The 82,612-nt window shown below is 72.5% G+C and carries 71 protein-coding genes, 1 tRNA gene and 2 pseudogenes; 33 read left to right on the forward strand and 41 right to left on the reverse strand.

The features are described 5' to 3' along the window. From ABEB00_RS32570 to mhpA, 3 genes are all read left to right on the forward strand, one after another. On the forward strand, positions 1-1,040 hold a 1,040-nt coding region (locus ABEB00_RS32570; protein WP_345624298.1), incomplete at its 5' end, for an acyltransferase domain-containing protein. A gap of 5 nt (positions 1,041-1,045) precedes the next feature. Further along, on the forward strand, positions 1,046-1,831 hold the full coding sequence (locus ABEB00_RS32575; RefSeq protein WP_345624366.1) for an arylamine N-acetyltransferase family protein: 786 nt from the start codon (positions 1,046-1,048) through the stop codon (positions 1,829-1,831). Beyond that, a complete protein-coding gene (gene mhpA, locus ABEB00_RS32580) occupies positions 1,828-3,510 on the forward strand; it encodes a bifunctional 3-(3-hydroxy-phenyl)propionate/3-hydroxycinnamic acid hydroxylase MhpA (RefSeq protein ID WP_345624299.1) in 1,683 nt (560 codons plus the stop codon). The genes ABEB00_RS32575 and mhpA overlap by 4 nt, the downstream gene beginning before the upstream one ends. 115 nt (positions 3,511-3,625) lie before the next feature. Here the strand turns inward: mhpA and ABEB00_RS32585 are convergent, their stop codons facing one another. Then, complete coding sequence (locus ABEB00_RS32585) at positions 3,626-4,852, reverse strand: 3-deoxy-7-phosphoheptulonate synthase (RefSeq protein WP_345624300.1); 1,227 nt, start codon at positions 4,850-4,852, stop codon at positions 3,626-3,628. After that, positions 4,849-7,617 carry an AAA family ATPase gene (locus tag ABEB00_RS32590; RefSeq protein WP_345624301.1) on the reverse strand — a complete coding sequence of 923 codons (2,769 nt, stop codon included), beginning with the start codon at positions 7,615-7,617 and terminating at the stop codon, positions 4,849-4,851. The genes ABEB00_RS32585 and ABEB00_RS32590 overlap by 4 nt, the downstream gene beginning before the upstream one ends. A gap of 536 nt (positions 7,618-8,153) precedes the next feature. On the opposite strand from ABEB00_RS32590, the gene ABEB00_RS32595 reads away from it, so the two are divergent. Continuing rightward, positions 8,154-10,967, forward strand: a complete 2,814-nt coding sequence (locus ABEB00_RS32595; protein WP_345624302.1) for a BTAD domain-containing putative transcriptional regulator — start codon at positions 8,154-8,156, stop codon at positions 10,965-10,967. 27 nt (positions 10,968-10,994) lie between these two features. Here ABEB00_RS32595 and ABEB00_RS32600 read toward each other — a convergent pair whose 3' ends face one another. The 7 genes from ABEB00_RS32600 to ABEB00_RS32630 form a co-directional block, all read right to left on the reverse strand. After that, entirely contained in the window at positions 10,995-12,029 is a 1,035-nt protein-coding gene (locus tag ABEB00_RS32600) for an LLM class flavin-dependent oxidoreductase (RefSeq protein WP_345624303.1), read from the reverse strand. Positions 12,030-12,060: 31 nt separating this feature from the next. After that, complete coding sequence (locus ABEB00_RS32605; protein WP_345624304.1) at positions 12,061-13,299, reverse strand: acyl-CoA dehydrogenase family protein; 1,239 nt, start codon at positions 13,297-13,299, stop codon at positions 12,061-12,063. A gap of 8 nt (positions 13,300-13,307) precedes the next feature. Beyond that, complete coding sequence (locus tag ABEB00_RS32610) at positions 13,308-15,041, reverse strand: dipeptide ABC transporter ATP-binding protein (protein ID WP_345624305.1); 1,734 nt, start codon at positions 15,039-15,041, stop codon at positions 13,308-13,310. After that, positions 15,038-15,898 carry an ABC transporter permease gene (locus tag ABEB00_RS32615; protein WP_345624306.1) on the reverse strand — a complete coding sequence of 287 codons (861 nt, stop codon included), beginning with the start codon at positions 15,896-15,898 and terminating at the stop codon, positions 15,038-15,040. Before ABEB00_RS32615 ends, ABEB00_RS32610 begins: the two co-directional genes overlap by 4 nt. Continuing rightward, positions 15,895-16,863 (reverse strand): ABC transporter permease, encoded by a 969-nt coding sequence (locus ABEB00_RS32620; protein WP_345624307.1) that lies wholly within the window; start codon positions 16,861-16,863, stop codon positions 15,895-15,897. The genes ABEB00_RS32615 and ABEB00_RS32620 overlap by 4 nt, the downstream gene beginning before the upstream one ends. Next, positions 16,860-18,470, reverse strand: coding sequence for an ABC transporter substrate-binding protein (locus ABEB00_RS32625; protein WP_345624308.1), 1,611 nt, complete (start codon positions 18,468-18,470; stop codon positions 16,860-16,862). Before ABEB00_RS32625 ends, ABEB00_RS32620 begins: the two co-directional genes overlap by 4 nt. Before the next feature lie 270 nt (positions 18,471-18,740). Then, positions 18,741-20,216 carry an MFS transporter gene (locus ABEB00_RS32630; RefSeq protein ID WP_345624309.1) on the reverse strand — a complete coding sequence of 492 codons (1,476 nt, stop codon included), beginning with the start codon at positions 20,214-20,216 and terminating at the stop codon, positions 18,741-18,743. A gap of 143 nt (positions 20,217-20,359) precedes the next feature. Between ABEB00_RS32630 and ABEB00_RS32635 the strand changes: the two genes are divergently transcribed. Then, positions 20,360-20,773: a winged helix-turn-helix transcriptional regulator gene (locus tag ABEB00_RS32635; protein ID WP_345624310.1), complete on the forward strand. Its 414-nt coding sequence runs from the start codon at positions 20,360-20,362 to the stop codon at positions 20,771-20,773. Positions 20,774-20,812: 39 nt separating this feature from the next. Here ABEB00_RS32635 and ABEB00_RS32640 read toward each other — a convergent pair whose 3' ends face one another. The 4 genes from ABEB00_RS32640 to ABEB00_RS32655 form a co-directional block, all read right to left on the reverse strand. Beyond that, a complete protein-coding gene (locus tag ABEB00_RS32640) occupies positions 20,813-21,181 on the reverse strand; it encodes a low affinity iron permease family protein (RefSeq protein WP_345624311.1) in 369 nt (122 codons plus the stop codon). A 113-nt stretch (positions 21,182-21,294) separates the two neighbouring features. Next, positions 21,295-23,166 (reverse strand): 3D-(3,5/4)-trihydroxycyclohexane-1,2-dione acylhydrolase (decyclizing), encoded by a 1,872-nt coding sequence (iolD, locus tag ABEB00_RS32645; protein ID WP_345624312.1) that lies wholly within the window; start codon positions 23,164-23,166, stop codon positions 21,295-21,297. Beyond that, positions 23,163-24,074, reverse strand: a complete 912-nt coding sequence (iolB, locus tag ABEB00_RS32650; RefSeq protein ID WP_345624313.1) for a 5-deoxy-glucuronate isomerase — start codon at positions 24,072-24,074, stop codon at positions 23,163-23,165. The genes iolD and iolB overlap by 4 nt, the downstream gene beginning before the upstream one ends. Before the next feature lie 93 nt (positions 24,075-24,167). Then, entirely contained in the window at positions 24,168-25,049 is an 882-nt protein-coding gene (locus tag ABEB00_RS32655; RefSeq protein WP_345624314.1) for a Cgl0159 family (beta/alpha)8-fold protein, read from the reverse strand. Positions 25,050-25,316: 267 nt separating this feature from the next. Here ABEB00_RS32655 and ABEB00_RS32660 point away from each other — a divergent pair, with 267 nt between their 5' ends. Beyond that, positions 25,317-26,249, forward strand: a complete 933-nt coding sequence (locus ABEB00_RS32660) for a sugar phosphate isomerase/epimerase family protein (protein ID WP_345624315.1) — start codon at positions 25,317-25,319, stop codon at positions 26,247-26,249. Positions 26,250-26,283: 34 nt separating this feature from the next. On the opposite strand, the gene ABEB00_RS32665 is transcribed toward ABEB00_RS32660, so the two are convergent. Next, positions 26,284-27,438: a Gfo/Idh/MocA family protein gene (locus tag ABEB00_RS32665; protein ID WP_345624316.1), complete on the reverse strand. Its 1,155-nt coding sequence runs from the start codon at positions 27,436-27,438 to the stop codon at positions 26,284-26,286. Between the two features lie 164 nt (positions 27,439-27,602). Here ABEB00_RS32665 and ABEB00_RS32670 point away from each other — a divergent pair, with 164 nt between their 5' ends. The 5 genes from ABEB00_RS32670 (at position 27,603) to ABEB00_RS32690 (ending at position 32,701) form a co-directional block, all read left to right on the forward strand. Continuing rightward, on the forward strand, positions 27,603-28,253 hold the full coding sequence (locus ABEB00_RS32670) for a GntR family transcriptional regulator (protein ID WP_345624317.1): 651 nt from the start codon (positions 27,603-27,605) through the stop codon (positions 28,251-28,253). Between the two features lie 172 nt (positions 28,254-28,425). Then, positions 28,426-29,136, forward strand: a complete 711-nt coding sequence (locus ABEB00_RS32675; protein ID WP_345624318.1) for a 4-carboxy-4-hydroxy-2-oxoadipate aldolase/oxaloacetate decarboxylase — start codon at positions 28,426-28,428, stop codon at positions 29,134-29,136. Positions 29,137-29,159: 23 nt separating this feature from the next. Then, the gene (locus ABEB00_RS32680) at positions 29,160-30,260 is read left to right on the forward strand and encodes a 4-oxalomesaconate tautomerase (RefSeq protein WP_425586615.1); all 1,101 of its coding nucleotides are present in this window, start codon (positions 29,160-29,162) and stop codon (positions 30,258-30,260) included. Next, positions 30,241-31,191 carry a VOC family protein gene (locus ABEB00_RS32685; RefSeq protein WP_345624320.1) on the forward strand — a complete coding sequence of 317 codons (951 nt, stop codon included), beginning with the start codon at positions 30,241-30,243 and terminating at the stop codon, positions 31,189-31,191. The genes ABEB00_RS32680 and ABEB00_RS32685 overlap by 20 nt, the downstream gene beginning before the upstream one ends. A 184-nt stretch (positions 31,192-31,375) precedes the next feature. Beyond that, positions 31,376-32,701, forward strand: a complete 1,326-nt coding sequence (locus ABEB00_RS32690) for an MFS transporter (protein ID WP_345624321.1) — start codon at positions 31,376-31,378, stop codon at positions 32,699-32,701. Positions 32,702-32,804: 103 nt separating this feature from the next. Here the strand turns inward: ABEB00_RS32690 and ABEB00_RS32695 are convergent, their stop codons facing one another. The 3 genes from ABEB00_RS32695 to ABEB00_RS32705 all read right to left on the reverse strand — a co-directional run bounded on the left by ABEB00_RS32695 (position 32,805) and on the right by ABEB00_RS32705 (position 34,742). Next, positions 32,805-33,173 carry a hypothetical protein gene (locus ABEB00_RS32695; protein WP_345624322.1) on the reverse strand — a complete coding sequence of 123 codons (369 nt, stop codon included), beginning with the start codon at positions 33,171-33,173 and terminating at the stop codon, positions 32,805-32,807. 67 nt (positions 33,174-33,240) lie between these two features. Beyond that, positions 33,241-34,251, reverse strand: coding sequence for a bile acid:sodium symporter family protein (locus ABEB00_RS32700; protein WP_345624323.1), 1,011 nt, complete (start codon positions 34,249-34,251; stop codon positions 33,241-33,243). Positions 34,252-34,331: 80 nt separating this feature from the next. Next, positions 34,332-34,742 (reverse strand): cupin domain-containing protein, encoded by a 411-nt coding sequence (locus tag ABEB00_RS32705; protein ID WP_345624324.1) that lies wholly within the window; start codon positions 34,740-34,742, stop codon positions 34,332-34,334. Between the two features lie 233 nt (positions 34,743-34,975). Here ABEB00_RS32705 and ABEB00_RS32710 point away from each other — a divergent pair, with 233 nt between their 5' ends. The 12 genes from ABEB00_RS32710 to ABEB00_RS32765 all read left to right on the forward strand — a co-directional run bounded on the left by ABEB00_RS32710 (position 34,976) and on the right by ABEB00_RS32765 (position 46,126). Then, entirely contained in the window at positions 34,976-35,539 is a 564-nt protein-coding gene (locus ABEB00_RS32710) for a carboxymuconolactone decarboxylase family protein (protein WP_345624367.1), read from the forward strand. Beyond that, positions 35,536-37,047, forward strand: a complete 1,512-nt coding sequence (locus ABEB00_RS32715; protein ID WP_345624325.1) for a sugar ABC transporter ATP-binding protein — start codon at positions 35,536-35,538, stop codon at positions 37,045-37,047. The genes ABEB00_RS32710 and ABEB00_RS32715 overlap by 4 nt, the downstream gene beginning before the upstream one ends. Continuing rightward, positions 37,044-38,066 (forward strand): ABC transporter permease, encoded by a 1,023-nt coding sequence (locus ABEB00_RS32720; protein WP_345624326.1) that lies wholly within the window; start codon positions 37,044-37,046, stop codon positions 38,064-38,066. The genes ABEB00_RS32715 and ABEB00_RS32720 overlap by 4 nt, the downstream gene beginning before the upstream one ends. 73 nt (positions 38,067-38,139) lie before the next feature. After that, the gene (locus ABEB00_RS32725) at positions 38,140-39,102 is read left to right on the forward strand and encodes a sugar ABC transporter substrate-binding protein (RefSeq protein ID WP_345624327.1); all 963 of its coding nucleotides are present in this window, start codon (positions 38,140-38,142) and stop codon (positions 39,100-39,102) included. A gap of 167 nt (positions 39,103-39,269) precedes the next feature. Beyond that, entirely contained in the window at positions 39,270-40,181 is a 912-nt protein-coding gene (locus ABEB00_RS32730) for a LysR family transcriptional regulator (RefSeq protein WP_345624328.1), read from the forward strand. Between the two features lie 122 nt (positions 40,182-40,303). Further along, positions 40,304-41,224, forward strand: coding sequence for a VOC family protein (locus tag ABEB00_RS32735; protein WP_345624329.1), 921 nt, complete (start codon positions 40,304-40,306; stop codon positions 41,222-41,224). A gap of 21 nt (positions 41,225-41,245) precedes the next feature. Further along, on the forward strand, positions 41,246-42,694 hold the full coding sequence (locus ABEB00_RS32740) for an NAD-dependent succinate-semialdehyde dehydrogenase (RefSeq protein ID WP_345624330.1): 1,449 nt from the start codon (positions 41,246-41,248) through the stop codon (positions 42,692-42,694). Continuing rightward, complete coding sequence (locus ABEB00_RS32745; RefSeq protein WP_345624331.1) at positions 42,691-43,464, forward strand: fumarylacetoacetate hydrolase family protein; 774 nt, start codon at positions 42,691-42,693, stop codon at positions 43,462-43,464. Before ABEB00_RS32740 ends, ABEB00_RS32745 begins: the two co-directional genes overlap by 4 nt. After that, complete coding sequence (locus ABEB00_RS32750) at positions 43,461-43,832, forward strand: VOC family protein (RefSeq protein WP_345624332.1); 372 nt, start codon at positions 43,461-43,463, stop codon at positions 43,830-43,832. The genes ABEB00_RS32745 and ABEB00_RS32750 overlap by 4 nt, the downstream gene beginning before the upstream one ends. 34 nt (positions 43,833-43,866) lie before the next feature. Beyond that, a complete protein-coding gene (locus ABEB00_RS32755; RefSeq protein ID WP_345624333.1) occupies positions 43,867-44,652 on the forward strand; it encodes an alpha/beta fold hydrolase in 786 nt (261 codons plus the stop codon). Next, positions 44,649-45,119 (forward strand): GlcG/HbpS family heme-binding protein, encoded by a 471-nt coding sequence (locus tag ABEB00_RS32760; RefSeq protein ID WP_345624334.1) that lies wholly within the window; start codon positions 44,649-44,651, stop codon positions 45,117-45,119. Before ABEB00_RS32755 ends, ABEB00_RS32760 begins: the two co-directional genes overlap by 4 nt. A gap of 2 nt (positions 45,120-45,121) precedes the next feature. After that, positions 45,122-46,126 (forward strand): methionine synthase II (cobalamin-independent)-like protein, encoded by a 1,005-nt coding sequence (locus ABEB00_RS32765; RefSeq protein ID WP_345624335.1) that lies wholly within the window; start codon positions 45,122-45,124, stop codon positions 46,124-46,126. Between the two features lie 74 nt (positions 46,127-46,200). On the opposite strand, the gene ABEB00_RS32770 is transcribed toward ABEB00_RS32765, so the two are convergent. Next, entirely contained in the window at positions 46,201-46,488 is a 288-nt protein-coding gene (locus tag ABEB00_RS32770) for a putative quinol monooxygenase (RefSeq protein WP_345624336.1), read from the reverse strand. A gap of 281 nt (positions 46,489-46,769) precedes the next feature. On the opposite strand from ABEB00_RS32770, the gene ABEB00_RS32775 reads away from it, so the two are divergent. The 6 genes from ABEB00_RS32775 to ABEB00_RS32800 all read left to right on the forward strand — a co-directional run bounded on the left by ABEB00_RS32775 (position 46,770) and on the right by ABEB00_RS32800 (position 53,566). Next, positions 46,770-48,218 carry an aldehyde dehydrogenase family protein gene (locus ABEB00_RS32775; protein ID WP_345624337.1) on the forward strand — a complete coding sequence of 483 codons (1,449 nt, stop codon included), beginning with the start codon at positions 46,770-46,772 and terminating at the stop codon, positions 48,216-48,218. A 40-nt stretch (positions 48,219-48,258) separates the two neighbouring features. Continuing rightward, complete coding sequence (gene lhgO / locus ABEB00_RS32780; RefSeq protein WP_345624338.1) at positions 48,259-49,458, forward strand: L-2-hydroxyglutarate oxidase; 1,200 nt, start codon at positions 48,259-48,261, stop codon at positions 49,456-49,458. Positions 49,459-49,631: 173 nt separating this feature from the next. After that, on the forward strand, positions 49,632-50,492 hold the full coding sequence (locus ABEB00_RS32785) for an amidohydrolase family protein (RefSeq protein WP_345624339.1): 861 nt from the start codon (positions 49,632-49,634) through the stop codon (positions 50,490-50,492). A 13-nt stretch (positions 50,493-50,505) separates the two neighbouring features. Continuing rightward, on the forward strand, positions 50,506-52,281 hold the full coding sequence (locus ABEB00_RS32790; RefSeq protein WP_345624340.1) for a thiamine pyrophosphate-dependent enzyme: 1,776 nt from the start codon (positions 50,506-50,508) through the stop codon (positions 52,279-52,281). 19 nt (positions 52,282-52,300) lie between these two features. Beyond that, positions 52,301-53,380 (forward strand): Ldh family oxidoreductase, encoded by a 1,080-nt coding sequence (locus tag ABEB00_RS32795; protein ID WP_345624341.1) that lies wholly within the window; start codon positions 52,301-52,303, stop codon positions 53,378-53,380. 112 nt (positions 53,381-53,492) lie between these two features. Beyond that, positions 53,493-53,566, forward strand: a tRNA-Pro gene (locus ABEB00_RS32800). Positions 53,567-54,061: 495 nt separating this feature from the next. Here ABEB00_RS32800 and ABEB00_RS32805 read toward each other — a convergent pair. From ABEB00_RS32805 to ABEB00_RS32910, 23 genes and pseudogenes are all read right to left on the reverse strand, one after another. Continuing rightward, positions 54,062-55,543 carry an alpha/beta hydrolase gene (locus tag ABEB00_RS32805; RefSeq protein ID WP_345624342.1) on the reverse strand — a complete coding sequence of 494 codons (1,482 nt, stop codon included), beginning with the start codon at positions 55,541-55,543 and terminating at the stop codon, positions 54,062-54,064. A gap of 56 nt (positions 55,544-55,599) precedes the next feature. Beyond that, entirely contained in the window at positions 55,600-55,965 is a 366-nt protein-coding gene (locus ABEB00_RS32810; RefSeq protein WP_425586616.1) for an SDR family NAD(P)-dependent oxidoreductase, read from the reverse strand. A 17-nt stretch (positions 55,966-55,982) separates the two neighbouring features. Continuing rightward, positions 55,983-56,231: pseudogene (locus ABEB00_RS36160) on the reverse strand (SDR family NAD(P)-dependent oxidoreductase); the annotation flags it as partial. Positions 56,232-56,252: 21 nt separating this feature from the next. After that, a complete protein-coding gene (locus ABEB00_RS32815) occupies positions 56,253-57,512 on the reverse strand; it encodes a peptide synthetase (protein ID WP_345624344.1) in 1,260 nt (419 codons plus the stop codon). Positions 57,513-57,751: 239 nt separating this feature from the next. Continuing rightward, positions 57,752-57,955, reverse strand: a pseudogene (locus ABEB00_RS32820) (SigE family RNA polymerase sigma factor); the annotation flags it as partial. A gap of 297 nt (positions 57,956-58,252) precedes the next feature. After that, positions 58,253-59,002 (reverse strand): AfsR/SARP family transcriptional regulator, encoded by a 750-nt coding sequence (locus tag ABEB00_RS32825; RefSeq protein ID WP_345624345.1) that lies wholly within the window; start codon positions 59,000-59,002, stop codon positions 58,253-58,255. A 903-nt stretch (positions 59,003-59,905) separates the two neighbouring features. Further along, a complete protein-coding gene (locus ABEB00_RS32830) occupies positions 59,906-60,589 on the reverse strand; it encodes an ArsR/SmtB family transcription factor (RefSeq protein ID WP_345624346.1) in 684 nt (227 codons plus the stop codon). Positions 60,590-60,622: 33 nt separating this feature from the next. Continuing rightward, entirely contained in the window at positions 60,623-61,921 is a 1,299-nt protein-coding gene (locus ABEB00_RS32835; RefSeq protein WP_345624347.1) for an MFS transporter, read from the reverse strand. Further along, a complete protein-coding gene (locus ABEB00_RS32840; protein ID WP_345624348.1) occupies positions 61,918-63,189 on the reverse strand; it encodes an ATP-grasp domain-containing protein in 1,272 nt (423 codons plus the stop codon). The genes ABEB00_RS32835 and ABEB00_RS32840 overlap by 4 nt, the downstream gene beginning before the upstream one ends. Beyond that, positions 63,186-64,499 carry an ATP-grasp domain-containing protein gene (locus tag ABEB00_RS32845; RefSeq protein ID WP_345624349.1) on the reverse strand — a complete coding sequence of 438 codons (1,314 nt, stop codon included), beginning with the start codon at positions 64,497-64,499 and terminating at the stop codon, positions 63,186-63,188. The genes ABEB00_RS32840 and ABEB00_RS32845 overlap by 4 nt, the downstream gene beginning before the upstream one ends. A 55-nt stretch (positions 64,500-64,554) precedes the next feature. Continuing rightward, positions 64,555-65,535: a cysteine synthase A gene (cysK, locus tag ABEB00_RS32850; protein ID WP_345624350.1), complete on the reverse strand. Its 981-nt coding sequence runs from the start codon at positions 65,533-65,535 to the stop codon at positions 64,555-64,557. A 50-nt stretch (positions 65,536-65,585) separates the two neighbouring features. Next, positions 65,586-66,179 carry a serine O-acetyltransferase EpsC gene (epsC, locus tag ABEB00_RS32855; RefSeq protein WP_345624368.1) on the reverse strand — a complete coding sequence of 198 codons (594 nt, stop codon included), beginning with the start codon at positions 66,177-66,179 and terminating at the stop codon, positions 65,586-65,588. A 100-nt stretch (positions 66,180-66,279) separates the two neighbouring features. After that, positions 66,280-66,570, reverse strand: coding sequence for a hypothetical protein (locus ABEB00_RS32860; protein ID WP_345624351.1), 291 nt, complete (start codon positions 66,568-66,570; stop codon positions 66,280-66,282). Positions 66,571-66,638: 68 nt separating this feature from the next. Continuing rightward, positions 66,639-67,271, reverse strand: coding sequence for an NADPH-dependent FMN reductase (locus ABEB00_RS32865; RefSeq protein ID WP_345624352.1), 633 nt, complete (start codon positions 67,269-67,271; stop codon positions 66,639-66,641). Further along, on the reverse strand, positions 67,268-68,458 hold the full coding sequence (locus ABEB00_RS32870; RefSeq protein WP_345624353.1) for an FAD-dependent monooxygenase: 1,191 nt from the start codon (positions 68,456-68,458) through the stop codon (positions 67,268-67,270). Before ABEB00_RS32870 ends, ABEB00_RS32865 begins: the two co-directional genes overlap by 4 nt. Further along, positions 68,455-69,834, reverse strand: coding sequence for a dihydroorotase (locus ABEB00_RS32875; RefSeq protein WP_345624354.1), 1,380 nt, complete (start codon positions 69,832-69,834; stop codon positions 68,455-68,457). Before ABEB00_RS32875 ends, ABEB00_RS32870 begins: the two co-directional genes overlap by 4 nt. Beyond that, a complete protein-coding gene (locus ABEB00_RS32880; RefSeq protein WP_345624355.1) occupies positions 69,822-70,961 on the reverse strand; it encodes an acyl-CoA dehydrogenase family protein in 1,140 nt (379 codons plus the stop codon). Before ABEB00_RS32880 ends, ABEB00_RS32875 begins: the two co-directional genes overlap by 13 nt. Positions 70,962-70,974: 13 nt before the next feature. After that, a complete protein-coding gene (locus tag ABEB00_RS32885) occupies positions 70,975-71,985 on the reverse strand; it encodes a PrpF domain-containing protein (protein WP_345624356.1) in 1,011 nt (336 codons plus the stop codon). After that, positions 71,982-73,784 (reverse strand): asparagine synthase (glutamine-hydrolyzing), encoded by a 1,803-nt coding sequence (asnB, locus tag ABEB00_RS32890; protein WP_345624357.1) that lies wholly within the window; start codon positions 73,782-73,784, stop codon positions 71,982-71,984. Before asnB ends, ABEB00_RS32885 begins: the two co-directional genes overlap by 4 nt. Positions 73,785-73,832: 48 nt before the next feature. Then, on the reverse strand, positions 73,833-74,765 hold the full coding sequence (locus ABEB00_RS32895; protein WP_345624358.1) for a PLP-dependent cysteine synthase family protein: 933 nt from the start codon (positions 74,763-74,765) through the stop codon (positions 73,833-73,835). Further along, a complete protein-coding gene (locus ABEB00_RS32900) occupies positions 74,762-75,583 on the reverse strand; it encodes an HpcH/HpaI aldolase family protein (protein ID WP_345624359.1) in 822 nt (273 codons plus the stop codon). Before ABEB00_RS32900 ends, ABEB00_RS32895 begins: the two co-directional genes overlap by 4 nt. Next, on the reverse strand, positions 75,580-76,437 hold the full coding sequence (locus ABEB00_RS32905; protein ID WP_345624360.1) for a TauD/TfdA dioxygenase family protein: 858 nt from the start codon (positions 76,435-76,437) through the stop codon (positions 75,580-75,582). Before ABEB00_RS32905 ends, ABEB00_RS32900 begins: the two co-directional genes overlap by 4 nt. Positions 76,438-76,972: 535 nt before the next feature. Continuing rightward, positions 76,973-77,317: a hypothetical protein gene (locus tag ABEB00_RS32910; RefSeq protein WP_345624361.1), complete on the reverse strand. Its 345-nt coding sequence runs from the start codon at positions 77,315-77,317 to the stop codon at positions 76,973-76,975. Positions 77,318-78,175: 858 nt separating this feature from the next. On the opposite strand from ABEB00_RS32910, the gene ABEB00_RS32915 reads away from it, so the two are divergent. From ABEB00_RS32915 to ABEB00_RS32930, 4 genes are all read left to right on the forward strand, one after another. Further along, positions 78,176-79,066, forward strand: coding sequence for a hypothetical protein (locus ABEB00_RS32915; protein WP_345624362.1), 891 nt, complete (start codon positions 78,176-78,178; stop codon positions 79,064-79,066). A gap of 459 nt (positions 79,067-79,525) precedes the next feature. After that, positions 79,526-81,628, forward strand: a complete 2,103-nt coding sequence (locus tag ABEB00_RS32920; protein WP_345624363.1) for an ABC transporter ATP-binding protein — start codon at positions 79,526-79,528, stop codon at positions 81,626-81,628. 46 nt (positions 81,629-81,674) lie between these two features. Then, complete coding sequence (locus ABEB00_RS32925) at positions 81,675-81,887, forward strand: AMP-binding protein (RefSeq protein WP_345624364.1); 213 nt, start codon at positions 81,675-81,677, stop codon at positions 81,885-81,887. Beyond that, on the forward strand, positions 81,881-82,612 hold a 732-nt coding region (locus tag ABEB00_RS32930; RefSeq protein WP_345624365.1), incomplete at its 3' end, for an AMP-binding protein. The genes ABEB00_RS32925 and ABEB00_RS32930, both read left to right, overlap by 7 nt.

Consider the following 82,612-nt stretch of genomic DNA (forward strand, 5'->3'; position numbering starts at 1 on the left):
TGGCCGGTGATCCGGCGGGGCTGGACGCGCTGGTGGCGGAGCTGGAGGAGGAGGGGGTGCGGGTTCGCCGTATCCCGGTGGACTACGCCTCCCACACCTCCCACGTCGAGCTGATCGAGGACGAGCTGACCCGCCTGCTCGCCGGGGTGGAGCCGCGGGAGGCGGTGGTGCCGTTCTACTCCACGGTGGAGGGACGCTGGCTGGAGGGTCCGGAGCTGGACGCCGGGTACTGGTACCGGAACCTGCGGCAGCCGGTGCGGTTCGCCGACGCCGTCCGGTCCCTGGCCGAGCAGGACACCCCGGTCTGGGTCGAGATCAGCGCCCACCCCGTGCTCGCGCACGGCGTCGTCGAGACGCTGGAGAGCGTCGGCGTGCGCGCACACGCGGTCACCGGCACCCTGCGCCGCGACGACGGCGGCCTCGACCGGTTCCTGTACGCCGCGGCGGAACTGCACGTCCGGGGGACCGCCGTCCACTGGACACCGTTCCTGGAGAACGCCCCCCGGCTGCACCCCGGGGAACTGCCCACCTATCCGTTCCAGCACCGGCACTACTGGCTCGCGTCCGCGCCCGCCACCCTCTCGACAGGACCCGCCATGGACATCGACACCAGCACCACCCCCGCGACGACACCGGACACCGGGGACACCGGGGACAGCGACACAGCGGCCGCGTTCGCCCGCCGGCTGCGGGACAGCGCCCCGGAGGAACGCGAAGCGCTGCTGCTCGACTTCGTCCGCGCCGAGGCCGCCGCCGTGCTCGGCCACGAGTCGTCCGACCAGGTCGCCCCGGACGGGGTCTTCTTCGACATCGGGTTCGTGTCACTGACCGCCGTCGCGCTGCGCAACCAACTGCAGACCGGCACCGGGCTCGAACTGCCCGCCCTGCTGATCTTCGACGAACCGACCCCCGCCCTGCTCGCCCACCACCTGGCCGAACTCCTGGCCCAGCCGCAGAACGCCCAGCCGCAGAACGCCCAGGAGCAGCACACCGACGACGAGCCGTCCGCCGTCAGCGGCCGGCCCACGGAAGGGCAGTGAGCGGCATGTTCGACATCGACGTCTACCTCAAGACCCTGGCGTACGAAGGGCCGCGCACCCCCACCGTCGACACCCTGCGCGAACTCCACAAGCGGCACCTCATGACCATCCCCTACGACTCCTCCCTCAACTCCGGCCGCGGCACCTCGCTCTGGGCCGGCGTCGACATCGACCAGGACACCACGTTCGACGCGGTCGTCGCCGGCGGCCGGGGCGGCGTCTGCTACGAACTGAACGGCCTCTTCAGCGCCCTGCTGCGCGGCCTCGGCCACCAGACCGGGGTCTTCGCCGCCGGAATCCGCCAGGCCGACGGCACCTTCGGCCCCGACCTGGAGCACGTCTTCGGCTTCGCCCGCGTCGAGGGCGACATCTGGCTGACGGACGTCGGCTTCGTCGGCCCGTCCTACCTCGAACCGCTGCGCCTGGCCGTCGGCGAGGTGACCACGCAGTCCGGCACCGACTTCCGTATCGTCCTGGCCGACGGCTACCACGTCGTACAGCGCAAGGGACGGACCGGCGACTGGCAGGCCGTCTACCGCTTCCGGCCCGAGCCGCGGTCCTACGCCGAATGGGGCGTCCCGTCGTCCGAACTGGACCGCTTCGCCCGCCAGTTGTCCGGCGCCGGGACCGTGGTGCGCGGCCGGGCCTTCGACCGCGGCCAGCGCATCCTGATCGGGAAACGGCTGGTCACCGTGGACGACGGCCACGAAAGCATGCGCGGCGTCGTGGACCCCGACGACTACGCCCAGGTGCTCGCCGACATCCTGGGCCGCCCCGCGGGGGCGTCATGACCGACGACGCGGCCACCGACACCGACGTCGCGATCGTCGGATACGGCCCCGTGGGCCAGGTCACCGCACTGCTGCTGGCCGCCCGCGGCCACCGGGTCACCGTGCTGGAACGGTTCCCGCGGCCGTACCCCATGCCCCGCGCCGTCTCCTACGACGGCGAGTCCGCGAGAATCCTCGCCGCCACCGGCGCGGACGCGGACATCGCCCCGCACGCCGAGTCCTCCCGCGACTACGTGTGGCACACCGCCGGGGGCGAGACCCTCTTCCGGGTGGACGTCGACGAGCGGGGGCGCTCCGGCTGGCCCGACTCGACCTCGATGTACCAGCCCGGACTGGAGGCCGCGCTGGCGGCCCGAGGCGAGGAATTCCCCGGCCTCCGGGTACTGCGCGGCCGTACCGTGACCGCCCTCGCCGACCAGGGCGACCGGGTCGTGCTCACCGTGACGGGCGCGGCGAGCGCGGCGAGCGCGCCGGGCGCGCCGGGCGCGCCGGGCGCGCCGGGCGAAGAGGGTGAAGAGGGCCAGAAGGCTGTGGAGCGCGAAGCGGGCGCGGGAAGCGGGCACGGCGGCACCCTCACCGCCCGCTGGGTCATCGGCTGCGACGGCGCCAACAGCCTGGTCCGCGCGGCCATCGGCGGCACCGTCACCGACTTCGCCTTCTTCAACGACTGGCTGACCTGCGACGTCGTACCGCACGACGGGCGCGCGTTCGTCCCGAACAACCTTCAGGTCTGCGACCCGGCCCGGCCGCGGACCGCGGTCTCGGCCGGGCCGGGGCACCGCCGCTGGGAGTTCATGCGGCTCGACCACGAGCCCGCCGAGGAGTTCGGCAGCGAGGAGAACGTCTGGAAGCTGCTGTCCCTGTTCGACATCGGCCCCGGCAACGCCACTCTGCTGCGGCACGCCGTCTACACCTTCCAGGCCCGCTACGCGGACCGGTGGCGGCACGACCGGATGCTGATCGCCGGGGACGCCGCCCACCTGATGCCACCCTTCGCCGGCCAGGGCATGTGCTCGGGGTTCCGGGACGCCGCCAACCTCGCGTGGAAACTCGACCTGGTGCTCTCCGGGCGGGCCGGCGACGCCCTGCTGGACACCTACCAGGCCGAGCGGCGCACCCATGTCCGGCACGCGCTGACCATGTCGATGGAGCTGGGCCGGGTCATCTGCCAGACCGACCCGGCCGCCGCCCGGGACCGGGACGCCGCCATGCTGGCCGCCCAGGAACGGGCCCGGCGCGCCACCGTCGGCGCCGCCCGCCCGCGCACCCCCGTGCAGCCGCTCACCACCGGGCTGCGGCACGGCTCCGCCCCGGCGGGCGAACTGGTGCCGCAGGGCCGGGTGCGGGCCGCCGCGGGGGCCGCGGGCCGTTTCGACGACGTCGTCGGCCGCGGCTTCGTGCTGCTCACCACCGAGCCGCCGAGGACGCTGCTGAGCGAGGCGGACCGGGCCTGGCTGGACGGACTGGGCGCCCGGGTCGTCCGGGTGGTGGCCGACGACGGGAGCGAACCCGAGCCGGACAGCGTCGCCGACACCGACGGCGTCTACCTGCCCCGGTTCGCCGCCGCCCGCGCGGTCGCCCTGCTGGTCCGACCGGACTTCTACGTCTACGGGGCCGCCGCCGACCGGGCCGGCCTGGCCGGGGTCGTCACCGCGCTGCGCACCGCGCTCAGCCCCTGACGCGGGACGAACCCCCGCGACACGCGCGGGGGACGGACCCGTCACCGACCCGTCGACACGCGCGGAGGACGGACCCGTCACCGACCCGTCCCCCGCGCCCCGCGTGCCCGGCACCTCAGACCCGGACCGCGTCCCCCCGGACCGGCCGGCGCAGCAGGATCTCCGCGACCAGGCGGGTGAGGTCGAGGGACTGGCGGCCGTTCAGCCGCGGGTCGCACGCGGTCAGATAGCGCTCGGGCAACTGGTCCTCCCGCAGGTCCTCCCGGCCGCCCAGGCACTCGGTGACGTCGTCGCCGGTGAACTCCAGGTGCAGGCCGCCCGGATGGCTGCCGAGCGCCCGGTGCACCGCGAAGTACCCCTCCACCTCGGCGACGATGCGGTCGAAGTGCCGGGTCTTCAGCCCCGACTCCGCGACCTGCGTGTTGCCGTGCATCGGGTCGCACAGCCACACCACCGGGTGCCCGGCCGCCGCCACCGCCTCCACCAGCGGGGGCAGCACCCCGGTCACCCGGTCCGCGCCCATGCGGCTGATCAGGGTGAGCCGGCCCGGCGTGCGGTCCGGGTCGAGCGCCGCCGCCAGGGCGAGGACCTGCGCGGGAGTGGTGCCGGGCCCGACCTTCACCCCGACCGGATTGGCGAGGTGGCGGGCGAGCGTCACATGCGCCCCGTCGAGGTCGCGGGTCCGCTCGCCGATCCACAGGAAGTGCCCCGACAGCCCGTACCCGGCGCGCACCAGCGGAAGTTCGTAGTCGAGGAGCAGCGCCTCGTGGCCGGTGAACAGTTCCGTGCGGGACTCGGCGGCCGTCGCGCGGACCACGGTCAGCGCGGCCTGCGCGCCGGCGTACGCGGTGAGCATCCGCCGCGGGTCGGGGCGGCGGGCCGCGGCGTCCGCCGCGGCGCCGTGCACGATGTCGCCGCGGTAGGCGGGCAGCCCGTCCGGTCCCAGCGCCCGCGAGCGCGGCTTGGCGTACTGCCCGGCGATCCGGCCGACGTGCACCACGGGCAGCGCCGACGCCACCTCCAGCAGCGTCGCGCAGTGCAACAGGACGCGCAGGTTGGCGCGCAGGTGCTCGGGCGTGTTGCCGGCGAAGGTCTCGGCGCAGTCCCCGCCCTGGAGGAGCAGCGCACGGCCGGCCGCGACCTCGGCGAGCCGCGCGGTGAGCTGATCGACCTCGGCGGGCGCGACCAGCGGCGCCCGCCCGCCGAGCGCCTCCCGGACCTCCCGCACCTCCTGTTCGTCCGGCCACCGGGGCTGCTGCTGGGCGGTGCGGCCGGCGAGTGACCGGGCGAGGCCGGGGTCGACACCGCCGTACGGCGAGGACGTCATGGTCATCTTGGTCATCCCGTCTTCCTGAGATTGGCCCACAGATCGGCCGGCAGGTCCTTGCGGCGGCGCACGCCGAGCTTGCGGTAGACGCGCGTGAGGTGCTGTTCGACGGTGCTGGCCGTGACGTAGAGGCGTACCGCGATCTCGCGGTTGGTGTAACCGAGCACGGCCAGCGACGCGACCCGGCGTTCGGAAGGGGACAGCGAACCGATGCCGCTGTCGTACCCGGTGTCCTCGTCGGCGGGCACGGTGCCGTCGAGGTCGCCGGAGACCGACAGCAGCTCCTGGGTGAGCGGCCGCATCCCGCACATGTTCGCCACGTGCAGGGCCTGGCGCAGCAGCACCCGCGCCCGGCGCTTGTTGCCGGCCGCCTGGTAGGCGCGGCTGAGGTCGGTGAGCACCCGTACCTGCTCGTAGCGGTCGCCGGAGGACTCGGTGAGTTCGATGGCCTCGGTCAGCAGCGGTATCCGGCGGCCCGCGGGCGCCGCCGCGGCCAGCAGCCGCAGCGCCGGGCCGCGGACCGAGGGCCGGTCGGCGTCCGAGCGGCTGAGCTGCTCGTGGACCAGTCGCCACGCCTGGTCCCGGTTGTCGAGGTGCAGCCACGCCTCGGCGGCGTAGGTGCGCCACGGCACCGTGCCCGCGGTGTCCAGCCCCCAGCTCCGCACCAGCTCGCCGCAGGAGAGGAAGTCGGCGAGCGCCGCGTGGCTGTGCCCGGCCGCCAGGTGGTGGCGGCCCCGCGCGAACAAGTACCGCAGCCCGTACAGGCTCTGGAACATCGCCTCGCCCACCGCGTGCGTCAGGTGCTTGGCGGCCGCCTGGTGCTCGCCGCGGTGCGTCGCCGCCAGCACCAGCGTGCTCAGCGGCAGTCCGACGGCGATGCCCCAGGCGGCGGGCGGCAGCCGGGTCAGGGCGAGCCGGCAGTTCTCCTCCGCGACGAGCAGCTCGCCGCGGAGCAGGGCGGTCTCCCCGCGCGCGGCGGCGTACCGGGCGGCGGCCGTGGGCAGATCGCGCCGTTCCGCCGTGGTGAGCAGCCGCTCGCTCCACTGCGCCGCCTCGTCGGTGCGCCCCGCGTGGATCAGCACCCGCACGGCCAGCAGCGCGGCCTCCTCGGTCCACAGCGTGCCGGAGCGCAACTGCGCCTCGCGCAGCAGCCGCAGGGCGGGACCGACGACGCTCGCCGTCCGCCCGCCGGTCAGCGCGCCCGCCAGCGCCGCGGCGGTCCCCAGATGCGGGTCGATCCCGGGGACCACCGCGTGCCGCAGTTCGGCGGGCACGCTCGGCGGCCGGCGGCCCTTGGCCAGGGCCGGGTGGGTGTACGCCAGCCAGATCTCGATGTCCCGCAGCGCACCGACCTCGGCCGGTACCCGGCCCCCGGACCGCGCCCGCAGCAGGTCCAGCACCCCCACCGCCTCCTCCCCGCGCCCCAGCCACAGCAACTGCTGTACGACGGCGAGGGCTTCGTCCGTGCCGAGGTGGCCGGCCCGGACGGCGGCGGTCAGCGCCCCCAGATGGCGGGCGGTCGCCGCCGGGTTCAGCTCCCGTTCCGCCTGGACCAGGCGGTGCCGGATCACGGCCCGGGCCTGCTCGCCGGAGGTCGCCCGGTGCGCCAGCCGCAGGCAGGCCACCGCGGCGCGGAGCCGGTGGTCCAGCAGGGCGTGCTCCGCCGCCTCGGTGAGGACGGGCACCGCCCAGGACGGCTGGGTGCTGTCGGCGGCCACCAGGTGCTCCGCCACCGCCTCGGCGCCCGCCCCGGCCTCGTGACGCAGCTTCGCGGCCCGCAGCCGCAGCTCCGCGTGCTCGTACGCGGGCATGTCCTCCAGTACGGCGCCGCGCGCGTCGTCGCCGCGCAGCCTGCCGGAGTCGTCCAGCAGGCCGGCCGCGGTCAGCGACGCCAGGACGTCCCCGACCGTCTCCGCACCGTCGTCGTCCGTGAGCCGGACGAGATCCGCCTCCTGCGCGTCGTCCCCGAGCACCGCCAGCGCCCGTACGATCCGCAGCACGCCCGGGTCCACCCGGTGCAGGCAGCTCAGCAGGGCGGCGCCGTAGCGCGGCGCGGAGCCGGCCCGGCCCTGCTCGGCGAGGGCGCGCAGCAGCAGCGCGTTGCCCCCGGCCGCGTCGGCCAGCTCCGCGCCGGCCCGGCGCACCACGTCCTCGCCGAGTTCCTCGGTGAGCAGGCGCAGCGCGGCCGGGCGGGACAGCGGGGCCAGGTGCAGCCGGTCGACGTGCGGGTGGCGGAGCAGCTCGGCGTACAGCCGCCGCTGTTCCGGCGACGAGGTGGTGCCGTCGGCGAGGATCAGCAGCAGCCGGCTCTGCGGCAGGTGGCGCACCAGGTGCCGCAGGAAGTGCAGGGACTCCTCGTCCGCGTCGCTGATGTCGTCCACGGTGATCAGCAGCGGGGTCTCGGCGGCCGCCGCGAACACCGACCGGGCCAGTTCCCGGCAGGCGTGCAGCAGGGCGGGGGAGGGGGCGTCGCCGGCCGCGGTGGCCGGTGCCGTGTGCGCCATCAGCCGCTCGGCGGGCCCGGTGGACCAGCCGGCGGCGCGGAAGAGCTGGCCGGCCACCCCGAACGGCAGCGCCCGCTCCTGCGCCGAACAACCCGCGGTGACGACCCGGACGCCGTGCCGCCGGGCCGCGCGGCCGGCGAAGGCCCGCATCAGCTCGGTCTTGCCGGTGCCGAGCGGACCTTCGAGGACGACGGCCCGGCCGGCCTGGCGCAGACAGTCGTCGAGCAGGGTGTCGAGGCGGTCGATGTGCACCTCACGTTCCAGCAGCGAAGCCACGTGATAACTCCCGAACTTGTCATTCGTGAGGCCCGGCGGGCACTTGCCGTCGGTCGACGGCTCGGAGAACGGCGGCGCTGCCGGAACCCCTGCCGGGCCGAGAACATCATGTGCGGTGTGCACCCATTGGCCGGGAACCGGCCACCCATGCGCGGTCCATCTCCGGTGCTCTCGGCGGTCGCCGCGGAAATGACGCACCGCGAGAGTTCGGTGTGAAATACGTGACAGTTTCACATCGGCCGCACCGGGAGCCGCCGTTCGAACTACTGTGTGTGGGCATGAGGTGACGGGCCCTCATGCCTGTAGGGTGGGGCGGTTGTCGGGCTGGGGGGAGGCTGACGTTGCGCTTCAACGTGCTGGGATCGCTGGAGGTATTCTCCGGCGACAAGCAGGTGGTGATACGGGGAATGCAGCAGCGCGCGCTGCTGGGGGTGTTGTTGCTCCGCGCCAATAGCGTGGTGAGTACCAGCGAGATAATCACGACGCTCTGGGGAAATGACCGGCCCTCGACGGCACGGAAAATGGTGCAGAACTCCGTGGCCGGATTGCGTCAGGCATTCCGTGGTGCGGCCTCCGCCGACGAACGCGTCGCGCTGGAGACCATGATGCCCGGTTACGTCCTGCGTATCGAGCCGGAACAGCTGGATCTGACGCGATTTCACGAACTTGTCACATTGGGCCGCGCCCGGCTCGCGGCGGGCGACTGGGCCGCCGCCTCCCGGCGGCTGCGCGAGGCGCTCGCCCTGTGGCGCGGCCCCGCCCTCGCCGACGTCGCCGACGGCGTCACCTGGCCCGAACTGGCCGTGCTGCGGGGCACCCGGCTCGCGGTCTACGAGGACTGCTTCCAGGCCGAACTGGCGCTGGGCCGCGACGGCGAACTCGTCGACGAGCTGGAGACGCTGCTGGAGACCGAGCCGACCCGGGAACGCCTGGTGGCCCAGCTCATGGTCGCCCTCTACAACTGCGGACGGCAGCCGGAGGCACTGGCCCGCTACCGGCGCGCCCGGGACGTGCTCGCGCACCGCTTCGGACTGGAGCCCGGCCGCGGTCTGCAACGCCTCCAGCAGGCGATTCTCAGCCACGACCCCGCCCTGGCCCTGCAACTCGTCGGCACCGGCCCCGCCACCGCCGTCACCCCGCCCCGCGCCCTCGCCCCCACCCGCGCCGCGGCCCCCGCCCCCGCCCCCGTCCCCGTGCAGCCGCCACCCCCCGCGCAGCCCCCGCCGCCGCCCGCGCCCAGGCCCGCGGCCGCGCCCGGCCCCGCCAAGCCCGCGCGGCCCTACCGCGCCTCCTGGGAACGCGTCGAGTGCCGGCAGGCCAGCGTCGTGATGGTCCGCACCCGCTGGACCACCCCCGACGGGCACGCGCCCTCCTCCGGACGCATCGACCACGCCGTCAAGGAACTGACCGGCGCGGTCCAGGAAGAAGCCGCTCCCTACGGCGGCCTGGTGCGCAGGGCCTTCGGATCGGTGTGGGTGATCGTCTTCGGCGCGCCCCGCGCCCACGAGGACGACCCCGAGCGCGCCGTGCGCGCCGCCTTCGCGCTGCGCCGCCGGCTGACCCCGCTCACGGCGGGACCCGGCGACGGCGAACGGCCCGCCGTCCACCTGGCCGTCGGCACCGGCGAGATCGTCGTGACCTACGACGACAGCGCCCCGGAACCGGTCGAGGTGACGGGTGAGGTGCTGGACTCCTGCCACCAGTGGCTGCTCCAGGTGCCCGCCGGGCAGATCTGGGCGTGCGAGGCCACCGCGGCCGCGGTCGGCCCCCTCTTCGACGCCGCGCGGGTGGCCGGCGTCCCCGGCGTACGGCGCCTGAGCACCGGCAGGCCGCACGCCGCGCCCCCGGCCGCCCGGCCACCGTTCCTCGAACGCACCCGCGAACTGGAGATGCTGCGCGGCGCCTACCAGGACGCCGCGCTCCGCCGGCTGCCGCACCTGGTCACGGTCCTCGGCGAACCCGGCATCGGCAAGACCCGACTGATCGAGGAGTTCACCGAGACGCTGCGCACCGGCGAACCGCAGGACGGCACCGGAGGCGTCCCCCGGGTGCTGCACGCGGCCACGCCCGCCTTCGACGCCCACACCCCCTACGAACCGCTGGCCGGCCTGATCCGCGGCTGCGTCGGCGTCCGTCCCGGCGCCGCCGGGGCGCTCGTCCTGCCCGCGCTCACCGAGATGGTGGCCCGCCTGCTGCCGGACGCGCCCGACGCCGACCGGGTCGTCGCCGCCCTCGCCGCCTGCCTCGGCCTGCCCACGCCCGCCACCTCCCCGGAGGGCCCCGGCGGCGGACACGAGGCGGTGCCCCGCGAGGAGGTGCTCGACGCCGTCCGGCGCGTCCTGGAGGAGACGGCGGCCGAACGCCCCCTGGTGGCCGTCCTCGACGACTTCCACCGCGCCGCCGACTTCGTGCGCAGCTTCGTCGAGGACCTGACCGTCCGGCTCGGCCCGGTGGGCCTGCTCCTCGTCGTCGGCGCCCGCTCCGAACTGCTGCGCGCCTCGCCCGGCTGGGGCTGCGCCAAACGCCGCTCCGCCCTGGTCACCGTGGCGCCGCTGTCCGGCCTCGCCACCCACGCGCTGATCGAGGCCACCGCCGGCCGCCGCCAGGACCCCGCCGACGACCCCGGCGCGCTCGCCGACGGCAACCCCCTCTTCGTCCAGGAGTACGCCCGGGCCGGCACCGCGGACGTACGGCGCCGGCCCGCCCACCCGCCGGCCGTGCGCGCCGTCACCGCCGCCCAGCTCGACACCCTGGACGCCACCGCCAAGTCGGTGCTGCGGGACGCGGCGGTCGTCGGCGAGACCCTGTGGCGCTCGGCGGTCGCCGCCGTCAGCCTCCGGGAGTCCGAGGAGGTGTCCGGCGCCCTGGAGTACCTGGAGATGCGCGACCTGCTGCGGCGGGTGCACCGCAGCAGCATCCCGGGCGACCTCGAATACACCTTCCGCTACCCCGTCACCCGCGACGTCGTGCTCGGCCAGTTGCCCGGCCGGGTCCTCCTCGAACGCCATCTGCGGGTGGCGAACTGGGCGTCCCTGCTGGACTCCGTCCGCCCGGACCTGCTCGCCCACCACCACGACCGGGCGATCACCCTCGCCGAGGCCGACGGCGCACCGGTGGAGGCCCTGGACCGGCAGGCGTGGGAAGCGCTCGTGGCGGCCAGCGCCAGAGCCGCCGCCGCCGGGGACGACGCCCGGGCGGCGCGCTGCCTGGACTACGCCCTGGACCGCTGTCCGCCGGGCGAACCCGAACGCGTCTGGCTGCTCACCCACCGCGGGCGCATCCTCGACAGCCTCGCGGAGCGCGGACCGCGCGGCGGCGCGGCGCTGCGCACGGCCGGCCGGACGGGCTGACCACCGCCCGCCCGGCGGTCGCCGCCCTCACACGCCGACGTGTCCCGGCGCGGGCAGCGACGGGGCCAGCGCCCGCACCCGCGCCAGCGAGCCGATCTTCTCCTTCACGTCGGTGAGGTTGTTGGTGATCATCAACTCGTCGGCCCCGGTGCGCTCCAGCAGGCCGGTCAGGGCTCGCCGCACCTCGTCCGGATCGCCGACCGCCTGACTGGCCAGCAGCGCGTCGCCCGCCGCCCGCTCGGTGTCCGCCCAGTGGTACGCCTCGGCCTCCGCCAGGGAGGGCAGCGGCACCGCGGGCGAGGAACCGCCGAGCCGCAGCACCGGGAAGAGCGCGGGGTCGGCCAGCCGCCGGGCCTGCTCGGACGTCTCCCCGCAGATGGTGAACACGGTGACGATCGCGTGCGGCCGCTCCGCCCGCGCCGACGGCCGGAAGTTCTCCCGGTACGCCGCCAGCGCCTCCTCCGCCCCCCGGGAGTTGAAGAAGTGATGGGCGAACGCGTACGGCAGACCGCGCCGCCCCGCCTCCGTCGCGCTGCGCACACTGGCGCCCAGCGACCACGCCCGCGGCGCCACGGGCGGCCGGGGCAGCGCCTCCAGCCGCTGGTAGGGGTGGCCCTCGGGGAAGCCACCGTCGAGGAAACCGAGGAGTTCCTCCAGGGTGTCGGTGAACTCGTCGTCCGGCGCGCGGCGCAGCGCGTGGGCGAGCACGGGGTCCGCCCCCGACCGGCCGATGCCCAGGTCGACCCGGCCGGGGAAGAGGGTCGCCAGGGTGGCGAAGGACTCGGCGACCGCGTACGGGGCGTGGTTGGGCAGGATCACCCCGCCCGCCCCGATCCGGATGCGCTCGGTGCGCTGGCCGATCGCGGCCAGCAGGACGGCGGGCACCGAACTGGCGATGCCGTGCATGCCGTGGTGCTCCGCCACCCAGAACCGCTCGTAGCCCAACGCGTCGGCCGCCGAGGCGAGTTCCCGGGCGCCGGCCAGGGCGGCGACGGGACCGCCGGCGGTGTCGACGGAGGCGATGTCGAGAACGGACAAGGGGATCGTGGTACTGCTGCTCATTTCCGGTTCGCTCCTTAGCGGGTCACGCGGGTCACGCATACCAGGTCGGTTCGGGTGTCTCGCCACGCAGGACGTGCCGGCCCACCGTGCGGCGGTGGTCCGTGGCCGGCTCGTGCACCCGCAGGGCCTGCACGTCACGCCAGAACCGGTCCAGGCCCCCGGCGGCCCGCGCGCCGGTCGCCCCCACGGCGCGGAACACCCCGCCGGTGATCTCGTCGGCGGCCTCCGCCGCCTGCTCGGCCAGCGCGGCCACCCGCACCGCGTGCCGGCCGCGCTCCTCCGCGCTCACCCGGCGCCGCCGGGCGTGCAGCTCCCCGGACTCCTCGCCGACGGCGTCGGCCAGCGCCTGCACCGCCCACAGCCGGGCCGTCAGCGCCCCGTACACCCCCGCGGAGACGTCGGCGGCCGACACCGAGGGAGGAGCGTCCGACCACTGGCAGCGGAGGTACTCCTCGGCGGCCCGCAGCGCCCCGGCGGCCGTACCGATCAGCACGTTGGCCCGGGCCAGCCGCAGGGTGGGGGTGAGGAAGGTGTTGTAGACCCGCGGCACGAACGTCTTGTCGACATGTCCCAGGGCGCCGGTCCACGGTATGTTCGCCCGGTTCGCGACGACCGTGCCCGCCGCGACCGACCGCAGCCCGAACTCGGCGGGTTCCGGCTCGAAGTGGAGCCGCTCGTGGTTGCTCATCGCCAGCGCGCTGACCGGTACCTCCCCGTCCTCGGGGAAGCCCTCCAGCATGGTGATGTCCGAGACCTGGTGCCCCAGGGCACGTTCCAGCCGCCCGTCGAAGAGCATGTCCCCACCGGTGTCGGAGATCACCAGCGGCGCCGACCGGGGCCGGTCCGAACCGCTGAAGAACCAGCGGGCCCGGGTCGCCACCTCGCCGATGTGCTGGATCTTCTCGTCGGTGCCGATGAACTCCGCGATCCACAGCCACACGTAGTGGTGGGCGAGCAGTGTCCCGATCGAGGCGTCGGCGGCGGCCACGGTCCGCACCACCCGGTACGCGAGCGGCCAGTCCTGCCCCCCGCCGCCGTACTCGACCGGGCCGAGCAGCGTCACCAGGCCCGCTTCCTTCAGCAGCCGGATCTCGGCCACCGGCGCGGTGCCCTCGCGGTCCCTGCGGCCCGCGCCGGGCGCCAGGTGCCCCGCGACCGCCTCGGCCCGCCGCAGCCACTGCGCGGCCCTGTCCGCGGCCGCGAGCGGATCGGTGCGGACCGGGTCCTCGGCCGTCTCGGCGAGGCCGGGACCCACTGTCGTCTCAGGCATCGTTTCCTCTACATGGTGTGATCGATGGGGGAGCCGGTCACGCCCCGGGGCGGCTCACCGGCTTCGCTGCGGACCCCGTCCCGGTCCGGAACCCGGACCGGGAGACGCGGGACCGACGCGACGAGTTCGCGGGTGTAGGGGTGGCCGGGCGCGCGCAGGATCGTGTCCGTGCCGCCCTCCTCCACGACCGAGCCCCGGCGCATGATCAGCACCCGCTCGGTGACTTCCCGCACGACGGCCAGATCGTGGGTGATGAACAGCAGCGCGATGCCCGTCTCGCGCCGCAGCCCGGCCAGCAGCCGCAACACCTGGGCCTGCACCGAGGCGTCCAGCGCCGACACGGGTTCGTCGCAGATGAGCACCTCGGGTCCGGGGGCCAGCGCCCGCGCGATCGCCACCCGCTGGCGCTGCCCGCCGGAGAGCTGGTGCGGTCGCCGGGACAGCAGCTCGGGCGGCAGCCCCACCTGGCGCAGCAGTTCCGCGCCGCGTTCCGCGCGCGCCGGGCGGCGCAGCCCCGGCAGGGCCTCGCCGATGATCCGGCCCACGGTGAACCGGGGATCGACGGAGGCGTACGGGTCCTGCTGCACGAACTGCACCGAGGCCCGGCGCGGCCGCCGCTCCCGTTCGGCCGGCGCCGACCACGGCCGGCCGTGCAGCAGCACCTCCCCGGCGTCCGGGCGGACGAGCCCCAGCGCGACGCGCGCCAGCGTCGTCTTGCCGGACCCCGACTCGCCGACCACGCCCAGTGCCTCGCCGGCCCGCAGCGTGAACGAGACACCGTCCAGCGCGCGCCGACCGTCGGACCCGTAGGACTTGACCAGATCCCGTCCCTCCAGGACGGTTTGGACGACGCCGTCCCGCCCCGGGGACGTGGCCGGGCCCGGTGGCCGCGGCGCGGTCCGGGCCGCGGCCGGCGAAGCCGGCGCCGCCCGCTCGCCGCCGCCCGGTACAGCGTCCAGGAGCATCCGCGTATAGGCGTGCCGGGGCTCGGTCAGCAGCCGCTCGGCGGGACCGCTCTCCACGACCCGGCCCTGCCGCAGGACCAGGATGCGGTCGGCGAGCTGGGCCACCGCCGCCAGGTCGTGGCTGATGAGCAGCAGCCCGCGCCCGCTCGCCGTGAGCCCGCCCAGCAACCGCAGGATCTGCGCCTGCACGATCGCGTCCAGCGCGGTCGTCGGCTCGTCCGCGACCAGCAGCGGCGGATCGGCCGCGAGGGCCGACGCGATCAGCGCCCGCTGCCGCAGCCCGCCGGAGAGCTGGTGCGGGTACTGCGCGCGCCGCGCCTCCGGCTCCGGCACCCCGGCCCGGGTGAGCAGCTCCACCACGCGGGCCGCGGTGCCGTCCGGGCCGGCCGCGCCGTGCAGCCGGACCGCCTCGGCGATCTCGGCGCCCACGGTGCGCAACGGGTCCAGGGCGACCAGCGCGTCCTGGAACACCATGGCGATCCGCCGGCCCCGCACGGCGCGCCACTGCCGCTCCCCGAACGCGGACGCGTCGGTCCCGGCGACGGTCAGCTCCCGCGCCTCGACCCGGGCCCGGGCGCCGGCCAGGCCGATCAGCGCCCGCGCGGTGACCGACTTGCCCGAGCCGGACTCGCCGACCAGCGCCACGCACTCGCCGGGCGCCACCGACAGGGACACGCCGTCCACGGCGGGCCGCGGCTGCCCGGGGAACGTCACGCGCAGCCCCTCCAGCCGCACCAGGTCGCCGGTCGCCGTCCGGTCGTCCGCCGTCGTGCTCATCGCACCGCCCCGACCTGGAGCCGGCGGCCGATCAGGGTCGTGGTGACGACCACGACCGTGACCGCGAGACCGGGGAAGACCGAGATCCACCAGGCGGTCTGCAGGAAGTCCTTGCCGTCGGCGACCATCGCGCCCCAGTCCGCGTCCGGCGGCACCGGACCCAGCCCGAGGACGCTCAGCCCGGCGCCCGAGACGATCGTCGAACCCAGCCCGATGGAGCCGAGCACCACCAGCGGGCCGCCGACGTTGGGCAGCACGTGCCGCAGCACGGTCCGCCAGCCGGGCACCCCGAGGACCCGCGCGGCCTCCACGTACTCCGAGCGCAGCAGCAGCCGGGCCTGGCCGCGCACCAGCCGCGCGTAGCTGGGCACGCCGGCGATGCCCAGGGCGACCGCGACGTTGAGGGTGCCGCCGCCCAGCAACGCCACCACCAGCAGCGCCAGCAGCAGTTCGGGGAAGCCCAGGAGCACCTCCACGGCCCGCATCAGGACGAAGTCGACCCGCCGCCCGCCGCACGCGGACACCAGGCCGAGCAGCGCGCCGCCGCCCACGCCGATGAGCGTCGCGCCCACCGCGATGAGCACGGACAGCCGGGTGCCGTACACCAGCCGCGTGTACACGTCCCGGCCGAGCTGGTCGGTGCCCAGCCAGTGCCGGCCGTCCGGCGGGCGCAGGGCCGCCGCCACGTCCGTCGCGTCGGGGGAGTGGGTGGTGAACAGGCCGGGGAACGCCAGGACCACCGCGAGCAGCACGAGCAGCGCGGCCGCCGTGCCGAGCAGCGGCGAACGCGCCCTGAGCGGACCGGTGGTGAGGGCCGCGGTCTCCGGGTCGGCGGGCGCGATCAGGGCCGAGGTCATGCGACGCCCTCCTCGCGCAGCCGGGGGTCGATCAGCGGATGGACCACGTCGACCAGGGTGTTGACGATCACGAAGACGGTGCTGGAGAGCACCACCAGCGCGGTCACCACCGGCAGGTCGCGGGAGCCGACCGCGCTCGCCAGGATCCGGCCCAGTCCCGGTCGGGTGAAGATGTTCTCCACCAGCACCGCGCCACCGAAGAGACCGCCGAGGATGAACCCGGCCAGGGTGGTCAGCGGCAGCAGCGCGTGCCGCAGGGTGTGACGCAGCAGCAGGGCCCGCTCACCCAGCCCGCGGGAGCGCGCGGTGAGGACGAACGGCTTGCCGTCGGTGGTCTCCAGCTCGTGCCGGATCACCTGGGCCAGCAGCCCGGCCAGCGGCAGCGCCAGCGACAGCGTCGGCAGGACGAGACCGGCGGGCCCGTCCGCCCCGACCGCGGGCAGGACGTGCAGGTTGTAGGAGAACACCGTCAGCAGGATGATGCCCAGCCAGAACGACGGCATCGACACCGCCAGCAGCTCGGTCAGGGCGGCGGCGCCGCGCACCGCCCGGCCCCGCCCCGCGGTCAGGACCGCCGCGAGCACCGCGAGCACCAGCGCGGTGGTCAGCGCCGCGACGGCCAGTTGCACGGTCGGCCAGACCTGGCTGCTCAGCAGCCGGCCGATGGGCTGGCCGAGCTGGTACGACCAGCCGAGGTCGCCGCTCGCCAGTTGCCTCAGCTCCTGCCCGTACTGCACGAGCAGCGGCTGGTCCAGACCCGCCTCGGCCGCGATCTGCCGGCGCAGTGCGGGTGTGGCCGAGGCCCCCGGGCCGATCAGCCCGTCCACGATGTCGCCGGGGGCCAGATGGATCGCGAAGAACGTCACCGTCACCGTGCCCCAGACCACGGCGACACCGGCCGCGGCCCGGCGTACAGCGAACCGGGCCCACGGCGGCAGCGCCGGTACGGACGCGCGCACGCTCACGCCACCTCGATGCCGTAGAAGTCGGTGTCGGCCTCGACGTCGAGCCGCAGCCCCGTGACGCCGTCCCGGTGCGCGACGTCCATGGAGGCGACGTACGCGGGGAACGAGTACGCCTGCGCCACGATCCGGCGCTGCGCCGCGCGGTACAGCTCCAGACGCCGCCCGGCGTCGGTGGTGGCCTCGGCCTGCTCCAGCAGGCCGTCCAGCCGGTCGTCGTGCGCCCGGCTGCCGTTGGCGCCGCCGTCGGCGAACTGCCGCTTGGAGGAGTACAGGGTCCCCAGCGCGCTCGGGTCGGAGCCCTGCCAGCCGAAGGCGAAGATGTCGTAGTCGCCGGTGGACGTCCGCTTGATGGACGACGCCGAGTCCAGCGGCACCAGCTTGTGCTCGATGCCGACCTGCTTGAGGGCGTCCTGCACACCGACGTCGAACGTGTGGTTCTGCGCCGACACGAAGGTCTTGACGTACGGCTGCTCGACGGTGAAGCGCTTGCCGTCCCTGGTGCGGTACCCGGCCCCGTCCCGGCCGGTGTAGCCGAGGTCGTCGAGGAGCGCCTCGGCCTTGGACCTGCTGTAGGCCCACGCCTTGACCGTGCTGTCGTCGTAGCCGGGCGTGGACGGGGTCAAGGGGCCCCAGGCCCTGTCGTACGCCCCTTGGAAGAGGCCCTCCACGATGCCCGCGAAGTCGATGGCGTGCCGGACGGCCTGCCGGGCGCGCAGGTCGTCGAACGGGGCGCGGGTGGTGTTGAGGTAGTAGGTGTACGGCACGCCCGGTATCGCCTTGCGGGTGACGTCGAGTCCGTCGCGGCCGCGCAGGCCGGCCAGCCGGTTCGCCGGTATCAGCTCGGCGACGTCGACCTGGCCCGAGGTGATCGCGCCGACGCGCGCCGCGTCCTCCTTCAGGAGCAGCACCACGATCTCCGCCAGCTTCGCCTTCCCCTTGAGACCGGTGGTCGCCGGGGCCCAGGAGTAGTCGGCGCGGCGCCGCAGGACCGCCTGCTGGCCCGGTGTGACCGAGGAGAAGGTGAACGGGCCGGTGCCGATGACGTACTTGCCTCCGGAGCCCAGGTCGGCGGCGTGGTCGCGCAGCGCGGCGGTGGAGTGGAAGCCGAGGAAGGTGCTGCCGGCGGCCTGGAGGAAGGAGGAGTGCGGCGCCTTGAGGCGGACCGCCACGGTGCGCGCGTCGATCACCTCGGTCTCCCGGTAGGGGCCGAGCAGCCCCGCCGCCCGCTTGGAGGCCGTCTTCGGGGCGACGATGTGGTCGAAGTTGGCCTTCACGGCCTCGGCGTCGAACGGCGTGCCGTCGCTGAAGGTGACCCCGGAACGCAGCGAGAAGGTGTACGTCAGTCCGTCGGACGACACCTTCCAGGAGTCGGCGAGCCACGGCCGTACCGTGCCGTCGTCGTCGATGGCGACCAGGGATTCGAGGACCGGGCGCAGGAGCCGTCCGGTGACCGAGGTGGAGGCGGCGTGCGGGTCCCAACTGTCCGGTTCGACGGCGGCGCCGTAGCGCAGGGTGCCGCCGTCCTTCCTGGCCGAGGGCGGGGTGGAGCCGGAGGAACACGCGGTGAGAGCGGCGGGGCCGAGAAGGGCGACGGCGGTGGCTGTCATGGGGCCGCGTAGGAAGGCACGCCTGCTCTGCATGGGGTGTTCCGATCCTTAAGGGGTGGCGAGGTGAAGGGGAGCGCCGCGGTCGTCGGCCGCCGCTCCCGGGCCGCGTACGGGGGTCCGGCTCGTCGGCCGTGCGCGACGCTTCAGATTTTGCGGGGCCGGGTCGTTCGCAGCCCCCCTGCCCGTCCCCCTAGAGAGGCCCTGTCTGTGGGACAGGGGGGAGTGGCCCGGCCGGCCGCCGACCGGCCGGACCACTCACGCGGGTCGGGTTCAGCCCGCGGTCGCGGCGGCGTCGGAGGCCGCCGGGTCCGCCGCGGGGGCGTCGGCGCGCGGGGTGCGCAGGACGACCACGGCGATGACCAGGGAGACCAGGACGAACGCGGCGCTGAGGCCGTAGGCGAGGCGGAAGCCGCCGGTCAGCGCCTCGACCTGGCTCTTGTGCTCGCCCAGCAGCGTGGCCGTGCGGGAGGCGGCGACGGTGGCCAGGACGGCGGTGCCCAGCGAGGCGCCCACCTGCTGGGTGGTGTTGACCAGGCCGGAGGCGATGCCGGCGTCGGTCGGCGAGGACACCGACATCGCCTGGCCCATCAGGGCGGGCATGGCGGCACCGAAGCCGAGGCCGATCAGGACGAAGCCCGGCACCACGTCGACGGCGTACTGGCCGTCACTGGGCACCCGGGCCAGCAGCGCGAGCCCGGCCGCGACCAGCAGCAGACCGCCGATGAGGACGGCGCGCGGGCCGAAGCGCTGGTTGAGGCGGGCCGCCAGGCCGAGGGAGACGATGGCGATGGTCACGGGGGCGGGCAGGAAGGCCAGACCCGTCTTCAGGGCGTCGTAGCCCAGCACGTTCTGGAAGTACAGGGCGGTGCAGAACTGGTAGCCGAAGAGACCGGCGACCATCAGCAGCATGATGACGTTGGCGCCGGAGATGTTGCGCGAGCGGAAGATGCGCAGCGGCAGCAGGGGCTTGGCCGCGCGGGACTGGCGCCAGACGAAGGCGGCCAGCAGGAGCAGCGAGGCGGCCAGCAGACCCAGGCTGCGCGCGTCGCTCCAGGTGTACTCCTCGGCCTTGATGATGGTGTAGACGAGCAGCATCAGACCGCCGGTCGCCAGCACCGCGCCGGTGATGTCCGCGCCCTCGCGCAGTCCGATCCCGCGCAGTCCGGGGACCACCCGCACGGTCAGCGCGATGGCCACCACGCCGATGGGCACGTTGACCAGGAACACCCACTCCCAACTGAAGCTCTGCGTGAGCACACCGCCCAGGATCAGGCCGAGGGAGGAACCGGCCGCGCCGACGAAGGCGTACGCGGCCAGCGCCTTGGCGCGCTCCGCGGCGTCCTGGAACAGGTTGATGATCATGCCCAGGGCGACGGCGGAGGCCAGTGCGCCGCCCACGCCCTGGATGAAGCGGAACGTCACCAGGGCACCGGGGGAGGTGGCCAGGCCGCAGGCCAGCGAGGCGACGGTGAAGATCACCAGACCCACGGTGAAGACGTGCTTGCTGCCGAGCAGGTCGCCCAGCCGGCCGGAGAGCAGCAGCAGACCGGCGAAGGCGATGAGGTAGGAGTTCACCACCCAGGCCAGTCCGGACTGCGTGAAGCCGAGGTCCTGCTGAATGGTGGGCAGGGCGACGGTGACGATGGAACCGTCCAGGATGATCATCAGATTGCCGACGCAGAGAATGGTCAGCGCCAGCCAGGGGGACTTGGCCGTCGGGACGGGCGGTGGAGCGGACGTGGACATGACGTCATTCCTTCGCGAGGAGCGGAGAACCGGGGAGGCGTGCGCCCGACGGGCACGCGGATCGCGGCGCGCTTCCATGGGGCACTACTTGTTACGGTCCCCATGATGTGTGACTATCCAGTCCGTCGTAAGGAGGCACTTTCATGTCCCTGGGGAACATCGATGTGACCGGTGACCCGCGGACCGCGGCCGAGCGTCCGGTCTGCACGGTCCTGGAGGCGCTGAACCGCATCAGCGGCAAGTGGGCGATCGGCATCCTGCTCAACGTCAGCCACGGACCGGCCCGCTTCACCGAACTGGAGCGCGCGGTACCCGGGATCAGCCGCCGCATGCTCACCCTCACCCTGCGCAACCTCGAACGCGACGGGCTGATCGCGCGCAGGGTGTACGCGACCGTGCCGCCGAAGGTCGAGTACCGGGCGACCGACATGGCCGTCGAGCTGTACGGCTCGCTCACCGCCCTCACCCAGTGGGCCGATCGCCACCGCGAGGCCATCGCCGGCTCCCGCGAGGCGTACGACCGCGAGCACGGCCTGCCCGCCGGAGCCGTCGACTGACGGACCGTCAGCAACCGTCGGCGGTCCCGCTCCTGGCGCTCAGGTCTGTTCCTCGATGCCGATGGCGGTGCGCAGGGAACGCTGGGCCGGGCCGGGTTCGTCGCGCTGGCTCTCCAGCAGGGCCGCCGCTATCGCGTCCAGCTTGCGCTGCACGGCGTGCTCGGCCCGGCGTTCGCTGTTCTTCAGCAGCGCCAGCAGCAGCAGGGTCACCGCGGTCATGGCCTCGCCGGCCAGCATGGTCCAGGTGAGGGGCGCCTTGGCGATGTGGACGCCGACGACGATGCCCACCATGAGCAGGCAGATCCCGAAGAACGCCGGGCTGCTGGTGAAGTTGGAGGCGCGCTCGGCGAGGCGCTCGAAGGGGCCGCGCCTGGGGCCACCGCGTTCGGCGGGATGCTGCAGGGTCACGATGCGCCTCTTTCCGTACGGTACCGACGGCCCGGCCGGGACGGCCCCGACCACGCGGCCCTCCTGCCCCGAGGGCGGGGGAGGATGCGCGTGTGTTCCGCCGGCCCCGAGGCTCACAGATGGCGGCGGCGGGCGGTGACCGCCCGGTCGTACCGGGCGCGGGCACGGGTCGCCGGCTCCCGGCCGGACACCTCCGCCACCGGCACGTCCCACCAGGCCTCGGCCGGCGGCGCGGTCGGCGCCGGGTCGGTCTCGACGTACACGCAGGTCGGGACGGTCGCGGCGCGGGCGGTGACGAGGGCCGCGCGCAGTTCGCGCACGGTCCGGGCGCGCAGGACCCGCATGCCGAGCGAGGCCGCGTTGGCGGCGAGGTCCACGGGCAGCGGCTCGCCGGTGAACGTGCCGTCGGGCGCCCGCCGGCGGTAGGCGGTGCCGAAGCGCTCGCCGCCGGTCTCCTCGGAGAGGCCGCCGATGGAGGCGTAGCCGTGGTTCTGCACCAGGATCAGCTTGACGGGGAGGTCCTCCTGCACGGCGGTGACGATCTCGGTGGGGTTCATCAGGTAGGTGCCGTCGCCGACCAGCGCCCACACGGGCGTGTTCGGGGCGGCCTGCTGGACGCCGAGCGCGGCCGGGATCTCGTACCCCATGCAGGAGTAGCCGTACTCCAGGTGGTACTGGTGCGCAGACCGGGCCCGCCAGAGTTTGTGCAGGTCGCCGGGGAGCGAGCCGGCCGCGTTGATCACCACGTCCTCGTCGTCGACGACCGCGTCCAGCGCGCCGAGCACCTGCGTCTGGGTCGGCACCGCGTCCTCGTCCCCGGCCCGCAGGGCGGCCGCCACGACCCGCTCCCACCGTGCGCGCCCGGCCCGGTACTCGGCCTCGTAGGCGGCGTCCACGCGGTGGCCGCCGAGCGCCTCGGTGAGCGCCGTGAGACCGGCTCGCGCGTCGCAGACCAGCGTGCGGGCGGCGAGCTTGTGGGCGTCGAAGGCGGTGACGTTGAGATTCAGGAAGCGGACCCCGGGGTGCTGGAACAGCGTGCCGGAGGCGGTGGTGAAGTCGGTCCAGCGGGTGCCGACGCCGATCACCAGGTCGGCGGTGCGGGCCAGTTCGTCGGCGACGGCGGTGCCGGTGTGGCCGACCCCGCCGAGGTCGGCGGGGTGGTCGTGACGCAGGGAGCCCTTGCCCGCCTGCGTCGAGGCGACGGGGACACCGGTGGCGTCGACGAGGGCCTTCAGCGCCGGCTCGGCCTCGCTGTGGTGGACGCCGCCGCCCGCGACGATCAGCGGGCGGGCGGCGGCGCGGACCGCTGCCACCGCGTCGGCCAGTTCCAGCGGGTCGGGCGCGGGCCGCCGGACCCGCCAGACGCGGTCGGCGAAGAACTCCTCGGGCCAGTCGAAGGCCTCCGCCTGCACGTCCTGCGGGAGCGCGAGGGTGACCGCGCCGGTCTCGGCCGGATCGGTCAGTACGCGCATCGCCCGGAGCGCGGAGTGCGCCAGCGCCTCGGGGCGGGTGATCCGGTCGAAGTAGCGGGAGACGGGCCGCAGCGTGTCGTTGACCGACACGTCGCCCGCCGTCGGGTGCTCCAGTTGCTGGAGCAGCGGATCGGCGGCGTGCGAGGCGAAGTAGTCGCCGGGCAGCAGGAGCACCGGCAGGCGGTTGACCGTGGCGAGGGCGGCGCCGGTGACCAGGTTGGTGGCGCCGGGACCGATCGACGTGGTCACCGCCTGGACGGCCAGGCGGCGCGACCGGCGGGCGTAGCCGACCGCCGCGTGCACCATCGCCTGCTCGCTGCGGCCCTGGTGGAACGGCATCAGCTCCGCGTACTCGACGAGCGCCTGGCCGACCCCCGCCACGTTGCCGTGCCCGAAGATCCCCCAGGTGCCCGCGACGAGCCGGCGCCGCACGCCGTCCCGCTCGGTGTACTGGGCGGCCAGGAACCGCACCAGGGCCTGGGCGGTGGTCAGGCGGCGGACGCGGGCGCTCACGCGGACCTCCCGGGATCGGCGGGGGCGGCGGGGGCGGTGCACAGGGGCAGCCGGGGGTCGACGGGCTGCCGGGGCCAGGTCTCGCGGACCCAGGCGTGGTCCGGGTGGTCGCTGATCAGCCAGGCGCGCTCCGGGTCCGGGCCCGCCATGACGTTGAGGTAGTACATGTGGTGGCCCGGCGCCGCCATCGACGGCCCGTGCCAGCCGTCCGGGACGAGGACCACGTCGCCGTCGCGGACCTCCGCCAGCACATCGGTGCCGCCGCCCCGCCCGGACGGCGACACCCGCTGGTAGCCGAAGCCGGGGGTCCCCTCGTGGCCGGCGAACTCGAAGTAGTACACCTCCTGGAGTACCGACTCCTCGCCCGCGCGGTGCTCGTCGTGCTTGTGCGGCGGGAACGACGACCAGTTGCCGCCCGGGGTGAGGACCTCGACGGCGATCAGCCGGTCGCACTCGAAGACGTCCGCGGCGCCGAAGTTGTTCACCTGGCGCGAGCAGGAGCCCGCGCCGCGCAACTCGACGGGGACGGCGGAGGCCGGGCCGTAGCGGGCGGGCAGGCGGCGCGCGCAGCGGGCGCCGGTGAGCGCGAACCGGCCCCCGCCGGCCGACTCGACGCTCGCGCGGGCGTCGCGCGGCAGGTACGCGAAGTCGCTGACGGCGCTGAACACGTCGGGCCGGCCGCCCAGGGCGAAGGCGGCCGGGCCCGAGTCGTCGGCGACCGTCACCGTGCAGCCGCCGGCCAGCGGCAGCACGATCCACTCGCTCGTCCCGGTGTCGAAGACGTGCGAACCGCCCGCCGGCAGCTCCAGGACCCGCAGGCTCGCGTGCCCCCAGCCCGCGCTCTCGGGGCCGACGTCCACGGCGTAGGGTCCGCACCGGCCCTCGCCCGCGCGCAGGTGATGGTCCATCGGGTCCTCCTCGTCACAGCCGATACAGCCGATACAGCCGATACGGGCGATACAGATGGGTACGGGCGGGTACGGGCGGGTACGGTCGGCTGCTCACAGCAGGCCGACGGCGGTGTCCACCGCCCGTTCCACCCCGCCCTCGGCCGGGTAGAGCAGCGAACGGCCGACGACCAGGCCCTGCACGGTGGGCAGCCGCAGCGCCTCCCGCCAGCGGGCGTACACGGCCTCTTGGTCGCTGCCGACCTCGCCGCCGAGCAGCACCACCGGCAGGGTGGTGGTGCGCAGTACTTCCGCCATGTCCCGCGGTTCGCGGGTGACGGGGAGCTTCAGCCAGGTGTACGCGGAGGTCCCGCCCAGGCCGGAGGCGATGGCGACGGACCGGGTGACGGCCTCGGCGGACAGGTCGGTGCGCACCCGCCCGTCCACCCGCCGGCACAGGAACGGTTCCACGAACACCGGCAGCCGGCGCTCCGCCATGGCGTTCACGGCCCGCGCGGCGGCCTCCAGGGTGGCCAGCGACCCCGGGTCGTCGTGGTCGATGCGCAGCAGCAGCTTGCCCGCGTCGAACCGGAGGCGGGCGAGGTCCTCGGGGCGGTGGCCGGTGAAGCGGTCGTCCATCTCGAAGGCGGCGCCCGCCAGCCCGCCGCGGTTCATCGAGCCCATCACGACCTTGCCGTCCAGCGCGCCGAGCAGCAGCAGGTCCTCCAGTACGTCGGCGGTGGCGAGCACGCCGTCCACGCCGGGCCGGGACAGCGCGGTGCACAGCCGCCGCAGCAGGTCCGCCCGGTCGGCCATGGCGAGCCGGTGGTCGCCGACGCCGAGGGCGCCGCGCGCCGGATGGTCGGCGGCCACGATCATCAGCCGCCCGCTGGCGCCGACCAGCGGGCGGCGCACCCGGCCGGCCGCCGCCTCGGCGATCCGCTCGGGGTGCCGGGCTCTGACGGCGGTGAGGTCGGGAATGCTGAGGAGGGTCACGACGAGAAGCTCCGTTCCGAGAACCAGGGGTACGCCCGTCCGCCACGGGTAGAGATCGACTCCGGCACGGCCCTTGGTCAGGTCTAGGACCAGAAGGGCGGCCCTGTCAATGTTTTGTACTGACATTCGGACCTGCGGGTGAAATGATGTCTTGACAAAGTCTTGACAGCGGGCTCGTCGAGGACTTGTATCCGTTCCCAGCGCGACGCCGTCTCCCCCCGGCGCACGGCTCCCCGTCACCCGTTCGCACAGTGAGGTGCAGCAGAGATGGACCGCTTGTCGCACACTCCCGTGGACACGCCCCCCGTGCTCGACCGCATCCGGGTCGGCTCCGCCCCCGACTCCTGGGGCGTCTGGTTCCCCGACGACCCCCGCCAGGTGCCCTGGGAACGCTTCCTGGACGAGGTCGCCGGGGCCGGGTACTCCTGGATCGAACTGGGCCCCTACGGCTATCTGCCGACCGATCCCGCCCGCCTCGCCGACGAGGTCGGCGGCCGCGGCCTCAAGGTCTCCGCGGGCACGGTCTTCTGCGGCCTGCACCGGGGCCCGGGGGAGTGGGACGCCACCTGGGAGCAGGTCGGCCGGGTCGCCGCGCTCACCCAAGCGATGGGCGCCGCCCACTTGGTCGTCATCCCCTCCTTCTGGCGGGACGACCGGACGGCCGAGATCCTCGAACCGCCGGAGCTGGACCGCGAGCAGTGGGCCCACCTCACCCGGGGCATGGAGCGCCTGGGCCGCCGGGTGCGGGAGACGTACGGCCTCGACATCGTCGTCCACCCGCACGCCGACACCCACCTCGACACCGAGGAGCACGTCACCCGCTTCCTGGACTCCACCGACCCCGGCCTGGTCGGCCTCTGCCTCGACACCGGTCACTACGCCTACTGCGGCGGCGACAGCGTCGAACTGATCGAGAGCTACGGCGAACGCGTCGGCTACCTGCACCTCAAGCAGGTCGACCCCGGCGTGCTCGCCGCGGTCCGCGCCGAGGGGCTGCCGTTCGGACCGGCCGTACAGCGCGGCGTGATGTGCGAACCGCCCAACGGCGTACCGGAGCTGGGGCCGGTGCTGACGGCGGCCCAGCGGCTGGGCGTGGACCTGTTCGCCATCGTCGAGCAGGACATGTACCCCTGCGAGCCGGACCGCCCGCTGCCCGTCGCCGAGCGCACCCGGCGGTTCCTGCGGTCCTGCGGCGCCTGACACCGGCCGGCGCGTCACCCCACCGTCAGCCACGTCACCCCACCGTCACCCACGTCCCCGTCCCGGCCGACCGGATCATCGCGTCCACGACCGTCGCGCAGCGCACCGCGTCCGGGAGGGTGGCGCCGTGCGGGGTGCCCTCGGCGATCGAGCGCAGGAAGCGGTACGCCTCGACCACCTTCAGGTCGTCGTACCCCATGGCGTTCGCGGCACCGGGCTGGAACGCGGCGAACTCGCCGTCGCCGGGACCGACGTACACCGTGGCCACCGGCTGGTCCTGGTAGGCCGGGCCCCGGGCGACACCCAGTTCGTTCAGGCGGCGGAAGTCCCAGAACACCGCGCCCCGGGTGCCGTGCACCTCGAAGCCGTACGTGTTCTGCTCGCCGACCGAGACCCGGCACGCCTCCAGCACGCCGCGGGCCCCGGAGGCGAAGCGCAGCAGGCAGCCGACGTAGTCCTCGTTCTCGACCCGGCCGGGCGCGCCGCCCGGGGCCCGCTGGTGCCCCGGGCCGGGGGCGGGCGGACGGGCCCGCTCCGGTACGAACAGGGCCGTGTCGGCGGTCAGCGACGTGATGTCGCCGAGCAGGAAGTGCGCGAGGTCCACGCCGTGCGAGGCGAGGTCGCCCAGCACCCCGCTGCCGCCGCGGGCCCGCTCGTACCGCCAGCTCAGCGCCGCTTCCGGGTGGGCGGCGTAGTCGCTGAACAGACGGATGCGGACGTGGGTGACGGCGCCGATCCCGCCGCCCGTGATCAGCTCGCGGGCGGCCTCGACGGCGGGCGCGTTGCGGTAGTTGAAGCCGACGGCGCCCTGCACGCCCGCCTTCGCGACCGCGTCGGCCACCGCGCGGGCGTCCGCGGCGCCCAGACCGACCGGCTTCTCGATCCACAGGTGCTTGCCCGCCTCGGCCAGCGCCACGCCGATCTCGCGGTGCAGGAAGTTCGGGACGGTGACGCTGACCGCCTCGACCCGCGGGTCGGCGGCCACCTCCCGCCAGTCCCGCGTGGCCGAGGCGAACCCGAAGCGCGCGGCGGCCTCCTCGGCCCGCCCCGGCACCTCCTCGGCGACCCAGACCGGCTCGGGGCGCAGCGGGAGCAGCGGGTAGTGATGGGCGACCCGCGCGTACGCCTGGGTGTGCACCCGGCCCATCCAGCCGAAACCGACGACGGCGACACCGAGCGCTTCCACCATGCGAGCCCCTCGTAGGACCGGTCCTCGTCCCGCTCTGCGGCCCACCCTGGGCGGCCCCCACCGCGCTGTCAACCGCGCGGCGGCGCAGAAAGTCAAACAAAATTGTTGACAATCTTGTTCGGCTAGTTTTACTTTCGACAGGCACTCACTCAGGGAGGGCAACCATGCCGAAACCAGCCGCTCCGAGCACCGGAGAGCAGGCGAAACAGCTCGCTCTCGGGCAACTGCGGCAGGCCATTCTGCGCGGCGAGATGGCACCGGCCCAACGGCTGGTGGAGAACGAACTGGCCGAACAGTTCGGCGTGACCCGGGCCAGCATCCGGGCCGCGCTGATCGACCTGGAGTCCCAGGGACTGGTCGAGCGCATCCGCAACCGCGGTTCGCGGGTGCGGGTGGTGACCGTGGAGGAAGCGGTCGCCATCACCGAGTGCCGGCTGGTCCTCGAAGGACTCTGCGCGGCCAAGGCGGCCGTCGCGGTGGACGACGCGCAGCTCGCCGAGCTGACCGGCCTCGGCACGGCGATGCGCAAGGCCGTGGCCGGCGGCGAACCGCTGACCTACTCGGATCTCAACCACGAACTCCACGCCCGGATCCGGGAGTTCTCCGGCCAGCGCACCGCCGTGGAACTGCTGGAACGGCTCAACGCCCAACTGGTCCGCCACCGCTTCCAGTTGGCGCTGCGCCCGGGACGCCCCCAGCAGTCCCTGAGCGAGCATCTGGCCATGATCGAGGCGATCGAGGCCAGGGACCCGCAGGCGGCCGAGGCGGCCGTCCGCGCCCACCTCGCCAGTGTGATCGAGGCGCTGCGCGACTGACCCGAGAGCGGGGCGGGCGCACCCCTGTCACCGGCGTACGCGCCGCCGCGGCCGTACCACCCGGCGCGCACCCGGCGGCCGACCGAGCCCGAAGAGGAAGAGACACAGCGATGACGCACGGCAACGCGCCCGCCGTCCCCACCCACCACCGCAACACCCCCGAGGAGCAGGCATGAGCGGCGTCATCGTCACCGGCCCCCCGAAGGCGGCGGCCGAGGACGTCGAGGCCCTGACGGGCTACGGCGTGGCCACCGTCCACGAGGCCATGGGCCGCACCGGTCTGCTCGGCCCCGGCCTGCGCCCGATCCAGCAGGACACCCGGATCGCCGGCACCGCCGTCACCGTGCTCTCCTGGCCCGGCGACAACCTCATGATCCACGCGGCCGTCGAGCAGTGCGGCGAGGGCGACGTCCTCGTCGTCACCACCACCTCGCCCTCCACGGACGGCCTCTTCGGGGAGCTGTTCGCCACCGCTCTCCAGCAGCGCGGCGTGCGCGGACTGGTCATCAACACCGGCATCCGGGACACCTCCGAACTGCGCGAGATGAACTTCCCCGCCTGGTCCGCCGCCGTGTCCGCGCAGGGCACGGTCAAGGCGACCGGCGGCTCGGTCAACGTGCCGGTCGTGATCGGCGGCCAGGTGATCCACCCCGGTGACGTCATCGTCGCCGACGACGACGGCGTGGTGGTCGTCCCGCGCGAACGGGCCCGGCAGGCCGCCGAGGCGTCCGAGGCCCGCGAGAACAAGGAGGCCGCGACCCGCGCCGCCTTCCAGGCGGGGCAGCTCGGCCTCGACCGCTACGGCCTGCGCGAGAAGCTCGCCGAACTGGGCGTCACCTACCGCCCGTACGAGGAGTACACCCGCCACGGGGAGGGATCGTGACCGTCCCCGGAGAGGTCCGCTGCATGCTGATGCGCGGTGGCACCTCCAAGGGCGCCTACTTCCTCGCCGGGGACCTGCCCGGGGACCGCACCGCCCGCGACGACCTGCTGCTGCGGGTCATGGGCAGCCCCGACCCGGCCCAGATCGACGGCCTGGGCGGCGGCCACCCGCTGACCAGCAAGGTCGCCGTGGTCTCCGCCTCGGCCGACCCGGACGCCGACGTCGACTACCTGTTCCTCCAGGTCGGCGTCGACCGGCCGGAGGTCACCGACCGGCAGAACTGCGGCAACATCCTCGCCGGAGTGGGCCCGTTCGCCGTCGAACGCGGCCTGGTCCGCGCCGGGGACGGGCAGACGTCCGTACGCATCCGGATGCGGAACACCGGGGAGCTGGCCGTCGCCACCTTCCCCACCCCCGGCGGGCGCGTCGAGTACGGCGGTGACGCGGAGATATCGGGCGTGCCCGGCACCGCCGCCGCCGTCGTCATCGAGTTCCCGCAGGGCGGCAGCCCGCTGCTGCCCACCGGCCGGGTCCGCGACACCGTGGCCGGCACCGAGGTGACCTGCGTCGACAACGGCATGCCGGTCGTGCTGATCCCGGCGGCCGCCCTGGACGTCACCGGCTACGAGGAGCCCGGGGACCTGGAGGCGGACACCGCCCTCGCCGCCCGCCTCCGGGAGATCCGGCTCGAAGCCGGGCGCCTGATGGGCCTCGGCGACGTCGAGGGCACCACGGTGCCCAAGCTCAGTCTGCTCGCCCCGCCCCGGGACGGCGGCGCGGTCACCACCCGCACCTTCATCCCGGTCCGCTGCCACACCTCCATCGGCGTCCTGGGCGCCGCGAGCGTCGCCGCGGGGCTCCTCCTGCCCGGCGGGGTGGGGGAGGGGATCGCGCGACCGGCCGGCTCCGGCGACCGGTCGCGCGTCGAACACCCCACCGGCTTCCTGGAGGTCGAGACCGTCGTCGACCCCGGGACCGGCGACACGCCCCCGGTGGTCCGCCGTACCGCCGTCGTGCGCACCGCACGGAAGATCTTCGACGGCACCGTGTTCCCCCGCTCCGCCGGGACGGCCCCCGCTCCCGCACCATCCCCTGGAGGCAACGATGACTCCGCCGCTCGGTGACATCGCCCATGTCGGCCACGCCCAGTTGTTCACGCCCGACCTGGACGCGAGCGTCGCCTTCTTCACCGACTACCTCGGCCTGACCGTCAACGGCCGCCACGGCGACACGGTCTACCTGCGCACCTACGACGACTACGAGCACCACAGCCTGGTGCTCACCGCCCGCGAGACGCCCGGCCTCGGCCGGCTCGCGCTGCGCGCCTCCGGTGAGGAGGCGCTCCAGCGCCGGGTGCGGGCGCTGGAGGCGGCCGGCCGTGCCGGTACGTGGGTGGAGGACGAGCCCGGTATCGGCAAGCTCTACCTCACCACCGACCCCGACGGGCACGAGCACGCCCTGTACTGGGAGAGCGAGCACTACCGGGCCCCCGACGGGCTGCGCCCCGCGCTGAAGAACCAGCCGCAGGCCAAGCCCAACCGGGGCGTGGGCGTGCGCCGCCTGGACCACATCAACTTCCTGGCCTCCGACGTGCTCGCCAACGCCGAGTTCCAGGAGAACCTGCTGGGCGCCCGGCCCACCGAGCAGATCCGCCTGGACACCGGCAGGATCGCCGCCCGCTGGCTGACCTTCACCGACAAGTCCTACGACGTCGTCTACACCGAGGACTGGACCGGCAACTCCGGCCGGCTGCACCACATCGCCTTCGCGGCCGACACCCGCGAGGACATCCTGCGCGCCGCCGACCTCGCCATCGACACCGGCGTCTTCATCGAGACCGGCCCGCACAAGCACGCCATCCAGCAGACGTTCTTCCTCTACGTCTACGAACCCGGCGGCAACCGCATCGAGCTGTGCAACCCGCTCACCCGGCTGGTACTGGCGCCCGACTGGCCGCTGATCACCTGGACCGAGGAGGAGCGCGCCAAGGGCCAGGCGTGGGGGCTGAAGACCATCGCGTCCTTCCACACCCACGGCACCCCGCCGGTCGCCTGAGCGGTCCTCGCCAGGGGAAAGAGCAGTCGCCGGATACTTCCTGAGATTGTTAACAGAAACGTTGACACTGGATGGCCGAATCCTTAGCGTCTAGCGCACAACGGGCCCGCGCCGCGGGAAGCGGCGCGGGCCCGGTTCGCAGATCCCCTCCAGGCAACTCCTCCTGGACGAGAGGAAAACAACGATGTCCTCCTCCCCCGCCCTGTCCTCCCGGGGCAGCAGACTGGCTCTGCTGGTCGTCGCCCTGTGCTGGGTCGCCGTGCTCTTCGACGGCCTGGACATGTTCATCTACGGGTCGGTACTGCCCCACATGCTGGAGCAGAAGGCCCTCGGGATCACTTCGGGCCAGGCAGGAGACCTGGGCAGCTACGCCACCTTCGGCATGCTCGTCGGCGCGCTCGCCGCGGGGACCGTCGCGGACCGCGTCGGCCGCAGGAAACTGATGCTCGCCTGCGTCACCCTCTTCTCCCTGGCCTCCGGCCTCTGCGCGGTCGCGGACGGCGTCACCGTCTTCGGCCTCGGCCGGACCCTGGCCGGCGTCGGCCTCGGCGGCCTGCTGCCCACCGCGATCAGCATGGTCTCGGACTACGCCCCGCGCGGCCGGGCCGCCCTCACCATCGGGCTGCTGATGACCGCCCACCACGCCGGCGGCATCCTCTCCGCCTACGTGGCCCTGTGGATCGTGGAGCCGCTCGGCTGGCGCGCCGCCTTCTGGGTCTGCGTGCTCCCGCTGCTCTTCGTCCCGGTGCTGTTCAAGTGGCTGCCCGAGTCCCTGAGCTTCCTGGTCGCCAAGGGCCGCACCGAGGAGGCCCGTGAGCTGGCCGGCCGCTTCGACGTCGAACTCCCCGCCGCCACCGGCCGGACCTCCGGCGCCGCCTGGGCCAACCTGGCCCACCTCTTCCGCGGCCGCGAGTGGATCCAGACCCTGCTGTACTGGCTGGCCTCCTTCGGCGGACTCCTCCTCGTCTACGGCGTCGCCACCTGGCTGCCCACCCTGATGCGCAGCGAGGGCTACGAACTGGGCTCCGCGCTGACCTTCGTGGTCCTGTTCAACCTCGGCGGCATCGTGGGCATGCTGGTCGCCGGCCGTGCCTCCGACCGCTTCGGCGCCCCGCGCATCTCCGCGATCTGGTTCGCGCTGACCGCCGCCGGGGTCTTCCTGCTCAGCGTCCACATGCCGCTGGCGCTCACCTTCGTGGTCGTCTTCCTCACCGGTGTCTTCCTCAACAGCGCCCAGACCATGATCTACGCGACGGTGTCCATCGGCTCCTCCCCGGCCCACCGCGCCACCGCCGTCGGCTGGACCTCCGGAATGGGCCGCTTCGGCGCCGTCTTCGGACCGTGGCTCGGCGGCCAGCTCCTCGCCGCGGACCAGGGCGACTGGGGCTTCACCGCCTTCGCGATCGCCGGCGTCTCCTCCATGGTGTTCATCGGCATCGCCGCGGTGCGCACGGCGAAGCGGCCCCCGGCCGCCGACGGTACGGGGCACAAGCTCGTCGCCGCGCACTGAGGACACCGCCCACGCACAGACACGCCCTGCCCTGGGACGCCGGCCGCCGCGAGGACGCGGGGGCCGGCGTCGGCGGGCGCGGGCGACCGGCCGTCCCGCCCGTTCAGGGGGAGGGCGAGCCGAGGGACTTCAGCTCGTCGGCGCACTCCTCGGGCAGGGATCCGATCCTGATCTCGTCCCGCTGCACGACCCTGTCCGAGGGCATCGGGACGTTCCCCGCCGGTCCCTCGCCCCGGGCCTCGGCGCGGCGCTCGGCCTCGGCGCGGCGCTCGGCCGCGTCATCGGCGCGCTCCTGGGCGACGGCGTCGGCGATCTCCTCGCAGTCCGGGGCGCCGGTCGCCGTCGGCGTCGGGGCGTCCGGCAAGAACTCCGGCCCGTCCGCGTACGGATCGCCGGACAGGGCGTACGTGGCGGCGAGCCCGGACAGGCACAGCCCCGCCCAGACGGCGGCGAGCCGCCGGCGGGCGTTCACCGGGGACCCGGCCGCCGGCCGGGCGGGACGGGGCCGGGTAAGACGGGCCCCGCGGCACGGGAGAGGTTCACCGGGGTTCCTTCCCGGCCGGAACGGACGGCGACACCGCCGCCGGGGGAGCGGCCGGCCGCCGCGAGAGCCAGGCCGCGGCCAGCGCGCCGGAGATGTTGTGCCACACGGAGAAGACGGCCGCGGGCAGCGCGGCCAGCGGACTGAAGTGGGCGGTGGCCAGCGAGGCCGCGAGCCCCGAGTTCTGCATGCCGACCTCGAAGGCCATGGCGCGGCTGCCCGGTTCGCCGAGCCGCCCGAGCCGTCCCGCCCCGTAGCCGAGGGCCAGGCCCAGGCCGTTGTGGAGCACGACAGCGACGAAGACCAGCCCGGCGGCCGACTTGATGGCGTCGGCGCTGCCCGCCACCACCACGGCCACGATCACCGAGATCGTCAGCGCGGAGAGCCAGGGCAGCACCGGCAGCGCCCGCCGCACCCACCGGCCCGCCACCAGCCGTACGGCGAGACCGGCGAGGACCGGCAGCAGCACCGTCTTCAGGATGTCGGTGACCATCGACCCGGTGTCGACCGGCAGGTACGCGCCCGCCAGGAGCAGCGTCAGCGGCGGCGTGACCAGCGGGGCGACCAGCGTGGAGACGGTCGCGACGGAGACGGACAGGGCGACGTCGCCGCGGGCGAGGTAGGTCACCACGTTGGAGGCCGTGCCGCTCGGGGCGCAGCCGACCAGGATGACACCGGCGGCGAGCTGCGGCGGGAGCTGCAGCAGGTGGGCGATGGCCCAGCCGAGCCCCGGCATGATGACGTAGTGCGCGACCAGCCCGAGGGCCACCGCCCACGGGCGTCTGACCACGCCCCGGAAGTCCTCCGGGGTCATGGTGATGCCCATGCAGAACATCACGACGCCCAGCAGATAGGGCACCGCCCCGCTCCAGCCGGAGAAGCTTCCCGGCAGGAGCATCCCGAGGGCGCCGGCGGCGAGGACGAGGAGCGGGAAGACGGTGACGGCACGACGCGCGGAGCTGTCGCCGCCGACGTCCTTGTTGCGGTGTTCGGTTTCTTCGGTACGCACCCGGCGAGACAACGCCTGGTCAGGGGCGCGACGCAACACCGTCTCGCGATGTGATCACCGCCTTGACGCGGCGCGGTGGCTCAGTCCCGGCCCATCTGGTCCTCGGCCGACAGGTGCGCCACCGTCCTGCCGGTCTCGGTGAAGGTACGGGTGACCTCGCCGGAGGAGTACACCCACAGGATGCGCAGCGGGGTGTCGCCGACATTGCGGAACAGGTGGGGGACCGGGGACGGGATGTACGTGGTGTCGAAGCGCTCCAGCCGCGTCACCTCGCCGTCCACCCACACCTCCGCCTCGCCGTCGAGGACCGTGACGTGCTCGGCGCAGTTGTGCGAGTGCAGCGGCGCCCCGGAGCCCACCGGATACACGCTCATGCCGCTGGTGACGAGGTTCTCCCCGCCCGCGGACGCCGTGGTGATCAGCGGCGTGGTCACCACCGCGCCGCCCCGGTCGAGCAGGGGTACGGACGCGGCTTTGACGATGGTGGTCATCCGGGGGTTCCTCTCCGTTCGAGCACGTTGCGTCGGACGACGTTAGGTCGCGCGGACGCGAAACGGTGCCCTCCGCCGTGCAGGTTTACCTTGCGCTCCGGGAGGGGTGAGCATCTTCCGCCCGCCTGTACCGTCACCTGTCACCGCAGGGCCCTCGACCCTTTGCGGAAACGCGCCGGAAAGAAAAGGCAGGTATCGGCCACATGAGGCTCCCCGTTCTCACCGAAGAGGAAATGGACCAGCGGCAGCAGGAGTTGGCCGCGCGGATCGCCGGCCGCCGCGGCGCGGTCCGCGGCCCCTTCCGGGTGTGGCTGCACAGCCCCGAGATGTGCGAGCGGGCCGAGTCGCTCGGCGCGTTCGCCCGCTTCGACTGCAGCCTCCCCAAGCACCTGCGCGAGCTGACGCTGCTGATGGCGGCCCGCAACTGGGACGCGCAGTACTCCTGGAACGCCCACGTCCAGCAGGCGATCGAGGCCGGTGTCCCCGAGGCCGCCGTCAAGGCCATCGCGGAGAAGCGCGAGCCGGTCTTCGACAACGAGGCCGACCAGGCGTTCCACCGGTTCTGCCGGGAGATCCTGGAGGAGCACTTCGTCACCGACGCCACCTTCGCCGCCGCCCAGCACCACTTCGGCAACAAGGGCCTGGTCGACACCATCGGCGCGCTCGGCAACTTCACCATGCTCGGCATGTGCCTCAACACCTTCCAGGTCGACCTCCAGGCCGACAAGGAGCCCCCGTTCCCGGACGTCCGCGGCTACGGCCGGATCGCCCCCGACGCCGGCCGAGAGCGGCCGTGAGCACCCCGCGGGACCCGGCGGCCGGGCCCCTGGTGCGGGTGCGGGGCGTCACCAAGAGCTTCGGCGGGGCCGCCGCCCTCAAAGGTGTCGACCTCGACCTGTACGCCGGTGAGATCCACGCCCTGATGGGCATGAACGGCGCCGGCAAATCCACCCTGGTGCAGGTGCTGTGCGGCGTCCACCCGGCCGACGGCGGCACCGTCGAGGTGTCCGGGCGCCGGCAGGGCGCCCTCACCGTGCGCAAGGCCCGCAGGCTGGGCATCTCCTCGGTGCCGCAGCGCCGCGAACTGGCCATGGGCCTCACCGTCGCCGAGAACATCATGCTGGGCGACCTGCCGACCCGGGCCGGCGCCGTGCGCTGGAAGGCCGTCCGCTCCCAGGCCCGCTCCGCGCTGACCGGCCTCGGCATCGACATCGACGTCGAACGGGTCGCGGGCGACCTCACCGTCGCCGAGCAGACCATGGTCGAGGTGGCCCGCGAGGTCCGCCGGGGCGGCAAGGTGCTCATCCTCGACGAACCCACCGCCTGCCTCAGCGCCAAGGACGCCGGCCAGGTCCGCACCCTGGTGCGCAGGCTGCGCGACGAGGGCGTCGCCGTCGTCTACATCTCGCACTACATCGACGAGGTCATGTCGATCGCCGACCGGGTCACCGTGCTGCGCGACGGCGGCCTGGTCCGCAGCGCCCCGGCCGCCGAACTGGACCCGGCCTCCCTGGTGCGCTCCATGGTCGGCCGGGACGTCGTCTCCACCCGCCCCGAGCGCCCCGCGCCGAAGGACGGCCACGGGCTCACCGTCCGCGGCCTCAGCCACGGCCGGGCGCTGCGCGACTTCACCGTCGAGGTGCGCCGCGGTGAGATCGTCGCCGTCCTCGGACCGGCCGGCGACGCCCAGTCCCGCCTGTTCGACCTGCTCTCCGGGCGCCGCCGCCCCGACGCCGGCGAGGTCCGCGTCGACGGCCGCGCCGTGCCCTTCGGACGGGTCAAGGCGTCCCTCGCCAGCGGCCTGCGCTGCGTCACCGGCGACCGCCGCTCGCTCGGCCTGGTCCAGGGCATGACCGTGGACGAGAACCTGATGCTGGCCGGCGACCGCTTCGCCCGCCGCCGGCTGCACCGGTCGGGCCACCTCGCCCGCCGTGCCGCCCCGGTCCGCACCACCTACGGCGTCGTCGCCCTCACCGGCAACCCGCCCGTCGGCTCGCTCTCCGGCGGCAACCAGCAGAAGGTGCTGCTCGGCAAGTGGCTGGAGACCGAACCGGCCGCCTGCTTCCTGGAGGACCCCACCAACGGGGTGGACGTCGCCGCCATGGCCGACATCCACACCCTCGTCGACGGCCTCGCCGCACGCGGCGTCGCCGTCCTGCTGGCCTCCTCCTCCGCCGAGGAGGTCATGCGCCTGGCCGACCGGGTCGTCGTGGTGAGCGCCGGCCGCACCGTCGCCGAGCACGACATCCACGCCATCACCCGCGACGAACTCGTCGCGACCGCCCTCGGAGGTCAACCGCAGTGAGTCTCAAGACCCCGTCCGCCTCCCCGGACACCGTGGCGAGCGGCCCGCCCGGGCGCACCGCGCCCACCCGCCCCGGGGCGGGGAAGCTGCTGCACGTCCCGCACGGCGGACTGATCCTCGTCCTCGTCCTGGTCTGTGTCTTCACCGCCGTGCAGGCGGACGCGTTCACCTCCTCGCAGAACCTGCTCAACGTGCTGCGCCAGATCAGTGTGAACGCCGTCATCGCGGCCGGGCTGACCCTGCTGATGACCTCCGGCGGCATGGACTTCTCCATGGGCGGCAACGCGGCCGTCACCCTCTGCGTGGGCGCGCAGCTCCTCGACAGCGGCTGGTCCACGCCCGCCGTCGTGGTCGTCTGCCTCGCCCTCGCCACCCTGATCGGCCTGGTCAACGGTCTGGTGGTGACCTACACCCGGGTCGCCCCCTTCGTCGCCACCCTCGCCTCGGCGATGCTCCTCGACGGCGTCGCCCTGCTCGTCCTGAACGGCATGAGCGTCACCATCGGCGACAAGATGTCCGCCCTCGGCAACGACGAGATCGCCGGCGTGCCCTACCTGACGGTCGTCGCGGTGCTGGTGCTCGCGCTGACCGGCGTCACCATGCGGTTCACCACCTTCGGCCGGGACGCCTTCGCGATGGGCGGCAACGAGCACGTCGCCCGGCTCAGCGGCATCGACGTCAACTGGCGCAAGCTCGCCCTGTACGCGCTCGCCGGCGTGCTCGCCGGGCTGGCCGGCCTGATGCTGCTCTCCCGGCTCGGGGCCGCCGCCCCCAACACCGCCGGCCTGCAGACCCAGCTCACCGCCGTCGCCGCGGTGGTCATCGGCGGCACCTCGCTGGCCGGCGGCCACGGCACGATCGTCGGCACCGTCTTCGGCGTCGTCCTGCTCGGTGTCGTCGGCAACGCCCTCAACCTGCTCCAGGTCAACAGCAACTACCAGCTCGTCGTCACCGGCGGCGTCCTCCTGGTCGCGGCGGTCATCAACGAGTTCCAGCGCAAGTCCGCGCCGGGCCACTGACGGCCCGGCGCCGTTTTCCCGTTCACCTACGCAAGCACCTTCTCTTCGACGACGCAGGAAAGGCCCCACACCCATGAAGTCCAGCACCCGCTCACGCCGCACCGTCGCCGTCTCGCTGGCCGGCACCGCGGCCCTGCTGCTCGCCGGCTGCGGCTCGGGCGACGACAGCGGGGGCGCCGCGGACGGCGCCAGGTCCCTCGGGTTCGTCAACGGCTCCAACACGCACTTCCACACCTGTCTGCTCAAAGCGGTCGAGCAGGAGGCGAAGACCCAGGACGCCAAGGTCTACTCGGCCAACTCCAAGCAGGACGCCGGGACCGAGCTGTCCAACATCGAGGACATGATCTCCCGCGACGTGGACGCGCTGATCGTGCAGACCGTGAACGTGGACGCCCTGGAGGGCGACATCGCGAAGGCGAAGAGCGCGGGCATACCGATCTACCTCACCTCGGTCGCCACCTCCGACATGGACGACGTCCTCGGCGCCGCGGTGGTCGACCTGAAGAAGGTCGGCGCGCTGGACGCCGGGTGGATCGAGAAGGACGCGGCCGGCAAGGCCGCGACCGTCGGCATCGTGGCCGGCGCCCCGGGCGCCGCCTCCGACCTCCTGGTCGGCGGCTTCGAGGACGCGCTGCCGAAGACCGCGAAGGTCGTCGCCAACCAGCCCGGCATGTTCAACCCGGCCAAGGCGCAGGACGTCGCCGAGAACATGATCCAGTCCCACCCCGACCTGGACTACGCCTTCGTCGCCAACGAGGAGATGGCCTTCGCGGTGCGCAAGGCGTTCGACGCGGCCGGCGCGAAGGACGTCAAGATCGTCTCGGTGAACGGCACCGAGGAGGGGGTCGCCGCCGTCGAGGACGGCCGCCTCGCCGCCACCGTCGCGAACTCGGCCCTCACCATAGGGCAGACCGCTGTGAAAAGCGCCGTCGGCCTGCTCGACGAGAAGCAGGGTGTTGACAAGATCTCTGACATTCCTCTTGTCTTGGTCACGAAGGACAACCTGAGCGAGGCTCCGCAGTACTGCCCGAAGTAGGGCCCCACCGGGAACCGGCGCCGCTCTCACCGTGTCTGAGCCGCACACGTTCCGCCGCCTCGCCGACCGCCCCGCAGAGCCGCTACCGGGGCGGGCCGGCGCTGCGGCGGGCCCTCGCTCCCCGTCCGCGACGCCGGTCGGCCGGGAGCAGCCTTCGGAGGTAGAACATGGATCGCCTGCTCCTCATGCACAGCTTCGTCACCGTCGCCCAGGTCGGCAGTTTCAGCGGAGCCGCCAAGAAACTGGGCTCGTCGGGCTCCCTGGTCTCCCGGCACGTCGCCGAACTGGAGCGCCAGGTCGGGGTCCGGCTGGTGAACCGCACCGCCCGCTCGGTGAGCCTGACCGAGCCCGGACAGCGGTACGCGGAGTTCGCCGCCCGCATCCTGGACGAGATCGAGGCGGAGGACGCCGGCATCGCCCAGTCGCACGACCGCGCCGAAGGCACCCTCAGCGTCATCTGTCCCAAATGGATCGGCAGCCTCGATCTCGGCGACGCCATCGCCGCCTTCTCCGCCGCCCATCCCAAGATCCACATCCGCTTCGAACTCGGCGGCATGTCGGACCGCACCTACGACTTCCTCGACAGCGGATTCGATGTCGCCTTCCACACCCGGGACCTGCGCGACTCCAGCGTCCGCCTGAAGAAGATCTCCTCGCTGCCCTTCGTCCTGTGCGCCTCCGAGGAGTACGTCGAGCGGCACGGACCGCTGGAGCACCCCAACGACCTCGCCGCCCACGACTGCCTGGTGCACGTCAACGACCCGGTCTGGCGGATCGGCCACGGCCACGCCAGCACCCTGCACAAGATCCGCAACATCGCCTTCTCGTCGAACTCCTACATCGCCCTGCACAAGGCCGCCGTGCACGGCCGCGGCATCGCCCTGCTGCCCCAGCGCCCGGTCCACGACGACCTCGACTCCGGCGCCCTCAAGGCGCTGCTCCCGGAGCTGGCGGTGCCCGAACGGCCGCTGTACGCGATCTACGGACCCGGCCAGGACACCCCGCGCAAGGTCAGCGTGTTCCTGGACTTCCTCGCCGAGTGGTTCTCCCAGAACCCGATCCCGGCCGGCCGGCCCTGAACCCTCGCACTCCCCGGCGACCACGGCGCAAGAAACGATTGCGACTTGCGTGGACCTCGGGCCATTGAGGCCCCCGCGCCCGCAAACCTACGCTCACCAGGCGAGACGGAAACGAGGAATCCATGGGAATCCAGCGCATCGAATCGGTCACCTACAGCATCGACGACCTCGGCGAATGCGTCCGCTTCTTCGACGACTTCGGGCTCCACCAGGTCGAGCTGACCGACGAACACGCGGTCTTCGAGACGCTCACCGGGCAGACCCTCCACCTCGACACCGACCCGGGCCCGCTGCTGCCCGCCCCCGTGGAGGACGGTCCCACCCTGCGGGAGATCGTCTGGGGCGTCGACACCCAGGACGAACTGGACCGCCTGGTGGCCGCCGTCGCCCGCGACCACCCGGTCCGCTCCGGCGCCGACGGCGTCCACCACACCGTCGACCGCAGCGGCTTCGGCGTGGGCCTCACCCTCGCCCGCCCGAAGCGGGCGCCCGTCGCGCCCCGCCCGGCCAACACCCACGGCAGCGTCAACCGCTGGAACGAGGCCCTCACCCCCCTCACCCGCGCCCACCCGCTGCGCATGTGCCACGTCGCGCTCAACATCGCCAAGGAGGGCCGGGACGAGGCCGTCGCCTTCTACACCGGCCTGCTCGGCTTCCGCCCCACCGACGTGGTCGAGCCCATGGGCGTCTTCATGCAGGCCCCCGGCGACGACGACCAGCACACCATGCTGCTCTGCCACCGCCCCGACCGGGTCTGCGTGAACCACATCGCGTACGAGGTCCCCGGCTTCGACGACGTGATCGAGGGCGGCAACCACATGATCGAACGAGGCTGGCGGGAGGCCCGCAGACTGGGCCGGCACACCGTCGGCTCCAACGTCTTCCGCTTCCTGCACGCCCCCTGCGGCGGACGCGTCGAGTACGCCGCCGACATGGACCGGGTCGACGACACCTACCGGACCCGCGTGCACGAGACCACCCCGCCGCACCACATCTGGGCCCTGCGCACCAACCGTGACCAGGACGCCCCCGCCTCGTCCTGACCCCTGAGAGGGCATTCACCCATGAGCACCGACCACGGCCACCCCGCCGTCCGCATGTACCTCGCGGGCGAGTGGGCCGAGGGCGGCACCGGCCGTACCGCCCCGATCCTGAACCCGGCCACCGAGGAGGTGATCGGAGAAGTACCCCTGGCCACCACCGACGACCTGGACCGTGCCCTCGCCGCCGCCGCGGCGGGCTTCGAGGTGTGGCGTGCCACGCCCGTCGCGGAACGCACCCGCGTCCTGCACGCCGCCGCCGACCTGATCGCCGAACGCGCCCCCGAGATCGGCCGCGTCGCCACCCGGGAACAGGGCAAGCCGCTCAAGGAGAGCGTCGGCGAGGCCCGCCGCACCGCCGAGACCCTGCGCTGGCACGCCGACGACGCCCGCCGCGCCTACGGCCGCATCATCCCCTCCGCCCCCGGCACCCTGCTGACCGTGCGGCGCGAACCCCTCGGCCCCGTCGCCGCGTTCACGCCCTGGAACTTCCCCGTCGGCGGCCCCAACCGCAAGATCTCCTCGGCGCTCTCGGCCGGCTGCTCGATCGTCCTCAAGGCGTCCGAGGAGACCCCGGCCACCGCCATGGAACTGGTGCGCTGCTACGCCGACGCCGGGCTCCCGGCCGGTGTCCTGAACCTCGTCTTCGGCGAGCCCGCCGAGGTCTCCGAACACCTCATCTCCTCCCCGGTCACCCGCCTGGTCGCCTTCACCGGGTCGGTGCCGGTCGGCAAGCTGCTCGCCGCCAGGGCCGGCCAGGAGATGAAGCCGTCCCTGATGGAACTGGGCGGCCACGCCCCCGTCATCGTCTGCGCCGACGCCGACCCGGCGCGGGCCGCCCGCAGGGCCGCGCAGGCCAAGTGGGCCAACGCCGGGCAGGTCTGCACCTCACCGAGCCGCTTCCTGGTGCACGCGTCGCTGATCGAGGAGTTCACCGCCGAGTTCGTCAAGGCCGCCGAGGCGGTCGTGACCGGCGACGGACTCACCGACGGCACCGGCATGGGCCCGCTCGCCAACGCCCGCCGGCTGGCGGCCATGGAGCGGCTGACCGCCGACGCCGTCACCCGCGGCGCCGAGATCCTCACCGGCGGCGAACGCCCGGACCGCCCCGGGTACTTCTTCCCGCCGACCGTCCTCACCGGCGTACCCGAGGACGCGGCGCTGATGACCGAGGAACCGTTCGGCCCGCTGGCCCCGGTCGTCGCCTTCGACGACCTCGGCGAGGCGCTCGCACGCGCGAACGCCCTGCCCTACGGACTGGCCGCCTACGGCTTCACCGACTCCGCCGCCACCGCCGAGCGGCTCTCGGCCGGGCTCCAGGCCGGCATCCTGTCCCTCAACCACTGCGGCGGCTCCGTCCACGAGGCCCCCTCCGGCGGCGTCAAGGACAGCGGGTACGGACGCGAGGGCGGCCCCGAGGCCCTGGACGCGTACCTGATCACCAAGCGCGTCTCCCACCTGCTGGTGCCATGAGATACGCGCGCATCTCGGTCGGCGGCCGGGCGGTCTGGGGCCGGGTGGGGGAGCGGGACATCGAGATCCTCTCCGGCTCCCCGCTGGACGCGGCCGGCTTCGACGTCATCGGCACGGTGCCGCGGGCCCGCGCGCACTGGCTGCCGCCCGTCGTCCCGCCCGTCTTCTACGCCGTCGGGATGAACTACCCCCGGCACATCGCCCACGCCGGCGCCGCCACCCCCGAGCGCCCCGAGGTCGGCTACCGCGCCAACAACGCCCTGACCGGCCACCTCGCACCGATCGTCAAGCCCGCCGCGGTGACCGGCCGGTTCGAGGCCGAGCCGGAACTCGTGGCCGTCATCGGCCGTACCCTGCGCCACGCCACCCGCGAGGAGGCCCGCGAGGCGGTGTTCGGCTGGACCGTCGGCAACGACGTCAGCGCCCGCACCTGGCAGCACCAGGACCGCAGCTTCTGGCGCAGCAAGAACAGCGACACCTTCAAACCCATGGGTCCGTGGATCGAGACCGACGTCGACGCCCTCGCGCAGACGACCACGCTCCGCGTCAACGGCGAGCAGCGGTCCTCCTTCGCGACCGGCGACATGGTCTTCGACCCCTTCGACCACATCACCGAGCTGACCAGGCACAACACCCTGTACGCCGGTGACGTGCTGTGGATGGGCGCCGAGACCGTCTGCCCACTCGAACCCGGCGACACCGTGGAGATCGAGATCAGCGGCATCGGCGTGCTGACCAACCCCGTACACCTCGAAGGGAACGAGCAATGAGCGCAGCACCCCGCTACATCCACCACGTCAACTTCCCCACCACCGACCCCGACCGGACCGCCGAGTGGTACACCAAGGTCTTCGGGATGAAGCGGATCATGCCCAAGTCCAACACCCGCGTGGTGCTGATGACCCGGGGCAACTTCGACCTGCACTTCACCCCGGTCGAGGCGATGGAGCGGATGGCGCCCTACCACTTCGCCGTCGAGGTCGACGACTGGGACGACTTCCTCGCCCACCTCAAGGAGCTGGGCATCCGGCACACCCGGCCCATCCAGCGCCCCGAGAACCAGTCCAAGTTCTGCTACATCCACGACCCCGACCACACCATGATCGAGCTGGTCCACCACGCCAAGCGGCCCAACTAGGCGCCTCGCGCACAGGAGTTCAGGAGTTCACCCCATGCCCTACGCCGACTCCGACGGCACCTCCCTCTACTACGAGCGCCACGGCGCCGGTCCGGCGATCCTGTTCGTGCACGGCAGCGGCGGCCACCACGCCGCCTGGTGGCAGCAGGTCGCCGCCCTGCGCGAGGAGTTCACCGTCGTCACCCTCGACCTGCGCGGCTTCGGCAAGTCCGACAGCTCCATGCCCGAGTTCGACGGCCAGGACTTCCCCGGTGACGTCGTCGCGGTCCTGGACGCCGAGGACCTCACCGACGTCATGCTGGTCGGCCAGTCCATCGGCTCGGTCGCGGCCCTGCGGGCCGGCCTGCTGCGGCCCGAACGCGTCTCCTCCGTCGTGCTCGGCCACTCCCTGGGCGGCATCAGCCACCCCGAGCTGAAGGAGCTGGCCGCCGCCGACCGCGCCGAGGCCGTCAAGCTGCCGGTCATCGACCGCCTGCTGACCAAGCCGTTCCAGACCGCGCGCGCCGACCTCACCTTCCTCTTCCAGCAGATGGGCACGTTCAACGTGGCCAGGATGCAGGACCTGCGCAACCTCGACACCGACGGCCCCTCCCTGGAGGAGATCGGGGCGTCCGGCGTCAAGGTCGCCTTCCTCGCCGGCGAGAAGGACGCGGTCCTCGGCGTCAAGACGGTCACCCGCGCCCACGAACTGCTCCCCGGCTCGCACCTGGAGATCGTCCCCGGCGCCCCGCACTCCATGTACTGGGAGACGCCCGAGCCGTACAACGCGGCCGTCGCCCGGCTGCGCCGCACCCTCACCGCCCCGAAGGAAGCCGTATGAGCAACGTCAGCCTCGCCGCCGCCGAGGAGATCATCGCCGCCGCCCACCAGCGCGCCCAGGCGATCGGCAAGGCGGTGAGCGTCGCCGTCGTCGACGCCGGCGGCTTCGTCGTCGCGGTCCGGCGCCCGGACGGCGCCCGCCCGCTCACCCCGGACATCGCCCGCGCCAAGGCGTACACCGCGGCCGTGATGCGGCGGCCGGGCCGGATGCTGAAGAAGTGGCAGGAGAGCCAGCCCGTCTTCTTCTCCCAGCTCTCCCAACTGCCCGGCGCCGCCATGCCGATCCTCGCCACCGAGGGCAGCGTCACCATCCAGAAGGACGGTGAGGTCATCGGCGGCCTCGGCATCGCCGGCGGCACCGCCGACGAGGACCAGGTCATCGCCGACGAGGTGCTCGCCGCCCTCGGCTACGAACTGGAGTTCGACGCCTGGGGTGTCGCGGGCAAGCCCGCCGGAACGGAGAGCTGACCATGGCGGACACGTTCAACTACCGCATCGACCACCACGGCAGCCTGGTCCGCCCGGCCGGCCTCGTCCCCGGCGACCCGGAGTCCGTGGCGGACGCCGTCCGCGAGGCCGTCACCCTCCAGCGCAGGCTGCGCTCCACCGTCGTCACCGACGGCGACTTCCCCCGCGCGGACTTCCGCGGTGCCGTCCTCGACCACGTCGACGGTTTCCGCCGCACCGACGAGCGGGGCCCCGACGGGCTGGTCCGCTGGGTCGCGGAGGCCCTGCCCAAGGCGGCCGGGCCGCTGCTCGACGACTGGGCCGCCCGGCTCGCCGAGCTGACGGTGATCGCGCCGAAGGCGACGCTGCCGTCCCCGGCGTACCTCGCCGCCACCACCTTCGAGCCCGGCCGCGGCCCGGCCTCCGCCCGGGAACTGGGCGAGGCGCTCGCGGAGATCGTCCGGGCCGAGATCGCGCTGCTGGTCTCCCGGGGCGTCCGCCTGATCCAGCTCACCCACCCGCTCCTGCTCGCCCAGGTCGCCACCGCCCCGGCCGCCCCCGGCGCCCTCTCCTTCGAGGACGCCCTCGCCGTCGACGCGGCGGCGGTACGGCTGGACGAGCGCCCCGAGGGTGTACGCCTCGGTTACTGCCCCGGCTGGGCGGCGCCGGCCGAGGTCGACCGGGCCCGCGCCGAACGGCTCTACACCGCGATCCCGGCCGACCGCTGGGTGCTCCCCTTCGACCAGGGCACCGAGGCCGAGACGGAACTGGTCCGGGTACTGCCCGAGGAGCGCGACTTCTGCCTGGGCGTCGCGGACGCCACCCGGCCCGAGGTGGAGGACGTCGACACGGTGATGTCCCGTATCGACCCCCTGGAGGCCTTCAAGGACCTGGAGGACGGCGCCGTCTCCCCGTCCCGCGGCTTCGCCGACGTGGCCGGCCGGCCGCTGCTGAGCGCCGACGACCAGAACCGGAAGCTCGTCCTGGTCGAGACGGTCGCCCGCTACTGCTGGGGCAACGAGTTCTGAGGCACCGGCACCGGAACCGGCACGAGGCGAAGGGCCGGGGAGCACACGCTCCCCGGCCCCGCGGCGCGTCCGGTTCAGAGCACCTCGGCGAAGGTCACCGACCGGTCCGTCAGCAGCGGCCACACCGTCTCCACGATCTGCTCCGTGAAGTGCGGCGCCGCCTTGTGCGCCTCGAAGCCGGCGGTGTCGTCGTAGCGCTCGTAGAGCAGGAACCCGCCCGGCTCGCCGGCCACCGCGTGCACCTCGTACGACTGGTTCGCCGGTTCCGCGCGGGTCGCCGCCCGCGCCTTCAGCAGCGCCTCGCGCACCGCCGCCTCGTTCTCGGGTGCGCAGCGGTACTGGGCGACGACTGCGTAGGCCATGTTCGTCTCTCCTCGGTCGTACTCGGTCGTACTCGGTCTTACTCGGTTGTGCGTGGTCGTACTTGGCCGGTGGTGGCGGCGGTGGCGTGGGGGCCGCCGGCCGACCGGCCGATTCCAGCACGGTTCACCCGCCGCCCGGCCCGCGCGCGGCGCAACCAATGCCTGCCGCCGCCGGGCTGGTGGACCCGCCCCGGCATGGTGTGTGGTCGCATCCGGCCCCGCAAAGCCGACCCGCTGGGACCGCGGGCACCCGCACCGCGGTCGACGAAGGAAGTGATCTGATGCGCAACCTCGAAACGCTCCTGGGCGGAGAGTGGGTGACGACCGGCGAGTGGATCGACGTCCACGACCCGGCCGACGTCCGCACCCCCGTGGCCCGCGTCCCGGCTCTCTCCGCCAAGGACGTCACCCGCGCCTGGGACCACGCCGAACGGGGTTTCGCCGTCTGGAAGCGCACCAGCCCCTTCGAGCGGGCCCGCGTCCTCACCGACGCCGCCCGGCTGCTCCGCGAGCGCCTCGACGACATCGCCGCCGACGTCACCGCGGAGAACGGCAAGACGCTGGCCGAGGCGCGCGGCGAGGCCGGCAAGGCCGCCGACTTCCTCGACTACTACGCCGGCCTCGCCCGCCAGGGCTACGGCACCCTGCTCCACGACGCCCGCCCGAACACCCGTACGCACACCCAGCGCGAGCCGCTCGGCGCCATCCTGGTGATCAGCCCCTGGAACGACCCGCTGATCACCCCGGCCCGCAAACTCGCCCCGCTGCTCGCGACCGGCAACGCGGCGGTGTTCAAGCCCGCCACCGACACCCCGCTGTCCGGACTGCACTTCGCCCGCGCGCTGCACGACGCGGGCCTGCCGGCCGGGGTCCTGAACGTGGTCACCGGCCGCACCCGCGAGATCGAGGAGGCCCTGCTGGACGACGCGCGGATCGCCGGCCTCACCTTCACCGGCTCCAACGAGGTCGGCAACACCATCCGCCGCCGTCTCGGCGACCGCAACGTCCGCTTCCAGGGCGAACTGGGCGGCAAGAACGCCTCCGTGGTCCTGGGCGACGCCGACCTGCCGGCCGCCGCGAAGGCCGTCGCCGCCGCCTCCTTCGGCCAGGCCGGACAGCGCTGCACCGCCACCAGCCGGGTCGTCGTCGAGCGCGCGGTGTACGAGGAGTTCACGCGACTGCTGGTCACCGAGGTCGAGGCGCTCACACTGGGACCGGGCAGCGACCCGGCGACCACCCTCTGCCCGCTCTCCAGCCCCCGGCAGCGCGACAGCGTCCTCGCCGACCTGGAGAAGGCGGTCCGGGAGGGGGCCCGGGTGCTCACCGGCGGCGAGGCCGACACCGAGGGCGAGCGGGCCCACGGCTGCTACGTGCGGCCGACCGTGCTCGGCGAGGTCACCCCCGACATGGCGCTCTGGCGCGACGAGGTCTTCGGCCCGGTCCTCGCCGTCCGCGCGGTGGACGGCTTCACCGAGGCCGTCGCGGCGGTCAACGACTCCGTGTACGGTCTGGCCGCCGCCGTCTTCACCCGGGACATCGGTGCCGCGTACCGCTTCGTGGACGAGGCCGAGTGCGGTCAGATAGCGGTCAACCACCCCACGCCCGGCTGGGACGTGCACCTGCCCTTCGGCGGCTTCCACGACTCCGGCACGGGCTACAAGGAGCAGGGCGACGAAGTCCTGCGCTTCTCCACCCGCGTCAAGACGGTCGCCATTCACTTCGGCGCCTGAGCGACGCGGGGGAGCGGCGAGAACAGAGAGGAGGACACCGATGGCTGACGAGACGGTCGGTATCGTCGGTGCCGGAATCGTGGGCCTGGCCCTGGGGCGTGAGATCACGCTCCGGCGCCCCGGCACCCGGGTCGTGGTGTTCGAGAAGGAGCGGGCGGTCTCCCTGCACCAGACCGGCCACAACTCGGGCGTCGTACACGCCGGCATCTACTACACCCCCGGCAGCCTGAAGGCGGACCTGACCGTGCGCGGCGTGGCGCTGCTGCGCGAGTACTGCCAGGACCGCGGCGTGCCGTACCAGGAGATCGGCAAGCTCGTGACGGCGGTCCGCCAGGAGGAGCTGGGCCGGATGGAGAACCTCTACCGGCGGGCCAAGGACAACCACGTGCCCGACCTCCGCAAGGTCTCGAAGGACGAGATCAGGGAACTGGAGCCGCACGCCGGCGGCATCGCCGCCCTGCACTCCCCGCGCACCGCGATCACCGACTACCCGGCGATCGCCCGCGAGTTCGCCAAGGACATCACCGGCTCCGGCGGCGAGGTCGAACTCGGCTTCCCGGTCACCGGCATCACCCACGTGCCCGGCGGCATCGAGGTCGCCTCCGGACAACAGCGCGTGAAGGTCGACCGGCTGATCCTCTGCGCCGGACTCCAGTCCGACGCGGTGGCGAAACTCGCCCAGGACAAGGCGGAACCGCGGATCGTCCCGTTCCGGGGCGAGTACATGCTGCTCAAGCCGGACCGCACGCACCTCGTGCGCGGCCTGATCTACCCGGTGCCCGACCCCCGCTACCCGTTCCTCGGCGTGCACTTCACCCCCCGCGTCGACGGCACCGTCGAGGTCGGCCCGAACGCCGTGCTCGCCCTGGCCAGGGAGGGCTACACCCTCACCAGGGTCTCCCCGCGCGACCTGCTCGGCCTCGCCGGCTACCCCGGTTCCTGGAAGATGGCGGCCCGGCACTGGCGTACCGGGATCAAGGAGTACCGCGGTTCGCTGTCCACGACCGCCTTCATGCGGGACGCGGGACGTTACGTCCCCGGAGTCGGCGCCCGTGACGTGGTGCGCGGCGGGGCGGGCGTCCGGGCCCAGGCACTGGACCGCGACGGCACCCTCGTGGACGACTTCCGCATCCATCAGGTCGGCCGGATCACCGCCGTGCGCAACGCGCCCTCACCGGCCGCCACGGCCTCCATGGCCATCGCCGAGCACCTCGCCACCGCCGTGTTCGGCGACGCCTGACACCTGCGGCCCGGCACCTGGGCCCGACGCCCCGGGCAAGCTGAAAATGCCTGCTCGCAGCGGTCCTCACGCGCAACAACAGCTTGCGTCCCGGGCTCTCGGCAACTCCCCGCGCCGCGCCTAGCGTTCCTCCCGCACCACCTCACCACCGCCCGCAAGAAGGAGAGCCCGACATGTTCGTCGTCGACACCCAGATCCACATCTGGAAGGAAGAGACCCCGGACCGCCCCTGGGTCCCCGGCGCCCGCGAGCGCATCCGCCTCAACGGCCACCGCGAGGAGGCCTTCTCCTACCAGGAGGCCCTGGAGCTGATGGACGAGGCCGGCGTCAACCGCGCGCTGATCCTCCCGCCGTCCTGGGAGGGCAACCGCATCGACTACGCCCTGGAGGCGTGCGAGGCCCACCCGGACCGCTTCGGCATCATGGCCCGCGTCCCGCAGGACAACGAGGCCGAGGGCACGGCCATGCTGAAGGACTTCGCCCAGAACCCGCACATCAAGGGCACCCGGCTCACCTTCCACCGCCCGCAGGACCGCAACTGGATGATCGACGGCACCAACGACTGGTACTGGCCGGTCGCCGAGGAACTGCGCGTCCCCACGATGGTCCACGCCCCCATCTGGAAGCGGGAACTGGGCGAGATCGCCGCCAAGCACCCCGAGCTGAAGATCATCATCGACCACATGGGCATCATGGCCCGCTGCGTCGACGACGCGATCGGCTACTGGGTCGCCGAGACCGCCGACCTGGCCGCCCACCCCAACATCTACGTGAAGGTCTCGGCGCTCCCCGGCTACTCCACCCAGCCCTTCCCCAACAACAACATCCAGAAGTACGTCCGCGAGATGGTCGACAAGATGGGGCCGCAGCGCTGCTTCTACGGCACCGACATCACCCGGCTCCTCGGTCACGGCATCACCTACACCGACACCATCGAGCAGTTCACCAAGCACTGGGACTTCACCCCCGAGGAACTTGAATGGATGATGGGCCGCGGCATCTCCGAGGTCCTGAACTGGCCGTACGAGGGCTGAGGAAGCACACGAGATGACCCACAGCGACAACAGGCCGGGCGCCGACGGCGGTGATGCCTTCGTAGCCGCCTTCCGCGCCGCCGGCGCCGACTACCTCTTCTGCTCATCGGGATCCGAGTGGGCCCCGGTGTGGGAGTCCCTGGCCCGCCGCCACCGCGACGGCGACCCGGCGCCGACGTACCTGGACCTCACCCACGAGACGGTGGCGGTCGGCATGGCCACCGGCTACGGCCTGCTCGCCCGCCGCCCCCAGGGCGTGCTGCTGCACGCCGCGCCCGGCCTGCTCCAGGGTTCCATGGCCGTGCACGGGGCGCTGCTGGCCGGCGTCCCCATGGTGGTCGCCTCCTCGGAGTCGACCACGTACGGCGACGGCGACGGCCAGGACCCGGGCGGCCAGTGGTACCGCAACCTGTCCATCGTCGGCGGGCCGCACCACGTGGCCCAGCCGTTCACCAAGTGGGCCAACGAGGCCGCCGGCATCCACACCCTGCCCACCATGATCACCAGGGCGGCGGAGCTGGCCTGGCGGGCCCCGGCCGGCCCCGCCTACCTCAACGTGCCGCTGGAGATCCTGCTGGAGGAGTGGGACGGCCGCGAGGCCAAGCCCGTCGTCCCGCCGGGCGCCACGCACTCCTCGCCCGAGGAGGTCGACCCGGTCGCGCGGATGATCCGCGAGGCCGAGAACCCGGTGATCGTCACCGAGACGGCCGGCCGCGAGGCGGGCGGCTTCGAGGCCCTGCTCGCCTTCGCCGAGGCCTGGCAGATCCCGGTGGTCGAACCGGACTCGGCGGTGTGCGCGAACTTCCCCCGCACGCACCCCCTGCACGCCGGCAGCGACATCGGCCCCTGGATGGACGAGGCGGACCTGATCCTCCTGGTCAACTGCCGCGCACCCTTCTACCCGCCGAGCCGGAAGCCGTCGAAGGCGAAGATCGTCGTCATCGACCAGGTGCCGCAGCGCCCGCACATCGTCTACCAGGTGCTCTTCGCGGACGTGTACCTGGAGGGCAACGTCGCCAACACCCTGCGCCAGCTCGCCAAGCGGGCGAAGGACCTGGACGAGGCGGCGGTGTCCTCGCGGCGCGCGGCCCAGGCGGAGCGGCACACCGCCGAGGGGGAGGCCATCGCCGCCGCCGAGGCGAAGGCGGCCGCTGCCACGAAGACCGCCGCCGGGTCGGGGGCCGTCGCCGAGACGAAGACCACCGCCGGGTCGGGGGCCGGCGGCGGGGTGGACCCGGTGCTGGTCGCCGCGACACTGCGTGAGCTGCTCGCCGGCCGGGACGGCATCGTCGTCGACGAGACCATCACCCACAGCCGGGTGGTCAAGCGCCACCTGCGCACCGACGCCCCCGACTCGTACTTCTACGTGCAGGGCGGCCTCGGCCAGGGCATCGCGGTCGCCCTCGGCGTCAAGCTGGCGGCCGGGGAACGCCCGGTGGTCCTCACCGTCGGCGACGGCGCCTTCACCTACAACCCGGTGATCCAGTCCTACGACGCCGCCCGGTCCTACGACCTGCCGGTGCTGATCGTGATCTTCAACAACCGTGTCTACAAGTCGATGAACCTCAACCACCGCCGGTTCTACCCCGAGGGCGCGGCGGCCGAGACCGGCGAGTGGCTCGGTACCGACCTGCACCGGCTGCCGCGCCTGGCGGCCTTCGCCGAACCCTTCGGCATGCACACCGAGACCGTCGACACCGCCGACGCCCTCACGCCCGCCCTGGAGCGCGCGCTGAAGGCCGTGGCGCAGGGCACCACCGCCGTCGTCGACGTCCTCGTCACCCGCTGACCCAGGAGACCTCCGCACCATGACCGACACCCCGACCCCGGCCCCGAAGCCGGGCAAGGTACGCGTCCCCGCCGACGACCTGCGCGCCTTCGCCGCCGCCCTCCTGGAGAAGGGCGGTCTGCGCCCCGAGCACGCCCGCACCACCGCCGACGTCTTCCTCTGGGCGGCCCGGCGGGGCGTCGAGTCCCACGGCGTGGCCCGCGTCCCCGCCTACCTCGACCTGCTCGCCAAGGGCGTGGCCAACGCGGACGCCGACCTCAAGGTCGAGTCGACCACCCCGGCCGCCGCCGTGATCGACGCCGACCGCGCCCCCGGCCCGGTCGCCCTCAGCCACGCCGCCGACGAGGCGGTCGAACGGGCCAGGGCCTTCGGCATCGCCTCCGTCGGCGTCCGCCGCACCGTGCACACCGGTGCCATCGGCTACTACGTCTCGAAGATCGCCGAACAGGGCCTGGTCGGCCTCGGCTTCGTCGCCGGCATGCCCAACATGGGCTACACCGGCGTCAAGGGCGCCGCCGTCGCCACCAGCCCCCTCGCCATCGCGGTCCCGGCGGCCGGCCACGCCCCGCTGCTCCTGGACATGGCCACCGCCACCATCGCGCTGGGCAAGATCCGGCAGGCCAAGGCGAACGGCACCCCGCTGCCGGAGAACGCCGCCGCCACCGCGGACGGCACCCCCACCACCGACCCCGAGCAGGCGGTCATGCCGCTGCCGCTGGGCGGCGCCAAGGGCTCCGGCATGTCGCTGGCCTTCGAACTCCTCACCAGCGTCCTGGTCGGCGCGCCGATCTTCTCCTCCTTCCACTCGCAGGACCCGGCCGGCCGCAAGCACCGCCAGAACGCCCTGCTGATCGCCCTGGACCCGGCCGCCTTCGGCACCACCGCGGAGGACTACGCCGCGGCCGTCTCCACCACCCTGGACACCCTCAAGGGCCTCCCCGTCGCCGACGACGCCGCCGGCGTCTACTACCCCGGCGAGCGCAGTGCCGCCGTGGCGGCGGAACGCGGCGAGCAGGGCATCCCGGTGGCACCGAAGGTCTGGCGCGAACTGACCGAGGCGGCCACGAAGTTCGGCATCACCCCGCCCGAGACCGCGTAACCCCGCGAGCCACATGTCGCCGGCCGACGCGAAGGGGGGACGGCCGGCGACTTCCCCCACCCGGCATACGGTAGTGTCGACCTGCGCGTTCAGGGTTCCACCCGACGCGCACCGGGACGTGGCGCAGCTTGGTAGCGCACTTGACTGGGGGTCAAGGGGTCGCAGGTTCAAATCCTGTCGTCCCGACTTGTAGAAGTCGCGGGTGAGGGCCGGTGTCGGAGGTATCCGAGACCGGCCCTCGGCATTCTTGGGGACCATCTGAGGACCAGTTGTAGATGTGTCGTCCCCGACCGGGTCAGCGGGCCATGGTGATCGGGCTGGGGGGCGTGGGCCGAGGAGTTCGTCCTGGGTCCGGTCGAGCGGCTGTGCTCGCCGTGTGGGCCGCGGCCGGACCACTGGCCGGCAGCCTGTTGCTCCGCAGCCGCGACGCGCAGCCGAAGCGAGTCGATCACGAGCGCGGTGGCTTCGGGCCCCTCACCGGCCCGGCGCCACACTCGGTCAACGATCCAGCCGACCGGGAGCGACGCCGGGCGAGCGGGTCTTCAGCATGCCGACCCGGACCCACCGTCCGCCGCCGATCGGGCGGCGGACGCCTCGGGCACGCCGGGGGCGCCGGGCACCATGGACGCCGTGGCGGCGCGGGCGAGGTGTGAACTCATGTCCTGTCCGGCTCGGACCGTGTCAGTTCTTCCCGCAGGCGGTGTCCTTCGAGGGACGGTCGCCCGTGAGGAGGAACTCGGTCACGATGTCGTTGGCGCACTTGTTGTCCAGGTACTTGTACGCGAGGTGCCCGCCCTGATCGGCTGTCACCATGCGGGCCCGGTCTCCGAGGGCCGCACGCATCTCGCGTGCACCCGACAACGGTGTCGCGTTGTCGCGCAGGTTCTGGAGCATGAGTACGTTCGAGGGACCGTTGTCGGTGATCTTGACAGGAGCCTCGACAGGCTCGGACGGCCAGAACGCACAGGGCGTGATGTCGGCCCCGGCGGCGCCGAACATGGGGAATCGCTTGCGATCCTCCTTCACGTTCCGCGCGTATGCCGCGATGTCCTCCGGCCAGTCGGAGTCGTTGCAGATCACGTGCAACTGGCTGGCCAGGTAATTGTCCGACGGGATACCGGAGGAGCCGGCTGCCGCGTCCCCTTCCGCGCCGCCTGACGGCTTCGGCACCGGCTTACCGGTGTCGAGTGCCTTCCAGATCTCGGCGAGGTTCGGGAGTTCGGCGTCGTAGTAGAAGCTGCTGAACGTCACCTGACGGAAAGCCTGGCCCGTGTAGCCTTCCGGACTGGGCTTCGCGTCCAGTTTCTTGGCGAGTTCGAAGTACTTCTCCTCGACGGCTTCCGGGGTGTCACCCAGGCCGTATTTCTCGTTCTGGGCGGCGGCGAACACCGCGAAATCCGGGAATCGATTCTGGAAACCCTCACCGAACTTCCGTACGAACGCTTCGTTCCAGCCGCCGGGCCCCGTCACGCTGTCGAGGAAGACACGGTCGCTTCGCTTCGGGAACATAGTGGTGTAGACGGAACCCAGGTAGGTGCCGTAGGAGATCCCGTAGTAAGAGATCTTGGACTCGCCGAGTGCTTCGCGGACCCGGTCCATGTCGCGCGCGGTGTTCGCGGTGGTGATGTAGGGCAGGATGCCGGCGGTCTTGGACTTGGCGCACTTCTCCGCGACGGCTTGCACGCGCTTGGCCTCGGCGGTGACGTCTGTCTCGGTCCGGGCGTACGTGGGTATGTTGCTCGGGTGCTCGGTCGCTTCGAGTCCGCAGGTGACCGGTGTGCTGTGGCCCACGCCCCGGGGATCGATCCCGATGACGTCGTAGGTGTCGAGGACACTCTGGGGGACGCCCAGCTTCTTCAGGGTGGCCGGCATGGTGAGCGTCTGTCCGCCGGGTCCGCCACTGTTGGTCAGCAGCACACCGTGACGCTTGTCGGGGTTCTTGCTCGCCAGGCGTGAAACGGCGATCTCTATCGTCTTCCCGTCGGATTTCTTGTAATCGAGGGGAACCTTCAGCGTGGTGCAGTCAATTCCAGGTGCGGCGACATCTTTCGGACACTTCCCCCATTCGAGGTTTCCTTCGTCCGCGTCGGCCGACGAGCACCCTGTCAAGGACAGCGCCGCCACCAGGGCGACAGCGAGTGCGGAGGGGAGGGATTTCTGCATGATGATCCTCTCTTCTGACGTGGAGTCGAACTGTTCACTACGAGGAAGGAAAAAAGTCAGGGACTTACCGTCGGAGGAAGGTGCATGACCTGGTTCAGCCCGCCGTCTACTGTGATGGCGGCGCCGTTCACGTAGCCGGCTTCCGGGCTCGCCAGAAAGGCCACGACGGCGGCGATCTCCTCGGGCGTGCCCGTGCGACGCATGGGGATATGGGCCGAGTACGCGTCGAGAGCGCCTGGAATGTCGGTCATGGGCGCGGTCATTCCGGTGGGATGGATGACGCCGGGGTGCACGTCATTGGAGCGGATACCGTCCGGGCCGTGTTCGACAGCGATGCTGGCGGCCAGGCTTTCCGCAGCGCTTCTGGCGGCACCGTAGGCGGGCCGGCCATAGTTGTTCCGCAACGCGTTGGACGAGCCGATGGTGAGACGTCCAGGCGGCCATACACTTCGACCGTCCCGTCGATCAACTCGATGACAGCCGCCTCGTCACGTACGTCGGTTGTTCGCTGGACGATCGTGCTGCCCTCGGGCGCCTGCGTGACGGTTCGGCTCAACTTCTCCTCGTTGCGCCCGGCGATGACGGTCGTGGCACCTTCCCCGGCCAGTCGCAGAGCGATCGCGGCTCCTATACCGGACCCGCCTCCGGTGACCAGGGCGACGCGACCGGAAAACCGATTGAATGCCATGATTTTCTCTTCTGTGAGTGTTTACGTGTGTGGCAACGGTTCGGCACACGCCTGTGCGAGCACGGCGGCCATCCCAGGGACGAGGGCGGGAACAGGATCGTGGGTCAGTTCCGTCATCCGCAGCCGCCCGCCGACGGTGACAACACCCAGGACGTGCTCCCCGCGCAACTGCGTGATCTGCGCCGGTCCCCAGAGGGCAGACACTCCCAAGCCGGCGGCGTCCGGCCCTGCCGCGCCGAGATTGGTGATCTGGATGTCTGCCGCGGTCACGGCGGCCATCATCGCCTCGGCCTCCTCCGGCGTCGTGGGAGGGTGCTGGACCAGCACGGCAGAACCGGTCCGCAGGACACCCGGTGTGCGCTGCCGGGCAAGCCCCTGATGGTGGTGGCGGGCCAGTGCCCAGAAGTCCTTCGCGTCGTCCGCCGTACTGGCCGTGCGGGCACCTGCGAAACGGTTGGCGACGTCGTCCGGCAGACCCGCCGCCCGGCGTAGGTCGACGGGGCTCAGCACGCGTACGAAATCACGACCACCGCGGTGGAACACAGTGCACGCGGCGGCACAGAGCGCCGCATGCACCGACACTTCCTCTGTACGACAGCGGGCGACAAGCCGTGCGGTGAGGTCCCGGTCCAGTGCGAGCGCGTCCACATGCGGCGGCCGTCCGGAAAAAGGCCTGAGCTCGCCGGCCGCGTGCATACGTTCGTCGTCTTCCGCCGACGGACCGGCCTCGGCGTCGCCGGTGTCCGGAGCTGCTTCGAGACGGGCGAGCAGATCCTCCTGCGCCTGTGGAACACCGGACGGCGCCCGCTTCGGGACATCGCCGTCACTGTCGAGAACAGCCAGCAGATCCAGCAGCACACGTAGCGCACCGGTGCCGTCGGTGATCTGGTGGGCGAACGTGAGCACGAGGGAGCAGCCTTCGGCTGCGGGGATCAGCACGGCGCGGGCCAGCGGGCCCGGGTGCGCCGGTATGGGGCGGGTCTGCTCGTGGATGACGACGGCCTGCCAGGGGGTTCCGGGCGCGGCCGTCCCGACCGTGATCAGTCCGTCGGTCTCCCGGTACACGGCCGCGGGTCCGTCCCGGTCGACGGCGACCCTGAGAAGGGGATGGAGGTCCTGCAGTCGTGCCAGCCCCGTCTTCAACTCCGCTTCTGCCAGGGAGTGGCCGACCTCGGCTACCAGGGAGAACTGGACCGGGTTTCGCCACATGTACAGGTCGATGGCCCGTTCGAATGCGCCCAACGACCGGACGGGAGCACCACCCGGGGAGACTTCGGGCATGAGCGTTCCTCCAGCGTCGGTGGTGGTGCGTCGTATGACGATGTGTGCTGCGGGTTCCACCGGGCGGACGTCACATGAGCCCGCACCGTGGATCACCTGCTCGGGTGACGGAAGGCTCAACGTACGCCGCACGAAGTCGGTTCACTTTCCCGATCGACTCGGGTGAGCATGAGAAGCCTCTTACGGCCGTGCGCACGATGACCCGCTTGTCGGTCGCCGGAGCGCCGTGCCCCTGTGTCGTCGACGTTGCCGTCCCGGCTGACCCGGCCCCAGGCCGCGCAGAGCTTCATCAAGGCGGTCCGGGTCAGATCCTGCGCCTGCTACCGGTCTCCGCACAGCAGGTAGGCACCGCGTCGCAGAGGGGCCTGGCGCGCCTCGGTAAATTCCCGGAACTCTCGTTCCCGGACTGCTTTCCTCACCCTTGCCGACCTCCGCCTGCGCACCACCCCGCCGCTCCCACGTACGTGGGAGCGGCGGGGTGGCCCGTTGCCCGAGAACACCTGACTCCCCAACAAGGGGAGGACGGTGGGGCGGAGGAGGCCATCCGCTACGACGACGGTGCGGCGGAGCCGACGGTTCCCAGCGCCCGGGACGACCGCAGGATGTCGTCGGACGCGCCGGCACCGGCCCGATCATCGGCGAAGGGACCGGGGTCAGCGCGGACGCGATCGGCTTCACCGACGTCCCCGGCATCCACCCGGACGCTCAGACCGCCGGCTGGGTCGAGGTCCGGGCCGGCATCAGGCGACTCCGAATCCCTGAAGGGACAGGGCGGGTGTGTTCGCCAGCACCGCCCGGTGCAGTTCCTGCAGCCGGCTGGAGGGTTCGACGCCGAGTTCCCTGCCCAGTGTCTGGCGGAGGTCCCGGAACACCTGCAGTGCCCGCCAGGGCGCCCCCGAACTGTGGAGCGCGACGATGAGCATGGCGCAAAGTCGCTCATCCATGGGGTTCTGGGCGACCAGCATGCGCAGTTCAGGGATCAGCGTGAAGTGATTCCCGAGGTTCATGTCGGCGAGGATGCGTTGCTCCTGCACCCGCATCCGGCCCTCCTCGAAACCGATCGACTCCATGTGGAGCACCCGTCCGGCCGGCACGTCGATCAAGGCGGGTCCGCGCCATACTTTGAGCGCCCGCGCCAGATACTTCGACGCGGCGGCGGCGTCCCCCGACTTGAGCGCGAGATCACCTTTCACCGAGAGCCGCTCGAATTCCCACACGTCGCACGCACAGGAATCGAGTACCAGCTCGTACCCGTTGAAGTGGGTCACCAGGACGGCCTTGGCCCCGTCCGGGGAGCCCGGCGGCAACGCTTCCGCTATGAGCTTGCGGAGTTGCAGGATGTACGTCTGAAGGGTGGTGGTGCTGCTGCGCGGAATCGCGTCGCCCCAGATCTCCTCCATCAGGGTGGAGACGGGTACGACACGGCCACAGCGCAAGGCCAGCAGGGCGAGCAACTGCTTCGGCTTTCCGGCCGAGGGAACGATCGACACCCCACCGATTCTCACGTTCATCGGCCCGAGGAGGTTTATCTCCGCCGGTTGCGTGTGTCTCTCCTCGACGGAACGGTTCGATACATGGTCCTGGATAATTTTTCTCATCCCCCCGCCAACTTCACCAGTCGGCCTTTCCGTCGGATGCCCTCGGGCAGCGGGCAGTGAATGTCGCCGTCGAGTTTTGCGCAGCGTGGCGGTCGAAAGTCCGCCCCCCGGTAGCGGACTTTCTGGCAGGACACGGTGACGGTCGCGGTGTCGAGCGCACCGCCGCAACCGTTGAGGGGTCCCTGATCGCCGGCTCGCTGCTGGTCATCTGAAGTGTGCTGAGTGGGTCGGACAGGTGGCGACCTGGGTGAGCGCCGAGCGGTCGAGAGGACGTTCGGGATACTAGTGCGCGTTCACAGCCCTTTCCAGTGAATGGCAAGTTCTCGCCGGCGGCCCGGTCGGAACCATAGTTTGGATCTCGCCGCCGCGATAGGGCAGGTGCATTTCAGGTCACGGTGAACTGCCCGGCCGCGGCGGTCGGCCGGGCGGGTACGGTCACGCTGAGTATGCGGGACGCGGGGAGACCGCTTCCTTCGGAACGGGTGCGGGGCAACACTGATAGGGGGTGCGCGCAACGCTGATAGGGGGTGTGCGATCGCGGCGTATGCACTGCGAAATCGACTTACCTCGGCAAAGCTTTACCAGTACTTGTATGGCGGTATGGAGGCCGACTCCGATAATGCTTTTCGTCACGGCGGCGGGCCGGTCGTCCACGGTCACCGGTCACCGACCACCGGCGAACGGGGACAGACGGCAGCCCCGGCGGAGCGGGCGCCGGGGCGTTCGGCGGAGCTTCCTCGTGGGGTCTGCGAACCAGGGGGAGAGCCGGCGGGGTGCCGGAGAGGCGCGCCGCGTTCAGGACGCGGCGCCCGCGGTCCCGTCCCCGGTCTGCAGGGCGCCGCCTTCGCGCTGCCACCGGATGATCCCGCCGCCCAGCGGACGGGCCGGGATCTCGTGGCTGCGCAGCAGGCGGACCAGGTCGGGGGAGAGCACGCAGTACGGCCCCTGGCAGTAGGCGATGACCTCGACGTGCCGCGGGATGCTGTCGACCTTCTCTCTCAGCTCCGACGCGGGCAGCGAGATCGCGCCGGGTACATGGCCTCGCGCGTACTCCGTCGCTGAGCGTACATCGACGATCACGACTCGCGGGTCGTCGAGGTAGGTGCGCAGTTCGTCGACGGTGACTGGTTTGAGTTCATCGGCGTTGCCCAGGAGGTCGTCGATCGCCAGCCGCAGATCCGCGAGCCGGACCTCCGCGCAGGACTGCAGCGAGCCGAGCAGACGCGACACCTCGGGCCCGGCGAGCCGGTAGAAGATCCGGTTGCCCTGGCGCCTGGTGGTGACCAGGTTCGCGCCGCGGAGCTGCTGAAGCTGGGCCGAGGTGTTCTTCAGGCCGAGGCCGGAGGCGGTGACCAGACCCTCCACGTCGCTCTCACCGTTCTCCAGCAGGTCGAGCAGTCGCAGCCGGACCGGACTCGCCAGCGCCTTGCCGACCCTGGCGAGCTGTGTGTAGACCTCGGCTTCGATGAATTCACCCATGGCGCCATTCTCGCTTCCAGGGCCCGGACTGGTTCACGGCTGCGGTGACCGGGGGCCCGTGAGGCCCGGCTTCGGTGTCTTCTCCTGCGCCTGCTCCCGCGGCACGGCCGGATCGCCGGGCTCCGCGGCCTCCGGCCGGACCGCCTGCACGGGGAGCGCGGGTTCGAGGCGGATCAGGGTGAGCGCCGATCCGGCGACCCCCACCGCGAGCAGCAGCCACATGCCGGTCGGGGAGAAGGTGAGCAGCGCGGTCAGCGCGGCGGGCGCCAGCGCGGTCGGGATCGCCCAGGACAGTTGGTAGACCGCGAGATGACGGCCGCGGGTGGCCTCCGGGGCCGTGCTGGCCACCAGCGCCGACGCGGTCGCCCCGTGCATCAGCTCGCCCAGGGTGAACAGCAGCGTGGCCGCGAAGACACCGACCAGCACGGGGGTGCGGGCCGACACCGCGCCCAGCGCGGCGAACGACAGGAACGCCGCGCAGAACACCGCTCCGCCGAGCGCGGCGACACGGGTGCGCCGGTACCTGGTGAGCAGCCGGGTGATCGGGATCTGCAGCAGCGCGATACCCACCGTGTTGGTGGCGTAGAGCACGCCGACCAGCGAGTCCGAGGTGTTCAGCTCCTGGGTGATGTACACCGGCAGGCTCACCGACAGCACCATGTACCCGAACGCGGTCGGCACGTTCAGCAGGGTGAGCACGAGGAACGGGCGGTTGCCGGCGACCAGCCGGTAGCCGCGTTTCGCGCGCACGGGTGCCGCCGTGCCGGCCGCCCGCGACTGCGGGATGGACCGGATCAGCGCGGCGGCGGCCAGATAGGCGGCGGCGGCGCCGATGACGATGGCCTGAAAGGCGACGTCGGCGCCCAGGGCGAGCGCGCCGCCCGCGATCAGACCGCCGGCGCCCAGGCCCGCGTTGCGCAGGCTTCGCTGAGCGGCGAGGAGTCTGTCCCGTGCGGTGCCCCGCACGATCTCCGCGATGAACGACTGGATCGACGGCGAGAACGACACATCGCCGAACGCGACCACGGCCACCACCACGAACATCGGTACGGCCGACTCCACCAGCGGATACGTCGCGAACCCCGCCGCGCGCAGCACGTATCCGCCCACCACGACCGCACGGGCGCCGTACCGGTCGATGAGGACACCGGTGAGGGGATTGCCGACCAGACCGAGCAGCGCGGCGGTGGTCATGATCGCGCCGACCCGGGTGAGCGGCATCCCCGTGACGTGGTGGAAGTACAGCAGCGACAAAGGCAGGTACATCCCGCTGCCGGTGGCGTCGACCACCATGCCGAGCATGTAGCGCGACTGCACCGAGAGCCTTTTCACGGCGCCTCCGAGATGTCGGTCTGGGCCTCGAAGCGCGCCCCGAGCGCCCGTAACCTGCGCTCGCACTCCGCGCGGGTGGGCGCCGACGCGACGGCGCAGGTGAGGAAGTCCGACGAGCCCGAGGCGGCCGGGATCGCCTGTCCCACCTGCCCGTAGAGCCAGAACCGCTCCACCCAGTCCTCGGCCGGGACGGCCGGCAGGGAGCGTACCCGGCCGGGCCGCTTCATCATCAGCACCTGGCCCGCCATGGACCGCGGCCGCGGCCTCGTCCCGGCCCGCAGGCTCTGCTCCAGCAGGGGCAGCGGCAGCCCGAGGGCGGCCCGGGTCGCGTACTCGCCCAGGTTGAAGCCGAACAGGGCGTGGAAGACCTCGCGGACCTTGGCACCACCCGGCCTGCACGCGATCTCGCAGAGCACGAGACGGTCGTCCGGGGTGTGGAAGATCTCCGCGTGGAAGCCGTGGTCCAGCAGCCTGCCGCCGGGCTGGCGCAGGGCGGCCAGAACCCGGTTGGTCAGCGACAGCAGGCGCTCGGTGAGCGGGTCGTCCGGGTCCAGGGTGAGATCGACGCGGGCGCCCGGGTCGGTACCGAAGGAGGCCAGGTCGTACTGGTACTGGGAGGGCCAGGCCACCGCCGTGCGCCCGTCGACCACGAGGCCGTCGACATGGCACATGCGGCCCGGGACGAACGACTCCAGAAGCAGGTCGTCGCGCGCGGCGTCGACCAGTACCCGCGCGGTGTGGTCGAGCAGCTCGTCCCGGTCCCGCAGGATGCGCAGGCCGATGGAGTTGAAGCCCGACCGGTCCTTGAACACCACCGGGAAACCGTGGCGGTCGGCGAAGGCCAGTGCCTCGTCGGCGTTCTGCGGCACCGTGTAGCGGGCGACCTCGATCCCCGCCTGCTCCAGCCGCTCCTTCATCAGCGCCTTGTCCCGGAACGGCTGTACGTCGGCGGTCCAGGCACCGGCCAGTCCCAGGCATTCGCGCAGCCAGGCCGCCATGGTCACATCGCCCTCGTGGTACGCGACGACGTGCCGGACGGCGAACTCGTCCGCGAGCTTCAGCGCCCGGGCTCGCACCTGCTCCTCGTCCTCGAAGTCGTCGAGCATCTCCAGATGGGTGAAGCCGTGGTTGCCGGTCGGCACCGGCTCGCCGAACGGCTTCAGCCGGTCCCGGGCGGCGAGTACGACGACGTCGCCCGCGTAGTCGCTCAGCCAACGGTCGTACGGGAAGGGTTCGAACGGGTTGCGGTGCAGGATCAGGACGCTCATGTGGTGCTCCGGGTGGCCTGTGCGGGGGCGTCGGTGCCTGTCTCGGCGACCCGGGCGCGGGCGCTGCCGCCGCCGTCGCGGGCGATGCGGATCTCGACGGTGTCGCGGATGAGTTCCGCGCCGCGCCGGATCGCGGTGGTCGCGTCCGGGCCGGTGACGGCCACCAGGCCCAGTCGGTCCCAGTTGTCCTTGAGCGCGCGTACCGCGTCGCCCGGTGCGACGCTCAGCCGGACGTCGAGGACGTCCGTCCGGCTCAGGGCCTCCTCGACACCGGAGACCGACTCGACCCGCCCCGGGTCACCGACCAGGAAACGGGTGCTCGCACCGGCCTTGGCCGCGGGCGGGCCGGGCAGCTCCGGCACCAGGCCGAAGGGCCAGCCCAGGGCGTACGTCACCAGGTCGATGCCGTACGCGCCCCGCACCAGTTCGGGGATGGCGTCACCGGCCACGCGGTTGTGACTCTCGATGACGGCGGGGCCTCGCGCGCCGATCCGGACCTCGGTGTGGCAGACCCCGTCCCTGATGCCGACCAGGTCGAGGAAGCCGCCCACGCGCTCGCGCACCTGCTCGGCGGCGGCCGGGTCGAGGCGGGCGGGCACGGCGTGTCCCAGTTCGGCGAAGTGCCGGGGGTCGACGAACTTCTCGGTGATCGCCACGACGACGTGGCGGCCGGCGAAGCTGAAGGTCTCGACGCTGAACTCGGGTCCGTCGACGTACTCCTCCATCAGGAAGTCCTGAAGGACGAACAGGGTCGATATCCGGTCGGTGCGGGTGCCGCGCAGTCGCTCCACCTCCGCCCAGACGCGGTCGGCGTCCTCGGGGGCCCCGACCCGGAAGACGCCCAGGCTGGCGGTGCCGTCGGCCGGCTTGACGATGAACGGGAAGCCGTGGCGGGCGGCGAAGGCGTCGAGGTCCTCGCGCTTGAGCAGCGGGGCCGCCGCCACCGCCGCCGGGTCGAGCCCGGCCAGGTGCAGCCGCATGGCCCACTTGTCGCGTATCCGTTTCGCCACCTCGTACCCGGTGCCGCCGAGGCCGAACAGGTCGTTGATCCGCCCGGCGTTCTCCAGTCCCGCCTCGGTCAGGGAGAGGGCGGCGCCGAAGCCGGGTGCGGTCCACAGCTCCTCGGCGGCCGGCCGGACCTCGTCCCAGTCGGTGTAGTTGAGGACCAGTGTGCGGTCCGCGAGTCGCTCCTGTTCGGCACTGAGCTTGCTGGGGTGCTGCAACAGCAGGACGTGCAGGCCCAGTGCGGCGGCCTTCTGCACGGTCTCGTCGTTGGCACCTACAAGCAGCAGTGTGCGGTCCCGGTTCAAGCGGTCCGTTCCTTCCCGGTCGGTGGGGTACGAGGGGGCGGGGCGAGGGGGTGGCTCACGCGGGCGCGCGGTCCAGCGGGACGGGGGCCCAGACGCTGAGGTAGCGCTCGCCCGTGTCGGGCAGGATGGTGACGATGGTCCGGCCCGCGTTCTCGGGGAGCCGGGCGAGGCGCTGGGCGGCGTGCACCACGGCCCCCGAGGAGACGCCGGCGAGGACGCCCAGGCTCCGGGCGAGCCACCGGGCCGTCTCCATGGCCTCGTCGTCGGAGACGGTCAGCACCTCGTCGATGAGATCGAGGTCGGTGGTGTCGGCGACGAAACCGCCCGTCAGTCCCGGGATGGCATGCGCGCCGGCGTACCCCTTGGACAGGACGGGTGAGCTCTCCGGCTCCACGGCGACGGCCCGGAGCCGCGGATTGTGTTCCTTGAGGAAACCGGCCGTGCCGCAGAGCGTCCCCCCGGTGCCGATACCGCACACCAGGACGTCGACGCGGCCCTCGGTGTCGGCCCAGATCTCCGGACCCGTGGTCTCGCGGTGGGCGCGGACGTTGTCGAAGTTCTCGTGCTGCCGGGCGTACCAGGAGCCGGGTGTCGCGCGGTGCAGTTCCTCGGCCCGGTCGATGGCGCCCTGGAAGCGCAGTTCGTGGTCGGTCAGCACCACCTCGGCGCCCAACGCCTCCAGCAGGCCGATCCGTTCGGTGGTCGCGCTGTCCGGGAGCACGATCACGCAGCGGTAGCCGCGGGCCGCCGACAGGGCGGCCAGCGCGATACCGGTGTTGCCCGACGTCGACTCGATCACGGTGCCGCCGGGGGGGAGCTGCCCGCTCTCGGCCGCGGCGTCGAGCATCCACAGTGCGGCCCGGTCCTTGACGCTCGCCAGCGGGTTGGCCGACTCCAGCTTCGCCAGCACCCGCGCGCCGTCGGCCGCCCGTTCGACGGGCAGGTCGAGCAGCGGCGTGTTTCCCACCAGCTCCGCGATGCTGGCCGCGATACGAGGTCGGACACCGGGCCGTACCCGCGGCGGTGATCCGGGCAAGGGGGAGCCCTCCTTCGAGGTCGTCGGCGAGGGGAGCCGTACCGGCCGGGTCACCAGGAACCGGCCGAGGCGGTGTGGCGCAGCAGCTCGACGGCGTACTGCGGGGTCTGCCGGGGCGGCGCGGGCGACGCGGCGAGCGCGAGGACCCGCGCCTTGGCCGGTACGTCCTTGACGACGAGGGCCTGGGCTCCGATGACGGCGCCGGCGCCGACGGTCACCGGGCCGAGGACCGTCGCTCCGGTGCCGAGCACCACGCCGTCCCCGACGACGGGGTGGCGCCGCTCGCCCTCGGCCCGGCCGTTGTCGTGCCACCAGCCGACCGCGCCGAGGGTCACCTGGTGATAGATCGTCACATCGTCGCCCACCCGCGCGGTCTCGCCGATGACCACGGCCGCGCCGTGGTCGATGAGCACTCTGCGGCCGAGCCTCGCGCCCGGGTGGATCTCCGTGCCGGTGACCGCCCGCGCGAGCACCATCAACCCCCGTGCGGGCAGGCGCAGTCCGCGTCGGTGCAGCCGGTGGGCGACGCGATGGGTCCACACCGCGGGCAGTGCCGGGTGGAGCAGGGCCTCCGCGCGGGTGCGGACCGACGGGTCCCGGTCGACGACGGTGCGCAGGTCCTCCCCGAGCGTGCGCAGCAACATCCCTGGTCGGCTCACGCGCTCATCCCCGATTCTGCTATTCCATTGATCTTTAGATTAGTGGAATGGATTCCGTACCGCAAGAAGTACCCGCCGAACACGGTCACTTGACCTCCAGCTCGGCCTCTGCGGGGATGCCGGCCATCGTGTCCTGGTCGAAGTTGACCGCGCTGCACCAGCGGCCGGGCGTCAGCAGCAGCCAGATGTCACTGACGATCGTGCCCTCGATGACCTCGTCGCCCCGCGTCCACCCGACAGCCTCGTAGCTCACCCCGTCGTCCGGGAGCAGGAGTTGGAGGATGGGGCTGTTCAGCGAGGGACCGGAGCGGACGTTGGCGTCCCGCCAGATCGGTCCGGCCGTGAACAGGTGCGTGGTCTGCTGCTGCTCGGACATGGGGTTCCTCCTGTGGTGGGTTGCCGAGGTACTCGGTGACGTGATCTCCGGGGTGCGGGGCTCGCGGGTCACCCGCGGCTCGCCGCGAGGGCCTGCCGGGCCGGGGCGGCGGCGTTCGCGGCCGCCATGGAGAGGACCTGGGAGATCATGACGGTCATCTGCGCGCGGGCCTGGAACTGTTCGGGCGACATGGCGTCCGGCGCCACGGCCGTGTCGTCGGCCCAGTCGCGCGCGGTCACCCCGAGCGGGGTCGGCCAGCCGCGCAGGGCGTGGCCGATCGTGCGCAGGGTGGTCAGGGTGGACGCCGTGCCCTGCGCTCCCGCGCCGACCGCGACGCAGCCGACCGGCACCCCCTCCAGGAACTTCCGGGGGGCGACCAGGTCGTTGGCGTAGTCCAGGGCGTTCTTCAGCAGCCCGGAGACCGTGCCGTGATAGGTGGGGGAGACGAGCACGAGTCCGTCGGCGCGGCTCAGCGCGCCCACGAAGGCGCCGGCCTCGACGTTCGCCTCGGACAGTCCGGGCCGGTAGAAGGGGAACTGCACCTCGGCCCCGGTGAACACCCGGGCGGCGGCGCCCTGCCGCACGCACTGCCGCGCACACCAGCGCGCCACCCGGTCCGAGGTCGAGTCCACCCTCAGCGATCCGCTGACCAGGACTATGTTCGGTGTTTCCACTGCTGCGAGGACCTCCGTCGCTGTCATGCCGTGAGAGAACCGGTGGTGCCCGGACGCCAGTCGACGACGTCGAACGTGGCGGCGTCCTTGCGGCCCCTCGACTTCATGGCGCCGTCGCGGGCTCGGGCCTGCTCCTGGCTCGCACCCTGGTCGACCGCGCCCTGCCGGCGCGAGTGCAGCACGATCCGGGCCGTGCGCTCCACCCGCTGCTCCTGGTAGCGGAGCAGGGCCTCGCCCGGGTCGGCACACGACGCGAGGGACTCGGCGAGCACGACCGCGTCCTCCAGCGCGGTGTTCGCGCCCTGGCCCATCGCGGGCGCCATCGGGTGCGCGGCGTCCCCGAGCAGGGCCACCCGGCCGTCCACCCAGCGCGACACCGGGTCCCGGTCGTGGATGTCCGTCACCGACAGATCCGCCGGGTCCGCACCGCGGATCATCCGTACCACCGGCTCGTGCCAGTCGGCGACGCGGTCGAGCAGCGCCGCCAGCGCGCCCCGCTGTCCCATCGCCGGCCAGACGCCCCGCGGGGCGGTGATCTTCGCGGTCCAGTACAGGGTCTTCCGGCCGGCCGGGGCCACGAAGATCTGCGTACCCAGCCCGTTGACGACGAACGCCCGCGGGTGCAGTTCGGACCCGACGGCCCGGCCGCGGACCGAGGTGTACCCCAGGTACTGCGGCGGACCGTCCCGCAACATGGCGGCACGTACGACGGAGTTGAGGCCGTCGGCCGCCACCAGCACATCGGCGTCCAGAACGGTGCCGTCGGACAGGCTCACCGACACCCGGCCGCCGTCCTGGCCGTACCCTTCGAGGGCGGTGCCGAGGCGGATGTCCGCGCCCGCCGCGGCCGCCTCGCGCAGCAACAGGTCCTGCAACGCCGTCCGCAGGATGGGCACCTGCGGCAGGCCCAGGCGCCGCCCCACCTCACCGATGGGCTCCCGGGCCAGCACCTGGCCGGCCGAGTCCATCAGCAGGCGTACGTCGTCGGGGCCCACCACATGGCCGGCCGAGCGGATTCCCGCGCCCAGCCGGGCGCTGATGGCGTCCGCCGCCGCGATGCCGTTCTGGTAGAGCAGCAGCCCGGAACCGACGTCGCCGATGTGCCCGGCACGCTCCAGTACGGTGACCGCGAACCCCGAGGACGCCAGCGCGGCGGCGGCCGCCAGACCACCGATCCCACCGCCCGCCACCACCACCCGGCGGCTGTCGCTCACTGGATCCACCGCCCCTCGTACGAGCCGAACGTGCCGGTGTCGGCATCCCAGACGACCTCGCCGCGCCGCAGCGTCCGGACCACCCGGCCGGTCATCGTCCAGCCCTCGTACGCCGACCAGCCGCACTTGGAGCGCACGTCCCGCGCCGACAGCATCCAGGTGTCGTCCGGAGCGAAGAACACGAGGTCGGCGTCGGCTCCCGGGGCGAGCCGCCCCTTGCCGCGCAGACCGAAGAGTTCGGCGGGCCGCGTCGACAGATGACGGACCAGGCGCGCGACGGCGACATCGGGGTGCTCGTCGGGCAGGCGCCTGCGCATGCCCGTCCACACCGCGACCGCCAGTTCCTGTACGCCGGGCAGGCCGGGCGGCGACTGCTGGACCGTCCGCGTCTTCTCCTCGATCGTGTGGGGGGCGTGGTCGCTGCCGATCGTGTCGGCCTCGCCGGCCACCAGCGCCTGCCACAGCCGGTCCTGGTCGCTCTGCTGACGGATCGACGGCGACAGTCGCGTCCGGGCGCCCAGCCGCCGGGTGTCGGCGTCCGTGAAGGACAGGTGATGCCCCGTCACCTCGAAGCTGACGGGCAGTCCGGCGGCGCGGGCGGCGCACACCAGATCCGCCTCCTCCCGGCTGGAGAGGTGGAGTATGTGCGCCTTGGTGCCGTGCCGGCGGACCAGTTCGATGACCTTCGCCACCGCCGAGATCCCGCCGCTGCGCGGCCGTCGCGCCTCGTAGTCCGCATAGCTTCCGGGGGCGCCCCACCACTCGTCGAGCAGTGCGAACAACTCGCCGTCCTCGGCGTGCAGCACCAACTGCACCCCGCCCTGCGCGGCGGCGATGAACGCCTTCTCCAACTGCGCCGGGTCGCGGAACACGGTCGGAGCCGTGTGGTGCCCGGCCATGAAGATCTTCGCGCTGGTGGCGACCGCGGGGTCGAGTTCGGCCAGCGCCTCGGGGCGGGCGGGGTCGGCTCCGATGTGGAACCGGTGGTCCACCAGGGAGCGGCCCGCGATCAGTTCCGCCTTGGCCCGCGCCTCGTCGGCGGTCAGGGTCGGCGGGCTGGTGTTGGGCATGTCCAGCACCGTGGTGACACCGCCCGCCGCGGCCGCCCGGCTCCCGTGCTCCCAGTCCTCCTTGTGCGTCAGCCCCGGTGTGCGGAAGTGCACATGGGAGTCGATCAGACCCGGCAGGACGTAGCGGTCGCCGGCGTCGACGGCCGGCACCCCGGGGGGCGGCACGGCACCGGGGTCCAGGACGGCGAGGACGCGCCCGTCCGCGATGAGCACGGTGCCCGCGCGGACCCCCGCGGGAGTCACCAGCCTTTCGGCGGTGACGGCGAGTTCGGCGCTGGTCGGTTCGGCGCCGGTCAGTTCGGCCATGTCGAAGCCACCAGTTCTCTGCAGAGGTCGTTGGTCGGCCCCATCAGGGCCACGGCCCGGGCGTCGCCGAGCAGCCGGTTGACGCCGGACGCGGCCGTGTACCCGGTCGAGCCGAGCATCCCGGCCGCCTGCAAACAGATCTCCTCGGCCACCGCGGAGGCGTGCAGCTTGCTGTGCAGGGTGGTCATTCCGGGGTCGGCCGACGACCGGGCACCGGCCCGTTCGACCATCGCCCGCGCCGACTCGACCCTGGTGGCCATGGACACGAGCCGGTCCCTGACGACCGGGGAGGCCAACTGGTTCCGGCGCCCCAGATGTTCGACCAGCAGCTCGAACGCGGCCAGGGCGACGCCCACGGCGACCGCGCCCAGGGTCGCCCCGGACTCCCGTACCCCCGCGATGATCTGCGCCGCCAGGCCCTCCGGGCCGAGCCGGTCGGTGTCGGCGACGACGCACTCGCGCATCGAGACGAATCCGGTGGCCGACCCCCGCATGCCGACCAGGTCGAGGCTCAGATCGGGGACCAGCCCCGGATTGCCCGCGTCGACGAGGAAGAAGGTCTGCCCGGCGGCGCCGTAGCCGCTGCCCGGGTCCGTGGGCAGGTCGCCCGTGCGCACCAGCACGAGGTACAGATCGGCGACCGACGCGGTGGTGGTGAAGGACTTGGCCCCGTCGAGCACCCAGGTCCCGTCGGGCCGGCGGACGGCAGTGCTGCTGAGGTGGCGCTTGGCGGCCCCCGCGCCCTGCTCGCTCCAGGCGGAGGCGGCGAGGCAGGTGCCGTCGGCCAGCCGCGGCAGGAGCTCCCGCTTCTGGTCGGGCGAGCCCCACTCGGCGATCCGGGAACTCACGGCGAAGTGCTGGAAGGCCATGATGGACAGGGACGGGTTCAGCCGCGCGAGCCGCTCCACCACCCGGTTGACCTCGGCCGGGTCACCGCCGGCCCCGCCGTGCTCACGGGGGACCGCGGTGCCGAGCAGCCCCGACCCGCGTAGTTCGGCCAGTGTGTCGGGGTCCGGTTGCCCGGTGACGGCTGTCCGTTCGGCCGACTGCCGCAGTCGCGCCGCCAGTTCGGGATCGATGTCTGTTTCGGTGCGGATGTCGTGGACGTCATGGACGGTGCCAGGCATTTCGGCGAACTCCTCACAGCGTGGCTGATGCCGACGGCTCCAGCGGGATCGACCCCTGGAACGTCACCCTCTTGCGGTCGACGGAGGCCCAGCTCAACGTGGGCGTCCCGGCGATGTCCCGGACGTCCGCCGTCACCGCGGTGCGGCCGCCGGACGTGATGATCTCCAGGCTGTCCGGGCAGCCCAGTTCCTGCGCCACCCGCCAGGGCACGGTGCCGGGAATCCGGATGGCCGAACCGAGGCACACCGCACCGGTCAGCGCGATGGTCGGGTGCCACGAGGGCACCGAGATGGCCCGCGCGGCGATCCGGCCCGCCTCGACCGGGAGCAGGGCCGCGATCTTGGGAAACGCCCCGCCGGGCGGCCAGCCCAGATGGTCCGTCACCGCGGCGCGGATCCGGGCGAGGGTGTCGAACAGCTCCTCGCCGCCGGCGAACAGCGCGTCGGGGTCCTTGATTCCCACCGTGCGCGCGTCCAGGAAGGCGTAGGCGTTCCCGGACGACACGAGCGACACCTCGTGCAGCTCGCCGTCGACCGCCACCATGGTCCGCGGCTCGCCCGTGATCAGCAGATCCGTCACCGGAATCGCCTTCGTGCGGACGAAGTGGACGGTGAACTGCGCCGCGCCGCGGTCGACGGCGTCGACCTCGCACACCACGCTGTCGCCGTTGTTGAGGACCCGCACCCGGACCCTGGCGCCGACCGAGAGCCGGGGCAGCATGCCCATCCGCTCGGCCACGACGGCCGAGGACAGGATCGAGTGCCCGCACGAGCCCCGCAGGTCGAACGCGTCCACCGACCCCGGCAGCGCCTGCACGAAGCGGTACTCCAGATCGAACATGGGATGCCGGGAAGGACGCACCAGCGCGATCTTGAGCACATGCCCGTTGCCGGTGGCGTCGAGGTGACGCCGTACGGCGGCCAAATGTTCCAGCAGGCCGCTCTCGGTCTCGGGTACCGTGTCCGCGTCGAGTACGAGCGTGGGGCAGGGGCTGCCGGTCGCGTACGCCAGATGCGCGATCATGCCGGCACCTTGACGCCGACGGGTCTCGCGGCCCCCTGGAACTGGTCCTGCCACACCTCGTACGTCATCAGCGCCCAGAGGGTCAGCGCCGTGGTGTCGTCGGGCCGCAGCCGCTGCGCCTCGAAGAGGGCGTCCACCGCGTTCGGGTCGAGGCGGCCGGCGGCACGCAGCCGGCTGGTCGCGAGGGTGTCGCGTGCCATCTGCCACAGCGGTGACCCGGGCGTGAGCATGGCCGTCACCGGAAGCGTGAACGGCTGCTTCACCCGCTTGTGCACCGCCTCGGGGACCAGGCCGGCGGCCGCGCCGTACAGCGTCCGTTTGACCTGGTCACCGTCGATCCTGAGCCGGTCCGGCAGCGCCCGGCCGAGCGAGGTGACGCTGCGCTGGCAGAACGGCAGCCGCGACTCGACCGAGTGCGCCATGCTGAGGTGATCGACCCTGCGCAGGTGGTAGGCGGGCAGCCGGTAGGTGAGTTCGAAGTCGGTGACGCGTTCGAGCACCGTGCCCTCGCCGCCGTGCAGCCGGCCGAGCGCCTCCGCGGGGATCGCCGGGACGCCCTCGACCAGCAGCCGGTAGTCGTCGGTGTAGAGCGAGTGCCGCCGGTCGGCCGGGACGACCGCCAGCGCGTCGAGGTAGCGGCCGTACCACTCGGTGCCGTACGGGGCGGCCTCGTGTGCCGCCCGCATCCGGGCGTAGCCGCCGAACACCTCGTCCGCCGCGTCCCCGGTGAGCGCGACCTTGAACCCGGCCTCGCGCACCGCGGCGAACAGGGCGTAGGTGCTCACGGTGATCGGGTCGGCGTTGGGCTGGCCGAGGTGCCAGACCACGTCCTCGATCAGGTCGGGCAGCGTGGCCGGATCCAGCTCGACCTGGTGGTAGACGGCGCCCGCGTGCTCGGCGGCCTGCCGGGCGAAGTGCCGTTCCTCGAACGGCCAGGTGCCCCGATAGGCGATGTTGAACGAATGCACGGGTCCGTGCTCCGCCGCGAGGGCGGTCACCAGGCTGGAGTCGAGGCCGCCCGAGGTGATCACGGCGACCGGGACATCGGCGACCAGGAGCCGTCCGACCTCCGTGCGCAGACTGTCGCGCACCAGTTCCGCGGCCTTGTCGGCGTCACCGAGCACCGGTGCGGCAGCGGGCGTGCGACGGATCGCCTCGGGCACCTCGCCCAGCGCGCACCGCAGCGTGGTCGCGGCCGGCAGGACCTTGATCTCCTCGAACATGGTCTGCTCGCCGAACGGCGTCTTGCTCGCCAGGTACGCGTCGAGCCCGGGGTTCCAGAGCGTCTTGCCGAGCCCCTCGAAGGCCAGCAGGGCGGGGATCTCGGACGAGTAGCGCAGCGACCGGTCCACCGGATCCCACCGGTAGTAGAGCGGCTTCATCCCCATGTCGTCGGTGACCAGCAGCAGTTTCGGCCGCTCGCGCAGATCCAGCAGGGCGATGGAGTACATGCCGTCGAGCAGGTCGGTGAACCGCTCGCCGTACTCCTCGTACAGTGCCGGGATGATCGCCCCGTCGCAGCGGTCGGCGAACGTGTGGCCGCGCTGCCGCAACCGGGCCCGCAGGGCGTCGTGGTTGTAGATCTCGCCGTTGAACACGGCCGAGATCCGGCCCTCGATCTCGTACGGCTGACTGCCGCCGTCGAGGTCGATGATCGCGAGCCGGTTGCTGCCCAGACCCCAGCCGGGGGCCCGGGACATGCCCGTGCGGTCCGGCCCACCGTGCCGTTGCAGCGCGCCGACCGTCTTCATCTCGTTCGGTGACGCGCTCGCGTTGAAATAGCCGTAGATACGGCACATGCTGATTTTTCCTTCCCCATGACCGTGGTGCGGACGCGGTCCGGTCGGCTAGTCCGAGGCCAGGGACAGATAGCGCTCCCCGGTATCGGGAAAAACGGTGACGATCGTCGAACCCGCCCAGCGCTCGCGCCGGCTCAGCACCCGGCAGGCGTGCGCCGCGGCCCCGGCGGAGACACCGGCGAGCAGGCCGGTGGACCGGGAGATCTCCCGTCGTGTGGCCGCCGCCGCCTCGTCGGGGACGGCGACGACCTCGTCGATCACACTGAGGTCGGTGAGGTCCGACACGTAGCCCGCCCCGATGCCGGGAATCCCGTGCGGACCCGCCTCCCCGCCGGAGAGCACCGCCGAGCGCTCGGGTTCGACGGCGACCACGTGCACGTTCCCGCGCTCCTTGAGGTAGCGGGCCACGCCGGTCAGGGTGCCGCCGGTCCCCACCCCGCACACGAAGACGTCGATCCGCCCGGCGCAGGTCTCCCACAGCTCCGGTCCGGTCGTCTCGTAGTGTGCCTGGACATTGGCCGGGTTGCGGTCCTGGTGGGGCAGCCAGGAGCCCGGGGTCTCCCGGTGCAGTTCCTCGGCGTACTTCCAGGCGGGCAGCAGCCCTTCCTCGTGCGGCACCAGGACGATCTCCGCGCCGAGTTCGCGCAGGATCTGGTGGCGCTCCGCGGTCGCGTTGTCCGGCAGGACGATGACGCACCGGTGACCGCGCACCGCGCACAGTGCCGCCAGGGAGATACCGGTGCTGCCCGACGAGCACTCGATGACCGTGCCGCCCCGGGCGGGCAGCAGCCCGGTCCGCTCCGCCTCGCGCAGCATGTAGAGGACCGCACGGTCCTTCACGTTGAGGAGCGGGTTGAACATCTCCAGCTTGGCCAGCAGCCGGACCCCGTCGGGAACCCCGGCGAGGCGCACCTCCATCGTCGGCGTGCGGCCCACCAGCTCCTCCAGGGAGCGGACCGGCGGCGAAGGAGTCTCGGTCATCGCGGTTCCCGGTCCGTCGCGCCGCCGGGGGCGGACGCTCGGGTCCCGAGGGCGGCCGCCAGGTGAGTGGCCGCCGCCTCCCGCAGGTGGGTGATGTCGCTCGACACCGTGGCGAAGGTGAATCCCTCGTCCAGCCGGCGGGCGGCCGTGGCGCCGTCCAGGCAGTGGATGCCGCACGCGATGCCCGCCTCGGCGGCGGCCTCGGTGATCTCCTTCAACGCCTGTTCCAGGCGCTCCTGTACGCCCGGATCGCCGAAGTACGCGGCCCCCAGCGCGACGGACAGGTCCGCCGGGCCGACGTACACCGCGTCCAGATACGGCGTGGCGCAGATGGCCGCCAGGTTCTCCATCGCGGCAGCGGTCTCGATCATCGTGACGCAGGCCACCGCGTCGTCCAGCTCACCGGGAACGGAACCGAGCCGGAGCTCCGCCCGCACCGGGCCGCCCAGACTGCGGGTGCCCACCGGCCAGTGCCGGCAGGCGCGGGCGGCGATCGCCGCCTCCTCGGCGGTCTCGACCATGGGGACGATCACCGCGCGGGCACCCGAGTCCAGGGCCGCCCCGATGGCGATCGGGTCGACCGACGGGACGCGGATGACCCCCGCCGAAAGCCCCATGGCGTCCACGGCGAGCATCGCGGAGTGCCAGCCCGGCTGAGGAACGCCGTGCTGGCCGTCGACGCCGATGTAGTCGTAGCCGACGCCGGCGATGCGCTCGGTGCCGACCGGGTTGTCGCACGCGATCCAGTAGCCGATGAGCCGCTCCCGGCCGCGCAGCCGGGCGACGAAGGTGCCCGGATCACGCCGGTCGGCTGTCACTGGTCCTCCTCGATGGCGTAACTGCTCTTGCCGTCCAGGCCCACGGGCACGTCACCGGTGATCGACACCCGGTTCAGCACCCGCTTGTGGCCGTCGTAGTCGTTGACCGCGAAGTGCTGCGTGTTGCGGTTGTCGAAGATCAGTACGTCGCCGGGCCGCCAGGTCCACCGCGCCACGTTCTCCGGCCGGTGCACATAGGACTGGAGCACGTCGATGATCGGGCGCGACTCCCGCAGCGTCAGGCCGACCAGGCGCTGGGCGAAACCGCCGAGGAACAGCGACGGCTCACCGGACTCCGGATGCACCCGCACCACGGGGTGCGCGGCCTCGAACCGCTTGGCGAGGAACGCCTTGCGCGTCACCTCACCGCGTTCGGTGCCGAGCCGGGGCTGCTCGGCGTGGTTGGTGTGCACGGCCCACAGCTTGTCGGCGATCTCCCGCAGCTCCGCCGGGAGTTGCTTGTAGGCGGCCTCGCCGTTGGCGACCATGGTGTCGCCGCCGTAGGGCGGCAGGACGACGCTGCGCAGCGTCGTCCCCATGGACGGGGCCGGAGTGAAGCTGATGTCGGTGTGCCAGTGGTCCGCCCGCTGGTCCTCACCGTCGACCGCGATCACCTGGGGTTTGCCCTCCACGGTGCGCATCATGGGGTGCTTCTGCGTCAGCGGGCCGAAACGGCCGGCGAAGGCCAACTGCTCGTCGTCCGTGATCTCCTGGTCCCGGAAGAAGAGCACCTTGTGATCGAGGAGCGCCTGGTGGACCTGGGAGAAGACCGTTTCCGAGAGCTCCGTGCTCAGATCGGCGCCGATCACCTCGGCACCGATACGGCCACCTATTCTGCGTATCTCCAACGACACGTTCATTCCCTTCATCAGGCGTGACTCGAAGAACTCCGGGAGGCGGGCGGGTGACGGCGTGCCGGCCCGCCCGGCAGGACGGTTCGGCGGTCCGTCGCCGAGCAGGGGTGGGTCAGGAGGCCGGGTCGGTGAACGTGGCCGGCCGAACGGCCCGGAGTTCTCCCCCGGAGAGGAACAACGCCGCCGACCCGCCCCGCTGAGTACCGTTCACAGTGCTCGGCCTCCGTGTTCACACCGGCCGATCCATGACGATACTTCCGCCACTTGTGCCTCACTCGAATCTCGGCAGTGCGGCACTTGAGGCGTTATCGGACACCGCCCAAAAGGGGAAAGATGCCGACAATCCGCCCGAGGGTATTCGTCACAGCCCAGCGCGCCCCGAAGGCGTGGTGTCCTTCGGGGCGCGCTGGGCTGCGGGGCGCGGTGGCAGGGGCTCCGGTTCAGGCGTCGTAGCCGCCGTGGGCTCGCGAACTGCGCGAGGCCGGGCTCGTGGAGCCGCGGCCGGCCTGCGCCGCTTCCTCCGTGCTCCAGCCGCTCATCCCGTGATGTAGCGGCTCGGCACCTCCTCGTCGCCGGCCGTGTCCAGGTCGCCGGTCGCGTCCAGGGCCGGCAGGACGAAGTTGACGATCGTGAGCTGGTGCCCGCAGTGGGGGCAGGAGTGCTCGGTGCCCAGGGGCGGCAGCGGCGTCGCGGCGACGGTGACGGTGTCGGCCGCGACCGGCTCGGCCGGGCCCGCCGAGGAGATCCGGCTGCCGTGCGTCCGCTCCCAGAGTGCGCGGCACGCGGCGGTGCAGAAGCGCGAGTCGGGGCGGCCCCGGCGGCGGGCCGCCGGGACGAACTCGTCGCCGCAGGTGGCGCAGGGACTGGTTGCGTGGGCCATCGGGCCTCCCGGGACGGAGTGGGGGGTGGCTGTCCGTCGCTCAGTGAAGCGCGCCGACGGTTACGGCGGCGGAACACCCGCCCTCAGCCCGCCGCAACCGGCCTCTTCTCCGCCGAGTTGGCCGAGATGGTGCAGGCCCAGGGGCTGTTACCTCGCTGCAACCCCCTCGATGGGAGCATCGGGCGCCGGGGGGAGAGCAATTGTGTTTACGGGGCCTTCGCTGTCGATGCGCCGGCGCCGCTTATCGGCGCGGAATCGCATCCTTGCCCGACCGAACGGTCGGAGAGCGGGCGAATGGCCGAGGAAATCCAGAAGCCAAAGCAGAATGACCAATTCCGGCTTCCGTGTCCACCGCGGCCTGCCCACACGGGAGAAATGCGGATCGTCTCATATGGTGGATGGCCTGACGAAGTCCGCGCGCTGGACTGCCTGTTGCTGTTAGAGTAGAACAAGCCAGGACAGAGAATGTTGACTCTTGTTCGCCTGGAAGCTTGTTCGAAAAGGCGGGAGGCCGCGCGGTCCGGCTCCACGCCCAGGCGGACCCCATATTTGTGAGCGCGTGATGTCGGTGAACGTCACCTCGGCCAATTGTGGCGTTCCTGATTGATCAATTCGTGCAGCAGAATCGGTGTGGCTGTCATACGTCGCCCGACCTGCGATTTCATGAGGAAGGCGTTGGCCGAGCGAACGGAGATGTGGGTGCGACGGGGGAGTACCGATGTCAGGATCTTGGACGTCGACATTCGATCATTATCGGCGGAAGGTTCACCGAGAAACGCGGGCGAAAACCCGGACCATGTGGCGGCGCTCGCGGAATTGGACGTTCCGCTGCCGCCCATCATCGTGCACCGTGACTCGATGCGGGTGATCGACGGAGTGCACCGGCTGCGGGCCGCCCAGCTCCGCGGCCACGACTCCATCGCGGTGACCTTCTACGACGGCACCGAGGCGGACGCCTTCGTGCTCGCCGTGGAGTCCAACGTGCGGCACGGGCTGCCGCTGTCGCTGCCGGACCGTAAACGGGCCGCCGCGCGGATCATCACCACGCATCCGCAGTGGTCGGACCGGAAGATCGCCTCCGTGGCCGGCCTCTCGCCCGGCACGGTGGCCGAGGTACGCCGGTCGGCGACGGTCGGCGTCCCGGGGGACATCGCCCGGATCGGCCGGGACGGCCGGGTGCGTCCCGTCGACATCACCGAAGGACGCAGACGGGCCGGCCAGCTCATAGCGGAGAACCCGAGCCTCTCGCTGCGTCAGATAGCCCGGGGCGCCGGCATATCGCCGGAGACCGCCAGGGACGTGCGCAATCGCCTCAGCCGAGGCGAGGAACCCCTCCTCCCGGCACGTCCGCGAGGTGTCCGGCCCCGGCCGGGCGAAGAGCTGCTGAAGGTCGTGCCGCAGACGGGCCGCGCTGAGATCCGGCGCGCCGCGGCCGCCGAGACCGCCCTGCGGGAAGGGCTCTCGGCGGTCAACCGTCTCAAGGCGGACCCCGCGCTCCGGCTCAACGAGACGGGGCGCCTCCTGCTGCGGCTGCTCAGCGTGCACATGCTCCCCCCGGACGAGTGGAAAGGCATCACCGACACCGTCCCGCCGTACTGGAGCGGCACCGTGGCCCATCTGGCGCGGGAGTGTGCGCACATCTGGGAGGAGGTCGCCACCCGAGTGGAGAAGAACACCGCCCAGGGGAATGCCCAGGGAAATAGTGTGGCGGCCGCTCCGGCCGACACCTCGGCCTGTCCGACCGTGTGACTTCGACTGCCTGTCCCACCGTATGAGTTCACCGGTCCGTCCGACCGGTCTGTCCAACCGTGCGATACGAACGGTTGGACGCCGGCGCCGCTGACCTCTCCCGGCTGAGCGGAATCCTTTCGGCCGGGCGGCATTGCCTCACGCCGCCCGGCCGAATCAGCATGCCCGCACAAACGCCGCGACGTACTTCCGCACACCGGGCGCACGCCATTCACGCGGGGCACTTCCGGGACACTTCCTCGCGCGCCGCACGCGCCCTAATCCCGTCCCGTGCGCCTTCTTCCGCTGTCCAAGCGGCATACCCGGTACCCGAAAGACACAACGGACGCGCGTGGTTGGCCGGAAAACAGACAGGTATCGTCGCCATCCGGATCGCCGGACGGGATTGTGCCCGAGAGGCTCCCTCCCATTCACGGCAGATGCTCCTCCGAATACCTACAGCAGGAGGTCCCCGTCGACATGCTGATCACTCAGACTCCCGGTGGGGTCGTGATGAAGGGCGGCGAAGACGCGGCGCCCTCCAAGATCAGGCCGGGAACAGCGCGGCGGGTACTCGCCTTTGTCCGGCCGCACCGCGCGACGGTGCTGGCCCTCGTCCTCGTGACACTCGTCGATTCCCTCATCATCGTCGCGACCCCGCTGTTGCTGCGGGAGATCATCGACGGCGGAATCATGAAGGACGACGGCCGGCTCGTCGTCGTCCTGGCGCTGCTCGTCGCGGCCCTCGGCCTGGCCGGCTCGGTGACCCAGCTCGCGCAGAGCGCCCTGTCCGGCCGCATCGGCCAGGGAGTCAGCTACGACCTGCGCGTCCGGTCCTTCCACCACGTACAGCGCATGCCCCTGGCCTTCTTCACCCGCACCCAGACCGGTGCTCTCTCCAGCCGGCTCAGCACCGACGTGGTCATGGCCCAGCAGGCCCTCACCACCTTGCTGCTGTCGGCGACCGGAGCCCTCACCGTGCTGCTGGTGCTCGGCGAGATGTTCTACCTCTCCTGGCTCGTCAGCCTGATCGCCCTCGTACTGCTGCCGGTGTTCTTCCTGCCCTGGCTCTACATCGGCCGCCGGCTGCAGGCGCATTCCAGGAAGCAGATGGAACTGCACGCCGACCTCAGCGGAACGATCCACGAGCGTTTCAACGTGCAGGGCGCCATGCTGGCCAAACTGTTCGGCCGCCCGGCGCAGGAACTCGCCGAGTACCGGGGCCAGGCGGAGAAGGTGCGCGAAGTAGGCGTCCGGCTGACCGTCTTCAGCCGCCTCGCCTTCATCCTCATGGCCCTGCTCACCGCGCTCACCACCGCCCTCGTCTACGGCGTCGGCGGCGGACTCGTCCTCGACGGGGTCCTCGGACTCGGCACCCTGGTGGCACTGGCCACCCTGCTGGGCCGGCTGTTCGGCCCCATCACCCAGCTCGCCAGCATGCAGGCCAACGCCCTGACGGTGCTGATCAGCTTCGACCGGATCTTCGAACTGCTCGACATGGAACCGCTCATCGAGGAACGCCCGGACGCCGTCGCGCTCGCCCGGCCCGGCGGGGGCAACGCGCCCGAGATCCGCTTCGAGCAGGTGTCGTTCGCCTACCCCCGCCCCGAGGAGGTCTCCCTGCCTTCCCTGGAGACCCACCAGGCCCCGGGCGGCGAGCGGGACAGGACCGCGCCGGAGGTACTGCACGAACTGGACTTCGGTGTCGCCCCCGGCACCCTCACCGCACTCGTCGGCCCGTCCGGCGCCGGCAAGACCACCATCACCCACCTGGTGTCCCGGCTGTACGACGTGACCTCGGGCACCGTCCGCATCGACGGCGAGGACGTCCGCGACCTCACGTTCGACTCGCTGCGCGCCGCCGTCGGCGTCGTCACCCAGGACGCGTACCTCTTCCACGACACCATCCGCGCCAACCTCGCCTACGCCCGCCCCGAGGCCGGCGAGGCGGAAGTGATCGAGGCGTGTGAGCAGGCCCGCATCTGGGACCTGATCAGTTCCCTGCCCGACGGGCTCGACACGGTCGTCGGCGACCGCGGCTTCCGGCTCTCCGGCGGGGAGAAGCAGCGCCTGGCCGTCGCCCGGGTCCTGTTGAAGGCACCGTCGATCGTGGTGCTCGACGAGGCCACCGCCCACCTGGACTCCGACTCCGAGGCCGCCGTGCAGCGCGCCCTCAAGACGGCCCTGAACAGCCGTACCTCCCTGGTGATCGCGCACCGGCTCTCCACCGTCCGTGAGGCCGACCAGATCCTGGTCATCGACGAGGGCCGCGTCCGCGAACGCGGCACCCACGAGGAACTCCTCGCCGCCGGCGGCCTCTACACCCATCTCTACAACACCCAGTTCAGCAAGTCCGGGACACTGCCCCCGCCGCGCGGCAACGGCCACCGCGAGCCGGTCCCGCCGCAGGGCCCGTCAGGCCCGGGCCCCGGGGGCCCGAAGATCCGGACGCGGGGCGGCGGGATGCCTGGCGGAATGCCCGGCGGGATGCCCGGCGGGATGCCCGGAGGAGGAATGCCGGGCGGTGGCATGCCGGGCGGTGGCATGCGGGGCCCACGGGTGCGGGGTGACGGCTCCCCCTGATCGGTATCAGCAGCCCGGGAAGCGGTCGTCAGTCGAAGGGGGAGACATGAACGGCACGTCGGTCGCGGCACCTGTCTCGGTGCTGGAGTTGTTCCGGGTGCGGGTGGCGCAGTCGCCGGGTGCGGTGGCTGTGGTCGAGGGTGCGGGTGCGGTGTCGTACGGGGAGTTGGACGCGGCGTCGGATCGGGTGGCGTCGTATTTGCGTGGGCGTGGGGTGGGCCGGGGTGACCGGGNCTGGAGGACGCGGCGCCGGTGGTGACCGTCGACGCGGTCGACGTGGGCATGGGGGCCGACGGCGAGGTGCCCTCGGTTCCGGTTCCGGTTCCGGTTCCGGCTCCGGTTCCCGTCCCGGTGGACGGGGACGATCTGGCGTATGTGATGTACACGTCGGGGTCGACGGGGACGCCGAAGGGTGTGGCCGTGCCGCACGGGAGTGTGGCGGCGCTGGCCGGGGATGCCGGGTGGGGTGTGGGGCCGGGAGACACCGTGTTGTTCCACGCGCCGCACGCGTTCGACATCTCGCTGTTCGAAGTGTGGGTGCCGCTGGCGGCGGGTGCGCGGGTCGTCGTCGCGGACTCCGGGGTGGCCGTCGACGCGGCGGCCGTGCGCGAGCACCTCGCGGCCGGGGTGACCCATGTGCATGTGACCGCCGGTCTGTTCCGGGTGCTGGCGGAGGAGGCTCCCGAGTGCTTCAGAGGCGCGAGTGAAGTCCTGACCGGCGGTGACGTCGTACCCCTGCGGGCGGTGGAGCGGGTGCGGGCGGCCTGCCCGGAGGTGCGGATACGGCACCTGTACGGCCCCACCGAATCCGCCCTGTGCGCCACCTGGCACCTCATCGAACCGGACGACGGCCCCGCGCCCGCACTGCCGCTCGGCGCCCCGCTCACCGGCCGTCACGTCCACGTGCTCGACGACTCGCTCCGCCCCGTCGGTTCCGGCGAGACAGGTGAGTTGTATGTGGCGGGTGCGGGGTTGGCGCGTGGG

The organism is Streptomyces ziwulingensis, from assembly GCF_039542605.1.
Lineage (GTDB): Bacteria > Actinomycetota > Actinomycetes > Streptomycetales > Streptomycetaceae > Streptomyces > Streptomyces ziwulingensis.

Coding starts and splice junctions, on each gene's coding strand:
- asnB (WP_345624357.1), bottom strand. CDS start 73,784: ATGTGCCGTATCTACGGCTATTTCAACGCGAGCGCGTCACCGAACGAG.
- ABEB00_RS32680 (WP_425586615.1), top strand. CDS start 29,160: ATGCTGATGCGCGGTGGCACCTCCAAGGGCGCCTACTTCCTCGCCGGG.
- iolB (WP_345624313.1), bottom strand. CDS start 24,074: ATGGACCATCACCTGCGCGCGGGCGAGGGCCGGTGCGGACCCTACGCC.
- mhpA (WP_345624299.1), top strand. CDS start 1,828: ATGACCGACGACGCGGCCACCGACACCGACGTCGCGATCGTCGGATAC.
- ABEB00_RS32685 (WP_345624320.1), top strand. CDS start 30,241: ATGACTCCGCCGCTCGGTGACATCGCCCATGTCGGCCACGCCCAGTTG.
- ABEB00_RS32585 (WP_345624300.1), bottom strand. CDS start 4,852: ATGACCAAGATGACCATGACGTCCTCGCCGTACGGCGGTGTCGACCCC.
- ABEB00_RS32915 (WP_345624362.1), top strand. CDS start 78,176: ATGCGGGTGATCGACGGAGTGCACCGGCTGCGGGCCGCCCAGCTCCGC.
- lhgO (WP_345624338.1), top strand. CDS start 48,259: ATGGCTGACGAGACGGTCGGTATCGTCGGTGCCGGAATCGTGGGCCTG.
- ABEB00_RS32815 (WP_345624344.1), bottom strand. CDS start 57,512: ATGCCCGAAGTCTCCCCGGGTGGTGCTCCCGTCCGGTCGTTGGGCGCA.
- ABEB00_RS32865 (WP_345624352.1), bottom strand. CDS start 67,271: ATGACAGCGACGGAGGTCCTCGCAGCAGTGGAAACACCGAACATAGTC.
- ABEB00_RS32670 (WP_345624317.1), top strand. CDS start 27,603: ATGCCGAAACCAGCCGCTCCGAGCACCGGAGAGCAGGCGAAACAGCTC.
- ABEB00_RS32735 (WP_345624329.1), top strand. CDS start 40,304: ATGGGAATCCAGCGCATCGAATCGGTCACCTACAGCATCGACGACCTC.
- ABEB00_RS32600 (WP_345624303.1), bottom strand. CDS start 12,029: ATGAGCAGCAGTACCACGATCCCCTTGTCCGTTCTCGACATCGCCTCC.
- ABEB00_RS32880 (WP_345624355.1), bottom strand. CDS start 70,961: ATGCCTGGCACCGTCCATGACGTCCACGACATCCGCACCGAAACAGAC.
- ABEB00_RS32605 (WP_345624304.1), bottom strand. CDS start 13,299: ATGCCTGAGACGACAGTGGGTCCCGGCCTCGCCGAGACGGCCGAGGAC.
- ABEB00_RS32690 (WP_345624321.1), top strand. CDS start 31,376: ATGTCCTCCTCCCCCGCCCTGTCCTCCCGGGGCAGCAGACTGGCTCTG.
- ABEB00_RS32675 (WP_345624318.1), top strand. CDS start 28,426: ATGAGCGGCGTCATCGTCACCGGCCCCCCGAAGGCGGCGGCCGAGGAC.
- ABEB00_RS32830 (WP_345624346.1), bottom strand. CDS start 60,589: ATGGGTGAATTCATCGAAGCCGAGGTCTACACACAGCTCGCCAGGGTC.
- ABEB00_RS32775 (WP_345624337.1), top strand. CDS start 46,770: ATGCGCAACCTCGAAACGCTCCTGGGCGGAGAGTGGGTGACGACCGGC.
- ABEB00_RS32610 (WP_345624305.1), bottom strand. CDS start 15,041: ATGAGCACGACGGCGGACGACCGGACGGCGACCGGCGACCTGGTGCGG.
- ABEB00_RS32625 (WP_345624308.1), bottom strand. CDS start 18,470: ATGACAGCCACCGCCGTCGCCCTTCTCGGCCCCGCCGCTCTCACCGCG.
- ABEB00_RS32725 (WP_345624327.1), top strand. CDS start 38,140: ATGAAGTCCAGCACCCGCTCACGCCGCACCGTCGCCGTCTCGCTGGCC.
- ABEB00_RS32635 (WP_345624310.1), top strand. CDS start 20,360: ATGTCCCTGGGGAACATCGATGTGACCGGTGACCCGCGGACCGCGGCC.
- ABEB00_RS32740 (WP_345624330.1), top strand. CDS start 41,246: ATGAGCACCGACCACGGCCACCCCGCCGTCCGCATGTACCTCGCGGGC.
- ABEB00_RS32895 (WP_345624358.1), bottom strand. CDS start 74,765: ATGACCGAGACTCCTTCGCCGCCGGTCCGCTCCCTGGAGGAGCTGGTG.
- ABEB00_RS32750 (WP_345624332.1), top strand. CDS start 43,461: ATGAGCGCAGCACCCCGCTACATCCACCACGTCAACTTCCCCACCACC.
- ABEB00_RS32710 (WP_345624367.1), top strand. CDS start 34,976: ATGGACCAGCGGCAGCAGGAGTTGGCCGCGCGGATCGCCGGCCGCCGC.
- ABEB00_RS32705 (WP_345624324.1), bottom strand. CDS start 34,742: ATGACCACCATCGTCAAAGCCGCGTCCGTACCCCTGCTCGACCGGGGC.
- ABEB00_RS32755 (WP_345624333.1), top strand. CDS start 43,867: ATGCCCTACGCCGACTCCGACGGCACCTCCCTCTACTACGAGCGCCAC.
- ABEB00_RS32760 (WP_345624334.1), top strand. CDS start 44,649: ATGAGCAACGTCAGCCTCGCCGCCGCCGAGGAGATCATCGCCGCCGCC.
- ABEB00_RS32575 (WP_345624366.1), top strand. CDS start 1,046: ATGTTCGACATCGACGTCTACCTCAAGACCCTGGCGTACGAAGGGCCG.
- ABEB00_RS32840 (WP_345624348.1), bottom strand. CDS start 63,189: ATGAGCGTCCTGATCCTGCACCGCAACCCGTTCGAACCCTTCCCGTAC.
- ABEB00_RS32665 (WP_345624316.1), bottom strand. CDS start 27,438: ATGGTGGAAGCGCTCGGTGTCGCCGTCGTCGGTTTCGGCTGGATGGGC.
- ABEB00_RS32795 (WP_345624341.1), top strand. CDS start 52,301: ATGACCGACACCCCGACCCCGGCCCCGAAGCCGGGCAAGGTACGCGTC.
- ABEB00_RS32615 (WP_345624306.1), bottom strand. CDS start 15,898: ATGACCTCGGCCCTGATCGCGCCCGCCGACCCGGAGACCGCGGCCCTC.
- ABEB00_RS32765 (WP_345624335.1), top strand. CDS start 45,122: ATGGCGGACACGTTCAACTACCGCATCGACCACCACGGCAGCCTGGTC.
- ABEB00_RS32660 (WP_345624315.1), top strand. CDS start 25,317: ATGGACCGCTTGTCGCACACTCCCGTGGACACGCCCCCCGTGCTCGAC.
- ABEB00_RS32860 (WP_345624351.1), bottom strand. CDS start 66,570: ATGTCCGAGCAGCAGCAGACCACGCACCTGTTCACGGCCGGACCGATC.
- ABEB00_RS32920 (WP_345624363.1), top strand. CDS start 79,526: ATGCTGATCACTCAGACTCCCGGTGGGGTCGTGATGAAGGGCGGCGAA.
- ABEB00_RS32630 (WP_345624309.1), bottom strand. CDS start 20,216: ATGTCCACGTCCGCTCCACCGCCCGTCCCGACGGCCAAGTCCCCCTGG.
- ABEB00_RS32885 (WP_345624356.1), bottom strand. CDS start 71,985: ATGATCGCGCATCTGGCGTACGCGACCGGCAGCCCCTGCCCCACGCTC.
- ABEB00_RS32875 (WP_345624354.1), bottom strand. CDS start 69,834: ATGGCCGAACTGACCGGCGCCGAACCGACCAGCGCCGAACTCGCCGTC.
- ABEB00_RS32770 (WP_345624336.1), bottom strand. CDS start 46,488: ATGGCCTACGCAGTCGTCGCCCAGTACCGCTGCGCACCCGAGAACGAG.
- ABEB00_RS32910 (WP_345624361.1), bottom strand. CDS start 77,317: ATGGCCCACGCAACCAGTCCCTGCGCCACCTGCGGCGACGAGTTCGTC.
- ABEB00_RS32805 (WP_345624342.1), bottom strand. CDS start 55,543: ATGCAGAAATCCCTCCCCTCCGCACTCGCTGTCGCCCTGGTGGCGGCG.
- ABEB00_RS32785 (WP_345624339.1), top strand. CDS start 49,632: ATGTTCGTCGTCGACACCCAGATCCACATCTGGAAGGAAGAGACCCCG.
- ABEB00_RS32730 (WP_345624328.1), top strand. CDS start 39,270: ATGGATCGCCTGCTCCTCATGCACAGCTTCGTCACCGTCGCCCAGGTC.
- epsC (WP_345624368.1), bottom strand. CDS start 66,179: ATGTTGCTGCGCACGCTCGGGGAGGACCTGCGCACCGTCGTCGACCGG.
- ABEB00_RS32745 (WP_345624331.1), top strand. CDS start 42,691: ATGAGATACGCGCGCATCTCGGTCGGCGGCCGGGCGGTCTGGGGCCGG.
- ABEB00_RS32790 (WP_345624340.1), top strand. CDS start 50,506: ATGACCCACAGCGACAACAGGCCGGGCGCCGACGGCGGTGATGCCTTC.